At 56.5% G+C, this 85,888-nt stretch carries 59 protein-coding genes, 1 pseudogene and 1 riboswitch; of the genes and pseudogenes, 16 read left to right on the top strand and 44 right to left on the bottom strand.

Annotated elements, in window-relative coordinates; all coding sequences use genetic code 11:
* A partial coding sequence (locus JK213_RS12660) for an ATP-binding cassette domain-containing protein (protein ID WP_211571734.1) occupies positions 1-770 on the bottom strand: 770 nt, incomplete at its 3' end.
* Positions 771-874: 104 nt separating this feature from the next.
* Positions 875-3,511 (bottom strand): M1 family metallopeptidase, encoded by a 2,637-nt coding sequence (locus JK213_RS12655; RefSeq protein ID WP_228125565.1) that lies wholly within the window; start codon positions 3,509-3,511, stop codon positions 875-877.
* A gap of 172 nt (positions 3,512-3,683) precedes the next feature.
* Positions 3,684-3,762: riboswitch (Fluoride riboswitch) on the top strand.
* 36 nt (positions 3,763-3,798) lie between these two features.
* Between JK213_RS12655 and JK213_RS12650 the strand changes: the two genes are divergently transcribed.
* The gene (locus JK213_RS12650) at positions 3,799-5,091 is read left to right on the top strand and encodes a voltage-gated chloride channel family protein (RefSeq protein WP_194262890.1); all 1,293 of its coding nucleotides are present in this window, start codon (positions 3,799-3,801) and stop codon (positions 5,089-5,091) included.
* A gap of 8 nt (positions 5,092-5,099) precedes the next feature.
* On the opposite strand, the gene JK213_RS12645 is transcribed toward JK213_RS12650, so the two are convergent.
* On the bottom strand, positions 5,100-6,461 hold the full coding sequence (locus tag JK213_RS12645; RefSeq protein WP_194262889.1) for a superinfection immunity protein: 1,362 nt from the start codon (positions 6,459-6,461) through the stop codon (positions 5,100-5,102).
* 194 nt (positions 6,462-6,655) lie between these two features.
* Here JK213_RS12645 and JK213_RS16130 point away from each other — a divergent pair, with 194 nt between their 5' ends.
* From JK213_RS16130 to JK213_RS12630, 3 genes are all read left to right on the top strand, one after another.
* Positions 6,656-15,256, top strand: coding sequence for a GH36-type glycosyl hydrolase domain-containing protein (locus JK213_RS16130; RefSeq protein WP_408869901.1), 8,601 nt, complete (start codon positions 6,656-6,658; stop codon positions 15,254-15,256).
* Between the two features lie 125 nt (positions 15,257-15,381).
* Positions 15,382-16,203, top strand: a complete 822-nt coding sequence (locus JK213_RS12635) for a DNA/RNA non-specific endonuclease (RefSeq protein ID WP_228125564.1) — start codon at positions 15,382-15,384, stop codon at positions 16,201-16,203.
* Positions 16,204-16,349: 146 nt separating this feature from the next.
* Complete coding sequence (locus JK213_RS12630) at positions 16,350-17,702, top strand: inorganic phosphate transporter (protein ID WP_194262887.1); 1,353 nt, start codon at positions 16,350-16,352, stop codon at positions 17,700-17,702.
* An 82-nt stretch (positions 17,703-17,784) separates the two neighbouring features.
* Here the strand turns inward: JK213_RS12630 and JK213_RS12625 are convergent, their stop codons facing one another.
* The 7 genes from JK213_RS12625 to JK213_RS12595 all read right to left on the bottom strand — a co-directional run bounded on the left by JK213_RS12625 (position 17,785) and on the right by JK213_RS12595 (position 27,542).
* Complete coding sequence (locus tag JK213_RS12625) at positions 17,785-19,428, bottom strand: phospholipase C (RefSeq protein ID WP_194262886.1); 1,644 nt, start codon at positions 19,426-19,428, stop codon at positions 17,785-17,787.
* Positions 19,429-19,543: 115 nt separating this feature from the next.
* Positions 19,544-20,554: an MYG1 family protein gene (locus JK213_RS12620; protein WP_194262885.1), complete on the bottom strand. Its 1,011-nt coding sequence runs from the start codon at positions 20,552-20,554 to the stop codon at positions 19,544-19,546.
* A 93-nt stretch (positions 20,555-20,647) separates the two neighbouring features.
* Positions 20,648-21,028: a VOC family protein gene (locus JK213_RS12615; RefSeq protein ID WP_194262884.1), complete on the bottom strand. Its 381-nt coding sequence runs from the start codon at positions 21,026-21,028 to the stop codon at positions 20,648-20,650.
* Between the two features lie 53 nt (positions 21,029-21,081).
* A complete protein-coding gene (locus JK213_RS12610) occupies positions 21,082-21,414 on the bottom strand; it encodes a hypothetical protein (protein WP_194262883.1) in 333 nt (110 codons plus the stop codon).
* Between the two features lie 143 nt (positions 21,415-21,557).
* Positions 21,558-23,132 carry an efflux transporter outer membrane subunit gene (locus JK213_RS12605; RefSeq protein WP_194262882.1) on the bottom strand — a complete coding sequence of 525 codons (1,575 nt, stop codon included), beginning with the start codon at positions 23,130-23,132 and terminating at the stop codon, positions 21,558-21,560.
* Position 23,133: 1 nt separating this feature from the next.
* Positions 23,134-24,318 carry an efflux RND transporter periplasmic adaptor subunit gene (locus JK213_RS12600; protein ID WP_194262881.1) on the bottom strand — a complete coding sequence of 395 codons (1,185 nt, stop codon included), beginning with the start codon at positions 24,316-24,318 and terminating at the stop codon, positions 23,134-23,136.
* Positions 24,318-27,542, bottom strand: coding sequence for an efflux RND transporter permease subunit (locus tag JK213_RS12595; RefSeq protein ID WP_194262880.1), 3,225 nt, complete (start codon positions 27,540-27,542; stop codon positions 24,318-24,320). Before JK213_RS12595 ends, JK213_RS12600 begins: the two co-directional genes overlap by 1 nt.
* A 278-nt stretch (positions 27,543-27,820) precedes the next feature.
* Between JK213_RS12595 and hpxZ the strand changes: the two genes are divergently transcribed.
* The gene (gene hpxZ, locus JK213_RS12590) at positions 27,821-28,222 is read left to right on the top strand and encodes an oxalurate catabolism protein HpxZ (RefSeq protein WP_194262920.1); all 402 of its coding nucleotides are present in this window, start codon (positions 27,821-27,823) and stop codon (positions 28,220-28,222) included.
* A 9-nt stretch (positions 28,223-28,231) separates the two neighbouring features.
* Here the strand turns inward: hpxZ and JK213_RS12585 are convergent, their stop codons facing one another.
* Genes JK213_RS12585 through JK213_RS12575 form a run of 3 tightly spaced genes read right to left on the bottom strand, consistent with a single transcriptional unit; the run spans position 28,232 to position 30,853 of the window.
* On the bottom strand, positions 28,232-29,050 hold the full coding sequence (locus tag JK213_RS12585) for an ABC transporter permease (RefSeq protein ID WP_194262879.1): 819 nt from the start codon (positions 29,048-29,050) through the stop codon (positions 28,232-28,234).
* Between the two features lies 1 nt (position 29,051).
* A complete protein-coding gene (locus JK213_RS12580) occupies positions 29,052-29,876 on the bottom strand; it encodes an ABC-2 family transporter protein (RefSeq protein WP_194262878.1) in 825 nt (274 codons plus the stop codon).
* Positions 29,873-30,853, bottom strand: a complete 981-nt coding sequence (locus JK213_RS12575) for an ATP-binding cassette domain-containing protein (RefSeq protein WP_194262877.1) — start codon at positions 30,851-30,853, stop codon at positions 29,873-29,875. The genes JK213_RS12580 and JK213_RS12575 overlap by 4 nt, the downstream gene beginning before the upstream one ends.
* Positions 30,854-31,060: 207 nt before the next feature.
* Between JK213_RS12575 and JK213_RS12570 the strand changes: the two genes are divergently transcribed.
* Positions 31,061-32,590, top strand: a complete 1,530-nt coding sequence (locus tag JK213_RS12570) for a carbohydrate porin (protein WP_322783054.1) — start codon at positions 31,061-31,063, stop codon at positions 32,588-32,590.
* Positions 32,591-32,594: 4 nt separating this feature from the next.
* On the opposite strand, the gene JK213_RS12565 is transcribed toward JK213_RS12570, so the two are convergent.
* Positions 32,595-33,023: an Lrp/AsnC family transcriptional regulator gene (locus JK213_RS12565; RefSeq protein WP_194262876.1), complete on the bottom strand. Its 429-nt coding sequence runs from the start codon at positions 33,021-33,023 to the stop codon at positions 32,595-32,597.
* A gap of 120 nt (positions 33,024-33,143) precedes the next feature.
* On the opposite strand from JK213_RS12565, the gene JK213_RS12560 reads away from it, so the two are divergent.
* Positions 33,144-34,211, top strand: coding sequence for a saccharopine dehydrogenase family protein (locus tag JK213_RS12560; protein ID WP_194262875.1), 1,068 nt, complete (start codon positions 33,144-33,146; stop codon positions 34,209-34,211).
* A gap of 7 nt (positions 34,212-34,218) precedes the next feature.
* Here the strand turns inward: JK213_RS12560 and JK213_RS12555 are convergent, their stop codons facing one another.
* Positions 34,219-35,214 carry a YeiH family protein gene (locus JK213_RS12555; protein WP_228125563.1) on the bottom strand — a complete coding sequence of 332 codons (996 nt, stop codon included), beginning with the start codon at positions 35,212-35,214 and terminating at the stop codon, positions 34,219-34,221.
* Between the two features lie 160 nt (positions 35,215-35,374).
* On the opposite strand from JK213_RS12555, the gene JK213_RS12550 reads away from it, so the two are divergent.
* The gene (locus tag JK213_RS12550; RefSeq protein WP_194262873.1) at positions 35,375-36,271 is read left to right on the top strand and encodes a LysR substrate-binding domain-containing protein; all 897 of its coding nucleotides are present in this window, start codon (positions 35,375-35,377) and stop codon (positions 36,269-36,271) included.
* 54 nt (positions 36,272-36,325) lie between these two features.
* Here the strand turns inward: JK213_RS12550 and JK213_RS12545 are convergent, their stop codons facing one another.
* Positions 36,326-36,532 carry a cold-shock protein gene (locus tag JK213_RS12545; RefSeq protein ID WP_062027513.1) on the bottom strand — a complete coding sequence of 69 codons (207 nt, stop codon included), beginning with the start codon at positions 36,530-36,532 and terminating at the stop codon, positions 36,326-36,328.
* A 528-nt stretch (positions 36,533-37,060) separates the two neighbouring features.
* A complete protein-coding gene (locus JK213_RS12540; RefSeq protein WP_194262872.1) occupies positions 37,061-38,686 on the bottom strand; it encodes an inorganic phosphate transporter in 1,626 nt (541 codons plus the stop codon).
* Between the two features lie 290 nt (positions 38,687-38,976).
* Between JK213_RS12540 and JK213_RS12535 the strand changes: the two genes are divergently transcribed.
* Entirely contained in the window at positions 38,977-39,144 is a 168-nt protein-coding gene (locus JK213_RS12535; protein ID WP_167386170.1) for a hypothetical protein, read from the top strand.
* A gap of 142 nt (positions 39,145-39,286) precedes the next feature.
* Complete coding sequence (locus JK213_RS12530; RefSeq protein WP_194262871.1) at positions 39,287-41,770, top strand: phosphocholine-specific phospholipase C; 2,484 nt, start codon at positions 39,287-39,289, stop codon at positions 41,768-41,770.
* Between the two features lie 13 nt (positions 41,771-41,783).
* On the opposite strand, the gene JK213_RS12525 is transcribed toward JK213_RS12530, so the two are convergent.
* The 12 genes from JK213_RS12525 to JK213_RS12470 form a co-directional block, all read right to left on the bottom strand.
* Positions 41,784-42,056, bottom strand: a complete 273-nt coding sequence (locus JK213_RS12525) for a hypothetical protein (protein WP_194262870.1) — start codon at positions 42,054-42,056, stop codon at positions 41,784-41,786.
* Positions 42,057-42,064: 8 nt separating this feature from the next.
* Positions 42,065-43,528 carry a PepSY domain-containing protein gene (locus JK213_RS12520; RefSeq protein WP_194262869.1) on the bottom strand — a complete coding sequence of 488 codons (1,464 nt, stop codon included), beginning with the start codon at positions 43,526-43,528 and terminating at the stop codon, positions 42,065-42,067.
* On the bottom strand, positions 43,525-43,827 hold the full coding sequence (locus JK213_RS12515) for a hypothetical protein (protein ID WP_194262868.1): 303 nt from the start codon (positions 43,825-43,827) through the stop codon (positions 43,525-43,527). Before JK213_RS12515 ends, JK213_RS12520 begins: the two co-directional genes overlap by 4 nt.
* Positions 43,811-46,006: a TonB-dependent siderophore receptor gene (locus tag JK213_RS12510; RefSeq protein ID WP_194262867.1), complete on the bottom strand. Its 2,196-nt coding sequence runs from the start codon at positions 46,004-46,006 to the stop codon at positions 43,811-43,813. Before JK213_RS12510 ends, JK213_RS12515 begins: the two co-directional genes overlap by 17 nt.
* A 183-nt stretch (positions 46,007-46,189) precedes the next feature.
* A complete protein-coding gene (locus JK213_RS12505) occupies positions 46,190-46,963 on the bottom strand; it encodes an SDR family NAD(P)-dependent oxidoreductase (RefSeq protein ID WP_194262866.1) in 774 nt (257 codons plus the stop codon).
* 18 nt (positions 46,964-46,981) lie between these two features.
* Positions 46,982-48,085 carry an ABC transporter ATP-binding protein gene (locus tag JK213_RS12500; protein WP_194262865.1) on the bottom strand — a complete coding sequence of 368 codons (1,104 nt, stop codon included), beginning with the start codon at positions 48,083-48,085 and terminating at the stop codon, positions 46,982-46,984.
* Positions 48,086-48,138: 53 nt separating this feature from the next.
* Positions 48,139-48,966: a carbohydrate ABC transporter permease gene (locus tag JK213_RS12495; protein WP_086649562.1), complete on the bottom strand. Its 828-nt coding sequence runs from the start codon at positions 48,964-48,966 to the stop codon at positions 48,139-48,141.
* A 1-nt stretch (position 48,967) separates the two neighbouring features.
* A complete protein-coding gene (locus JK213_RS12490; RefSeq protein WP_194262864.1) occupies positions 48,968-49,876 on the bottom strand; it encodes a carbohydrate ABC transporter permease in 909 nt (302 codons plus the stop codon).
* A gap of 26 nt (positions 49,877-49,902) precedes the next feature.
* On the bottom strand, positions 49,903-51,231 hold the full coding sequence (locus JK213_RS12485) for a sugar ABC transporter substrate-binding protein (RefSeq protein ID WP_194262863.1): 1,329 nt from the start codon (positions 51,229-51,231) through the stop codon (positions 49,903-49,905).
* A gap of 74 nt (positions 51,232-51,305) precedes the next feature.
* Positions 51,306-52,952 carry an FGGY-family carbohydrate kinase gene (locus JK213_RS12480; protein WP_194262862.1) on the bottom strand — a complete coding sequence of 549 codons (1,647 nt, stop codon included), beginning with the start codon at positions 52,950-52,952 and terminating at the stop codon, positions 51,306-51,308.
* Positions 52,953-53,417: 465 nt separating this feature from the next.
* Entirely contained in the window at positions 53,418-54,440 is a 1,023-nt protein-coding gene (gene mgrA / locus JK213_RS12475; RefSeq protein WP_194262861.1) for an L-glyceraldehyde 3-phosphate reductase, read from the bottom strand.
* A 36-nt stretch (positions 54,441-54,476) separates the two neighbouring features.
* Positions 54,477-55,565 carry an LLM class flavin-dependent oxidoreductase gene (locus tag JK213_RS12470; RefSeq protein WP_194262860.1) on the bottom strand — a complete coding sequence of 363 codons (1,089 nt, stop codon included), beginning with the start codon at positions 55,563-55,565 and terminating at the stop codon, positions 54,477-54,479.
* A gap of 104 nt (positions 55,566-55,669) precedes the next feature.
* On the opposite strand from JK213_RS12470, the gene JK213_RS12465 reads away from it, so the two are divergent.
* Entirely contained in the window at positions 55,670-56,758 is a 1,089-nt protein-coding gene (locus tag JK213_RS12465; RefSeq protein ID WP_194262859.1) for a Gfo/Idh/MocA family protein, read from the top strand.
* Here JK213_RS12465 and JK213_RS12460 read toward each other — a convergent pair.
* The 8 genes from JK213_RS12460 to JK213_RS12425 form a co-directional block, all read right to left on the bottom strand.
* Complete coding sequence (locus tag JK213_RS12460) at positions 56,733-58,028, bottom strand: MFS transporter (RefSeq protein WP_194262858.1); 1,296 nt, start codon at positions 58,026-58,028, stop codon at positions 56,733-56,735. The two genes, JK213_RS12465 and JK213_RS12460, sit on opposite strands and share 26 nt — an antisense overlap.
* Positions 58,029-58,032: 4 nt before the next feature.
* Positions 58,033-60,297, bottom strand: a complete 2,265-nt coding sequence (locus JK213_RS12455) for a TonB-dependent receptor (protein ID WP_194262857.1) — start codon at positions 60,295-60,297, stop codon at positions 58,033-58,035.
* Between the two features lie 621 nt (positions 60,298-60,918).
* Positions 60,919-61,599 carry a phosphoribosyltransferase gene (locus tag JK213_RS12450; RefSeq protein ID WP_194262856.1) on the bottom strand — a complete coding sequence of 227 codons (681 nt, stop codon included), beginning with the start codon at positions 61,597-61,599 and terminating at the stop codon, positions 60,919-60,921.
* Positions 61,596-62,858 (bottom strand): amidohydrolase, encoded by a 1,263-nt coding sequence (locus JK213_RS12445; RefSeq protein WP_194262855.1) that lies wholly within the window; start codon positions 62,856-62,858, stop codon positions 61,596-61,598. Before JK213_RS12445 ends, JK213_RS12450 begins: the two co-directional genes overlap by 4 nt.
* Positions 62,858-64,633 carry an adenine deaminase gene (locus JK213_RS12440; RefSeq protein WP_194262854.1) on the bottom strand — a complete coding sequence of 592 codons (1,776 nt, stop codon included), beginning with the start codon at positions 64,631-64,633 and terminating at the stop codon, positions 62,858-62,860. The genes JK213_RS12445 and JK213_RS12440 overlap by 1 nt, the downstream gene beginning before the upstream one ends.
* The gene (locus JK213_RS12435; protein ID WP_194262853.1) at positions 64,626-65,702 is read right to left on the bottom strand and encodes a nucleoside hydrolase; all 1,077 of its coding nucleotides are present in this window, start codon (positions 65,700-65,702) and stop codon (positions 64,626-64,628) included. Before JK213_RS12435 ends, JK213_RS12440 begins: the two co-directional genes overlap by 8 nt.
* 12 nt (positions 65,703-65,714) lie before the next feature.
* A complete protein-coding gene (locus tag JK213_RS12430; RefSeq protein WP_194262852.1) occupies positions 65,715-67,067 on the bottom strand; it encodes an NCS2 family permease in 1,353 nt (450 codons plus the stop codon).
* 4 nt (positions 67,068-67,071) lie between these two features.
* Complete coding sequence (locus tag JK213_RS12425) at positions 67,072-69,423, bottom strand: TonB-dependent receptor (protein ID WP_194262851.1); 2,352 nt, start codon at positions 69,421-69,423, stop codon at positions 67,072-67,074.
* A gap of 176 nt (positions 69,424-69,599) precedes the next feature.
* On the opposite strand from JK213_RS12425, the gene JK213_RS12420 reads away from it, so the two are divergent.
* A complete protein-coding gene (locus tag JK213_RS12420; protein WP_194262850.1) occupies positions 69,600-70,364 on the top strand; it encodes a GntR family transcriptional regulator in 765 nt (254 codons plus the stop codon).
* Positions 70,365-70,533: 169 nt separating this feature from the next.
* On the opposite strand, the gene JK213_RS12415 is transcribed toward JK213_RS12420, so the two are convergent.
* Entirely contained in the window at positions 70,534-71,160 is a 627-nt protein-coding gene (locus JK213_RS12415) for a TetR/AcrR family transcriptional regulator (protein WP_194262849.1), read from the bottom strand.
* Positions 71,161-71,265: 105 nt separating this feature from the next.
* Here JK213_RS12415 and JK213_RS12410 point away from each other — a divergent pair, with 105 nt between their 5' ends.
* Both JK213_RS12410 and JK213_RS12405 read left to right on the top strand, forming a co-directional pair.
* A complete protein-coding gene (locus JK213_RS12410) occupies positions 71,266-72,474 on the top strand; it encodes an MFS transporter (RefSeq protein ID WP_194262848.1) in 1,209 nt (402 codons plus the stop codon).
* Positions 72,475-72,702: 228 nt separating this feature from the next.
* Positions 72,703-73,959, top strand: a complete 1,257-nt coding sequence (locus JK213_RS12405; protein WP_194262847.1) for a sodium:proton antiporter — start codon at positions 72,703-72,705, stop codon at positions 73,957-73,959.
* Positions 73,960-74,048: 89 nt separating this feature from the next.
* Here JK213_RS12405 and JK213_RS12400 read toward each other — a convergent pair whose 3' ends face one another.
* From JK213_RS12400 to JK213_RS12380, 5 genes are all read right to left on the bottom strand, one after another.
* Complete coding sequence (locus JK213_RS12400) at positions 74,049-76,448, bottom strand: TonB-dependent siderophore receptor (RefSeq protein ID WP_322783053.1); 2,400 nt, start codon at positions 76,446-76,448, stop codon at positions 74,049-74,051.
* A 388-nt stretch (positions 76,449-76,836) separates the two neighbouring features.
* Complete coding sequence (gene xylB, locus JK213_RS12395; protein ID WP_194262846.1) at positions 76,837-78,309, bottom strand: xylulokinase; 1,473 nt, start codon at positions 78,307-78,309, stop codon at positions 76,837-76,839.
* 51 nt (positions 78,310-78,360) lie between these two features.
* Positions 78,361-79,884: an efflux transporter outer membrane subunit gene (locus JK213_RS12390; protein ID WP_408869900.1), complete on the bottom strand. Its 1,524-nt coding sequence runs from the start codon at positions 79,882-79,884 to the stop codon at positions 78,361-78,363.
* 8 nt (positions 79,885-79,892) lie between these two features.
* Positions 79,893-80,969: an HlyD family secretion protein gene (locus JK213_RS12385; RefSeq protein WP_194262844.1), complete on the bottom strand. Its 1,077-nt coding sequence runs from the start codon at positions 80,967-80,969 to the stop codon at positions 79,893-79,895.
* 15 nt (positions 80,970-80,984) lie between these two features.
* Complete coding sequence (locus tag JK213_RS12380) at positions 80,985-82,649, bottom strand: MFS transporter (RefSeq protein WP_194262843.1); 1,665 nt, start codon at positions 82,647-82,649, stop codon at positions 80,985-80,987.
* A gap of 170 nt (positions 82,650-82,819) precedes the next feature.
* On the opposite strand from JK213_RS12380, the gene JK213_RS12375 reads away from it, so the two are divergent.
* Together JK213_RS12375 and JK213_RS12370 are read left to right on the top strand one after the other, a co-directional pair.
* On the top strand, positions 82,820-83,776 hold the full coding sequence (locus JK213_RS12375; protein ID WP_194262842.1) for a LysR family transcriptional regulator: 957 nt from the start codon (positions 82,820-82,822) through the stop codon (positions 83,774-83,776).
* A 436-nt stretch (positions 83,777-84,212) separates the two neighbouring features.
* A complete protein-coding gene (locus JK213_RS12370; protein WP_194262841.1) occupies positions 84,213-85,376 on the top strand; it encodes an EAL domain-containing protein in 1,164 nt (387 codons plus the stop codon).
* A 57-nt stretch (positions 85,377-85,433) separates the two neighbouring features.
* Here JK213_RS12370 and JK213_RS15940 read toward each other — a convergent pair.
* A pseudogene (locus tag JK213_RS15940) lies at positions 85,434-85,676 on the bottom strand (IS3 family transposase); the annotation flags it as partial.
* Between the last annotated feature and the right edge of the window lie 212 nt (positions 85,677-85,888).

Here is an 85,888-nt window from a genome sequence, read left to right as displayed (position 1 = left end):
GACGTCAAAGCGCAGCGCTCATAAAAGCTTCGGAAATCCCGCGGCCAGATGATCGATAAACGCACGGACCGCTGACGCTCGAAATCGTCGTATCCGCCGGTATAAAGTTCCAGCTTTCCTTCCGTAACATGTAGGGTGAAGTCTACGGAATTGTTCAGAAGTTCGCGGTCATGGCTGATGATGAGCGCGGAATGGGGATAGCGGGCGAGGCGCGCTTCCAGCCATAAAGCGCCTTCGAGATCGAGATAGTTCGTCGGCTCATCGAGCAGCAGCAGATCGGGTTCGGCAAAGAGGGCAGCGGCGAGGGCTACGCGCATCCGCCAGCCACCGGAGAACTCGGCCATCGGACGGTCAAGATCCGCCGTGGAGAAACCCAGACCATTCAGGATTTCTGCCGCACGGGAAGGCGCACTGTCCGCATCGATTTCGATCAGGCGCATCCAAATATCGCCCATCCGCTCAGGATCGGCTGTTTCCAGCTCTGCCATGAGGGTCGCGCGTTCCGTATCGGCTGCGAGGATCGTATCGATCAGGCTGATGGGGGTGGCGGGATGTTCCTGATCCACTGTTGCGACACGCGCCGCACGTGGGATGACGATTTCACCGGAATCCGGCTGAAGTTCACCCTTGATGAGTTTGAAAAGCGTGGATTTTCCGACGCCATTCCGGCCAACCAGCGAAACCTTGGATGGGTTGGGAAGGTTCGCGCTTGCACGATTGAAGAACTGTCGTCCCCAGGCGTTGAAGACAAGGTTTTCGATCTGAAGCATGGGGCAGGATGGTCCGGTGGCGGGTAAAACAAGAGAGCCACGTCTATAGCAGTTTTACCGCCCCGGACAGGGACGAGGCGGATCTTTTCCGCCTCGTTGGAGTGTTAGTGAGTGTGAGTGGCAAGCCAGTCGTGGATCTGGCTCTGGGCTGCCTGAACGGCTTCTTTGCGGGCTGAAACGGCATTGACCGCATGAGCCGTGGCGATTTTCGCACCGGTTGTCATGCTGGAAGATGGGTCTTTCTGCAGTTCGGCGAGAATATCCGGATTGTTGGAATGGGCTGCGATGGCTGGAAGGAACCCGTCCTGTGACCAGGGGGCCAGATGCGTGCGGATTTCGGCTTCATGCTGGCGAACGAGCTTCCAGACGAGGTCCGGGTTTTCGCTGGCAGAGGCGATCGATGACAGGGCCATTGAAATACGACCGTTCGGGATAGCGCCGCTATAGGCCAGTTCAACATTGCGACGGATCAGATCAGGGTCCGTTGCGTTGGCGAGAGCCTGAAACAGACGCAGCTTGACTTCCGTGGCCTGCGTGTCGCGAACTTTTGTTGCCATGATGTCATAGGTTGCAGCATCGGCATGCTTCATCGCCAGAGCCGAGACCGTACCGACCAGATCGGGGCGCAGGGAGGCCGGGTTTTTGAGCCATGCCGCGAAACGGCGCTTGGCTTCTGCAAGGACTGCGGGATCGTTGAAGTTTCCAAGAGCCGAAATCACGGACGGACGAAGCATTGTGTCCAGCACGCTTTCATGCGGCTTCTGGTCCCAGCCCAGACGCTTCAGCACGGGAGCGAGGCGGCTGCGAGCATAGGCCTGGAATGCCGCGCGGTCCGGGCTGTTGATTTCATAGGTATCAAGCGTTTCCAGCTTACCGATGATTTCCTCAAGTGTGGCGATGTCGCTCTCATGCGCTGCCGTCAGTCGGTCCACGAGATCGAAATAGGAGGACAGGTTGCCATGACCGGCCCGGAACTGGGCGAACTGGTCGCCAAGAATATTGGCGCGATCCACCGGCGCAAATTTTGAAATCGAGGCGGCGATCGGTGCGAAAGCAACATCGTCGTAATGCACGCGGTAATAGCCGCTCTCGCCCAGATCGAGCTTGAGGGGGGCGTTGCAGCGGGGCAGGGTGAAGGTTACGGGTTCAGCGCCGAGGACCAGCTTTTTGGTCTCAAGTCCCGGACCGCCTGCGACAACCGGAATGTTCCAGATCAGGGCTTTCGCATTGGGATCGTGGATCGTGAAACGGCTCTGCGTCAGGGTGTAAGTTGTCTGGCCGTTCTGGCAGGTGGCGGCGACATTGACCTGCGGGATGCCGGGCTGTTCAGTGAAGCTGCGCGCCACCTTGCCGACATCCTGACCAGACGCCTGTGACAGGGCGTTCCAGAGGTCCTGACTGGTAGCATTTCCGTAAGCATGGGCCTTCATGTAGGCGCGCATTCCGTCACGGAAATGGTCTTCGCCAAGCCAGCCTTCCATCATGCGGATGACAAGCTCGCCCTTGCCATAGCTGATGCCGTCAAAGGCGGAATTGGCTTCGCTCACATTGTGGATGGTCTGCTGGATCGGATGGGTGGTGGACAGGGCGTCTGTCGCCATCGTGCTTTCACGAGTTTCGTGCTGGCGCGGCCAGATGTCCCATTCCGGGTTCATCTTGTCCGTCGCCTTGATTTCCATCCACGACGCAAAGCCTTCGTTCAGCCAGATATTGTCCCACCAGCCCATGGTCACCAGATCGCCGGACCACTGATGCGCCATTTCGTGTGCGACAACTTCATAGATCAGTTCGCGGGTGCGGGGCGTGCTGTTCTTCGGGTCGAACAGCAGGACGTTGTCGATATAGGTCAGCGCGCCCCAGTTCTCCATCGCACCGGCTTGATAGTTGCCGGGGATGGCCAGCATATCCATTTTCGGCAGCGGGTATTTGATGCCGAAATAATCGTTGTAATAAGGCAGGATCTTTTCGGCAGCGCCCAGAGCGTAGGTGCCCTGATTTTCAAGGCCGGTCGGTGCAAAGACGCGCAGAGGTGTGCCGTCTGCCTTGCCATCGACGGAGGCCATGTCGCCCGCCACCAGTGCCAGCAGATAGCTCGACATGCGCGGGGTCGGGGTAAAAGAGACGCGCTTTGTCTTTTCATCCTGCTGTGTCGTGCCGATGATCGGCATGTTGCTCACGGCGGCATATTCGAACGGGAGCGTCACGTTCAACTGGTATGTCGCCTTGAAGGCCGGTTCGTCCCATCCGGGGAACATCCGGCGCGCATCCGCTACTTCGAACTGTGTGACAAGCATCCGCTGCGGCTTGCCCTTGGGGTCTGTATAGTCGTCGACGTAAATGCCGTTGGGCGTTTTCAGGATCGGCCCGGAATACTTGATTGCCAGAGTGTGCATTCCTGCCGGAACAGGGGCCGGGAAGTGCAATGTGACCGTCTCTGCGGCGTCGTCCTGATGGATGACGGCTTTCTCGGAGTTGTCGAGCAGGGCGCTCGCCAGTTTGAGGCCCGCCTGATTGAGCGTGATATCCGCAGTCGGGGTCTGGACTTCGATCCGGATGATTTCGTCACCCTGAAGGGTCAGATGATCCATGTCGGTCGTCAGATCGATGACATAATCCGTCGGCACAACGGTCTTGGGAAGTTGCCCCGGTGTCGTGGCGAAGGAGAAGGTTCCTTCGGCATGCGCTGCAACCGTGAAGGGCAGCCCTGCCAGAAGGGTGGTAAGAACCAGAAGGCGACGCATGATATGCAGCTCCTTAAAATCAGTCGGACGGAAGAACGGATCAGGCCGTTCGTTTTTGTTACAGTTACGGTGGCATACCCCTGTCATGCTGGAAAGTGGCGTCCCCTTAAAACCTTGTCATCTGCCAGCCGAACGGAGCTCTTGACAGATTAGGGGCGGAAGGGCTTTTTTCCTGTCTGAAGGCAATGGATTCTGCCTGACCATTCATGGTCGAACCGCTTCGTCCGGAAGCTGATGATTCCTGTTTAGCGCCCTCTGTGGCACAAGACAGGAGACATGCGTCCGTCATGAACGACGTTCAGAACCAATTCCGTTTTTCCAGTATTCTCGATTATTGCCGGATGGGTGCTGTCCTCATCATGCTGTCAGTGTGTATCGGCAGCGTCTGCGCTCTGTTTCTGTGGCTTCTGGACGTCGTAACTGCTTGCAGGATCGCTCATCCGGTTCTGCTGTTCGGCCTTCCTCTGGCTGGGGTGGCGGTCGGGCTGTGGTATTTCTGGTTCGGGCGGGATGTGGAAGGTGGGGCGAACCTGATCGTGGATGAAATCCACGAGCCGGGGGCCGGGGTTCAACTCCGGATGGCGCCTTTCGTGCTTATTGCTACTGTTGTGAGCCATCTTTTCGGAGCGTCTGTCGGGCGGGAAGGGACCGCCATACAGGTTGGGGGCAGTCTGGCGAGTGCGACGGCGTGGCTGTTCAGGCTTCGCTCTTCGGAACGCTGCGCCCTGCTGGTTTGTGGCATTGCCGCAGGGTTTGGTTCCGTCTTCGGAACCCCAGTTGCAGGAGCGGTTTTCGCTCTTGAAGTTCTGACGTTAGGCCGGCTCGACTACCGGTTTCTTTTGCCCGCAGCCATGTCTTCCATCATTGCGGACTGGTCCTGTCGCGCCTGGGGAGTGCATCACGTTTTCTACCCTCTGATGTTTCAGGGAACACTGAGTGCCGATGGTACGCTATGGCACGTCAATCCTGTGCTGGCTGCGAAGGTTGCCGGTGCGGCTGTTGTCTTCGGCTGTCTGAGCTGGACCTTTGCCGAGAGCGTGCATCGTCTGGCGGCAGTTATGAAAACAGTCTGTCCGAGATCATGGCTGCGCCCGGCCATTGGTGGGATTGCGACCATTCTTCTGGTGATGGTCGTTGGGAACAGGGATTATCTTGGGCTGGGGGTTCTTCCGGCAGAACCCGGTGGAGCGTCCATTGTCAGCTTTTTCGGGCCTGAATTCTATCCCTGGTCCTGGTTCTGGAAGCTGGTGTTTACGGTTGTTGTTCTGGCGAGTGGGTTCAAAGGCGGGGAAGTCACGCCGCTGTTCTTTCTGGGCGCCGCGTCGGGAAATGCTCTGGCCCATGTGCTGCATATGCCGATGGACCTGCTCGCTGCTGTGGGGTTCGTGTCGGTCTTTGCTGGCGCGGCGAACACGCCTCTGGCCTGTACCTTGATGGGTGTCGAGTTGTTTGGAGCCTCGGATATCGCCTATTTCGCGATCGGATGTTTCGTGGCCTGCGCTTTTTCGGGAAAGACCGGCATTTACCTCTCACAGCGTGTCGGAACCATGACGCTGCGAGAGGCTCGGAGCAGAAACTGATCGTTTGTCTATGCCTTGCGTGACTGCCGCGTGAGGGCCATGAAAAGAGCTGCGGCCCAACCGATGATCGTCCAACCCAGCAGAACTGTCACCATTGCGATTTTTCTCTGATCGACAGTGTCGCGTTTGTACGCAATCAGGATCGGGAGAAGATAAAGAACCAGCCCGAGACCTAAGAGGATAGGAAATAGGGAGCCGGATTTGGTTGATTTGTCAGAAACGGCGGTATCGGAATCCGTTGTCGTGGGCTGGGCAACGGCGGATGACGAAGACACCGGCTTCTGGGGGGCGGATCCCGTCGGCGGGGGCGGTACGTTAGTCGAACCGCGATCTTCTCGAACCGAAGCAGCCTGTTCCGGCGTTATGTAGCCGGTCTGGACAAGAAAGGCCGAGAGGGCCTCGGGCAATGGAAGCAGTTCTTTTTCTTTGGCAGAACAGCCATGACCATTCTGTTTTTCTGCGGCGAGTTTGAGATCACATAAAGACAGGCCAGATCCGGCTTCTTTTGTGGATTGTGCATGAGCCAGCATATCGCGCCACCCTTCGGAGAATTTGCCCAGATTGGCCATGGTCGCGACCTCATAGGCCAGAAAGCCATTTGGCTCGAAACGGCCGGATCGTGTCCAGCTACGGCGTCTGTCAGCCAGATCTTTGGCAAGATAGTCCCGATAGATCGGATCGCGTGTCACATTTTCCAGAACACCGTCGTGATAACGCGAAATCACAACAGGTGATTCAGAACCGGCATGGGAGGCGAAAGTATAGAGGAAGGACTGATCGAAGGTCAGGATTTCCTGCTGTCCACTTCCGACGATATCCACAACCTGCGGTTCGCCATCGCCGTCCATCGCTCCCAGTTCGAGGTGCTGCCATTGCCCGTTTGAACGCAGATCGAAAATGGACGTGAGGGAGCAGCAATGCGCGCCCCCCGTATAAGCCGAGACCATGACCTGTGGGAACGGGGTCGACGCATCCAGCTGTCTAAAAGACATTCTGAGCTGCGTCATGCCGTCATCTTCCGTTCCATAGGGTGTAAGGGGAAAAGAAGATGCCTGTGCCTGCGTATCTCCGGGCGTGCGGAGTGTCAGGAAAGCCATGCTGCAAGGGGACGTCGGACTGGAATCCATATCGCCCCAGACGATCGGCACATTGCATTTTGCCGTGCGTCTGACGTCCAGCGACGCGACAACGCCCCGTGCAGAAAGCGTGACATGAGACCCCTTTTCCAACTCGGCATGAGCGAGCGGGAGGATTTCTGGCGACGCCGCTTTCGCGGAAGGTAAAGTTCCGGTTAACGCGGCACTTACCAAGGCGCTTGCGAGAAGTCGGAAGGTCGTGACCGCGGATCGTTTTCTTTTCGTATCATGCAATGTTTTGTCATCTCCGCAGTCGGGTAGTTCTGAAGTATCGCTAATAACGCTCTCAAACATTGGCAGTTTTTACCAGGCGTTTCCTCAACAGCAAGGAAACGTGATCAGTCATAAAAGAAATAACAAGAACCTGTTGCTGAAGACAGCTTTCTCAATCCGGTTTCAGGCGTCTGGATGAGTCTCCTTTTCCGGAGATGGGGATGGTAAAGATGTCGATCAGAACACAAATGTTTAGACTTCGGGCATCACTCGCATCGGTGTCCTCTTATCTCCCCGGCGCGCCGAAAGAGGGCGCGTATTCGCGAAGCTGCTGGGCGGATGAAAACCCCATTCGGGCAGACCTGTTCGGTATGGAGCGGATGCGGACGCATGCTCACAGTCTGGCAGTCTCCCATGCCCGGATCGGGTTTGGTACTCGTGGTAGCCCGCTCATTGCGCGTCTGAACGACAACGCGCGGGTGTTGCAGGACGCCAATATTGTCCTTTCCCACGCATCGGAGCAGGGAAAGCAGCTGACGCCAGCCGCTGAATGGCTGATCGACAACTATTATCTGATGGATATGCAGATCCAGACCATCAAGGTTGAGCTGCCTGTCGGATATTACCGTGACCTCCCCAAACTTGTGGATGGCGCGTTTGCCGGACTACCCCGCGTTTTCGAAATCGCATGGGCGCTGGTGGCGCATACGGACAGTCATATCAGCACGGAAACGATCCGCGAGTTTCTCGAGACTTATCAGCAGACCCAGCCTTTGCTGATCCGGGAACTCTGGGCCGTTCCGATCAATATTCGTATCGTTTTGATTGAAAACCTGCGGCGTATTTCACAAAAAATCAGCGCTGACCTGAAGGCGCGGGAGAGGGCCGATACTCTTGTCGATGCGCTGACGGAAAACGGGGGCGTCAATGGTCCGCAGACCATGCAGCTTCTCGCTGGGGTTGAGATCCACACGCTCTCGCGCGCTTTTCTTGTTCAGTTCGCCCATCGTCTACGGGGGCATGATCCGCAGAAAGACCCTGCTTTTCTGTGGCTTGATGGCGTGCTCCAGGAAAAAGGAACGGATCTGGAGACGCTCGTTCATGAGGAAATGCAGGAACAGGGCGGCCTGAACGCGACAATTCGTAACATTATCAACAGTATCCGGTTGATGACGACGACCGACTGGAACGATCTGGTCGAGGATGTCAGTCTTGTCAGTAGAATATTGGCGGCTCATGGCGAATTTGCCGGGATGGATCTGACGACGCGCCACCTCTACTGCCGGGCTGTTGAAAAACTCGCTAAAGGATCGCGGTTTACAGAGTGCGATATTGCCAGTCTGGCAGTTGCAAAAGCGCAGAATGCCCGTGTCGAGCAATCTGCGGAGCCACGGCGTGCTGATCCCGGATATTACCTGATTGCGGAGGGGCGTTCCGCTCTTGAGCAGGAACTGGGATTTCGCGCGCCGCTGCGGGTTCAGGTCGGGAAGATCAGTCGTCAGCTTGGCATTACCGGCTACAGTATTGCCGTTACGCTTTTGACACTTCTGCTGCTGGCAGCGTTTCTGTCGCTCATGAACGGTTATCTGCCGGGACGGGCATTCCTGCTTCTACTCGTTCTGGGATTCATCCCGGCATCCGATGCCGTGGTTTCCGGAATGAACCGTTTTCTGATGTGGGCTATTACGGTTTCAGAACTTCCGGCACTGGAACTCAAACAGGGTATTCCGGCCGAACTGAGGACGATGGTCGTAGTGCCGACCCTTCTGACGCACCGGCAGGCTGTCGGGGAAATGGTTGATCGGCTTGAAAAACATTATCTCGCCAGCCGGGATGGAGATATCTTTTTCGCGCTGCTGACGGACTGGACGGATTGGTCTTCCGAACACCGCGCAGGGGATGAAGACCTGCTGGAGCAGGCCGTACAGGGCATTGAGCGACTGAACCGGATCTATGGACGGACCGACGGGTCCGTTGATGGTGCTTCGAACCGTTTCCTGCTGCTCCATCGTCGTAGAAAATGGTCTGAAGGCGAAGGGAAATGGATTGGCTGGGAACGTAAGCGTGGCAAGCTGCATGAACTGAACCGTCTTCTGCGTGGGGCGCAGGATACGAGTTTCATGCCGCTTTCGGGGCAGCGGATTCCAGAAGGCGTGCGATATGTCGTAACGCTCGATAGCGACACGCGCCTGCCTTACGAAGTGGTCCGGCGTCTGGTCGGCAAACTGGCGCATCCTCTGAACAGGGCGAGTTTCGACCCGGAACGCGGGGCTGTCGTGGAGGGCTACGGCATCCTTCAACCACGTGTCACGCCTTCGCTGCCTAAGGCGCGAAGCAGCACACTGTTTCAGAGGGTTTTTTCCAGCCCGAACGGAATCGAGCCCTACACCGCCGCTGTGTCGGATCTGTATCAGGACATGTTTTCAGAAGGGTCGTTTGCCGGGAAAGGAATCTACGACATCGATGCCTTCGAGGCTGCGTTGGACGGACGGGTGCCTGAAGGAACGCTGCTGAGTCACGATCTGTTTGAAGGCGTCTTCGCCCGCGCCGGGCTTGTGACCGATATAGAGGTCATTGAAGAATTTCCGACGGACTATCTGGTTTCGGCATCCCGTCTGCACCGGTGGGCACGGGGGGACTGGCAGCTACTGCCATGGATTTTTTCATGGATGGGGTGGCTTCCGACGATCGGTAGACGCTCAACGCCCATGACGGGTATCGCGCGCTGGAAAATGCTGGATAACCTGAGGCGTAGTCTGTCCGCACCCATGGCCGTCGCAGCCCTGTTCGCAGGATGGATGCTGGGAGGACATGATGCCTTCGTCTGGACGATGTGCATTGTCGCAACCGTTGCCATTCCAGCCACTCTGCCGCTGGTGATTGACGCGTTTCGCGTCCGGCAGGGAGAGACGCTTGACAGTTATCTGGCCTTGCTCGGCACAGACCTGAAGCGGACTGTCCTGACCACCGCGCTCTGTCTGGTGTTTCTGGCCGATCAGGCCTGCCTGATGGGCGATGCGATCGTCCGAACGCTTGCAAGGGTGTTCGTCACGCGCAAGCATCTTCTGCAATGGGTAACGGCGGCGCAGGCTGCCGAGGCGCCGCGGGAAAGCCTGATGGGATATGTGCGCCAGATGGGAGGAGCCATCCTTCTCGGCGCTTTTGCCTTTGTTCTGATGCCTCTGATGGCGCCCCTTGTGTGGCTTGTGATGCTGCCATTTGCCTGTGTCTGGATGCTGTCGCCGGTCTTCGCGTGGAAGGCGAGCCAGTACAGTGTTTCTGCCCGCAGGCTTGAGGCAACCGCGGACGAGACGGCTGTTTTGCGCCTTCAAGGGCGGAGGACATGGAAGTATTTCGAAACCTTCGTCACGGAATCGGATCATTTCCTCCCGCCTGACAATTTTCAGGAAGAGCCCGCCGCCCTGCTCGCACGCAGAACGTCGCCCACGAATATGGGACTGTATCTCCTGTGCGTTGTTGCCGCGCATGATTTTGGCTGGATCGGCATGGCGGAAGCCGTGGAGCGGGTGCAAGAAACGCTTGCGACGATGGCACGCCTGCCAAAGTATCGCGGCCATTTCTATAACTGGTACAGCACGGAAAACCTTTCTGTTCTTGCGCCAGTGTATGTCTCGACCGTCGATAGCGGCAATCTGGCGGGCCATCTGATCACGCTGGGCCGGACCTTTATGGAATGGGAGCATAAGGGCCGTTCGCCTGACGGCTGGAGACCGGGCGTGCAGGACGCTCTGGCTCTGGCTCAGGAGGAACTGGCCGCTAGTGGCAATGCCTTGCGCACGAGCGGTATCGCGCAGGATATCCGGTCGTTGCTGCATGAGTTGCTGGAAAATGCTGCCGGACAGATTTTCGTCGAACAAAGGCTGATGGCTCTTGTCGCGCGTGCGGGAGAAGCAGTGCAGTCCCTGAACGGGACAAGGGGACAGAAAATGGCTGACAGGGATGTCGCTCTGACAGGAGGAGCCGAGAGCGTCCTGTTCTGGCTACAGGCTGCCCAGAACGCCATCCGCAGCGATCAGAGAGACGGCGCCACTGGACTACAGACAGCCAGATTGTTGCGGGAATTGGCCGAGCAGGCCCGGACCATGGCGCTTGATATGGAGTTCGGCTTCCTTCGTAACCGTGAGCGCGGGCTGCTGTCGATCGGATATGTCGTCAATGACGGTATTCTGGACGACAACTGCTACGATCTGCTCGCGTCCGAAGCGCGGCTTGCTTCGTTCTTTGCGATTGCGAAAGGCGATATTCCCGCCCGGGACTGGTTCCGGCTCGGGCGGCCTGTTGCCGCGGTCGCGCGGGGTGAGGCGCTTGTGTCGTGGTCGGGCTCCATGTTCGAATATCTTATGCCATCTCTGGTTATGGCAGCGCCGTTCGACAGTCTGCTGGAAGGGACCAGCAGACAGATCGTTAGGCGTCAGATCGAATATGGACAGGCGCGTGAAACGCCCTGGGGCATCTCGGAATCAGCCTATAACGCTCGTGATCTGGACTATAATTACCAGTATTCCAACTTCGGCGTGCCGGGTCTTGGGATGAAGCGGGGCCTTGCCCAGAACCTCGTGATCGCGCCCTATGCAACGGCGTTGGCCACTATGGTGAATGCCCGCAAGGCCGTGGCGAATTTCGCTCGTCTGGAGGCTCTCGGAGCACAGGGAACGTTCGGCTTTTACGAGGCTCTGGACTACACGAAAGAGCGTCTGCGGCCGGGAGAAAACCCTGCGATCATCCGTTCCTACATGGCGCATCATCAGGGCATGTCCATTCTGGCGTTTGCCGACACCATTCTGGATGGAATCATGCGCAGGCGGTTTCATGCTGAGCCTATGATGGGGGCCGCCGAGCTTCTGCTTCAGGAACGCGCGCCGATCGGCGGGGCCATAACGCGTCCGCTGAAGGAAGAGAAACTGCTCCCGCCACCGGCCTCTACGGGACAGGCTCCCGGTGGGCGTCAGATCACGCTGGATGTGGAGGCGTCTCCCGTCACGCATCTTCTTTCCAATGGCCACTACAGCGTTATGCTGACCGCCGCAGGCTCCGGCTACAGTCGCTGGAACGGGCAGGCGGTGACGCGATGGCGTGAGGATGGAACGCTCGATAACTGGGGATCGTATGTCTTTCTTCGGGATATCGGACGTGGCCGTGTGTGGTCCGCCGGTTTTCAGCCCTGCGGGGTTCCAGCGGATCAGTGCAGCGTCGAGTTCCGTGAGGACCGAGCCACCTATCTGCGGCAGGATGGCGAACTGACGACGACGATGGATGTGCTGGTCTCTGCGGAGGACGATGCGGAACTGCGTCGTGTTTCCGTCCGGAATACAGGTCTGGCGACTGTCGAGATCGAAGTGACGTCCTATGTCGAACTGGCGCTATGCCCGCCTGAGACGGACCTTGCCCATCCCGCTTTCGCCCGGATGTTCGTGCAGACGGAATATCTTCCATCGCAGCGCGCTATTATCGCTACGCGCCGTCGTCGCAGTCCGGGGGAACAGGAAATCTGGGCTGCCTGTCTGGTGGTTGGAGGCGGAACCCTCTCCATCGAGACGGACCGCGCACGGTTTGTGGGCCGAGGGCGCGATCTTCGGGCACCTCTTGCGTTGCAGGGAGCTTCGGAACTTTCGGGCAGTACCGGTACAGTGCTGGATGCGGCCTTCGCTGTGCGGTGCAGGCTGGCGGTCCCGCCACGGACCACCCGTCGGGTATCGTTCTGGACGATCGTGGCCTCGACGCGGGCGGCGCTGATGGACAGCATTGAGCGGCATCTGGATGCAGCAGATCTCGACCGTGCTCTGACGCTGGCCTGGACACATGCACAGGTTCAGTTGCGGCATCTGGACATTCGCCCCACTCAGGCGGATCTGTTCCAGAAGCTGGCAGGGTTCCTGCTCTATGCAGGCCCGACATTACGGGCCTCTCCTGAGCGGATCAAACGAGGAGCGGGGCGGCAGACCGATCTCTGGGGACAGGGTCTGTCGGGCGATCTGCCGATCCTGCTGCTTGTCGTGAGTGAAAGCGAGGACTTCGAGCTTGCCCGCACGGTGCTCAGGGCGCAGGAATATTTCCGGATCAAGGCTCTGGCCGTGGATGTGGTCATCCTGAACGAACATCCGACGTCTTATGCACAGGATCTTCAGCAGGCGCTCGAAACGCTCGTCAGATCGTCCTCGGTGGGCGGTGGGGCTGGGGGCGTCCATCTGCTGCGGGGCAGCCTGATGTCCGGTGTGGTGAAGGAGCTTCTGTTCTCGGCTGCGCGTGTGGTCCTCCCCGGAAAGGGAGGGAGCCTGCAATACCAGATCACCCTTGCGGAAACGATCCGGCAGGACAGGGCGGGTTTGGGGAAGGAAACGTTCTTCCGGCCTTACAGGGCTACGGGCGAGGCTCCAGCCCTCCCGGAACTTGAACTTTCAAATGGATATGGAGGATTTACGGCGGAGGGGACGGAATATGCCGTGATTCTGCAGGGACGTCGCACCACGCCGGCACCATGGATCAACGTGATCTCAAACCCACATTTCGGGTTTCAGGTCTCAGCAGAAGGAAGCAGCTATACTTGGTCCGAAAACAGCCGTGAGAACCAGCTCACGCCTTGGAGCAACGACCCTGTCAGCAATCCGCCGGGAGAGGCTTTTTATCTGTGTGACGAGGACAGCCGGGTTTTCTGGTCGCCGGTCGCGGCGGCCTGCCCTGATGAAACGGCGGTTCATGTCGCGTATCACGGTCGCGGTTACAGTCGGTTCGAGCGTGTCGCGGACGGCATTGCTAGTACGATGGTGCAGTATGTGCCACGGGAAGACCCGATCAGGATTTCAAGGTTGCGTCTGGTGAATCAGACCTCCCGGACGCGGACTCTGCGCGCAACGGCCTATGTGGAATGGGTTCTCGGGCGCTCACGGATGTCTGCCGCCCCCTTCGTGTTATCGGAAACCGATGCTGAAACCGGTGCCATATTTGCCCGGAATGTATGGGGAGATACCTTCGGCGATCGTGTGGCATTTGCAGATTTCGGAGGACGTCAGACATCCTTCATGGATGACCGGACGGCATTTCTTGGACGTTATGGAAGTCTGTCCGCCCCTCGCGCGATCGTCCGGGGAGCCGACCTTCCGGGTCTTGTTGGCGCGGGCGTCGATCCTTGCGCGGCTTTGCAGACGATCATCACTCTAGCGCCGGGTGAGGAGACGGACATCGTCTTCCTTCTGGGGCAGGGACAGAATGCCGAGCACGCCCGCAAACTGATTGCGCAATACCGGGCCGCGGATCTCGATGATGTTCTGGAGGACGTGAAACAGGGCTGGCGTTCTGTTACGGACGCACTTCAGGTCCGCACTCCGGATCGGGCCATGGACATCATGCTCAACGGCTGGCTGCTTTATCAATCCCTGTCGAGCCGCATCTGGTCGCGGGCCGGGTTCTATCAGGCGAGCGGCGCGTACGGGTTCCGTGACCAGCTTCAGGACGGAATGTCGCTTGTAACCTCCGCGCCTGCATTGGTCCGGCAGCATCTGCTGCGCGCGGCATCGCGGCAGTTTGTGGAAGGCGATGTCCAGCACTGGTGGCTGCCCCAGAAAGGCAATGGCGTGCGGACGCGCATTTCCGACGACTGCGCATGGCTGGCGTTTACTGTCGCGCATTATGTGCGGGTCAGCGGCGATCGGAGCGTTCTGGATGAGGAACTGTCCTTCCTCGACGCTCCTGTTTTGGCCAATGACGAGCACGAACGCTTCCTTCAGCCGTCAATGACGGAACAGCGGGCTTCGCTTTACGAACATTGTGCTTTAGCGCTCGACCACAGTCTGACATGGGGCGCTCATGGCCTGCCGCTCATGGGCACCGGCGACTGGAATGACGGGATGAACCGTGTCGGCGAAGCGGGTCGGGGAGAAAGCGTGTGGCTTGGCTGGTTCCTGTCCTCGGCGCTGAAGGCGTTCATTCCCCATGCGGAAGCGCGGGGCGATCAAGTCCGTCTTGAGAAGTGGCACCGAGCGCTTGAGGAACTCAAGACCGGGCTGGAAAATGCCTGGGACGGGGAATGGTACTGCCGGGCCTATTTTGATGATGGGTCGCCGCTGGGCAGTCATCTCAACAGGGAAGGGCGGATTGATGCAATTGCGCAGTCTTGGGCCGTGATTTCAGGGATCGGAGACCCTGAGCGTTCCCGTCTCGCCATGCAGGCAGTGCGGGAGCAGCTTGTGCGGCTGGACGACGGCATCATCATGGTCCTGACCCCGCCCTTCGATAAATCCGAACCTGACCCGGGTTATATCCGTGGTTATCCGCCCGGTGTTCGGGAAAATGGCGGTCAGTATACCCATGCGGCGCTCTGGACCGTCATGGCAACGGCCCTGCTGGGAGACGGCGCTACGGCCCATGCGATGTTTGCCACCATCAATCCGGTCCATCACGCCCGGAACGAGGCGGCAGCTGGGCGTTACAGGCTGGAGCCGTATGTCGTGGCGGCGGATGTCTATTCCGCAGCACCGCATGTCGGGCGTGGCGGGTGGTCGTGGTATACGGGCTCTGCAGGATGGATGCAGCGCGTGGGAACGGAAGTTCTGCTCGGTGTGCGGATCGAAGACGGCAAACTGTTTCTTTCGCCCTGCATTCCGCCGGAATGGCCGGGCTTTGAAGTAATGCTGTGCTGGAAGACAGCCACCTATCGGATTGAGGTGAGCAATCCGGATCGGATCAGCCGAGGCGTGTTGGAGATTCGGGAGAACGGGACACTGTTTGGAGGTGAGGAGCCGGTCGTTCTGACAGATGACGGGGCTGTCCATCTGATTGAGGTTGTCATGAAAAGAAATTGAAAAATCAGTCAGTTGCGCGGAGCGTCCTGATCCATTAACACCGGCCGCTCCCGGAACTGACGTCATGAGACCGGCCGCTTTTGAAATATTTTCTGTCTCTTCCCATTCTCTCCCTGATGTTTTCCATGTCGGCCGGAGCGGAGACATCTCCGTCCCTGTTCGCAGAAGGGCAGCCTCCGGCCATTCTGAGGGAAACGGCGCGGATCGGCACGGTTCAGCTCTGTAATTCGGGATATGCCGTTCTTGTTTCGGAAGCGACCAAAGGGCCGCTCTGGTCAGCCGAGGATTTAACGGAAGAAAATCTGGAAATTGCGGATCGCACGCGGCGGCAGGGCAATTTTTTCGCTGATGAGCGTCTTCCTCTCAGTATGCGCGCTACTCTGAGCGATTACCGGGCGTCACGCTATGACCGGGGGCATATGACTCCCAGTGGCGATGAAGCAGGCCTGACGGCGCAGCAGGAATCATTCCTGCTGTCCAACATCGTCCCGCAGACAGCGGAGCTGAATCGTGGCCCGTGGGAAGGCGTTGAAAGTGCTGTCAGGGGCTGGGCGCGACAGGAAGGCGAAATCTTCGTTGTGACAGGGCCGGGTTACGATCCGGATGATGTGCGGACAATCGGGCCGGGCCGTATTCCGGTTCCTGCCGTGACGTGGAAGGCGATTTACGATCCCGCAGTCAATGGCACGGGGGCGTATGTGTGTCTGAACACCCATCGTCCAACCTGCCGTATTACGAGCGTGGCGCTGCTGACGCAGTTAGTGAATATTGATCCTTTCCCGGCACTTCCGCCCGACATCAAGGATCATGTCAGCGCCATGCCGCCGATCCGGGAAACGCCTGAAGCTCTCTCGAAGCAGCCACAGGCGCGTGAATTGTTGCGGGAATGGGGGTCGAAGGCCGCACAGAAAGCCCTCAAGGCGCTGGTGAAAGCCCTTGTGCCCTGACTTGGAACTCTGCTGCTGAAAATAGGGCCGTATATTGTTGTGTTTCAGATTATGACTGTGAAGGTTTTGTGAAAAGCAGAAACGTCATAACTAAAAATTTATTAAATGGATTAAGGCAGGAGGCAGAATAACGGAATCCGGGATTTATGCTTCACTTTGACCCTTCCTCGGCAGTATCGCTTGTTGCGCTATGCCTCTGCTTTGTTCTGGTCTGCGTCTTTGAATTTGCCAATGGCTTTCATGACACGGCCAATGCTGTTGCAACTGTCATCTATACCAATTCGCTCAAGCCGACTGTCGCAGTGGTCTGGTCTGGGTTGATGAACCTCTTGGGCGTGATTCTGGGTGGCATTTCAGTTGCTTATGCGCTGGTGGAGCTTCTCCCGCCGGATGTGCTTTCGCCTCCAAGCGGCAATCCGGCTGTTCCGATGCTGGTGGCCCTTTTCGGCACCGCTTTGGCCTGGAACCTGATGACATGGTGGTTCGGGATCCCGAACTCCTCCTCCCATTGCGTGATCGGTTCGCTGGTCGGCATCGCGATTGGTGACTCCTTCGTTCACGCCCGCGAACTGGGACATAGCGTGGACTGGAGCCAGATCTGGAAAGTGCTTCGTGCACTGGCCGTGTCGCCTCTGCTGGGTTTTGTGGGCGCGCTCCTGCTGTATTTCCTCATCCGTTCGCTCGTGAAGATGCCGGAAATGTACAAGGCGCCGACGCCCGAGCAGAAGCCGAACCCGATCGTACGCGGCGTTCTGGTTCTGACCTGCACGCTCGTCAGCTTTTCGCATGGCAGCAATGACGGTCAGAAGAGCATCGGCCTGATCATGCTGACGATTATCGGCATCATGCCCGCAACCTTTGCACTGAACCCTGCCGCTCCTGTCAGCATCGAGAAGATCCGTCAGGACGCACAGCAGGCCCTGCCGCTGGTAACGCAGTATGACCGGTATTCTTTCAAGGAAGATGCCATCGCGTCGATCAACCGTCTGTCCCAGACGGATGGCCCTTCAGAGGTGCCAGCTGAACTGCGTGGCGATGTGTATCAGGTTCTGTCCGGCCTGCGGTCCGTTGCCGCCAATCCGGCTGCGTCCGATGCCGAGAAGAAGCAGGCTTCCCGCCTTGCATCCGAACTGCGTCCGACTGTTGAATACGCTCCGGGCTGGGTCCGTCTTCTGAGCGCGCTCTGCCTCGGGATCGGAACGATGGTCGGCTACAAGCGCATCGTCCGGACGCTGGGTGAAGGCATTGGAACGACGCATCTGACGCCTGCACAGGGCGCAGCTTCGGAAGTCGTGGGTGCAGGCCTGATCATGACGGCGGGTTATACCGGCCTTCCGGTGTCCACGACGCATATCATCACATCCGGGGTGGCCGGAACGATGGTGGCTGCGGGATCGGGCATCAACAAAAAGATGCTGAGCAAGATCGTGATGGCCTGGTTGCTGACACTGCCTGTGACGGTCTGTGTCGCGGCGACGGTGTTCTACCTTCTCGCCTGAGACCTCTTCATCAGAGGCCGGAGCGTTTCTGCTCCGGCCATGACGACAAAGGGACGCGGTCTGATCGCGTCCCTTTGTCGTTTCAGGGTTGCGATTTCACAGTGCCCGTTCCTGCATCAAGAAACAGAGGATCCAGTCTGGGCTTGCGACTGAAATCGAACAGGTCCTCGAGAGAATTCGCGTCCGCATCGAAAGAGCCTTTGCCCAGTCTTTCGCCCTGAAGCCAGTTATCTTCAATGAAACGGGGGATGGAGGACTGGGTCAGGAAGGTATGGCTGACATAGTTTGTGCGCGCCCAAGGCGACAATACCAGCAGGGGAATCCGTGTCCCCGGTCCGCACCGGCCATTCACCTCAGCCCCGCCGACACCTTGAGGGCGCGATGCTGTGCCGCAATGTCCCGGTCCGTCCAGCTGATCGACTTCGGAATCGGCGGATCCATGACGGGGAGGGACGAAGGCGTGGTCGTACCACCCGTCTGAATCGTCGTAAGCGATAAAAATAGCGGTATCGCGCCATTCCGGACGCGTCTGGATAAAATTGACGAGTTCAACCACGCCCTTCTGTTCATCCAGCGGGTCCGAATAGCCCGCATGAGCGTCCTGCCAGGCTGGCATTTTTACAAAAGAAACGGCGGGGAGGTTTCCTGCTTTTGTCGCAGCAAAGAAGTCCTGAAGATCGTACTCGTGGTTGGCGGGGTCCGGCTGGCCGTTGTCCGGGCGCATGCTGTGTCCGATCGAGGCTGTGGAAGATGGCCGTGCATGTGTCGGATTGGACGTGCTGGCGTAATACTGGAACCAGTTATGGTGCGGGATGTAGTCCGCCACGATCTGGCTGACGGTTGGTGAGAGCGTTTGGCGCTGGCACCCTGTCGAGCCATCGGGATTGTGGAGTGAAAGGTTGAAGCCTCCCATGAAGCCACCCCAGGTGATTCCATGTTTGTTGAGCAAATCCCCGATATTCGGCCCGGTCATCCGCACCTGATTGTTGGGCGTGGAGCACACGTCGTCTGCGGGATCGATGTCGTTGATCATGGTCCAGCCGCCTTGTCCGTCTCCGACATAAGGCGATGCGGCATGCAATGTTGAAGGCTTCTGGGTCGTGGTTTTGATCTGCAGACCGTTGGTCTGGCCGGAGACGACCTCCAACGCACCGGGCGTGGAAGGGCCGTATGTGTCCGTATAGGTCGCATCGCTCATGGCGAAACGCTGTGCATAGCGCCACATTGCCGTGACGGTATTGCCGTCGAAATAGCCCATGACCTCGCCTCTGGTGCCAAACGCCCCAACACCGCCGGGCAGTCCGCGTCCTGTATAGCGTGGGAACAGGTCGGACCGTCCGTGATCGTAGGCCCGCTGTTCGGCCGTGTAGCCATGGTTCTGATCAGCAGTGGCGGCCTGTGTGCGATCCAATCGGAAGGGAAGGGAGGCGTCCCGACCGTTGGCCAGAATCGTGTTGGGATTATGCCTTAGCAGGTCTGCCGTAGCGAGCGTATCAACGCGCGGTGTGTCTGCTAAAGGATGGAATTTAGGCTCACCCGCAAGGTTGGCAGCCTTCGGATATGTTCCAAAATAGTGATCGAACGAGACGTTTTCCTGATAGATCACGACCAGATGTTTGATCGGGGTTCTGGTCGGAGGGGATGTTTCGGCTGCGTGAGCGGCGAGAGGCCACATCAGACACAGACCGATCGTCGCAACAGGAAGACGCAAAGGAAAGTTCGTCATCAAAGAGTGGTCCGCCGCTGAAAATCCGGAATTCGGAGCTTTCCTAGCGGCAACACCGACTTCCGATGAAGAAACTTATTTGAAGATCAATGTTCTGATCTGAGGCGTTTTAGTCTCAGGCGCCAGCAATTTGCAGAGCCAACTGGGCCATACGGATAGCTCCCTCGCGGCTCGTTGCGCCGCAGATGAAGCGGGCAGGATGGGCAAAGACGGCGTCAGACACACCAGAAACGGCGGCCAGTTTGTCCCGCTCCAGACCGCCCCAGGCCTCCGGCAGGGAAACGCGCTGGCCGAAATCGCCACGGACGGGCGGAACGGCCTTGACGTTCCACTGCTCCGGTCCTGCCGGAGAGACGACATACACAACCGGCAGGTCACGCTCGAAAATGACCTTTTCCGTCGGCATTCCCGTTTCCATGACAAGAATGCGCTTGTCTTCAGCGCTTTCATAAGCCGCAATCACGCGGTTTGTCGCTTTGAGGCTGGCACGGATGCGGTCCACGATATTGACCAGATGCGAGGCGACGGCTGTGGCGGCATTGGCGAAACCGAGGGACTCCCGTGCGCGGGCTTCTTGCTTGCCGTAAAGCTCCGCCGTATCCCAGGGCGGGCTGCACGCCGAGACGATGTCCGCCAGCGAGAGCTTGCCCATCTTGACCACACCATTGTCATCCTGATCGATCGGCAGGATCAGGGATTTGTCGAGGCTCTGCCAGATCAGGTCCACGGCGGCGTCATCGACCGGCGTGTTCAGGATATTGCGAATAGCCGCGTGACCATAATCCTTCCACAGGAGGCCAGCCGCGCTATAGGGCGTGCCGTCTTCACGAAGGGGCTTGTCCTTCATGTGGTGGTCGTAACGGCCATGGGGCGGATCATAGAGGCCACCGACGTCGAAAACGATATCGGCTGATTTGATAACGTCCGGATTACGGGTCCGGATAAACGTCAGGCGATCGGCGGATTTTTCTTCCAGAACACGCGCACGAAGATCCCCCTGCGGAGCGAGGGCGTAATGCAGGATGACATAGCCCATGGTCTCGTCGACATGAAAGTTGCCAGAATGGGTCAGTGCCGTGACAGGCGCTGTGCCGTTTTCGAGACCAATGGGGGTATGGTTAGACATCTTGGGAACCTACCGACAGGAAAAGGGAACATGTTGGCCCCTTTCATGCCGCAGGGCAGCCCGGCAGACAACCTCGCTGCCGGCATTGGTTTCTCAGCCGACCCGATGCACGGCGCAGAGCTTGTTGCCATCTGGATCGCGCAGATAGGCCAAGTACAGGACGCCCATTCCAGTGTGGCGGATGCCGGGCGGGTTTTCGATGGCCTTGCCACCGTTTTCGACGCCAGCCTTGTGCCAGGCGTCCACCTGTTCGGGGCTGCTCATGGCAAACCCAACCGTTCCGCCATTCGCGCCTGTGGCCGGTTCACCGTTCAGGGGCTTCGTGATGATCAGACGCCCACCGGAATGGGCATAGACAAGCCGACCCTTTGCATCGGGTTCGGCGGGCGTACAGCCGATGACACCAAGCGTTGCATCATAGAATGCTTTGGAACGAGCAATGTCGTTGCTACCCAGCATGATGTGGCTGAACATGAAAAGACTCTCCTTGGTGAAAGGGGGTAAGACGAAACTGCCTGTCCGCAGGATCAGTCGATATTGATGTTACGGATTCCGCCGGGAATGCGCGTTTTGGAACCGCGCGGGACGAATGAAAGCCCGGTCGTATTGTAATCCGGGTTCTCCGCCATCGCCTGAAGGGTCATGTCGTCACGCACGTCCAGCGGGCGGCTATGTCCCTTGTTTTCTTTGCGAATGGCGGCGGAACAGAATTCTGCGGCAGCGGCGAAGGGGCGGGCATTGCCGTTGGCCCCGCTCACCATCTGCTCCCGGATGCATTTGCTGTCAGTATGGCCTGTAACCCACGGAGCAGAAGAACAGGACGCAAGCAGAAGAACGCTGGAAAGAAGAAGGTAACGCATGAAGCAGAGCCTACTCGTGGCAGGGAACGGGATAAAGCATAGGCCCGGTAGAACCTGAGTGCTTATTGGATCGCTCCTTGCGAAAAGGTCAATGCCCTGTTTGGTCCTGATCGGAATGACATCGGTCAGGACCAAATATTTATTTAGCGTGTTGCTGGCAGACCAGTCGTCAGGTTTTCGAACTGCTCTGGATGCTGGGACGTCGTGACGTCCCCGACGGGTTTCGGGTGATGCAGATTATCATACTGCAATGGCGTAATGGACAGGGTCTGGTCCATTGTGGGCAGGTCGCGGATAGTCCAGCCGCCGCCGAGGCTGCGGATCAGGTCCACATCCGCGTGGTACAGGCGGGTTGCGATCTCGACCTGATGGATGCGGCTTTCCAGTGTGTTTTCCTGACTGAAGATGGCCTCAAGATAGGTTCCGACGCCGCCCTGATAGAGCGTCATGGTCATGTTCTGCGTGGCGAGATTGGCTTTGACAGCCTGTTCCAGCGCCGCGTTTTCTTTGGTCAGACGTTCGGTCAGGGACAGCCCGTCTTCCACTTCGCGGAAGGCCGACAGAACTTTCATACGATAGTCGTCGCGGGTTTCGCGATAGGCCGACCATGTTCTTTGAAGCTCCGCCCGGCGTAGTCCGCCATCGAAGAGCGGCATGTCGAGCGTTGCGCCATAGGTCCACAGCGAGTTGGCAAGGTTGGCCAGATCGAAACCGTTGGCGGAGAACCCACCATTCAGGCGCAGGGCGATATGCGGATAGAAAGCCGCGCGTGCAATGCCGATTTCACGATTGGCCTGTGCCATTTCGCGCTCGGAGGAGGCGATGTCCGGACGACGCTGGAGCAGGGTGGAGGGAACGTCCGTGGGGATCGTCGGCTGGACGAAATGGAACTGCGGGCTGGCCGGGATGTGGAAGCTCGACGGTGAACTGTTGGTCAGCACCGCGATGGCATGTTCCGTAACCTGCCTTGCGGCCTGAATGTCCAGACGCGCTGCCTGCGTTGTATAAAGCTGGGCCTGTGCACGTGCCAGATCGAGGCGGGGAGCGGCCTGGTTTTGGACCTGATTTTCAGTGATATGAACGGCCCGCTCATAATAGCCGATGGACTGCGCATAGATCGCATCCTGCGCATCATAGCCGCGAAGCTGGATATAATCGCGGGCAAGCTCGGCCTGTGTGCTCAGGCGCGCCATCGCGAAATCGGCCGCACGCTGCTGAGCGAACTGTTTCTGTTCGCGGACGCGGTTGCGGATAGACGACCAGAAATCAGGTTCCCACGACGCCAGACCGCCATATTCCTCTTCGGTCTGGGTCAGGGTCGCACCGTTGCGGAACAGGCGGTCAGCGGACTGCTTGTTGTCCGATGCACCAGCTTCGAGGCTGACATGCGGCAGCAGTTCCGAACGTGCGGCCACGACGAGGGCGCGGGCCTGAATGAAGCGTTCGGCTGCGGCCTGAATGTCGCCGTTATCCGAGGTGGCGCGGGCTTCAAGATCGTTCAGCAGCGGGTCCTGAAACATGGTCCACCAGTTGGTGGGCAATGCTGTATCCGCGGGTGTGGCCACGGCAAATGGCGCCTGCCCCTGCCATGAGGCAGGGACGACAAGGTTCGGAGCCTTGTAGGTGGGCGCCAGATCGCACGCGGACAGACCGAGCAGCGACAGGGCGGTGCCGCAGACCAGACCGGGGCGGCGGAGGCGGGAGAAGGATGGGATCATCTTACTCGTTCTCTTTTCCGAAGCCGGACTGGTTGTAGCCGCGCTGTGGCACGGTCACGTTGACCTTGTCGCCTTCGAGCACATCTGCGGGCGGATTGGCGATCACACGGTCGTTGGGGCCGATGCCAGCCTGAATTTCCGTTGCCGTATCGGCCATGCGTCCGACCGTCACGTTCTGGAAATGGACCGTGTTGTCGTCGCGGACCACGGCGAGTTGCATGCCCTTTTCCTGGAAGACCAGAGCACTCGTGGGAACTTCGTAGAGATGCGAGTTCTCGTTGTTCGCTTTGAGTTCCACCGAAGCGAAGGTGCCCGGCCACAGGACTTCGTTCGGATTGTCCATCTCGAACTCCGTGGTGGAGGTACGGGTGTTTGGATCATAGCCGCGCGCGGTCGTCAGGAAGTTCGCCGTGAACTTGCGATCCTTGAACTGCGGGACGGTAACTTCGGCTGTGATGTCCGGCTGAAGGACATACTGAAAGACTTCCGGTACGGAGACGAACAGACGCAGCTTGTGGACGTCAGCCACGGTGAAAAGCTCGGAGGCCGCGCCTGCGGCGTTGAGGTTGCCACCACCGTCATGGACGTAGTCGCCGACATTGATGTCACGCGAGGTCACGATACCATCGAAGGGGGCAACGATCGTTTTGAAGCGTTCGAGCGCCTCGAAGTGTGCAACGTTCCGCTCGGCGGCTTCGACCTGCGCTTTGGCAGACTGCTGGTCAGCCTGCGCGACGGAGACGGACTGTCCCGAGACGGACTGTGAGCGGCCCATGGCCTGCCAGCGCTGGAGCGTGACATTGGATAGGTTGTATTTTGCCATGATCGACGCGAGGTCGGCCTTAGCCTGTGCGTATTGTGCGTCCAGTGCCGGGGCATTGATCTCGGCCAGAACGTCGCCCTGCTTCACGCGGGCGCCGTAGTCCTTGTACCACATCTTCACGTAGCCCGAGACCTGCGGATAGATCGGTGCCTGATACCAGGCATCGATGTTGCCGGGCAGCGTCAGGGCGACCTTCTTGGGGGACTGGATCGGCTTGACGACGGCAACGTCGGGCAGAGCGTTTTCCTTCGTCTCTGCTGCAAGGGCCGCAGAGACATGGATACGGTCAACGACGATATAGCCGACATAGAGCGCGAGGAGGCACCCTCCCGCAGCGGCGATGAGTTTGGGGGAGGTAGCCATCAGGCGATTTCCTTCTGACGCGATGTGCGGTTGTGGAGGATTGCGTAGACGCAGGGAACAAAGAGGAGGGTCGAGATCGTTGCGACGATCAGGCCGCCGATTACGGCGCGGCCGAGGGGCGCATTGGTCGAGTTCGATGTCGCCATCGGGATCATGCCCACGACCATGGCCAGCGCGGTCATGATGACCGGGCGGATGCGGCCGTAACCGGCTTCGATAGCGGCTTTCAGCGCATCGCCGTGGATTTCGAGGCGTTCACGGGCAAAGGACACCACGAGGATCGAGTTCGCGGTTGCGGTTCCCATGCACATGATGGCGCCCGTCAGGGCCGGGACGGACAGGCGTGTCTGCGTGAGAAACAGAGCCCATGCGATGCCGCCGAGTGCGCCCGGAAGGGCTGTGATGATGATGAACGGATCTAGCCAGGACTGGAAGTTCACCACGATCAGCAGATAGATCAGGACGATCGAGATCGCGAGACCGATGATGAGCTGCTTGTAGGCGCTTGCCATCGTTGTGGCCTGACCGTGGATATCGACTTCGGCGGAGGTCGGCTTGTTATGATCGTCGTGGGCGACGACCTGACGCACCTTGTCCAGCACGGAGCCCATATCTGTGCCTTCGATGTTCACATAGATGTCGATTTCGGACATCGAGTTGTAGTGCGAGACTTCGCCCGGGGTGCCGGCTGCCACGACATTGGCAAGGGCGCCAAGAAGCTGGGTCTTGTCGTTGGGATCGCCGTCTCCCTTGTCGACCGGGATGGTCAGCAGGTCATTGAGATGGGTGAGCTGATCCTGTGACGTGTAGACGTTGAGCGGGAAGGTGACATTGTCGACCGGATCAAGCCAGAACTGCGGATCGACGACGCCGGAACCGGCAAGCGTCAACAGTTCGTTGGTTGCAAGATCGGCTTCCGTTACGCCGGTTGCCTGACTGAAGGTTCGGTTGCCATTCACCATCAGCGTTGGTGTGGACATCGTCTGCTGGATGTTTACGTCTGCCGTGCCCGGGATCTGGCGGATCAGCCCGATCAGGTGCTTGGCGTAGTTGTAGTTTTCCATGGCATCCGGGCCGGAAAGCTGGATGTCGATGGGGGCGGCGGAGCCGAAGTTCAGGATCTTGTTCGTCAGATCCGCAGGCTGGAAGGTGAAGACCGTTCCCGGGAAGCGCTTGGAGAGATCCTTGCGCAGGAGGGCACGGTAATCCCAGACCGGAGATTCAGCGTTTTTCAGGGCGATCGTCAGATCGCAATCCTGTGTCCCAATGGACGGGGTCGGGATGAAGGCCTGGTTATGCGGTCCTTCGGGAAGACCGCAGTTCGAGATGATGTTCTCGACCTTGCCCGGCAGAAGCTGGTTGATGCGATCGTCCACGAGGGCGGCGATACGGCCTGCGACTTCAATACGCGTTCCGAGCGGTGCGCGCATGTGCATCTGAAGGGCATCGGATTTTACTTCGGGGAAGAAGTCCCGTCCTGCGACGAAATACAGCCCCATGGATGCGATGGAGAGCACCATGAACACGCTGACAAAAGCACCACGGCGTGCCACGCAGCGTGTGAGGATCGTGTTGTATCCTTCACGGAAGCTGGTGAAGCGCGCTTCAAAGCCTTTCTGGAAGCGGCTGAAGAAGCCTGATGGCGGACGCTGGGTCGCATGCGGGTTCGGGATGTCGATCGCAGAGTCATGGATACCGTGCGGGTCTTCATCCGGGCCGGGTGCGCCGACGGGATGATGCACATGGCCGGCGAGAAGGTACTTCGCCATGGTCGGAACGAGGGTTCGCGACAGGATGAAAGACGCGATCATCGCGAACATGATGGCAAGGGCCATCGGCATGAAGAGGTAGCCTGCGACGCCATCGAGTTCGAACAACGGCAGCCAGACGATGCAGATGCAGGTCGTGGAGACGAAGGTCGCGATGACGATCTGGTTTGCCGCATCAATAATGGCGGTTTCGAGATCCTTGCCCATTTCAAGATGAACGTCGATGTTCTCGATCATCACCGTAGCATCGTCGACGAGAATACCGACCGCGAGTGCCAGACCGCCGAGCGTCATGACGTTGATCGACTGACCGGCCCATCCAAGGGCGATGATCGAGCACAGAATGGCCAGCGGAATTGAGGTCGCGATAATGACTGTCGAGCGCCAGGAACCGAGGAAGAGCAGAACCACGATCCCGGTCAGGAACGACGCGGTGATCATTTCCTGAACCACATCCTTTATCTGATCCTTCACCATGATGGAGGCGTCGGACAGGATGGAGATATGGACGTCAGGCGGCAGGATTGCTTTCAGGCGCGGAAGCAGGGCCTTGGTCGCCGCGACCACATCGAGTGTGGAGGCCGTGCCACCCTTCTGCGTGATCATCTCGACGCCCTGGCGACCTTTGACCAGCACGAGGTTCGTCTGGGGATGTCCGCCGCGATAGACCGACGCCACATCGCGCACATAGATGACCGCATTGCCAACGCGCTTGACCGGAATATTGGCGATATCGTCCATGGATTCCGGGGCGGCGTTGGTCTGGACCATCCAGTCCGTTGCGTCGATCTTCTGGTCACCTGCCGGCAGAACGATGTTCTGGGCGGTCAGGGCAGCCTGAACGTCTGCGGCGGAGAGGTGGTGGGCCTGAAGCTGCTTCTGGTCCAGGGAGACCATGACGAAGCTGTCCATGCCGCCGTAAGGATGGGCGACAATGGCGCCGGGAACCGTAGCAAGAAGCGGACGAACGCGAATGACACCGAGCTTGAAGAGATCGGATGGCGTCTGTTTGTCAGACGTCATCTGAAGCGCAATGACCGGAACCTGAGAGGGATTCAGGGCCACGATCATCGGTGCCGGCACTTTGGGCGGGAGCCCGAGCAGCACGGTCTGTGCGATGGCCGACACTTCGGCTTCGGCGGTGCCGACCGATGTTCCGGGCTGGAAATAGATATTGACGATCGAGCGACCGTAATAGGAGCTGGACTCCATGTGCTCGATGTTCTGAACGGTCGTGGTAACGGCCAGTTCGAAGTTATAGGTGATACGGCCTGCAAATTCCTGAGGCAGAAGCCCCGGATAGGTCCAGATTGCCGCGACTACCGGAACCTTGATGTTTGGAAAAACATCGGTCGGCGTCTTGAAGATCGACATCACGCCAAGCAGCACGATCATGATCGACAGGACGACAAAGGTGAGCGGTCGCCTTAGCGCGGTGACGACGATGGCATTCATTCAGCTCGGTTCCCAACAGATTTTGAGCAAGGAAGGGAAACCGGGACAATAGGTGGGATGAAATACAACGTCTTTTAAATCGTGGTTTATGGAGTTTTTTTTACTTTTCAAAATCCATTAAAATTTTTTTATGATTTGAAGGGAGGAATCAGTATTTACGAAAGACGGTACAGATCTCGTTACGTTTCGAAAACTCACGAGATGGTGATTTTTTCAAGGAATGCTATGTCTTTTTCGTGATGGAAGACCTTGCTGAAAGTCCTGTCGGAGACCGAATGATGACGCTGAATCCTTTTCCTGCGCTGAATGATCCTCAGGTTCTTGCGGACGTGACTGCGATGTCCGACCGCTATGAAAAGGCGCTGGGCGAGAATATCCTGCACGAACTGGACGCGCTTTTTTACGACGGCACAGAAACGGTTCGTTACGGTATTGGCGAGAACCTATACGGGTTTGAGGAAATTCAGGCCTTCCGCCTGGCGCGGACGGGAGGATCACCGCCGCGGGAGGTGCTGCGGCGTGTTATTACAACTGTGGGGCAGGATGTCGCGACGGTCGATCTGGAGTTCCGGCGCATCGGGGCTGAAAAGATCGGGCGTCAGAGCCAGACCTGGTTCCGTACGCCCGATGGATGGAAGATTATTGCCGCGCATGTGTCGCTGATGGGGTCAGGATCTTAAACCCGGCCGTTAGCTTCCGCTGGAGACGTATCCGGCAACAGCCCGGTGCCAGATCAGGACCATGACGCCCAGAAAGGCAAAGCCTGCAATCGGAGACAAGGCGCCGATCCATGTCGGCACGCCCAGCGGGTCGGGGTGGTTGAGGCTGAACAGGGCGGGATAGTAGCAGACTGCTGCGAGCGGCAGGACAAAAGTTATGAACCGCCGGAGCCAGCGTCCGAACATGGTCAGAGGATACTGTCCAGCCTCGACGCCGCCATAGGTCAGGACGTTCACGACTTCCAGCCCCTCGACCGTGATGAAGCACAGTGCGGCCTGTCCGATCAGGACGCCAAGGAACATGGCTGCACCGCCTGCGATGGCGAGCGGCAGAACCAGAACCGCGCTCCACTGGACATGAGGCGCAAGCCATAATCCCGCGATGAGAACGAACGCGCCCTGAAGAAAGCGCCCTATGGGGCGCAGGCGCAGTTCGTGGCCCAGAAGCAGAATCAGGGTTGAGCGTGGCCGCAGGAGCAGGCGATCAAAGCTGCCGGTGCGGACGTACTCGCCGCCAAAAACCTCGAAGCCGCGTCCCAGCGTTTCAGCCACGGCAAACGCCACGTTCACAAGGCCATAAAGAACAGCAACGGTGCCGATATCCCATCCTGCGATACTGCCGAAACGGCGGAAGAGGCTCCAGATGCCGAAGAAGCCGAGCAGGGTCGTGATGAAATTCCCGATGGCCTGAATGGCAAACGTGCCGGGGTAGCGGAGTTGTGCGACGATCGAAGCGCCCGCCATGCGGCGGTAGAGACCAAGGGCGCTGAGCGTGCGGGAGTGTGTCATGTCAGGCACCCTGCACCTCCAGTCGGTTGACCGTCTGGCGCATCCACAGACGTCCGAAAAGGGTCAGGGTGGCTAGCCAGAAAAGCTGAAGGCCCAACCCTGTGGCGACACCGCCCGGAATGGGCGTGCCCAGATAGATGCGGATGGGAATGTCGGTAATTCCAGCAAAAGGCTGTGCAAGCAGGAAGGGGCGGGCCCAGTCGGGATAGAGAGGCAGCGGCAGGAGCATTCCAGAAAGCAGTACGGCTAGCGGTGTGCCGACGGCGTAGCTGCCGAGCGGTGAGAGCGTGCGGGCCGTCAGGATATTCCACCACATGACGATGGTGGCCGAGAGCAGTGCGCCGAGTGTGATGGAGAGCAGCGACAGAGTGGCCGCAGCCAGATCCGCTGGTGGCGCGAGGCTCCATGCGCCGAGGCCGACCAGCATGGCCAGCGGACCCGCCACGCAGGCCAGCAGGATCGCACGGGGAACGGCATTGCCCAGCAGGCGCGCCAGACTGGCCGACAGCCACCAGTTCCACATATCGACCGGACGCAGCAGATCATAGACGATCGCGCCTGTTTTGGCGGCGTCTCCGATGGCGGGCAGGCAGCCCAGTGGCAGAAGCGTGAAGAGGGACTGCTGGATCCAGGTGTAGGTCATGGCCTGTCGCAGCGAGAGCGGTGCCTGAACGTCCGGGGCTGCGTGATAGACGGAGGCATAGGCCATTAATGTCACGGCACCGAACCACATCTGCGCCACTAATCCGGCCACGACCGCGATACGGTAGCGCAGGCCGATCTTCCATTGCAGCCCGAAGGCCGTGAGATAAGGGCGGAGCGTCATGCGGCGTGGTCCGCATAAAAGCGTGTGATGATCTCGTCGATTGAGGGGCGGCTGATCCTCAGATCGTCCAACCCTTGCAGTTGTCCCACATGGGCGACGAGGGCCGGGGCCGGAATCTGGCGCGGATCGAACGTGATTGTGAGGCTGTGTGGCGCGCGGGCGGTTTCGACTGCGCCTGCCGGGAGCGCCAGTTCGGGCGGTGTGCCGTGGAAATCCAGTTCGAGAATGCGTTCGGACAGGGTTGTCATGCGTAGATCCTCGAACGGGCTGTCCGCAAGGATACGGCCATGGCCGATGACGATCACGCGTTCGGCCAGCGCCTCGATATCATGCATGTCATGGGTGGTGAGCAGGACGGTCGTGCCCCGGTCCCGGCAGAGTTCATGGACAAATGCCCGGACGGCGAGTTTTGACGGTGCGTCAAGACCGATGGTGGGTTCATCAAGGATCAGGATGTCGGGGTCGTGGATCAGGGAAGCGGCGATTTCAGCGCGCATTCTCTGTCCAAGAGAAAGCTGGCGGACGGACTGGTCCATGATCCCGCCCAGATCGAGCGCATCGGCCAGACGGGCGCGGTTGCGGGCGAAGCGTTCTGGTTCGATGCCGTAAATATCCCGCAGGAGAGCCAGACCTTCACCAACCGACAGATCCCACCAGAGTTGGGTGCGTTGGCCGAAAACGACCCCGATCCGCGCGACATGGGCCACACGGTTTGTCCATGGCACCAACCCGTTGACCTGCACCTCTCCCGAGGTGGGACGCAGGATTCCGGATAGGATCTTGATGGCCGTCGATTTTCCCGCACCGTTCGGGCCGATGAAACCGGCGATCTGGCCCTTGGGGACGGAAAAGGAAATTCCGTCCAACGCCACGATCTCGCGCGTCTTCCCGCGCCAGCTTCCACCTTCGCGGACTGTATAGGTTTTCCGCAGGTTTTTGACGGTAATGGCATCTGGAGCGGGGAAGGGAGGCTGCATGAGGATTCCGGGATGGGAGGGGTAACGAAAACAAACGTGATCTTATTTCAGAAAATAAAGTCTTATTGTTTCAATTGTCTCACTGTTTTGTGCCTTCCTGCAACAAAGCTCTTTCTGTAAAGTGAATTTTACTTAAGGGTGCCGATCATGGCATCCCTGTCTTTCGCATTTTTTTTGGCTCTGTAAGGGGATGTCGGTTTGAGGCATGTGAGTAAATTCCTGACGTTGGTTTCTGCTGGTACGGCTTATCGTCGGTCCGGTTCTGCTCTGTCGTTCGCTTTTGCCTGCGGGTTGGGGGTGCTCACGATGGGGGCCGGTACTGCCGAGGCGCAGAGCAGCAAGAGCAAGGCCAGTTCGGAAGATCTGACGAATCCTGCCCCCATGGGGTCGGAGACGCAGCCGGTTCCTCCGCTGTCCACGACCATTCCGGGTTTCCTCCAGTCTCCATACGGACCGCCGTCCTTTGGTGCGCCTTACGGCACGACCCATATGTTCGGGACCTGGGGAGGGGTGCAGCCCTGGCTTCAGAAGCATGGCATCTATGTTGCGGTGGATGTGTATGAAAGTCTTATGGGCAACGTGACGGGCGGTCGTCACCAGACCGAGACCAATGCCGGACAGGTCGGTGTGACGGTTGATCTGGACTGGCACCAGATTTTGGGTGGCGACTGGTCGAAGGATCTGTGGCTGCATACGCTCATGGTGAACGGGCATGGCCGGAACCTGAGCGGTGATATCGGGGATAATGTCACGCAGGCCCAGCAGATCTATGGTGCGCGTGGCAATGTCGTGGCGCATCTCGTCTGGGCATACGGAGAAAAAGCGTGGTTCAACCGGAAGGTGGATCTGGCAGCGGGCTGGATCCCGACGGGCACGTTCTTCAATAATTCTCCCTGGCTTTGCAGCTTCGCGAACGTCTCCATGTGCGGCAATGTCACGCCGACCAAGTATCTCAATGGCGGCCGTGACTGGCCGTCGGGCAATATGGGCACGGTTCTGCGTCTGATGCCGAACCCGCATCTCTATCTGATGGGCGGTCTGTTTGCCGTGTCTCCGCATTCCTATAATGGCGGTATTTCCGGTTGGTCCTGGGCACAGAGCGGACTTGGAAAGCTCTCCACCGAGGTTGAACTGGGCTGGATTCCGGAGTTTGGCAAGGACAAGCTGATCGGCCATTATAAGGTCGGCGCCATGTACGACAATTCGCGCTATCACGATCTGTATGATGACGGATCCGGACAGGCATGGGTGCTGAGCGGACGTAGCCCGCGCTATCAGAGCGGTCAGACGTCTGTCTGGGTACTGATGGATCAGATGCTGATCCGGCATGGCGATGGGCCGATGAACGGCCTCATGCTGGCGGGATATTATTCCTATGCCTCGGGCCAGACCTCGGCGATGAACCATCATCTGGTTGGCTCTCTGCTTGATACCGGAAAGCTCTGGGGACGTCCGCTGGATACGTGGGGTATTGCGTATCAGTGGATGAACTTCAGCCGGGCTGCGACCCTTCAGCAGGAAGCATCGTTCGATAATGGTCTGCCGTTCCAGTCCACCAATTTCGGTGTCCCGCATGGCATTCAGTCCCATGAGAACATCTACGAGTTTTTCTACAGCTATCACATCATGAATGGTCTGACGCTTCAGCCGGACTTTCAGTATTTCAACCGTCTTGGCGGAACGACCCGTTACAAGGATGCCGCGGTTCTGGGGCTGGTGTTCAACGCCGCTCTCTGAGGGATTAGCTCCCTCTACGGAAGCGTGTTGAGAGGATGATGGCGGACACCGTCCTCTCTACACCTTCCATCTGGCCGATGTCGTCAATGGCACGGTTGATGCCCTCCGTCGTTGCGGCGCCGAGCAGGGCGATCAGATCCGAGGCGCCGCTGACTGCGTGTAATTCGCGGAGTTCGGGTAGCGTTTTCAGATCGCGCTCCACTTTCTGGCTGTGACGGGGCGTGATGACGATCGAGACATGTGCACGCAGCAGGTCGTCGTCAGTATTCTCCACAAGCGTATAGCCACGAATATGGCCCTGCCGCTCCAGACGTTCCATGCGTCCTTGGAGGGTCGTGCGTGAAATCCCCAGCCTGCGCGCCAGCGCAGCTGTCGGTGTGCGCGCATTGCGACGCAGGATGTCGAGCAGGGCCTGATCTAGTGAATCCGTCATTCTGCCAGTTATAACCGGCAATCTGCCGACGGAAACTGCATTTCATCGTCGGGATGCCGCTTGAGATCCGTCTGCCCTGATCGTGATGCTGTCATAACACTTCCGGAACAGGATATGATCATGAAGCAGGTTACGGTTGCAGGCGCGGGAAAGATCGGTTCAGCTATTGCGGAGCTGCTCCATCATGGAGGCTATGGCGTTACGCTGCTGGACTGTCATGCGGATCATCTTCAAGCGCTCGTCCTGCCGGAAGGCATCAAACGCAGGACGGTGGATATTGCGAAGGGGCTGGATGCCGAACTGCTAAATGGGCAGTTTGCGGTGCTCTCGGCACTCCCCTTTCATCTGACGCGGAATATTGCAAAAGCCGCCGCTACGGCAGGAACGCATTATCTCGACCTGACGGAAGACGTCGCCTCCACCAAAGATGTGAGGGCGCTGGCCGAAGGGGCATCGAGTGCATTTATCCCGCAATGTGGTCTGGCGCCGGGCTTTGTTTCCATTGCTGCACATGATCTGGCGCAGCATTTCGATGAGGTCGAGACAATCCGGCTTCGGGTCGGGGCGCTGCCGCGCTTTCCGTCCAACGCGCTGGGTTATAACCTGACTTGGAGCACGGAAGGTCTGATCAACGAATATATCGAGCCGTGCGAGGCGATCGTAGACGGGCGACGGGTTTTGGTTCCTGCTCTGGACGGGGTCGAGACGCTGGGTGTTGATGGCGTGACCTATGAAGCCTTCAATACGTCAGGTGGGCTCGGGTCTCTGTGCGAGACCTATGAAGGCAAGGTTCGGGAACTCAATTATCGCACCATGCGCTATCCGGGCCATCGGGATATCATGAAGGTTCTGCTGTCGGATCTGCGTCTGTCGGAGCGGCGGCATATTCTTCAGGATATTTTCACGCATGCCATTCCGGGGACTGCACAGGATCTGGTTGTGCTTTCCGTCATCGTGACAGGTCTGAAGAACGGGAAGCTGCAGCAGGAAACCGTGGCGCGTTCCATTGAGGCGCAAAATTTCATGGGAGGGTTCCGCACGGCGATCCAGCTCACAACGGCTGGGTCCATCTGTGCGGTTCTGGATCTGCTGGCGGAAGGAAAAATTCCGACGCAGGGTTTTGTGCGGCAGGAAGACATTCCGCTGGCCGATTATTTGGCCAACCGGTACGGGAAAATTTACCAATAGGATTGTATCAGGTCAGGATCTTCATCAGCGCCAGACTGGCGCTGACGAGGCCGGCCAGAGACAAGGCGACCGTGAGCATCAACGATCCGCTGGCCTTAAAGACGGAGCGGACATCAATGCTGAGTCCCAATGCGGCCATCGCCATAACGGTCAGGGTCGTGGCGAGGGTGTTGAGGACGGGAAGAAACGCTTCAGGGATTATATTGAAAGACCGGCAGGTTATCATCAGCAGAAATCCCGTGATGTACCACGGGATAAGCTGACGTGACGTCTGATGCGTTCCTGTCTGACGGTTTTTGCGGGTGTACAGAAGCGACAGGACAATGCACACGGGTCCCAGTGTCAGGACACGCATGAGCTTGACCAGTGTTCCGGTATGCAGGGCAGCAGCCCCGAATGGTGACGCTGCCGCCATGACCTGTGGGACGGCATAGACGGTCAGTCCGGCAACGCTGCCTTCCGCGATGTCGGACAGATGCAGGAATGGCAGAAGAAGTGGCAGACCCAGAACAATGGCAAGGCCACCCGCAGCAGTGAAGGCCAGAGTGGCACCAATATCTTCGTCACGAGCATGAATGACGGGTGCGACGGCCATGATGGCGGAGTTTCCGCAGATCGAATTGCCGCAGGCCACGAGGAGGGTCTGTGAACGGGGCAGGCCGGTGAGGCGTCCGATCAGGATTGTCAGGGCAAGGCTGAAAGCGACCATCCCGAAAACACAGACAAGAATTCCGGGACCTGCCGAGACAATTCCCCTTAGGCTGAATCCGGCTCCAAGAAGAACGATTGCCACATCCAGAAGGGATTTTGAACAGAACCTGATCCCTAGATCGAAAACGCGGCTTCGACTGGAGACCAGTCGGAGGCAGACCCCGATGACAAGGGCCAGATTGAGCATTTCAAGCCATGATTTCTGAAGGAATGCGCGTTCGATTTTCTCTGCTTCAAAAGCCAGCAGGGCCGTGACCGCACAAAGAGCAATGCCGGGAAATCTAGTGACCAAAATTTCGGGCAACCTGAGAGCGGGCCGGTTTCTGAAACAGGATATGTGCATGATGATCTCCCTTGCCGGAGACATCTAGGCTGAGGCTAATATATCATTCCAACGAATAACTTTTCTGATTCCAATCGGAAAATCAGATGATTTCTGTTAGAAAGACGGCATGACACTCGATCAGCTTCGTCTTTTCATCGCTGTCGCAGAACGCGAGCACGTCACAGCCGCAAGCCAAGCAATGAACGTGACCCAGTCTGCCGTTTCGGCTGCCATTGCGGCGCTGGAAGCGCGTTATGGGGTCAAGCTTTTCCATCGGGTTGGGCGGGGGATTGCTCTGACGGATGCAGGACGTTTGTTTCTGCCAGAAGCACGGGCGGTAGTGGCGCAGGCAACGGCCGCTGAGAATATTCTGAAGGATATCAGCGGTTTGAGACGGGGTACGCTGAAGGTTGTCGCCAGCCAGACCATTGCTGCGTACTGGCTGCCCGCGATCCTTGTCGCCTTCCGGAAGAGATATCCAGACATCAAGGTCGAGCTGGCGATCAGCAATTCGGAAGAAGCATCCCGAATGGTTCGGGAGGGTGAGGCCGAGGTCGGAATTGTGGAAGCCGTTGTCGATGATCCCGCATTGACGCAATGGCCGGTCGGTGAGGACCATATGATTCTCGTGCAGGCAAGTTCTCTGCTTCCCCCCCTGATCGATGCCGCTTGGTTACGTCAACAAAATTGGGTCATGCGAGAGGCGGGCTCCGGAACACGTGCAGCGCTGGAGCTCTATCTGGGAAGATATGATATTGGCATCGAAGATCTGAATATCAGTCTTGTTCTGCCTTCAAATGAGGGTGTGCAGACGGCCATAGAAGCGGAGGCCGGGATCGGCGCCTTGTCGTCTTTGGTCGTTGATCCGGCGTTGCGCGCAGGCACGTTGCATGCCGTACTTCAGGTCCCTGAAAGTCGTTTTTTCTATGGTCTGCGTCACAAGGAGCGTTATCAGAGTCCGGCTGCCACGGCCCTACTTGGTATGAGCGAATTTACCGCAGTTTCGCGGGGTGTGCAGACATGAAAAAAGCCGCCCGTAAAGGCGGCTTTCTGCACATCAGAATGTCCATCTGGGCAATCAGATTGCCTTGATGCTCACTGCTGAGGTCTTGCCGTTACGACCAGCTTCGAGCTCGTAAGAGACGTGCTGACCTTCGTTGAGGGTGTGCATTCCGGCGCGCTCGAGTTCAGAGATATGAACGAACGCGTCCTGTCCACCGTTGTCAGGCTGGATGAAGCCAAAGCCCTTGGTGGAGTTAAACCATTTTACGGTGCCTGTTGCCATAACGAGGCTCCTTTTTAACAATAGCAGTCGTGTACAAGATACACACGAAATCATAACACTTAAGGAGAAAGAATGGCGCAACACGCACCGAAAAACTCACTCAAGAGCACCTGCTGTATTGAGATAGGCGCCATATTTTTCAAAAATGCAAGAGAAAAAATTTTTTGAAGAAATTTAATTTGTAACATCGTTAAATATTAAATGGAGCATTTTTGCAGATTTATTTCTACGAAATTATGATTTTTGTTTTGGAATAAAATATCACTCCTCTGCAAGATTTCAGAATAGGGAAAAATAATTTATGAAAAATCAGAATTTAATTTCGACCGTAGGATGCTCAACATCGTTTCTGTAAAATGGGAGAATATGAATAGACAATGGCTTTTTAATGCCCTGTCTTTCGGGCAGAATTTTTTAAGCGTGCTTGCTTCGCGCCAGCTTTTGAAGCCTCTGGACATGGCTCGACGGTAAGGAAGAGATCGGCTGCCTTGTGCGGACATATAATCCGCACAAGGCACTACGATTTGATCAGAAAATCTGACGGAACAGAACATAGAGGATGCCTGCAATCGCCATTGCGGCCGGTAGGGTGGTGACCCATGCCAGAGCCATGGACCGCAGGGTGGCGACCTGAATGCCTGAACCGTTGGCGGCCATTGTTCCAGCCACGCCGCTCGACAGAATATGCGTCGTCGAGACGGGGAGGCCGTATCTTTCAGCCAGACCGATAGTTGTCATTGCTACGAGTTCAGCCGAAGCTCCTTCGGCATAGGTCATATGGGTTTTGCCAATCTTTTCGCCGACAGTCACCACAATCCGCTTCCATCCGACCATCGTTCCAAGACCCAGCGCAATGGCGACGGAGATCTTGACCCAGAGCGGAATAAAGCGCGTGCCGTGATAGAGTTCGGACTGGAAGGATTTCAGCGCATTCTTTTCCGTTGGCGTAAAATCTTTTGCTTCTCCCATGACGCGGATGGCGTCTGCGACCAGATACATGTCCGTACGGACGTTCGGCACGGCTGCAGCAGGGACGGCTTTCATGGAGCCATAAGTTTTGACCGAGGTGGAGATGTCGTTGCTGAGAACGGCCAGCGCGTCATAGGTCTGTGGAGAGGCAACAGACTTGGCGCGCAGGCCAGCGCCTACGATCTCACGGGCATTTGCTGCTGTGAGCGTGGTGGACGGGGATGGGGAGTGGCTCAGGAAGATTTTTTCGGCTTCTGCGGAAGACTGAAAGAACGCGGGCATGGCACTTTCCGGCATAGCCCGGTTCAGGGCATAGGCGGTGGGTGCTGCGCCAATCAGGATCAGCATGATCAAACCCATACCTTTCTGCCCGTCATTGCCGCCATGCGAAAATGAGACACCTGTGCAGGTAAAGATCAGGAGCGCGCGGATCCACAGAGGTGGCGGAGTATCGCCTTTAGGGGCCTGATACAGGGCTTTGTTGCGGATCAGCAGCTTCATGACGAGCAACAGAAGTCCGGCCATGACGAACCCGCAGATGGGGCTGAACAGCAGGGCGGAGAAAACTTTTTCAACCTGGCCCCAGTCGACACCCTGCGTCGCCGCCCCGGTCGGCGACATCAGTTGGTTGGCCAGGCCGACGCCCATGATTGACCCCACGAGGGCATGGGACGAACTATTGGGGATGCCGAATGCCCATGTCACGAGATTCCAGACGATGGCGGCGATCAGCAGGGCGAAAATCATGGCATAGCCCGCACCGCTTCCGGCCTGAAGGATCAACTCCACCGGAAGAAGTGTGACGATGCTGTAGGCGACTGCGCCGGTGGAGAGTGCAACACCGAGAAAATTCCAGAAGCCAGACCAGATGACGGCCACGAGAGGGGGCAGGCTTCGGGTGTAGATGACGGTTGCCACGGCGTTGGCTGTGTCATGAAAGCCGTTAACGAACTCGAACGCCAGAGCGATGATCAGCGCGATGCCGAGCATCACGAAAGTTCCGGTTGCCAGGGCTCCTTCGCCGACCGAATGCATATCTCTGAGAATACTGAATGCGGCAAAGCCTAACGCCCCGATCAGCACCGCAAAAAAGAGGACAACATGCAGAGGCTTGTTCCCTCCACTCATGTTGGGGCGCGAAGAAGACTGGATTTCCGCGCGGGAACCTATCGTCGTTTCAGACATCACCAATCCATGGGTTGTTTACCTTTTTGCAATCTATTGCACGCTCTATGACGATGCGACCATTGAAACATGACTGTTTTGCGACAGTCTGGGTAAATCAAAATTCTGCATGACTGTTATTGGTTTTGAATTTTATTTTGTAAGGATTTGGTTTTTATTTCCTGGTTAAGGGTGGAATATATTGAATAAAATTGAATTCTGAATAAGAAATCGTTTCGGATATCCGAAAGAAACCATAGGAGAGCTTCGACGTTTTCTATGCCGAAACGTATTTTCGAAGGGACGCTCACATGCGAAAATCCATCCTGCTTCTTCTGGCTCTTTCAGTCTCCTGCGTCACGCTGACGGCCTGCGAACATCATCGGACGTTTGGAGAGAAGGTGCGTGATACCGTTGATCCGCCCAAAGGACCAATCGAGCGGGCAGGGCGCTCTGTTGACCGCTCACTGGGCAACTGATCTTCACAACACCGCTGGGTAGTGAAACCTTTATTAAATTATGAAAGCAGGGGGTGAACTGATTCTGCGAAATGTTTAGGACTGGCCTGATATACCTTATTTATGGCGCGCAAACGCCTTCTGGTTTCAGGCAAAGATCTATATGTCCTCTCGCAGAACCTTTCTCAAATATGCCCTGTTCGGTGGGGCGGCCGCAGCGACAGAAGGGCTGCCAGCCGCCATCCGCCGTGCTTATGCCATCGCGCCTGATCCGGAAACGACATATTTGAATGCCGAGCATGTGGTGATCCTCATGCAGGAAAACCGCTCTTTCGATCATATGTTTGGTACGCTCGCCGGGGTTCGCGGCTTTAATGACAGGCGGGCTATCCGGCAGAAGAACGGCAATTCCGTTTTCGTACAGTCTGGGAAGGAGGGCGAGACCTATGCGCCCTGGCGTCTCAATATTCATGACACCAAAGTCACTTGGATGGGCTCGATCCCGCATTCCCGGGACAGTCAGGTCGATGCGTGGAATGGAGGGCATCATGACGACTGGATTGATGCCAAACGTCCCTACAAAAAGGACTATAAACAATATCCTCTGACGATGGGTTATTATACCCGCGAGGATCTGCCGTTTTATTATGCGCTGGCCGATGCTTTTACGGTGTGTGACCAGAATTACTGTGGGGCGATGACGAGCACGACCCCCAATCGTCTGATTTTCTGGACGGGAACCGTGCGTGACCAGCAGACCACGAACTCAAACGTGTATATGCGGAACCCGGAAATCCTTGAAGGCGGCATGACCTGGACGACTTTTCCGGAGCGTCTGGAAAAGATTGGTGTTTCCTGGAAATTCTATCAGAACGAACTTAGTCAGACGGGAGGGATGTCAGCGGCAGAGCGCTCCTGGCTGTCAAATTTCGGATGTAATGTTCTGGAGTGCTTCGACAACTTCAATGTCAGCTCCAATGCGGGATTTGGAGACTGGATTGACGAGCGGATTCAGGAATGTTCCGACCATATCAATCGGCTTGAAAAACTCGAGATGCTGGTGTCGGGTGAGCGTGGCGAGCAGCTTGTCGAAGCTAAGGCGCTGATGGAAGTTCTGCGTCGGCGTCAGAAATCCGCAAAGGGATATGAGGCTCTGACACCTGCGGAACGCGCGCTTTTCAACAAGGCGTTTGTGACGAACAGGGCTGATCCGGACTATCATTCTCTGGAGACGCTGGCTTTTGCAGATGATTCAGATTCAAAGGGGATGAAGGCGCCAAAGGGCGATGTGCTGCATCAGTTCCGCATGGATACGCGGACAGGCAATCTTCCTGCTATTTCGTGGCTCGCGGCACCGGAGCATTTCTCGGACCATCCGACATCGGCCTGGTACGGGGCTTGGTATGTGTCGGAAGTCATGAACATTCTGACCGAAAACCCCGATGTCTGGAAAAAGACCATTTTCATTCTGACCTATGATGAAAATGACGGGTATTTCGACCACTGCTGCTCTTACGCTGCTCCCGATCCCCAGCGCCCGGAAACGGGACGCTCTTCCGGGGCGATCGGACCGGACGGGCTGGAATATACGACAGCGGATGATGAAATGCGTCTTGGCGTTCCCGAGCGACTGGCCCGTAGTGGTCCGATCGGGCTCGGCTTCCGGGTGCCGATGGTGGTTGCGTCCCCTTGGAGCCGTGGCGGACGGGTTAATTCGCAGCTTTTCGACCACAGTTCGACATTGCAGTTTCTCGAACACTTTGTTGAACGGAAATTCGGAACGCCTGTTCGGGAGACAAATATTTCTCCCTGGCGTCGTGCAATCTGTGGCGATCTGACGTCCTGCTTTCAGTCCTCCGAAGAGGCTGCACCGTCCCTGAACTATCTGGACCGGAACACGCATCTGCGAGCGATTGAAGATGCGAAAAACCGTCCTTTGCCGGGTGGCTTTCGCTCTCTGTCCGCTTCCGAGACGGCAACGCTGAGGACACAGCCGGATCTGTTGCGGGAAACCGTTCGGCAGGAAGCAGGAACACGTCCAGCCTGCGCGCTGCCGTATGAGCTCTATTGTGACGGCGGCGTGGTTGCAGGAGAGGGGCGTGTCGGCTTGAAGCTCCGTGCAGGCCGAGGCGTTCATGGGGAACGGTCTGTGGGTGCGCCGTTCAATGTTTATGATTATCGCAATGACGGTCGGGACATGCAGGTGGGAACCTATGCCGTGGCGGCCGGTGATGACATGGACGTGGCACTTCCTGCCGTGGAGGGGCTATATGATGTGGCGGTTCATGCGCCCAATGGCTTCTATCGGGCCTATCGAGGGCATGTGGATCGTGTTCTGTTGCGCTCGGCATGTCGTTATCAAAGCGACGTAAAGGGTAAGGGGGCAACACTTCTTCTCTCGCTCAGCAATGACGGCAGAGTTCCGGTGACGATCCAGTATCGGACGGGAGATGCTGCGCCGTTGCAAACGGTTATTCTGAAATCCGGGGGGCATAAGGACATCAGGCTGGATCTGTCAGCCACGCATCAGTGGTATGACGTGACGCTGACCTCTCCGGACGATCCGGATTTCAAGCATGTTCTTGGCGGTCGGATGGAGACGGGACAACCTACGATCACAGATCCTGCTGCGGCGTTTTCCGCCTAAGCGTGTTCGACCGTCATGGTCGCGAGCGCTGTTCCCGCCAGGAGCAGAGCAGCGTTGCGACCATGATTTCCGGACCTGCGAGTAGGATCCATTCGATGATGTTCAGGATGATGAAATTGCTGGACGTGGCCTGAAGAACGAGGCTGGCGGTCAGACCGGCAGCGGCGCAGGATTTCAGAATATTCCGTTGAAGGTCTGTCAGGCTGTTGCGACACAGGATACGATTTCCGCGCACTGAGGCCGTAACGAGCACCAGCATTGCGCCCTGTCCGAGGAGCAGCGACATGATCTCGTTCATGCCGGGAGGACCGTTTTTTGCAGCGTGCGAAAGGCTGCGAAAGCGAATGACGCAGACAGGAGCGCGGCCGTTACACTGACGCCAGCCAGAACAGATGTGTGCCAGGGCAGGCTGAGAAGCGAGGTCAGAAGGCACGCAACAGCGTTGCCCCCCAGAAGCTCTGGCCATGTCCGTTCCGGACGGCGGGCGAGTGCGTACAGCAAGGTAAGGCCCCAGACGACGAAGAGGGTTGTCACTTCATATTCTGCCCGATGCAGCGTCGTGGGGCCGATAAGGCGGTTCGCGATAAAAAAGGATGCGAAAGCGAGAGGCGTACCGGCCAGCACACCCACATTCAGTCGGGCAACGATCCGGTGTCCGCGATGATGGGGACGACGCAGGCGTTTGATCGTCCAGAGATGCATGCCGCTGCCGATCAGGGCTGCAAGCGCAAGGCCGGACAGGAAGTAGAGCCAGCGTGTGAGGCCGGGGGCAAAGCGGGCGACATGCAGCCCGTACAGGAAGGTGTAGGCTTTGAGAACGGGGCGGTGTTCGATGTGTTGTCTGATGATGCGGCCAGAGGGGCCGTCGAATGTGATGATCTGTGAGGATGTGCTGACGGTATGATCGTTACCGGCGATCATGGTCACGAGAGAGGCCTGATCGGATGGATTGAACACATAGATCTGTTCCAGCCCGGCACCACCGAATTTGCTTTCGGCCTCACGCAGCATCGGCAAAAAAGGTGCGAGATGGGCGGGATGGCCCATAGCGGGACGGGAATAGAGAGCCGGATTCAATTCTGTATAAGAAGCCGTCAGATCATTGCGGTAGAGCGCCTGTGTGCTCCATGGGAGCAGCAGCGTTCCGAGCGTGACGGCACCGGTGAAGGAAATCATCAGGTGAAAGGGTAGGGCTGCGACACCGAGCAAATTGTGCATGTCCAGCCAGCTTCTCTGTCCGCGGGAAGGTCGGAAAGTGAAGAAATCCGCGAAAATGCGCCGGTGGATGATGACGCCGGTTATCAGCCCGACAACAAGTGCAAGGGCCGCGATTGCGGCGATCAGTCGGCCCAGAGGATAGGGAAGCTGAAGCTCGAAATGGAAGCGGTAGAAGAATTCTCCGCCGAGCGTATCCCGGATGCCGTCCGGGCTGCCAGTAATAGGGTCAAGGACGCGCTGGATGTAGTTTCCTCTCGCATTTGGCCATAGGGCCGTTGCAAAAGGCTGAAGCGCAGTCGCGCTGGCAACATACCATGCGCTGGCGGTAGGGGCGTTATGGCTCAACCAGTCCAGCGCGTGGGCGTTCACCACCATCGGATCGGGGGCAGTAACCGGTAACTCCGGTCTGGCCCAGAGATTGATATCCTGTCGGAACACGCTCAGGGCACCGGACAGCGCAATGGCGAACAGCACCCAGCCGGTTATAAGGCCCAGCGTGGTGTGGACGAGGGCCATGGAGGCACGGAAGGTGTTTTTCATGGATACCAGCCGCGGCTGAAGACGAAAGCGGCCAAGACAACAGTCAGAACACCTGCCACTGCTGCCAGCCGTCTAATATTTGCGACCCCGAAGGATGCGATGAAGACGACTGGCCATAACAACAGGCCAAGCAGGATCCCGGCCATGGCGTTATCCGCTCTGGAAAGGGGGAGCCAGAATGCGAGGCACACGCCTCCCAGCGCGGATATGATGTATCCGCCCGGAAGCGCTACGACAAAACGCAGGATCGTGTCGTAGCGCCGGGTGTGCCCGCTCAGCGCTTTACCAGCTAAAGCCAATATTGGCCTGCGCGTTGCGGCGCTCTCCGTAGTAGCAGAATTCCTGACCGTAAGAGGCATAGCTCAGGCAGTTGGCGATGAAGTTCTTGTCAAAGAGGTTGCGGACGCTCGCGCCGACGTTCCAGCCATGAAGGCTGTGCGACAGGTTGGAGAGGTCATAGCGCACTGACGCATCGAATACCGCATATTGTGGCACCCAGACACTCCCGTAAGACGCTTCACCACCATAAGATTTGTTGGAGTAGCGCATGCCGCCGCCGAAGCCGAGACCCTTTGCCGGGCCGGATGGCATCGTATAGAACGCGAACAGCGAGGCATTGCCTTTTCCGGACTGGATCAGGGGCTTTCCGGTTGAGTCATCGTGGACTTTCTGGATGCTGACAGCCGCGGTCAGCACGAGGTTGTGGAACGGTTCGGCATGGGCTTCAAACTCGAAACCATCCGAATGGACCAGTCCACTTTGGGCGCTGTAGCCCGTGCTGCCGATCCCAACGAGAACATTTGTCTGTTCAATATGGAAACCTGCGGCGGTAAGAAGCAGTGACGTGCCCGGAAGCTGGTATTTCAGACCGCCTTCAAGCTGTTTACCGACAGACGGACTGGCCTGATGTACGGTCTTTCCACCATCTGTTGATACATTCCCGGATTGGGGCTGGAAGGATGTCGAGTAGCTGATGTAAGGCGAGAGGCCAAAATCGAAGTGATACAGGCCAGACGCGCGCCATGTGATCTGGCTGGGGCTCTGGTTGGTGGTGGTGTGGTACATGTTGTCGGTCTGGTGAGAACGGTACCAGTCGTTACGCAGGCTCCCGGTCAGGATCAGACGCTTCCAGTGGATTTCGTCCTGACCATAAATACCGGCCTGATGGGAATCTGTGTTGTAGTTCACCCAGGGGTTCAGGGGAGCGATGGCCACCTGATAGTTCGGATGGAAAACATTCATGGACGGAGCGTCACCATAGAAGCCGACCTCGGAAGCGCTCTGCTGCATATAGTCGAAGCCGAACATCATCGTGTGGCGCAACGGCCCGGTCCGGACCTTGCCTTTGAACGCGCTGTCAAAAGTCAGATTATGCGTGTGTTCGTTTGTGGCAATGGCTGAGCGGGCCAGCATGTCGTCCTGCCCCGTAACGTAATAGCCGCTGTCATAGACGCTGCGATACTGGGTTTTGATATCGTCGTAGCGGCCGCGGGTGCTGAAGCTCCAGTCATCGTTGAAACGATGATTGAAGATATAGGTGATGGCGCCGTGGCGGCGATTGTATTTCTCGAACGATGTATCGCCGTCATAGAAATTGCGCGGCAGATAGCCGAAAGGCGCGCGTTTAAGCGAGCCGACCAGCGGAACGCCGCCGTAGGTGCCGTTTTCAGGGTCGTACTGATAATTGCCGAGGATCGTCAGCGTGGTCGGGCCATCGCCGCCGAACGTGAAGGACGGGCTGATGGAGAAGCGTCGGCTGCCGGTCCGGGCAAGCTGGCTGTGCTGGCCGTTGATAGTGCCGTCGAGGCGGTAGCGGACGAAACCGTTTTTCGTCACGAAACCGCCGACATCGGCATCCACGCGATACAGATCAAACATGCCGCCGGTTGCGTTGACGCTGCCATAGGAGCGTTGGTCCGTGGGCAGTTTGCTGGAGAGTGCGACGAGACCGCCGGGGCTGGATTGGCCGTACAGGGCTGATGCCGGGCCTTTGAGAATTTCGATGCGATCCAGACGTGACGTATCGGTCTGGGCGGTAGCGTAACCGGTCGGGCTGTCCTGAAGTTTCAGGCCATCAAGGAATGTCGGGGCCGAAAATCCGCGCAGGGCAAACTGGTCATAGCGCGTTCCGACGCCGCCGCCGCGGAGATCCGCCGTAATGCCCGCGGTATAACGGACGGCCTGATTGAGGTTCAGGACGTTACGGATATCCATTTCGTTGCGGGTGATAACCGTGACCGACTGGGCGGTTTCGACGAGCGGTGTGTCCGACTTGGTCGCGGAGGAGGCGATCGTTGAGGCGCGGCGGGCGCGGACCTTGAGCGTCTCAACCGTTTTGGCTTGTGTTCCGGCGGTATCGGTTTTCTTTGTCCCGGAACGCTGGGACTGTTCAGGCGTGACATTCTGGTCGGCTGCGAAGACTTCTCCACTCATGACGAGGGAGAGGGGTATCGCGTAAAAAATCCTGTTGCGGTGCATACCCGACCTCAAATGACTGTTCATGCTGGTGCGTGATCAGAGGCTGGTATCGCTATTGCGAGTTAGTTGCAAGTAGAGGTTTATAAAATAAGACCCTGAAAGATTTTATCATGGAAACGAAGTGTTACGGCCCTTGTGCAGAGGGGAAATCCGGGCAGTTTCCTGCTGCCCGGGCCAGAGGATTCACCAGACGGTAAATCCCGCATCCACGTTCACGATTGCGCCCGTCATGAGGCTTGCGGCATCCGAGGCGAGGAACTGCACGACCGAGGCGACTTCGTCGGGCTGGCCTACGCGCCCCATCGGCGTTCCGGCAATCCAGGCGTCGTAAAGTTCCGGCTTTTCCATACCGAAGCGCGTGAGAGTGGTTTCGATATAGGTGGGGGCGACGGCATTGGCGCGGACGCCGTGAGGCGCCCATTCTGCGGCCAGCGAGCGGATATACTGGTGAACACCTGCCTTGGATGCGTTGTAAGCAGCCTGCTGCTGCGGGCGGTTGACGATCAGGCCGGACATGGAGCCGATGGCGACGATCACACCTTTTTTCTGTTCAAGCATGATGCGGCCAGCGGCCTGACAGGAGCGGAACATGCCGTTGAGGTTGATGTCGACCTGTTTGAGCCACTGACCATCCGTCATGTCCTCGGCCTTGACCTCGGAAATGCAGATCCCCGCGCAGGCGACCAGAATGTCCAGACGGCCTTCTTTTTCATGTACGTTACGGACGGCGTTCTGCACGCTTTCCGTCTTTGTGACGTCCATTGCAACGCTGCTGACATCATAGCCCTGATCGCGAAGATCCCGGACGGCCTGCGCTGCGAGAGTTTCGTCGAGGTCCGCGATGACGACGCGGGCGCCAGCTTCGGCAAGGGCCGTGACGCAGGCCAGACCGATGTTCTGTGCACCACCAGTGACGATGGCGACACGGTTATCGAGGCGGAGTTTTTCCATGTACATTGTAAGTGATCCAGAAAATCAGGCTGCGAGAGGGTGGCGGTGACAGGCTTCGAAAGCCACACCGTCGGGAGCAAAAAGGTGACAGTTCCGTGGCGGCAGCGTCAGGCTGACGCGGGTGTCCACATCCGTGAGAACGGCGCCATCCGTCTGAACGACAATGATTTCGCCATCTGGCATACGGACATGAACGAGGGTGATGGCGCCGAGGCGTTCAATGACCTCCACGACGCCGCTATTGGGGCCTGAAGACGCCAGTTCGACATGTTCTGGGCGGATGCCGACCGTCACCTTTGTTCCGGGCAGGAGGCCCGGAGACGTGACGGGAACGTAGAGGCTCGATCCATCCCGGAGTTGCACGCTCGATCCTGCGGCATCTCCGCCCTGGAAAATGGCCGAGAAGAAGTTCATGGGCGGTGAGCCGATGAAGCGGGCCACGAACAGGTTACGGGGGTGATGGTACAGTTCGAGCGGGGAACCGATCTGTTCGACAATGCCTTTCTGCAGGACGACGATCTTGTCGGCCATGGTCATGGCTTCGACCTGATCATGCGTCACATAGATCGTAGTGGCGCCGAGCTTGCGATGCAGGGCTGAGAGTTCTACGCGCATCTGGCCGCGCAGGGCGGCGTCGAGGTTGGAGAGCGGTTCGTCGAACAGGAACACTTTCGGGTTACGGACAATGGCGCGTCCGATGGCGACGCGCTGGCGCTGACCGCCGGAGAGTTGTCCCGGCTTGTGGTTCAGATAGGGTTCAAGCTGAAGCGTACGGGCGACATGCTCGATTTTTGCGCGGCGCTCCGCTTCCGGCATGCCGGACAGCTTCAGACCGAACTCCATGTTTTTATAGACGTTCATATGCGGGTAGAGCGCATAGGACTGAAAAACCATCGCCAGACCGCGCTTGCCGGGTTCCACGTCGTTGACGCGCTGGCCGTCAATCAGCAGATCACCGGATGTGATGTCTTCCAGTCCTGCAATCATGCGCAGGAGCGTGGATTTTCCGCACCCTGACGGGCCGACGAAGACCACGAATTCGCGTTCTTCGATCGACAGGGAAATGCCCTTGATGATTTCTTCCGTAAGATACGTCTTGCGGAGGTTTTTGAGTTCGACAGTCGCCATGGGTCAGGCCCCGTTCGTGCAGAAAGAGTGAAGGGAGTGAGCCGGGATCAGAGTCACTTGACGGCTCCGAAGGTCAGGCCGCGGACGAGCTGTTTCTGGCTGATCCAGCCGAAAACGAGGATCGGGGCGACGGCAAGAGTGGAGGCTGCGGACAGTTTTCCGAAGAACAGCCCTTCCGGCGACGAGAAGGATGCGATGAAGGCTGTCAGCGGGGCTGCATGGGAGGATGTCAGGTTCAGGGACCAGAACGCCTCGTTCCAGCACAGGATGAGCGACAGGAGTGCTGTGGACGCAATGCCGGGCAGGGCAAGGGGCAGCAGCACCATCGTCATTTCCTGCCAGCGTGTGGCGCCGTCCATCCGGCCCGCTTCGAGAATGGGGGCCGGGACTTCGCGGAAGAACGTGTAGAGCATCCAAACGATAATCGGCAGGTTCGTGAGCATGTCCACGATTGCAAGGCCGGTGCAGGTGTCAAGCAGATGGGTGTTGCGAGCCAGAATATAGATCGGCACCAGAACGCCCACGGGGGGTAGCATCCGGGTCGAGAGCATCCAGAGCAAAGTCCCGCGGGTGCGCTTTGAAGGCATGAATGCCATCGAATAGGCAGCGGGAACAGCCAGCGCGATGGCGATGGCCGTCGCCCCGACCGAGACGATCACGGTATTCAGCGCGAAGTGCCAGTAATTGGCGCGTTCGAATACCTCGGCATAGCTGCTGAGCGTCGGCATAAAGAACAGCTTCGGCGGCGTGGAGATGGCCTGCACTTCGCTTTTGAAGCTTGTCAGGATCATCCAGAAAATCGGGAAGAACAGCCAGAGGGCTATTCCCCATCCAAGAATGGTCACGCCGATCCGGGTGCTGGTTTTTGTCTTGAGCGCCATGTCAGGCCTCCAGATTGCGGGCTACGGCGCGCACCAGAAAGATTGCAACGATATTGGCGATAACGATCGCGACCACGCCACCCGCTGAAGCACCGCCTACATCGAACTGAAGCAGGGCGCGGGAATAGATCAGGTAGGCCAGATTGGTGGAGGCTACGCCGGGGCCCCCCGCTGTGGTGACGGAAATTTCGGCGAAGATCGTTAGCAGATAGATCGTCTCAATCATGACCACGACGCTGATGGCGCGACCCAGATGCGGAAGGATAATGTAGCGGAACCGCGCGATCGTGCCTGCACCGTCCATCCGGGCGGCTTCACGTTGCTCGCCGTCCAGCGACTGCACGGCGGTGAGCAGGATCAGAACCGCGAAAGGAAGCCATTCCCAGGCGACGATCATCATCACCGTCATGAGTGGAAAGCGCGCCAGCCAGTCGATGGGCGTGAGGCCGACAGCCCGCATCATGGCGGAATAGACGCCGTAAATCGGATGGAGCATCAGGTTCTTCCACAACAATGCGGAGACCGTGGGCATGATGAAGAACGGCGAAATGACCATGATGCGGGCAATGCCCCGGCCGAAGAACTCCTGATCGTACAGAACGGCCAGCAGGGTTCCTCCGCCGATGCTGATCACCAGAACGCCCGCGACGAGCACGAGTGTGTTCAGCAGGGCGTGCAGGAAGTCAGGATCGGTCAGCAGGTACCAGTAATTGTCGATCCCCGCGAAGCCGTGCAGCGTGGGGTCGACGAGGTTATAGTTCTGTAGCGAGTACCACAGCGTCATGACGAGTGGGACGATCGACCAGACCAGAAGGATCAGAACGGACGGGGAGAGGAGCAGGAATCCTGTCCTCTTCGCGGTCTGTACTGTCGCCCCTGCGGGCGGGCTGTGTTCGAGAACGGCCTGCATGGTATCTTAACCTTGATCGGGCGGCGTTATCGCGCGCGGCCGGACTGACGGAGTGCGCGGGTGATCGAAGCCTGAGCAGATGTCAGTGCCTGATCGACCGTCATCTGGTCGGACAGGGTTGCTGCGACCGTCTGACCGACCTGAGTGCCGATGGACTGGAACTCGGGGATCGCGACGAACTGGGCACCCGTATAGGGGCGGGGCTGTGCGGTCGGGCCGTTGGGATCAGCAGTCTTGATGGCGTTCAGGACGAAAGACGCGAAGGGCGCCGCCTTGAGATATTCGGGGGCAGCATAGGTTGAGGCGCGTGTTCCCGGAGGGGCTGCAACCCAGCCTTTCCGTTCAGCCACCAGCTTCACATAATCCTTGGATGTGGCCCATGCGATGAAGGCTTGTGCGTCTGCGCTCTGATGAGAACTGACGGGCACAGCAAGGCTCCAGCTCCACAGCCATGTCGGGCCTTTGCCATAGGGGCCTTTGGGGGCAGGAGCGAAGCCGACCGTGTTTGCAACCTGTGACTGTTTGGGGTCGAACAGCAGACCGCCCGCGACCGTGGAATCAATCCAGATTCCGCAATGACCGCTGGCGAACAGGGCCAGGTTTTCGTTGAAGCCATTGGACGTCGCACCCGGAGGACCATCCGCCTTGAGGGCGGAGACGTACCAGTTCAGGGTCGCTTTCCAGGCGTCGGATGTCAGGGTTGGTTTCCACGACATATCAAACCACTGCGCCCCGAACGTGTTGGCGAGCGAGGAAATATACGCCATGTTTTCGCCCCAGCCGGGCTTGCCACGCAGACAGATGCCATAGACCTGATTGGGCTTGTCTGTGATCTTGTCTGCAAACTGGCGGATCTGGTCGTAAGTGGGCTGTTCAGGCATTGTCAGGCCCGCTTTCTGGAACAGATCCTTGCGGTAATAGGTTATGACGCTCTCGGCGTAGAACGGCAGAGCATAGAGCTTGCCTTCCGCGCTGAGGCTTTCGCGCACGGATGGCAGGATGTCGTTCATATCATAGGCGTCATCGGGCTTGATTTCTGTGAGCCAGCCCTGTTTGGCCCAGATCGGCACCTCGTAATTGCCAATGGTCACGACATCGAACTGGCCGGTTTTCATGGCGATGTCGGTCGTGACGCGCTGGCGCAGGACGTTTTCTTCAAGCGTGACCCAGTTCAGGTGAATGTCTGGATGGGCTTTTTCGAATTCCGTCGAAAGCTGACGCATGACGATCATGTCGCCGTTGTTCACGGTGGCAATCGTGAGGGTTCCAGCGGCTTGTGCGCTGGAAAGGACAGAGCCGGCGAGCAGGGCGCCAAGGGCGCAGAGGACTGTGCGGGTGGATTTCAGACGAAGCATGGGCGTTGACCTCTGGAAAAGGGGTTCTGGCAGATTGCGAACAAGAGACTGAAGAAGAACGGCAGGGCCTGTTCTCAGGCGGCGGCCTCCTTTTCCAGAACGTCGCGCATCTGCTGACGCCAGGTGATCTGGTTCGTGAGCATGTCGTGCGCGATGCTGCGTTTGGCGGCGTGATATGTGGCGGTGCGGTCGTCCGGGACGATCTCGTCTCCTGCATGGCTCATCCGTGCCATAGCCTGCCGCAGGTCAGGGTAGGCCCCGCTTGCGACAGCGCCGAGAATGGCGGCACCCAAAAGAACGGAATCAGGTTCTGCGGGGAGCAGAATACGGCACCCGGTTGCATTGGCGTGTTCGCGCAGGAAAACGGGGTTCTTGGTGCTGCCACCGGTCGCAAGGATCGTATCGATCCGGTAGCCCTTGGCATTCAGGGCGTTGATGATATCTTTCGTGCCGTAAGCGAGACCCTGCACTGTGGCGAGATAGAGCCGCGCCAGATCATCGAGCGTATCAGAGAGCGTCAGACCGCTGATCATGCCCCTCAAAGCCGGATCGGCATGGGGCGAGCGGTTTCCGTGGAAATCCGGAAAGACATGCAGGTCGGACGTGATTGTTCCTGGCAGTGCCTCGGCTTCAAGCGTCTCAATCCGCGCGTTCAGCAGCGCATATACGCTTGTTCCGGCTTTTTCGGCTTCCTGCTTAAGGGAAGCGCCAAGGCGATGACTGGAAATAACGAAGTCGATCAACGAGCCTGTAGATGACTGACCCGCCTCATTGAGCCACATTTCGGGGATCATGGCGTTCCAGTAAGGCCCCCAGACACCAGATACGAAACGTGCTTCTTTCGAGACCGCCATATGGCAGCTCGAAGTCCCGCAGATCAGGGAGATTGAGCGCTCAAGTTGCTCATCTGATAAAGACCCTTCCGTATTGAGTCCGAACAGACCGATGCCACCAGCATGGGCATCAATGGCAGAGACGCCCACGGGGATGCCGGGTGTCAGTCCCATTTCAGAAGCAGCTTGAGCGCTCAAGCCGGAATCCAGAGTACCGCCCAACGGACGCACATCATTTCCAATCCGGCTGAAATTGTCAGACGCAAGATCTCCCAGACCGACAGACTGAAAATATCCTTCGTCCCAGCGGTTTTCGTGAGCGAGATAGGTCCATTTGCAGGCCGTCGAACAGGCAGAGCGGGAGAGAGACCCTGTTGCGCGCCATGTCAGAAAGTCTGGCAGATCAAAGAAATGGGCTGCCTGATCGTAGATATGGGGAAGATGTCGCTTCAGCCAGAGCAGCTTTGGCGTTTCCATCTCAAGAGAAATCGAGCCGCCGACATAGCGAAGCACATCATGACCGCCGCGATTGATGTCCTGCGCTTCCTCAAGGGCACGGTGATCCGCCCAGAGGATGATGTTCTGCTCTGGTGCTCCGTCCGGATCTATCGACAGGGCATGGCCGTCCTTATCAAGGACGACAAGAGAGCAGGTTGCGTCGAAGCCAATTCCGGTAATGCGATAAGGCCCCTCAAGCATTGCCAGCGCGTTACGGGTCGCCTGGCAAATGGCGGACCAGATATCAGCGGAAGATTGCTGCGCGTAGCCTGCGTGTGGTGTCCATGTCTGGATCTTCTGGACGAAAGACGCTTTCTTTTGCCCGTCGAGGGTGAAGAGGCCTGCCCGGGCGCTCCCTGTTCCGACATCAATTCCAAGAACCAGATCCATAAACGACACCCAGACCCTATGAAGCAGAAAGCGTGCATGACGGGTTAGTCATGCCCAAGGTTTCATACGATCTATTTTGTGATTGAATGTCACACTATGACCGCAATAACTATCTCCAATTATGTTACATATAACGATATGGGTGTCCATAAGGGTATGAGATATTTTTCTCTCCTCCTGTAAGATGTGATTTTTCGGCCTCAGAGGCTTATTCCTGCGAACGGAGGCAGTTTGCGGTTTTGGTAATACCAAATCTGCTTTTGTTGAGAGCACAAAATGCTCAACCGGTTGTTATGGGAAATTATAAATGCAGACAGTGTCTAGATTGAAAATAATTATATATATTATGGAACGATAATATATCAGAAGATTATAGAAATTGAGATCTGATTGTATTTCTTGATGAGCTATAATTTGGTTCGTCGGGATGATCCGACGAACCTGTTTGAGATGGTAAGTATCTCTTTATTCGGAGAGGTTGCGCCAGAGGTCGATATGTCCTTCGCGGGCATACTGGTCGATCAACTTCAGTTCATCCGTGTTGAAAGACTGATTTTTCAGGGCATCCAGTGAGTCGTCAAGCTGCTGAACGTTGCGTGCGCCAATAAGGGCGGAGGTGACCCGGGGATCGCGCAGGATCCAGGCAATAGCCATCTGTGCGAGGGACTGTCCGCGTTTTTGTGCAATGTCATTCAGAGCCCGGACATGTGCGATATTGTCCTCTGAGAGCATCGCCTGGACAAAGGAGTCCCCAATGGCCGCGCGCGAGTTTTCCGGAACGCCGTTGAGATATTTGTTGGTCAGAAGTCCCTGAGCCAGCGGAGAAAAAGCAATACATCCAACGCCAAGGTTTTCGAGCGTATCGAGCAGTTCCACCTCAACCCATCGGTTAAGCATCGAATAGGACGGCTGATGGATGAGGAGCGGTACGCCTTCAGCCTTCAGGATGGCAGCGGCCTGTTTTGTTCGCTCCGGGCCATAGGACGAAATACCGACATAGAGTGCTTTGCCCTGGCGGTGCATCTGCACCAGAGCACTCATTGTCTCTTCAAGTGGGACATCCGGCGTTGGGCGATGCGAGTAAAAAATATCGACGTAATCGAGCCCCATTCTCTGGAGGCTCTGGTCGAGAGAGGCCAGAAGATATTTGCGGGACCCGCCGTTACCATAAGGGCCGGGCCACATATCCCAGCCGGCTTTTGAAGAAATAATCATCTCGTCGCGATGGGCCGCAAAATCCTTTTTGAGGATCGCGCCGAAATTCTCTTCGGCAGAGCCGTAGGGCGGTCCATAGTTATTGGCCAGATCGAAGTGCGTTACGCCACGATCAAAGGCGCGCCTGATGACGGCACGACCTGTCTCGAACACGTCAGTGCCTCCGAAATTGTGCCACAAGCCAAGAGAAATGGGCGGCAGGTCAAGGCCGGAGCGGCCACAGCGACGAAAGGTCGCTGTTTCATAACGGGAGGGGTTCGGTGTCCAGGTCATGCGGCTTTCCTTTTTGTACGTATCGTGATGCTGGCTTCAGTCAAACCGGGAGAGTGAAGCATGGTTCAGATGTGGCAAGACGTGTCGGGCGAACAGGTCGCATTCGCTCTGATGAGGGTAGCCTGACAGAATGAAGGCTTCCATCCCGAGTTCCTGATAGGCGCGCAGCTTGGCCAGAATCTGGTCAGGAGTGCCGACCAGGGCAGCACCACAGCCAGACCTTGCCCGCCCAATGCCGGTCCATAGAATGTCTTCAACATAACCCTCGCTATCGGCGCGATCCCTGAGTTCACCTTGCCGGAGCACTCCGGCAGTCGCAGCATCAAGTGAACGGTTGCGAATGCTGGCGCCGGTAGAGGCGTCCAATTTGGAAACAAGTCGGGAGGCGGCGGCGCGCGCCTCGGCTTCGGTATCCCGAACGATGACATGCACGCGATAGCCGAATTTCAGGGTGCGGCCGTATCGGGCAGCACGGGCCCGCATGTCAGTGACGACATCCCGAACGCCTTCGAGGGTATCGGGCCACATCAGATAGACATCGGCCGCTGCCGCTGCCGTTTCACGGGCGGCTTCGGAAAGACCGCCAAAATAAAACAGAGGAGACTTGCCACCGTAACCCTGCAAGCGAGGCGGGGCGATGGAAAGCTTGTAAAACTCTCCCTGGGTGTCGACAGGCTGACCGTTCAGGAGGGCTCGCAGGATATGCATATATTCCAGGGTACGCCTGTAGCGCGGGGCACTTTCCAGCGTCTCACCCGGAAGATCCGAGGAAATGATGTTGATGTCGAGACGACCTTCAGCCAGCTGGTCGAGCGTGGCGAGTTGTCTCGCCTGTTGAGGGGGCCAGACCTCGCCGCAACGAATGGCTGTCAGCAGTTTCAGGCGACGCAGCAGGGGAGCCATCCCACCGGCAAAAGCGATTGTATCCAGTCCCAGACTGTATCCTGAAGGCAGAAGGATACGGTCAAAGCCTCCTTTTTCCGCGCCCAGAACGATATTTCTGCAATGCTCCCAAGACGACTGGAGTGCCTTGTCCGGGACACCGAGAAATTCGTAGTCATCATCACACAGCGCAGAGAACCAACTGAATTCACAGGACGGAGTTGAGGCGGAGGGAACTAGCATCTGAAGACCTAATCACTAAATAATAATGTTTAATACTTATTTACCACTTTGATTAATTGATGTATAGCGCGCCTCACGGCATTAACAACAACACGTGGCGGACAATGCGTTTCATTCTCGTTGGTACCGGCCTTATGGCTCAGGAACATATCCGTAATCTGGTGCTTGTGCCCGAAACACGCGTCGTTGCACTTGTCGATCCCGAACCCTCTTCCATCGCATGGGCAAAAGAGAGTCTGCGGACCAGTTTTGGTGAGGATGCCGCAGATATCCCGGCTTATGCCGACGTTTTATCCATGCTTGCGGTGACTGAGGCTGATGCGGTGATTGTTGCCTCGCCGAATTACACGCATCACGATGTGCTTTTACCCCTGCTCGATACGGATCTTCATATTCTTTGCGAAAAGCCGCTTTGCACAACGGTAGCTGACGCCGCAGACATTGTCGCGCGGACAGATGGACGCAAGGGTATTTTCTGGGTTGGGATGGAATACCGGTTTATGCCTCCTGTCTCACGCTTCATCGCTGATGTGCATGAGGGCAGGATCGGTGTTTTGAAGCGGCTGGCTCTCCATGAGCACCGCTTTCCGTTTCTGGCCAAGGTTGGAGACTGGAACCGCTTCAACCGCAATACGGGCGGTACGATGGTCGAAAAATGCTGTCACTTTTTCGATCTTATGACCTGTATCGTATGTGCCAATCCTGTCAGCGTTTTCTGTTCGGGAGCGGCGGACGTCAATCATCTTGATGAGCGTTATGACGGTCAGGCGCCTGATATCATCGATAACAGTTATACCATTGTCGATTTCGACAACGGCGTACGCGCCATGCTGGATCTGTGCATGTTCGCAGAAGGAGCGGACGAGCAGGAGCAGCTTGTGGCGATTGGGGATCGCGCAAAGCTGGAGGTGGGTATTCCGTCCGGGGTCAAGGTTTTCTCCCCTCGCGTTCCTGTGGGTGAGCCCAAGGCCGTTGTGCGGGAGACGATCGAAGTTCGCGATGACGTGCTTGCTGCCGGACATCATCATGGGGCGACTTACTTCCAGCTCCTGGCGTTTCTGGATGCAGCCGCCGGGCGCGCACCGGTTCAGGTGACGGCCGCAGATGGTCTTCTGGCCGTGAAAATCGGGACGGCAGCCGAGATCAGTGCCCGGGAAAAACGGATGGTCAGACTGTCGGAACTGGACGGTTAAGGTCAGGACTGGCGGACTGGGCGAGAAGTTTCCGCACGGGCGCAAAAAGCGCCAGTGCGAGCCACCCCAGAATATAGGCGACAGCACAGTAAGCGAAAACAGGCTTCATTGACTGACCTGGAGCCGCAAACTGCCCCAGAAGGTGCAGCATGAGCGCGCCGCCGATATTTCCCGCAAAAGCGCCCACACCCGTTGCACGCCCAGTCATTCGTGTAGGAACCCACTCGGTAATGAATCCGAACAGATTGGTAGCAAAGGCCTGATGAGCAGCCAGAGTCAGCCCGCAGACTGCAATGCCAAGAGTCAGGCTGGACGTTGTGAGCAGAAGAGGGAGCGGCAGGGCGCACAAGGCGGCGAAAGCCATAATGGCGCGTCGTGCTGTTTCATGTCTATACCCGGCCCGAGTCAGGAAAAAAGGCGCGTACCCTCCCAGAATGGAGCCAATCCCTGCCATGCCATACGCTACGGCCAGAGGAAAACCCATGGAAGACGGTTCAAGTGCAAAGCGCCGATGGAGCAGGTCGGGTAGCCAGAACAGCAGGAACCACCACACCGGGTCTGTAAGAAATTTTCCCAATGCAAAACCTGTGACACAGCGCCATGCGGGAAGGGCGCTGGGCTCTGCATGATCCGTTGCCGAGGTCTGTGTTTCGCTGTCGTTCACGCGGGCGAAACGGAACCAGAGCAATGCGCAAAGCAGTCCTGAAGCCCCAACCGCGATAATTGTGCCGCGCCATCCCAGTACGGGGAATAGAAGAGCCACAATCAGAGGTGTGCTCATTGCGGCCAGATTTGGGGCTGCATTGAGCAGGCCGATCATGCGACCCTGAGCATCACGGGGGAATGTCGTTCTGATGGCCTTCATGCTGGCGGGTGTGCCCACACCCTCAAACAGTCCTAGAGCGATCCGGACGGCCAAAAAGCCGCTGACACTCCGCACCGCAGCATGCAGGATGGTTGCAAGGCTCCATCCTGTCAGACCAAAACCCAACGTCTTTTTTATTCCCAGACGATCGACAACCCACCCGCTGACCAGCAGGCTGACAGCGATGGTCGCTTGTGACCATGAGGAAATTGACGCGTAGTCAGCAGCAGTCCAGCCGAAAATACGGTCCAGTTCAGGCTTGAGCAAAGCGAGAATCTGTCGGTCTGCGTAGGCGATGATACCGATCAGAAACAGCAGAGAGGGTATTAGGACGGACAGTCTTTCTGTGGTGTCCGGTTGTGCTGTTTCTGATCCCTGTGATGGACTGAGGAGCCGTCTGATCATTGGCTCAGAAGTCCTTGTGCAGGGTAAAGCCACCATAACGGCCGTAATCGCGCGGAAGCCAGTTTACGACACCTCCCAGGCTCCCATAGCCCATATAAGAGGCGTAATGTGTATTGATGGCGTTACGCATGATGAGCGTAAGACGCAACCGATGCTTCCTGTCCTCGATCGTCGTACTCATGTTCCAGATTCCATAAGCTTTCTGGATGGTGTCGGGCGTTTCCGTCAGCGAATACTGGGTGCGGCTCTGCCATGTGTAATCGCTGTCGAGAGAGAGCGTGAAACGATCATTCAGTGGTCGCGTGTAGTCCGCATTCAGAACAAGTTTCCAGCGTGGGGCAAAAGGTAGGGGTTGGCCATTGACATTGCAGGAAAGAGGCGCCCCCGCAGGGCAATTGAAATGATCAACCGTTGCATAAGTATAGGCAAAATTACCTCCGACTGTCAGATAGCGGAATGGACGTGCGGTAATATCACCCTCTACGCCTTTGCTCGAAACAGTTCCTGCATTGATAAGGCGCGTAACAGTTGCACCGGCAACAGTATCCAGAAAGTTGGCCTGATAGTTGGAAAAATCTTCAATGAATGCTGCGAAATTCGCTGTAATTCGACGATGCAGGAATTGTGACTTCACGCCGATTTCAAAACTGTTATTCTGTTCGGGCCGTAGGGATTTTGCATCGGTGTTCTGCATATTGAAGAAGACGTTATAAGCTGGCCCCTTATAACCATGAGAGTAAGTGAAATAGGTATGGATATCGTGGCTGATGTCGTATTGCAGGCCGATCCGGTCTACATATCCGTTATGAGCTGTTGAGCCATTGGAAGAATAGTCTGGACGGATGCCCGTTACCGCCGCGGCAGATGTCGATGTGCGGTTGAAGCGGTAATCCAGATCGTCTCTCAAAAGTCGAAGCCCCAGAATGGCCCTGAAATTCTTTGTGAAGTTCAGATTGCCTTCTGCAAAGACCGCGTAATTGTTTCCGGTGGTTCCGAAATTTGCATGTCCGGAAGTGGATGTTCCTCCATAAGGCTGCAAAGACCGATCATATGTCTCTGAATCAGAGGTATGAAGATAATACAGACCGCCGACGTAATCGAAAAAATGGCCTTTCGGGGAGGCAATACGCACCTCTTGTGACGCCTGCCAGAAGTCCAGCCACCCATGATCAGCGAGTTGCGGCAGGGAAGGGTACGGCTGAGACAGTTGATCATAATCTTGATCCTGTGTGTTCTGCCAGCGCCGGTAGGCGGAAATGGAAGTCAGAGTATAAGCGCCAAACTTCCGATCAAGCGTGATTGAAGCCCCCCCATTGTGATCAATGGATTTGCTGAGGGTATTGTTGCTGACGCGTGTATTGTTCGATGAAGGATTAATGCCCTCGGCACTTAGAGCCTGCGCCAGAGCGGCATTGTTCGTCACTGTTCCTGTAGGGTAGGCAACATGTGAGGTCGATGAAAAGACTCCATTGGGAACGGCATCGTTGGAATACATATAATCCAGTCCAAGGGTAACCCGTGTCTGGTCGTCTGGCGTCCATGCCAGCTTCGTTCTCGCCCCTCGATGCTGATATCCATTAACGGTTTCGCTGTTGTACACATTACGAACATTCCCAGTATAGCCGCCTACCAGAAAAGATCCATTGGCAGTTAGCTTTGAGGGAATAAGTGTGCCCGAGGCTCCAGCACTCAGACGATATTCGTCGCCCGAAAAATAGGACGCATCAGCATGGGCATGAAAGGCTTCTGTGGGCGCTGCAGTGACGATATTCACCGCGCCTGCCGAAGCATTTTTACCAAACAAAGTACCCTGGGGTCCCCTTAATACTTCAATATGCTCAAGATCGAGAAGATCCGCAGTGGCCTGACCCGAGCGGGCCAGGACAACGCCGTCCAGAACGGTGGACACAGAGGGTTCTACGCCTGGAGAGGTGGAAATTGTGCCTATTCCACGCACAAAAACTGTCCTATCTTTTGAGGAAGCGCTTGTTCGGAAATTGGCTGACGGAATGAACTGGAAAATACCCTGAAGATCATGAACGTTGTTCCGTGCAGCATCTTTTGCAGTGAAAACAGACGTGGCAACCGGGACTTTCTGCAGAGGCTCGCTCCGACGACGGACAGTGACAGTAATTTGTTCTTCACCACCTGAAAGCGTTGTTGAAGGACCTGTATTTTGTGGTTTTTCCTGCTTTTTCTTTATCCGAGAAGATGCAAATTCTGACGCATCTGCCTGCCCCGTGGTTAATCCCAGACCTGCGATGACCATCAGGGGAACGATGCATTTCGCATATGGAATTTGCCGTAGAGTGAGGAGAGGCAAAGAACGATGTGAGTATTTCACTATTCTATCTCGGATGTAAGATTTTATATCGTTATCCAACTATCATAGTGAGAGATAAAAAAATACACACGCACGGAATGTTTTATAGAAAATAACATTATATAATGGTTATTAATGTTTTTGGGGAATATCCCACTATGGATTGATATTTTTATAGAACTTGAAAGGATTGTTACGGGACGTTCCGGTATAGGCACGCATGTCGTGCGAGTGACAGTCCAGATTACGTTGACAAAAGACCTGACCCAAAGCCTTACGGCGGCAAAGGTGATGAAACTTCTCGGGACAAGGCGGTCTCGTCGGAACGGATCGCAAAATGTGGCTGTGGTCGGTAAAGCCGCCAGTCTGTTTTCTATGGACCACCGCAGCTTTTGCGTGATGGAATGACCGGCAGGATTTCGTGCATCAGCAGATATTGGAGGAAACGATTATTTGTTATCGCTCTGGTCGGCCAGCATGGCGTTGGGGTTCTATAGCGGCAGAGTCATTAGGGCACCTCACAGGTCCTGTTCAGCCCAACGTCCGCGCTTAGACGGCAGAAGCGTATCAATCAGAGCTCCCTGTTTGAGGAGGGCATTTCTGTTCAATCCAGCCCTCTGTCGTGTGCTCAAAAAGGGGGGAGGAGAAGCAGCTTAGAACAGGAAAAGAAAAGCGGTTCTTCCAACGATCACTTTGCGTCATGACACAAAGGCCTCCGATGGGAGACACGCCTGCCGCTGCAAGAATATTCACACCGGCAGCCAATGATTGCCCCGTACTGACTACGTCATCAACGATGATAATTTTCTTGGCCGCGCGGAGCAACGGAAGCAAGTTGGGGTCAAGGTAGAGGTTTTTGGTATTGTCTGGACTGGTAATGGACGAAAGGGGGGCAGAAAGCGTATCTTTATACCAGAATTTTCGCGATGTGCTCAGCGGCACATATCGTGGCAGTCCGCACCCACGGGCGACAGCCGCAGCCAGACCTAGACCCAAAGTCGGCATACCGACAACCAGATCCGGCTTCAGTGATTGGGCCAGATTGACCAATTCTTCACACAACACATCCATCACTTCAAAGGATGTCTGATTGACCAGAAGGGATGAGACCGCCTGCTTTCCATTCGGTAGAGTACGCAGAGGGAGGTCAAGATTCCGATTTCCTGCACGAACCCTGTAACGATCGGTATAGGGGCCGCTCAGTGCAACATCCGGTGCGAAAACCTGCCAGAAAGGAAGAGTGCTCATGCTGGCAGTTCCACAAATTTTGAAAGAACCGATACGGCTCTGTGCAATACAGTCTCGTCAAAATCAAACAGACTGGCATGATGAGGGGCGGTAATATCTGCCCCAAACAGGCAATAACCAGCTTTGCCCCCGCGCTCCTGCACGCGCTGCATCATGAAGGTTGCGTCATCACCGCCACCTATCGGCCAGCTCTGAATAACGGCGGCACTTTCTGTGCCAAGAATCGCATCTCTCAAACGCTCCATAATTTCCGGGTCGGACTGAGCGCTGATGGCTGTTCCGTAAATGTCGATTTTGACTTCAACACCCTGAGTCAGAGCCGCGCCTTGCAGGGTGCGCGTTGCGCCGTCTGTCAGGCGACTGAGGCCTTCGCGGGTTGAAGCACGCAGTTCAAGTTCGAGATAGGCCTGATCTGCAATGACGTTTCGGGCACGGCCTGCTTGTAACAGACCCACGTTAATCCTCGTATCAGACTGTCCATCGCGAGGTAGCGCATAAAGACCAGGAACGGCGATAGCCGCAGCGAGCAGGGCGTTCCGGCCTTCCTCAGGGCACATCGCCGCATGAGCCGCTTTGCCCGTGAAGGTCACATTCCACTTTTCCGCCCAAAGAAAACCATCAGCCGTCAGGGCAATCTGCCCGCTTGGAAGCTGGCAGCCAAGATGAGTAGCCAGAAAACGGTCGACATCATCCAGAAGTCCACTCGAAACGATCGGCTGGGCTCCGCGCCCTCCTTCTTCCGCAGGCTGGAAAATAAACCGGAGTGTTCCCTTCCATTCTGCTTCTGGACGCGACAGTTTTTCTGCGACAGCCAGCCCTATAGCCGTATGACCATCATGGCCGCACGCATGCATCCGCCCTTCGTGTCGAGACCTGAAATTGCCCAGAGCCGGAGAATGATGTGATGATGAACTTTCGTGGACGGGGAGGGCGTCCATATCAAAGCGAAGAGCAACAACCGGGCCTTCACCACGTCGAATTTCTCCGCAAACAGCCGTCTGGCCACCGGGCATTCTTTTCAGCCAAAAAGGGTCTGCTCCATTTGCGAGGGCATCTTTTTGGGCAGCCTGAATATCTTCTTCTGTAGGCAATCCACGAACATCGTTCATGGACATGATCTCCGGCCCAACCCTGACAGAATAACCCAATTCTGTCAGGCGTTGAGCGACAAGTGATGCCGTTCGGTATTCAAGAAAGGCTGTTTCGGGAAAGCTGTGGAGATCGCGACGCATGGCCGTTACGTCGTGGGGAAACGTCATCAGGCAGTCTCCATGACCATGTTGGTGATGATTTCACCTGTCATACCATCCGTAATCCCCAGATCTGTGACGTGTGGCCCGGGATTGCAGGCGAGAGAGGCGCCCGTCACCAGCTTGATCATGGCGGTCGGACCGTCCCATGTTGTCGCCGCTGCTGCGGCATTCCGAACGGCTGTAAACTGATGACTGACAACCTCCAGATTTTCCGGAGAAAGCAGCCCGCACACAGGAAGTGGAACATGGGCGATAATTTTGCCGTTCCGTGCGACTGCCATGCCCCCATCACTCGCAATGAGAGTGTTGGCTACAAGCGCCATATCTTCCGGATTTTGACCGAAAATCGCAAGATTATGGCTATCATGAAGGATCGTTGTGCCGATTGTGGCTGACCAGTCTCCCCATCCCTCAAGAATGCCGAGCCCAGGTGGCCCGTTTTTCCCATAGCGGTTGAAAACAGCCATGAGCGCAGCGTCAGGTGGCAGAACGAGATGGCCCGCTTCAACGCTCATTTCCCGTTCTCCCCACTGAGTGGTGCGGGGTGTACGGACAGTTCGAACACGGACTTTCGTGGCATCGGCCACCGCAATCTGAAAATCTTCAGGGGTGACAGGCGCGTGGTTTATGGTTTTGAGCGGAAGTCCTGGCAGCTCAGTCGGGAGGCCGATCAGAAGCGTTCCGTGTGACGCAGCATGGATGCCGGATGTGAAAACCTCCAGAGGCGTAAAATCTGAAAGGTTGTTGAAAACTACCAGATCCGCCCGGCGGCCAGCTGCAACAAGGCCAAGATCTCGCCGTTCAAGGCGCATCGCTGCATTCAGCGTTGCGCAACGTAGGGCATCCAGAGGCTGCATTCCTAAAGAAACGAGGCATCTGAGATGATGAATCATTCCCCCACGGCGCAACAGATCATCTGGAAAAACATCATCCGTACAGAGCGTGACGGTTTGTGGAACGCAGCCCAATTCTTCAAAGGCCGCAATCGCTTCAGGCAGGATATTTTCATGGGAAACTCGCAACTCCAAGGTCATACCGGATCGGAGTTTTTCCAGAATATCAGCTTTAGACGTCAGCTCATGGTCTGACTCTATGCCAGCAGCCATAAACGCCTGAAGGTCTCTGCCTTTGAGGTTTCGTGCATGGCCACATATCAGTTTTCCGCTTGTAAGGCCGGCGTTGACAATACTCTTCATGCGAGGTGAGCCCGTGATGACGCCTCGCATATCCATCACTTCAGCAACACCGATCACTTCAGGCCAGGATAGCATCTCTGCCATGGCCGTTTCGTCAAAGACAGCACCAGAGCGTTCCAGCCCCGGTGCGGACGGTACACAGGACGGGGCTTCGACCAGAATGCGGAGAGGAAGGCCTTTGGTGGCTTCAATGGCCCATTTCACGCCATCCAGACCACTGGCATTTCCGATTTCGTGTGGGTCCCAGCACACGGTCGTCGTTCCTTGCGGTACTACGGTTTTTGCGTAGATCCGGGGGGTAATCATGGAACTCTCGATATGCATATGAGAGTCAATAAGTCCTGGCGCGATCACTGCACCTGCGAGATCGAAAATCTTGAGCGCATCCTGACGCTGACCCGTTGGGTGTGTGCTGGCAATCAGCGGCCCAATCAACCCGACATCAGCGTTACGCAGTTCTCCCGTCGCAACATCAGCAATCTTTCCATTCACAAGCAGAATATCGAACGGCGCCCGCCCGGTTGCTGCATCCACGGCGCGTTTGCGCAGTTCAGGCGTGGTCAGAGAAGAGCTGACATCAATCATGCGTACTGATCCGATTGGCTGCGTCTACAAACGTCTGGATGAAACGAGGCGTATCGACTGCTGTGACAATTCGGACGGGGCGCTCACCAATGTGGGGGCGGGTGCTATCAGGCCATACATGAGCGTATCCGTAATTCGGACCATGCGTCAGATCGACTGTCATGTATGCCGTTACGCTATGTGTCATCAAAGTCGGATCCAGGGCGATAGCCGCGGCCAGTTCATCCCACATGGGTTGTGGGCGGAAATAGCGCTTCAGATAATCTGAAACAGGCCCAGGATGGAGGGTGGCCTGGTCGCGGATTTCAGGTGTCATGCGAATGGGATTGGCGACGGCCCCGATCGAAATTACCTCTGGAAATGGCGCTTCCAACGCAATGGCTGCGGCTTCCGGATCAAACATGAAGTTGAAATCGGTATAATAATCCGCACTATCCGTCACTTGGGAAAGGTTGCCATCAACGATGGCCCCCATGAAAACGAGCCTGCGACAGAGTGAGGCGAATTCTGGATCCAGCTTGATGGCAAGAGCGACGTTCGTCATGGGGCCGGCTGCGAGAAGAGTGACCTCATGAGGATGTTCATGGACCTGGCGGATAAGAAACAATGCGGCCTTCTCCGGAGAGACAGGGCGGTTTGGCATTCCTTCTTTGAGTGTTTTGATCTGAGGCTGAAGATCAGGAGCATCTCCACGCCATGCGCCCTTCCATGGCATCTTACCATTGGATTTTTCCCAGGCGAGAAGACGTGGGCGTGAGTTGACCAATGGCTGCGTTGCACCTGGAACGACAGGCAATTTCGCCGACGCAGAGGCTATTTCCAGAAAGCGGGACAGGTGGGCAACCGCTTCGTTTTCCCAACCGTCTCCAACCACGACTGTAAAGCCAAGAAGGGTTGCTTTGTCTGGTTGCCCCAGCAAGGGAATGACGGATTGGATGTTCGTTCCGCCCGGACCCGCGAAATCGTTGTCGATGATGACATAATTGCGTGTCGGCGTTGTCTGAGCCTGAGCGAAAGTCAGAGAAGAAAAGCCGAGCAGAAGAACTGAAAGGCGAAGTCTGGAAAACATGGAAAAATCCCCTCAGCCGTGACGGCCATGCATCTGGGCTGAAACAGCAAAAAACATAATGAAAATCACGCATAGACCCCACACGACTGGCGATACTGCCCGCCCGCGGCCGGTTGCGAGAGCCATGGTTGCGTATGAGAATGTTCCGATGGCCATGCCGTTGATGAGATTGCCGGTCAGAAGAGCGATAATGAATGTCAGTGCGGCAGGAGCACTTTCCTTGAGATCGGACAGATCCAGATGGCGGACCCCCTGAAACATCATCATTCCCACCATGAGGAGAGAAGGCGCTGTTGCCTGAGGTGGAATGATCATGAACAAAGGCCACAGGAAAAGTGCTGTAACGAACCCTCCCGCTATAACCAGAGCCGTCAGGCCGGTTCGACCGCCAGCATGAACCCCTGTAATGGATTCAGAATAAACCGTTACAATCGAGGTTCCCAATACTGGAGCCAGAATACTTCCGGCAGCATCTGTTATGAAAGCTTCTCGGGCTCTAGGAATGCGACCACTTTCCGACACCATTCCTGTCGCGGTTACAACGCCCAGCAGGTTTGCGAGCGTGCCGAACAGTTCAGTGCAGAGGAAAAAGAACAACATCGGCAGGACGTAGAAGATGTGATGCACGAGATAGAGTGGTTCGAGCTGGAAAGCCGTCTCATGGGGCATGCGGGGAAGCGCAAAGATATGTGTGGGCCAGGGCGTGATGCTTCCACCTTTGCCGTCGGGAAGAAAAAGCCCGACAAAGGTTAGAGCAATAATAGAAATGATCAGGGCACCTGGGACCCGTCTGGCGACAAGAACTGGTGTGAGAATAAAACCAGCCAGCGTCATGAGCACTTTGGGATTGGTAATGGGCCCCATGGACACAAAGGTAGAGGGACTGGGGACAACAAAGCCGGAATTGCGCATTCCGATGAACATGATGACCAGACCGACCGCAACCTGAATACCGATCCGGAGTGTATCAGGGATCTCTTGGGCAATGCGCTCGCGAATGCGTGTCAGGCTCATGACCATGAAAATCAGCCCTGTCAGGCAGACCAATGCAAGAGCTGCCTGCCAGGGAACGCCCATCTGTTTGACCAGAATGATCGCAAAGACCACATTCGATCCCATGGCCGGCGCGACGCCAAGGGGAAGGTTTGCCAGAAGCCCCATCAGGGTCGTGCTGAAAATTGCAATCATGCATGTGGCGCTCAGGACGCTTGCGCGGTCCATGCCAGCTTCCGCCATGATCATGGGATTGACTGCAACGCAGTAAACCATTGCGGCGAAGGTTGTCAGGCCAGCAATAACCTCACGGCCAGCGGTTGTCCCGCTGGCCGTGAGGTTGAAAAAACGATCAAAACGGGCGTAAAACATCCGATCAAAGGTCAATTTTGGCTGTAACAAGAGCAGCGAAACTTCCGGCAACATAGTATGTCGGCGACCCTTGGGATGCGATGGTGCTGCCATAGATCCCTCGTGCTGCGCGTGAGGACGCTGCGACACCAGCCACACCGGAGAGATACTTGTTATCGCCGACATTCATAAGATTCAGCCTGATTTCGGGATGTGTGTGGAAGATCTTCGGTGCACGATAACCAAAGTTCATATCCGCGTTGACATATCCTGGCATGGCTTGATCGTTCATGAAAGTTGAGAACTGCCGTCCGACATACTTGACGGAAAAGCCTGCGAAATATGTTCCATCATCATAGTCGAGCCCGACGGATGCCTGCACATTCGGGCTGCGCACAGCAGTTTTTCCAGCCGTTGGAAGATAGTCTGCTCCAACCTTGTAGTTGTTATCGATCGTTGCGTGCAGATATTCTGCCGAGATGTAGGGGCGCAGATGATGCCACGGGCGCAGACCAATCTCGATGTCTACGCCGCGCGACGTCTGGCCGCCTGCATTGATGTTCTGGGTAATCTGCGCGTTGTTGATCGTAACCTGTGTAGAAACCTGACGGTTCGTGAAGTTATAGTTGAAGAATGTGATGGAGCCGTCCAGGATGTCGCCCTGATAGCGGTAACCAAGTTCTTCAGAGATCGAATACTCAGTTTTCTGGGCAGTATTGGCCTGCGTCGCCACTTTTCCGGTTGATGCGCTGTAGGTGTTGTAGAGCGCATTCAGCGTTGGTGTGCGGAAATTGGTCGCAACGTCTGCAAAGATCTGGCTATGACTGTCAATACGATAACGTGCACCCAGATTAGGCGTCGCAACGGCTGCATTCATGGTGGTGCGGTATTGTGCGCCAGGCAGGTAGTTGTACCCGATGCGGGTTACCATAGACTCCTTGATTCCGGCTTCCACTCGCAGACGATTATGCAGTGCGTTGAACGTGTCACCGAAGAACAGAGTATTGACGCGTGTGATGGTCAGGTTGTCATAACTTGCAAGGCGTGTGCCATCAGCCAGTTTTACGTTTCCCAGATATCCCCAGACATTTGCCGGTCCGCCATTTTCTCCAATCGCACTGTATGGATTGACCATGCGCTGCCTGGACCAGTCGAACCAGTATCCAAATACCAGCGTATGCTTGCCAATAGTATAATGAACTTTTGAGACAAGACCGGGGCGATAAACGTAAGGTGTACCAAACGGCGTATACATCATCACCTTATCGGTGGTCGTGCCATTACCGTTCAGGTCGATGCTGTATTTTTGTGTCCCGGAATAGATGGCGTTTTCAGACAGAAGGGACGCCGAGGCGATCGTGCCAGAATTCCAGTAAAAATACGGCGTGAAATCAAACCCGAGTTTGTCATTGACGACGATATTCTGCGGCGCGCTCAGGATCAGAACGCGATAAGGACTCTGGTGCAGTTTCCAGTATTTGGTGTCTGTCGGCGAAAAATCTCTGCTATAATTCGCGCCTCGACCATATTCCTGCCAGGCAGACAGGGAGGGGTTCAGGTAAGCCACCTTCATGGAATCATCAAAGGTCAGTGCAACAGTGCTTCGGCTTCCGTTCATCCAGTCTTTGACCATTTTGGCGTCAATATGCTGCTTGTGATCGTCTCCAGCACCACGGAAATGCGGCTCTTCCAGATGTGACCATGCGACGAAAGCCCGCATTCCGGTGTTACCGATATCGCCGCTCTGAAGACGAACATATTCGCGATGTGTGTTGTAAGACCCGAAAGACCCTGCAATCGTGGCGCCCATTTTGTGAGACGGATCAAGCAGGTTCATCGACACAATTCCGCCTGAAGCCCCAATGACGGGAGAGTCCAGATTAGCGGACCCCTGCTGCATCGTCACTTCACGCAGGTTCTCGGAATCCACCCATTCGGTTGGAAAAGCCATGTAGGAACCGATATCGTTCAGAGGCGCACCCTCGACGGTGAAGCCGATCTGATCGCTGTTCATGCCACGGATCGTCATGTTGCCGCTTACCATCCCGAAGGGGTCAGCGCTGGCGACATTGGCACCGGGAAGATTGCCGAGCAGCTTGAAGACGTTAGGTGTAGGTGCCTGCTTGGCGATATAGGCCTGAGTAATCTCGCTGCGTGATTTCGTACCATTCTGGGGAGCCATGCGGCCGCCTGCCACGGATTCCGCGGACACCCGGATGACTTCTGGCCGGGAAGGGAAGGGCTTCACGCTCTTGCCGGTGGCGGAAGAGTGGCGCTTCTCCCCGACGTGCTTTGTATCCGCAACAGGAGCAGCGTAGGCTGCCATACAGAACATATTGCCGATAACGGCGGTACTCAGGAAGGTTGAAGCACGCATGGAAGAAGCTCTCAAACACTGCGGAGACGCCAGAAAGGCCCGAATCTCTCCCGACGCTGGCACAAAACAGTGACTGAATCGGCAAAGACGTATTAGGTTGTTATAGGACGTCTTGGTATCGGGTTTCGGTGTGCTCTTCAATCCAAAAGTGAAACGTTTTCTGGAATTTTTTCTTTATGCCTAACGCCATGTTCTCGTCAGCGCTTGATACGAATGGCCCGACGCCGCTTTACCTTCAGGTTGGACATCATATTTCCGGGTTGATTGGCAAGGACAGCCGTTTCATGGAGCGGCTCCCATCCGAGGCTGAGCTATGTCTGATGTATGGTGTTAGTCGCATTACCATCCGTCAGGCGTTGTCCTATCTCGCTGAACGGGATGTCGTCGTCCGGCAGCATGGACGAGGGACATTCGTAGGGGCCCTGCATCGGCCGGGGCGGCAGAAAACAATTCATTCGTTTTTTGAAATTCTGGCCGGAAAAGGTTTGAGCCCAGAAATGGCGTTGCTGGATTACCAGATGCGCCGTCCTCCTGAAGAAGTTGCTCTGGCTTTATCATCAGATGACGAGACATTGTTCATTCGTCGTGGTTATCGGTCCGAAGAAGGACCTTTGGGAGTGACAGAAGTTTTTTATCCCGCCCGGCTTGCCCCTCTTGTGTCACCTGACCTTGCTGCTTCCATGACATCAACAGCGATCCTTCGGGATATTTTTAAGTTTCAGGTTGCCCATGCAGATATTTCCATCGGCCTGTCCAAAGCTTCGGCTGATGTCGCTCAGTGGCTCAGTGTTTCCGAGCAGTCTGCTCTGATGCGTATCAAGCGCGTAACGACGTGCCTCGGAGAAGGTGTCTGTGAGTACAGCCGGCTGCTGGTGACGGAGGGTAGCGCAGATTTTCGTATTGGCGCCGATGGTGAGATGTTGACCGACGGAGTGCTGTGACCTTTCTTTTCCGGGAGAGGGGTGGCGTCCGGATAGTCGCAACTTCAAAGACTTTTGACGCGGATATTCCTGTCATCCGACCGGTTTTCGGATACTCAGACCCGAACGGATCGGGCCGCTTTTCATGGCAAGGATGCAGAGCCTGCCTGACCAGCGTGAATGCCGGCAGTCAACGTATTCCTGTTTCGGATGAGACGGCATTGGCGTCCCACAACATTAGGAGAGAGGTGATTGCTGCATCCAGATCTCCTGATGTTGCTCCATCCCGGGCTTCGCATGTCATGCCGTGGAAAAATGTCGCGAGAATATTGGGCAGGGCCTCAGTTACGGGGCAATCCCGAAGATCGCCGTTGGCAACGGCGCGCTTTACGCACGCCCGTAGGCCAGCCCGCGTCTGCTGCCGCTGTTCACTAAGAAGAGCCTGAACAGACTGGTTCTCGGGCGAACAATTACTGGCACCTGAAACGATCAGGCATCCGCAAGGATGTGTCCGAGCCGCCTGCATGTCCGCTGAACAGCGTAACGTTCGCTCAATCGCATCGCGTGGTGACAGACTCTCGTCCCATAAGGGCGCCATGACCTGTCCGTAGGTCGCCAGATAATGCTGCACGACTTCGTGGAAGAGGGCTTCCTTTGAGCCGAACGCAGCGTAGAAGCTTGCTGGCGAAATGTTGCCCATGCAGGTCTTGAGCTGCGTCAGGGACGTTGGCTCATATCCTTGTGCCCAGAAAAGTGTGGTGGCCGCATCAATCGCCTTGTCCCTGTCAAACTCACGGGGACGCCCGGTCCGCGCCATGCTGCCACTCCTTCTGAAAGACTTTTATATTAAGTGATCCAGAAATAATTGCCAAGATTTTGCACCTCTCATATATAGATCGAACGATCCATATATGAGAGCCATATGACCCTCGATACGACAGCCTCTCGCAAGAAGCTCGATGGCGGACTGCCTCTAGCCGGTTTGCTCGCACTGGCGATGACAGGCTTTATCTGCATCATGACCGAAACTCTCCCGGCGGGCCTGTTGCCTCAGATTGGAGCTGACTTACATATTTCCCCGGCGCTGGCAGGACAGATGGTGACGGCCTATGCTTTTGGGTCCCTGAGTGCTGCGATCCCGCTGACACTTGCTACTCAGAGATGGCGGCGGAGACGGGTTCTTCTGCTGGCGATCATTGGTTTTGTAGTCTTTAATTCCGTCACGGCATTTTCAAGGCATTATGGAGTGACCCTTGTTGCCCGCTATGGCGCGGGGGCTGCGGCAGGGCTCGCCTGGGCCCTGCTGGCGGGTTATGCGCGCAAGATGGTGACGCGCTCTCAGCAGGGGCGCGCTCTGGCCATTGCCATGGTAGGCACACCGATCGCACTTTCTCTGGGTGTTCCGGCTGGAACATGGCTGGGCGTTGCTGTGGGCTGGAGACTGGCCTTCGCGATCATGTCAGGATCAACTCTACTGCTGATCCTCTGGGTTCTGACGAGCGTTCCTGATTTTCCGGGGCTTGCGCACCACGAACGTCAGCCGTTCGGGCATGTTCTGCGAACTCCGGGCGTACGGTCTGTGCTGGGCGTTGTGATAACCTGGATGCTCGCGCATAATGTGCTCTACACCTATATCGTGCCGTTCATCACACCTACCGGGTTGGCGCCCCACGCAGATGGTATTCTTCTGCTGTTTGGTATTGCTGCGTTGGCTGGCATCTGGCTGACCAGTCGCACGGTCGATCACGCCCTGCGGCTTTCCGTTCTGGTCAGTCTGGCAATATTCGCCGTTGTTGCGGTTATTTTTGCAATCGGATCAGCGTCGCCACTAGTGATCATAATGGGGGTCGCGATATGGGGCCTGACATTCGGCGGTGCTGCGACGTTGCTTCAGACAGCACTGGCCGATGCGGCCGGTGAGGGGGCGGACGTCGCATTGTCGATGAATGTCGTCGTCTGGAATAGCGCCATCGCGGGAGGTGGAATTCTGGGCGGTGTGTTGCTTGAAACCTGGGGAGTTGTATCGTTTCCCTGGGCTGTAATGGGGCTTGCGGTTGCTGGGTTCCTGATCGTCTGGCAAGCCCGGTTCCACGGATTTCCACCTGGCCACCGTCTCGGGCATGGGGACTAAGAATACGATTTGGACGGGTGTGCCGTTTCAGGAGGAAGAAAGGTATTTATGCCAACGACGGTTCGCCGCGTTTTATCTGAACCTGCGTTGGGGCCAGCGTGAAAGCGATTGTCACCTGTCTGCTGACCTGCTCTCCCTAATTGTCAGAAATAGCCATGACCGATCTCGCAAAACAGACCCTTCCGGTTTTTCTTGACCTGGAAAGCGGGAGAAGCCAGCGATGAGGATATGGACACCATCAGCCTCTTCGCCCTGCTTCTGACACTCTCGGCAGCGTTCAGTATTCTCAATCATCACACGCTTCGTGTTCCTGTGACGATTGGCGTGCTGGTCTTTTCATTGCTGGCGTCTCTGCTGATCATGATCCTGAATCCGTTGATTCCGGCTTATGACCTTCAGGCTCTTTCGAGATCCGTGCTTGGGGCCATCAATCTTCCCACGGCTCTTCTGAATGGCGCATTGTCTCTCCTTCTGTTTGCCGGGGCCATGCAGGTAGATGTCGATCATCTCAGCGCAAAGCTGGCCTCCGTGGCTGCCCTCTCTGTTCTGGGAACCGTTCTGGCTGTTGCCTTTCTGGCGATCGCGACATGGTGTGTCCTCCCCCTGTTGGGTCATACTATTCCTTTCACGTGGTGCATCGTCCTTGGGGCCATTCTCGCGCCAACCGACCCGGTTTCGGTTGTCGGCATGCTGAAACGTCTCGGATTGCCGAGGCCGATTCAGGCCGTTTTCGCAGGCGAGAGCCTGTTTAATGACGGCGTGAGCGTGGTGATTTTTGGCGTCACGATCGGACTAGCGACCGGGAGCAGTCAAGGCGTGACTGCCTCCGAGATCGCTCTGAGTTTTTGCCGCGAGGCGATTGGTGGCGGCCTGCTGGGCGCGCTGACCGGATGGGTTGCACTCCGTGTGCTTAAAGGACAGCGCGACCCGCACATTGACCTGTTGACGTCATTGGCTTTGGCGACTGGAACCTTCAGTATCGCCAACCAGCTTGGCATGTCGGGGGCGATTGCCGTCGTGGCGGCGGGGCTGTGCTTTGGAACAAGCTATAGCCATTCCATTTTTGACGAAGCGTCTCGCAAAGACCTCAACGTTGCGTGGACCCTCATTGACGAGGTGCTGAACGTCCTGTTGTTCATGCTGATCGGTTTCGAAATTCTTGAAATTACGCCAAATATTTTTGCGATATTGGCGACGCTTGCCGTAATCCCGCTGTCCATTGCCGTACGGGCTTTGAGTGTGCTGCTTTCAACGCTTCCGGTTCACCTTAGGCAATGGGAGCGGGGCCGGGTTCTTGGGATCCTGACCTGGGGCGGTCTGCGTGGCGGCATTTCGGTTTCGCTGGCGCTTGGGCTCCCGCCCGGAAACTTGCGCGATCTGCTGCTGCCAGTCTGTTACGGGGTCGTCGTATTTACCATTATCGTGCAGGGACTGACCATGGAACGGGTTGCCCGCAGGCTTTACCCGTCCTCTGATCTGGAGTGAGAAGGTAGGCTGGGCCTTCTCTCCTTGAAGGCCAGTCCCATCAGCAAAAATGTAGATTTGTGGTTTTACAAACAGATCCTGTTCCATTTTCAATAATGACCGCGGATTGTGAAACTGAAGGTTCTGGGCTCTCCGAAGATCATCCCGTCATAAAATCCGGCCTGTCTGACATAGGTCTTGTCCGTCAGATTGGTGATGTTGCCAGCAACGTCGATCCACTTGGCCAAACGGTAGCGCGCCATAAGATTGATGAGCGTGTAACCACCCACACGCAGGTTGGAACTGTCATATTTCCCGTTGCCGAGCGGGCGGCCAGGATTGGTGGTCCATTCTGTGCTCGTCTGGCTGGAAACACCGCCGCCTATGGTCAGACGATGCAGCACACCGGGAAATGTATAGCTTGTGGTCAGGCGCACGAGATGATGTGGGTCCTGCCGATAGCTCAGACCTTTTTCGTAAAGATAGCTATAACCGAAGAAGACATTCCAGCCCGGCAGAAGCTCGCCTGAAGCGTCAAGATCAATGCCTTCGGTTTTGACGCCATTGACGGATCGGTAAATGGACTCGCCCGTCGTTGTGTTGGTGGCACCCGTCGCTTCCGCCACATTGCTCTGTCTGTTCAGATAAAAAGCAAGAGAAGTATTCAGGCGTTGTTTGAAGAACGCCCCCTTCAGACCCGTTTCATAACTTTTTCCCATCACAGGGCTGAGAGGCTGATTGTTGGCATCTCTCAGATTGGATTGGGGGGTGAAGATATTGGTGTAACTGCCATAAACGGACATCGTCTTTGTAAAATCATACACCATGCCTGCATAAGGCGTCAGAACGGCATTCTGGCGTCCTGTTCCTGTCGCGCCCGAATACTGGTTCTGCACATTATATGTACCACTATAAGCTTCGTAGGTACTTACCCGACCACCAAGGATCAGCGAAAGGCCTTTGGCAAGGATGAAGCGGCCTGATGTGTAGGCTCCGTAATTGCGCGTCACATCGACTTCGCGTGCTTTTGTTCGATGCGTCATAAAATCCGGATACGAACCATCCCAGGTCTGCCAGTTGGCAATGGGCAGCCCTGCCGCACGATACTGGCAGCCCGAATAGGGCGTAACACCCGCAATGCTGCAATTTCCAAGCGCTTTGCTGAATGTGTATTGTGTCAGCTCGTCATTATACCCGTTGAAACCGAAAACGATCTGATGCTCGTGTCCAAGAAAATGGATCGGGCCCGAGATATGAACATCCGCATTATCACGCGCATCGGCATATTCTGCGTGAAGCGCGTTGAGGTAGCCACCTGTGCCATCCTGATTCCAGAAACCGGCATAGCCCCCGACATTTTTGGCGGCATTGTTGATTTTGGCAACGCCCAGATTGCTGTAGGAACTGCCCTGCGTCCGCATATAGCCGACCTTGAGGTGCCAGCCTGCTGAAAAATCATGATCGTAATTGATGAAAGCCGTGTACTGGTCGCGGGTAGCCTGGCTCCAGTCCGCTGCCGGGTTGGTGCTGCGGGGCAGGTGCGTGCGTGTACCGTCAGCATACCAGATCGGAACGTTGGTTCCCCATGAGGCGCCGTCATTGCGGGTTCGTTCATACTGGAAGCCAAAACTCAGTGTATCCCGCACGGAGAGGTCCGCAGCGAAATTGGCAAGCGCGCCCAAACGATTGACGTGCTCCCGGACACGGAATGTATCCGTGTCATCCCATGTGAAGACATATCTGCTGCGGATCGTGCCGGAATGATTCAGCGGAGTGTTGATATCCGCCATGACACGATGCTCATTCCAGTTGCCCAGTCGAAGCAGGCCATTCGCTGAGAAGTCTTTGGTTGGCGTTTTGCGCTGCAAATAAATGGTTGCGGACGGATCACCTGTCCCGCCCAGAAGACCATTGGCGCCACGGACGATCTGGACATTCTCATACAGGTCCATATTCATGGATGACCCAACACCACCGAAGCTTGTAGTGGCATCAATCTGCATGCCATCGATCTTGTAGTTTGTGATGTTGAAACCACGCGCACGATAAGTCGTACGACCGGCATTATCGTTGGCGTAGGATGTGACACCAGGTGTGGTGTTCAGGACGTCATCCAGGCTGTTGATCTGCTGATCGTCCATGACCTGTCGTGTCATGACCGTTACGGTCTGGGGCGTTTCGCGAAGACTGAGAGGAAGTCCCGTGGATGCGCTGGTGGAAGGGGCGGTATAGCTTCCACGATCCCATCTCTGGGAACGGACGATGATATTTTCAGCTGTGGGAGCAGTTTTGTCGCGCGCTGCCGGTGGCCCCGCATCCTGATCTTTTCCTGAATGCGTCTTCAATGACGCTTTTTTCTTTTTGGAATCGATACGTTTTTCGGGTTTTTCGAGAGTAGCGGGTTTCTCTTGCATGTCTTCGGCCTGTACCGCGGCAGGAGCCACGGTAGCCAGGAATGTGGAGGCCAGAAGGCTGGTTATGGCGTAACGCGTTACAGGGCGCAGGTTCACGTCAGCAGGTCCCAATCGGAAATTCACATGATAATCATTATCATTTGCACATCGATAGCAGCGTGATTTTGAAATGAAAAGAAACGCATTTATTACAAATTATACCAAAATATATCTTTTCAAATCGGGACGGAACCAGGCGCCTGCGACCACTAGGTCGTCAGTACCTGGCGCCGAGACAGGCGATTTTTTGATTACGAGAGATGTCTTTGCACAGTATGCAGGTGTTTCTTGAGCGCGTTTGGAATTGGTTCGAGGTCGCAGGAACCAAAATCTGGTCCCTACGATTTCTACTCGTTCAGAAACATTGATAATCAGGCGGTTTTTCTAACTGCCTTCGTCGTTATTCTTGGTCACTAGACAAGAAGACAACGATTCTTCATGCATTCTATTTTTTCGCGAGCACTGTTTTCACGGCCGCAAGGCCCGGATAGAGCGTGCGATAGCCCGCATAGGCAGCCTCATACGCATGACGCAGCGCTTCATTGGGGGTAATCGTCTCCGCACGCTCAGGCGACAGACATACGGTTTCCACGTCCTCGCCTGTGACCGCCAGACGTGCCAGCCGCGCGGCTCCAAATGCTCCGCCTGTTTCGCCATTGGCCAAACGATGCAGCGGAATTCCCAGCACTGAGGCCAAGATCGCTACCCACAATGCACTGCGCGACCCGCCGCCGATGACCGCAGCCTCCTTAACTTCAGATCCGGACGCCCTTAACCCCTCCAATGCATCGCGAAACGAAAATGCAACTCCTTCAAGCACAGCCTGAGTCATTTGCGCGCGTGTCGTATCCTGCGAAAGGAGAGCAAAGCCACCCCGTACCGCTCCGTCATTGTGAGGTGTACGTTCACCTGAAAGATAGGGTGCAAACAGGACGGGAGAAGGGGCTTCGGGTGACACAGGCAATTCGGCCAGAAGCTCTGCTTCTTTCATTCCCGTCACGCGCGACCACCATGCCAGGGATGCCGCAGCCGAGAGCGTTACGCCCATCTGGTGCCATACTCCCGGCACCGCATGACAGAACGCATGAATAGCGTCCCGGGCACCGCCGCGATAGGAATCTGTCGTCACCCAGACTACTCCGGAAGTGCCAAGCGAGAGAAAGGCATCCCCCGGCTTTGTCGCACCCAACCCGACTGCACCGGCTGCATTGTCTCCCGCACTTCCGGCAAAGACTGGCGCTTTGCGCATGCCCCAACGCTGCACGAGATCGGGTTTGAGAACGCCAGCGGCCTCGCTTCCCTCTCTTAACTCCGGCATGTGGGAGAGTGAAAGCCCTGTTGCAGACAGCGCTTCTTCCGACCAGCGGCGCTGTCCGACATCAAGCCATAACGTGCCCGATGCGTCGGACATGTCTTCGATCGCCTCGCCCGTCATGGCAAAGCGAAGCCATGCTTTGGGCAGAAGCACGAGACGCGTTTTCGCGAAAATGTCCTTTTCATGTTCTGCGACCCAGATCAGCTTCGGCGCGGTGAAGCCCGGCATGGCGATGTTGCCGGTCACTGCGCGGCTCTCAGGGAAACGATGCTCAAATATCGCGCACTCGGCCTCGGCCCGCGTATCGTTCCACAATATGCAGGGACGAAGCACCTTACCGCCGCCATCGAGCAGGACCGCGCCATGCTGCTGCCCCGATAGCCCGATGCCCGTAACCTGCGAGACTTCGGACGGATAGGCCTTTGCCAGCGCGTCGATCGCTGCAAGCGTGGCCGCGAGCCAGTCATCCGGGTTTTGCTCGCTCCATCCTTCGTGGGGACGCGAGACCTTCAGTGCCACCGTTTCCGAAGCCAGCACATGCTGCGCTCCGTCCACCAGAACCACCTTGACTCCTGACGTCCCCAGATCAATCCCGATATACATCCCACGTCACCTGCCATTTCAATGGGTTGTAAGTCTGGACCTGTTCGCGCGTCATGGCGCGCCACGTTTATGTGAAGGGTCTCCATTCTCCCAGCCTCCTCCAAGAGAGCGGTACAGATGGGCGACGGAGATCGAGACATTTGCGCTTGATTCAGCCAGAGCGCTCCGGCTGGCCAGAAGGGCATTCTGCGTGGTCAGGACATTGAGGAAGTCTCCTGCTCCCTGACTATACTGAAGCTGCGCGATATGGACGGCGGTCTCGTTTTCCGAGACAGTCTCTTCCAGTCGGTTTCGACGCTCCTGCGCGGCACTCAGGTCCGCCATGGAATCATCGACGTCTTCCCATGCTTTCAGAAGCGTGCGCTGCAACGCAATCGCCGCCTCCTTCTGCTGGGCGCGACGCAGATGGAGCTGTCCCGTCAAACGGCCCCCTTCGAACAGAGGAAGGGTCATGGTTGGACCGAACCCGTACTGCCGCGACGCCCATGAGCCCAACCCGCTGAACTGCAACGCCTGAATATCCAGACTGCCAGACAGTGTTACGCGCGGGAAAAAATCTGCCACGGCAACACCGATACTCGCTGTTGCGGCATGGAGATGGTCTTCTGCCGCTCGCACATCGGGACGGCGCTCGGCCAGTTCGGAGGGCAAACCGACCGGAATGTCAGCAGGGACGGACGGGATGGCTTGAACAGACCCGAGCGTGTCTTTCAGCGCGCCCGGTTGCTGTGCCGTCAGGAAGCTCAGGGCATTCACGAGGTGCACTTCCTGACTTTTCAGCACAGGAAGACGCGCTTCAAAACCATGCATCTGACCGCGGGAATAGGCGACATCGAGTTTTGTCGCCGTGCCCTGCGCGAACCGAAGTTCTGTGAGTTTCACGCTATGCTTTGCGATATCAATACTCTGCTGCGTGATGCCGATCTGGGTCTGGATATTGCGCAGGCTCAGATAATCCTGCGCGGTTTCTGCCATGAGGGAGACCAGCACGTCGCGGCGCAGTTCGTCCGTCTCATGCATGGCCGCGGTAGCTGCCTCGACCTGACGGCGCACATGCCCCCAGAAATCGACCTCCCATGACGCACTCAGCCCGTATTGCGGTAGGTTGAAAGACGGGTTGCCCTTCGCGCCATCCATAGCCGCCGGTCCAAAACCCTGCTGGCCGCTGGCGATCTCGCCGGGCCCGGCCTGTTGCATGGTTCCCAGAAGGCCGAGAATACCGTTCGTGCTGGCGCGTTCACGGGCATAGGACGCAGCACCTTCCATATGCGGCATCTGCGCCGCACTGGCGATCCGGCGTTCTGCCTGACTTTCCGTGAAATGCAGGGCGGCTTCACGCAGATCGAGATTGTTGCGCGCCACATCTTCTTCCAACGCCGTCAGCGTGGGGTCGCGATAGATCCGCCACCATTGTGCATCGACAATGGATGTTTCCTGCGGATGGCTGGCAGCGGGGGCTAGACTCTGATGCCAGTGCGCGGGTGCCTGCGGGTCAGGCCGATGATAGTCTGGTCCGACCGTACAGGCAGACAGCGCGGTGAGCCCCAGAAGAAAGCAGCGTGAGAGGGTGGACATGGAAGCTCTCATTTCCAGAGATACCGTGCGTCATGGGAATGGGTGCCCTCAGGCGTCGAAGACGTGTCGATCCGTGCTTCGACCGACATACCGACACGAACCTTCTCCGCCAGAGGCTGGCCGGGATCGAAGGTCAGTTTGACGGGGACGCGCTGGACCACTTTCGTGAAGTTTCCGGTCGCGTTATCGGGCTGGATCGCAGCGAAAGCCACACCTGTAGCTGGGGCCAGACTGTCCACATGGGCCTTGAGCGGATGACCGGGGAACGTATCGACCCAGACCGTCGCACTCTGGCCGGTCTGGACTTTCGTCAGCTGGGTTTCCTGAAAATTTGCCAGCACATAGGCCTTGCGAACTGGCACGACCGCCAGCAGCCCCGTGCCCGGATGGACATAGGCACCGACACGCACGCCGCGCTCACCCACCACGCCGTCCACCGGCGCGGGAATGGTGCAGTAGGACAGGTTCAGTTCGGCCTGATGCTCGGCACTTTTCGCCTTCAGAAGCGCACCCTGAGCCTTTTCAAGCTGCGCCTTCAGCACCGCGACCTGCTGTTCAGCCGTACTGGTTCCGGCTTTGTCACGGGCAAGGGCTGCGATCGCTTCAAGCTGCCGGGCTTCCGCGCCCTGCTGCTGTTCGATCGTGCTCGCGCCCCCTGCTGACAGATTGCGATACCGGGCCGCATTCTGCCGTGCAAAAACCAGCGCTGCCTCGTCGGACTGTACGGTATATTTTGCCGCGTCGACGATAGAACCCTGACGGTCCAGCAGGGCCTGGAGATTGTTCACATCGCCCTGAGCCGCAGCCGTATCGCCATGCGCGGCATCCAAAGCCGCGCGGTAATCGTCGTCCTCGATATGGGCAAGTTCTTCCCCAGCATGGACGTATTCATTGTCCTCGGCCAGCACCCGGTCGATACGCCCGGAGACCTTCGGAGCCACGGTCGTGAAATCAGCCGTGACATAGGCATCGTTGGTTTCCTGACGGATACCATCGCCCACGAAGAAACGATCCGCCGTCCAGGCGAGGCCGGTCAGCAGGACGACCGCACATCCGGCCAGAAGAAGAGGTTTTCCGTAAATCATATCAAGGCAGGTCCGTCAGTGCGCGGTGGCGGGAAGGGAGGAAGGAGCGGGTTCGCGGGCGGCGGCAGGCATGGCCGGAGCAGACCCCTTGCCGGGCGGATAGACGCGTTTCGGCAGCACGGCGGTCAGCGCGACATAAGCAATGCAAAGGCACATCACGACGAAATAGATGTCCACCAGTGCCAGTGTGATCGACTGCTCGTGCAGATAGGTGTGGAAGATCTGAAGCGTATTGCGCGCCACATGATCGCCGTCAGGCGAACTGTTGCTGATCGCTCGGTGGATCGGATCACCCATACCGGACAGCGCCGTGGCGTTATTGCCCGCCCGGTCCAGCAGCATCGTGGAGTGATACTGTTCCCGACGGCGGAGCAGGATTTCGAAAATGGCGGCAGCGAACGCATTGGCCATGCCCTTGAGCATGTTGACCATGCCCGAGATGAACGGCCCGTCCGCCGGCCCCAGAGACATGGTGGCCAGCATCAGCACCGGGATCACAACCATTGGCTGACCGAGGATCTGTAGTGCCTGCAGGAGATAGAAATTGTCCCGCACCCAGTCCGGCGTCAGCCAGGTTCCAAGGAACGCTGCCAGCGCCAGACACGACATGCCGAACGCCAGTACATATCGGCAGTCCACCCGCGCCGAATTGCAGAGCGCAGCCGTCAGCGGCAGCATGATGAGTTGGGGCAGGGCAACTGTCAGCGCGACCGGAGCCGCCTGAATGGGCCGGTATCCCCTCACGGCTTCCAGATATGTCATCGGGACTTCCATCATCAGACCGCAGATGATGAGCACACCCACAAGGGTCAGCAGAGACATCGTGATATTGCGGTTCTTCCAGTACTGAAGCCGGAAAAACGGGCTGTGATGGTGCCATTCATGGAACAGAAACCCCACGAACAGCGCACCGCCCCAGAATGTCAGATGGGAGATGATCGGCGAGCGGAACCAGTCCAGCCGGTCCCCCTGATAGAGCACTGTCACCACACACAGGATGGATGGCACGCCAATGAAGAAGCCACGCCAGTTGAAGTTCCGGAACCGTTCGAAATGCACCGGATCACGTGGCAGTCCGTAGGCCATCATAGCAATGGCAATGATGCTGAAGGGAATGACCTCCCAATACAACCAGCGCCAGCCCACATGCTCGAACCATATTGCCTCAAGTGGCCCACCCAGATTGGGCCCGAAAGTGGCGCTCATCGCATAGCCGCCAATGCCGAACACCTTGATGGGCGGCGGCAGGTATTTCAGCATGACCGTCATCAGGACGGGTGGCAGACAGCCCGCGCTCAGCCCCTGTGCGGCGCGAAGAAAGCATAGCGAGACCATGTCAGGCATGAAGGGCAGGGGGATCGACAGCATGGCGAGCACGGCCGTCATGAAGATCGAAAACCGATAGATCGAGAACGTCATGTAGAACCAGGGCGTGAACGCCATGGCCGCAATGTTGAAGGCCTCGTAGATCGAGGTGAACCACGTGCCCTCATCGTGCCCGATATGCATTGCGCCGCGGATATCGGCGAGGCCGATTTCGGTGACGTGTTCGTTGAACCCGGCGACATGCACGGCCAGCAGCATCCCAAGGCAGCCGACAACGGTCCGCATACCGAAAGGGGGAATGTAAGACGGCTGCGCGGGCGGCGCACCCGCCAAGGGCGAGGCTGCTGGTTGCATTATGGGGTCTCTTTCGTTGCCCCCCAGCCATTATCCAGAGCGGACAGGTCCGAAAACCCACGTTTGCAGCAGGTGACGTTTCCATTTTTCGGAAGGGTTATCAAAAACTCTTCCATTTCAGGCTGAAAGCACGAAAATATACTGGAAAGCCTTAGGAAACGGAGAGAGCAATGGCCAAACGAGCTGACAGTCACAGACGCTATGATCTCGACCTGCTGCGCTATCTTCAGGTTCTTGTGGAGGAAGAAAGCGTCTCGCAGGCAGCGCGTCGGCTGAAGGTAAGCGATGCCGCCATGAGCCGCCATCTCGCAACGCTACGCACCGTATTTGGAGATCCTATTCTGGTTCTTTCCGGGCGCCGGATGATGGCCACAGCCTTCGCCAGCCGCATTCGTGACCGGGTCCAGAACATCGTGCGCGAGGCAGATGCACTGGTGAATGACAGCGAAACGCTCAATCTGCGCCATCTCTCGCCGCGCTTTACGATCCGCGCCAATGACCTTGTCGTCAGTGCGTTCGGGCATGTCATTCTGATGGCTCTCAAGCAGGAATGTCCAAATTGCAGCGTTGTGTTCGCTCCCGAAACGGAGGAGCCCGCCAGTGAGGCTCTGCGCAACAGCAAGATTGATCTTTATGTTGGTGCTACGGACGATCTGCGCCCTGAAATCATGCGTCAGACCCTCTTCCTGACGTCATTCCGAGCCATGGTGCGCGAAGGGCACCCTATTTTTGCGCAAGGAATCACCCCGCAAACGCTGGTGGAATATGATCACATCAGCGTGTCGAGAAAAGGTCGTCTTTACGGCCCGATAGATAATGTTCTTCAAGAGTATTACGGCCTGACTCGACCCATCGCCATGGTCGTGCCGACTTACCATTCCATGATCGAGACTATGCGGGAGACGGACATGATCCTTCCTCTACCTGATATCGTGATCGACCGTCTTCCACTTTCGCAGATCCAGCTTGAGGCTTTCGACTTCCCGTTCGATCTTCCTCCCGTCACGTCTTTTCAGGCCTGGCATCCGCGCGTAGACTCAGATGGCGTTCATCGCTGGCTGCGCGACACGGTTCTTCAGGTCATCCGGCGCGAACTCGTCCGTCTCAGGCGACCGACGAGGCAGTGAATCATGCATAAAGCAGTGAGGTTCACGTGCTATGTTAAGGTAATGTCGGATGCTTATCGCGCTGAGATTGTTGAATAACTCGGGGCGAGCGACTGAGCTATCACTTGCCAATTCCCATAGGCACGAAAGATGCGGTGAAGAGTGCGCGGATTTTTCCGGTATTCAGCTACTAAAGCGGGTCATATGCACCAAATTTGCACATTGTGACACGGTGAACGCTCGTTTAGGAAGCGGGAAACTTAGGCCGGGATCAACGGGATTGAAGCGGACACTGTCACTTTCATGACTGTTTTCTCTACCCGTTATCCCACAGCCAGAAAATGATTCAGATCTTGCGCCAGACCAATAGGTCTTTTGTTACCGTGACCCAGAAAGTACAAGACGTTAACGATATCGGAACGTTTTACACCGTATTAACCCTGAAAAGGGATGGACAATGAACCGGCATTTCAAAATTGGTGAAACGACGATTTCCGTGTTGCCTTATTTCCAACCAATTGTATCAATGAAATCTGATCAAATCATTGGTTATGAAGTTTTGAGTAGATTTTTTGATTGTGAAAAACTTCTCGATACCAAGAAAAGTATCGAGTGGTTCGAAAATAAAAAACTCCTTGATGGACTCCTTATTTTTCTTTTGGAATATACTTTCCGTCACCGAATTAAATTCAATCCCAACCTGTTTTTCTCGTTTAATCTTTCACTATCGCAGATATCGGACGCCTGTATTCTTGATGACATCCTGTCCCTCATCAGCCTCTATGAGTTCCCGCACGAGCGCATCAAAATCGAAATTACTGAAAGCGTGATTATTTCTGATCTCGCGCTTTGTACTGAATTTATGACAAAGCTGAATACAACCGGAATTTCCTTCGTCATGGACGATTTCGGCACCGGCTATTCAAGTCTCACGATCCTGAGTTCTTTGCCATTTTCAGGTGTAAAAATTGACCAGAAATTCGTGCATTCCTGTGTCAGTCGTAAGGAGGATAGAAAAATAATATCTGCGATTGTTGGTTTGGCAAACAGTCTCGATATTGACGTGATCGCAGAAGGAATAGAGACGGTCGAGCAGGCAGATCTGCTACGGAAAATCGGGTGTACGAAAGGGCAGGGGTATCTGTTCAGTCCTCCTCGGCCATTAAAAAGGATTGGAAGCCCGAATTCCAATCCGGCGGTACATGCAGAAAACGAATATCAAAGATTATCTATTGAAGAGAGGGCATTTCAAATCTCATCTCTCTATAGCTCGAAAGAAGTTTCGATTTGTTTTATAGATCGAGACTATATCATCCGGGATGCCAGTATGACATTCTGTCGTCGAATTGGTTTTGACAAAAAAGAGGTTATTGGTGCCGATATCCATGTGCTTCTGCCTGATACGCGTACGATGCTCGAATGGTTGAAGTCTTTTAGAGAACGCGGTCTACCTTATCCTCCATACAGATTTACGCGGGAGAGTGGTGACATCGACCTTGTTATGCTGACCCAGGTCAGAGACGAATCAGAAGAAATTCTGGGTTATTCAATTATTTCACTCGAAATCTTTAGCAAGACAGTTAGTGGGATAATGGCGCAGAAACGGGTGAATGTCTGGTAACCTGCGTATTCTTGGACTTGTGACGGTTTTGTGCCGGTATGTGATCTTGTTAGGCGGCTTTAGCCTCGAAACGAGTGGGCTGATGCTGCCGAGATATGAATAGCGTCGTCGCGGGTTATAGAAGCCGTTGACGTACTGGAAGATGGCGTCAGTTGCCTGCCGCCAGAGCATTTCGGCCTTCAGGCTCTTGAAGAAGGTCTCCACAGCTGCATTGTCGAAGCAGTTTCCCTTGTCGGACATGGATGGAATCATCCTGTATTCCGTCTGTTTCTTCTGGAAATCATGTGAGCAATATTGGCTGCAACACCAAGGGAATGACGGCTGGCGCTTGAGACTTTGTGACGACGGATGTGCACTGGTCGGACCCCATTGAGTTTCATCAGAGGTCCTAGGCTCAGGACCTATTAATTTATTGAACTGAGCGAGAGGTTGTGCTTCACAGGCTTACCGATGGAGGGTAGGCCTGTGAGTGAGGTATTTTTGTTGTCTGAGCGCCAGATGGAGCGGATTGA

The sequence above is a fragment of the Gluconobacter sp. Dm-44 genome, from assembly GCF_018256175.1.
In the GTDB taxonomy this organism is placed as follows: Bacteria; Pseudomonadota; Alphaproteobacteria; order Acetobacterales; family Acetobacteraceae; genus Gluconobacter; species Gluconobacter cadivus.
The sequence above is the reverse complement of the archived record's forward strand: the minus strand, read 5'-3'. Positions and strand labels throughout refer to the sequence as shown.

What these genes read in the sequence shown, in the direction of transcription:
- JK213_RS12655 (WP_228125565.1), bottom strand. Translation starts at nt 3,511, where the DNA reads ATGCGTCGCCTTCTGGTTCTTACCACCCTTCTGGCAGGGCTGCCCTTC.
- JK213_RS12650 (WP_194262890.1), top strand. Translation starts at nt 3,799, where the DNA reads ATGAACGACGTTCAGAACCAATTCCGTTTTTCCAGTATTCTCGATTAT.
- JK213_RS16130 (WP_408869901.1), top strand. Translation starts at nt 6,656, where the DNA reads ATGGGGATGGTAAAGATGTCGATCAGAACACAAATGTTTAGACTTCGG.
- JK213_RS12635 (WP_228125564.1), top strand. Translation starts at nt 15,382, where the DNA reads ATGTCGGCCGGAGCGGAGACATCTCCGTCCCTGTTCGCAGAAGGGCAG.
- JK213_RS12630 (WP_194262887.1), top strand. Translation starts at nt 16,350, where the DNA reads ATGCTTCACTTTGACCCTTCCTCGGCAGTATCGCTTGTTGCGCTATGC.
- JK213_RS12625 (WP_194262886.1), bottom strand. Translation starts at nt 19,428, where the DNA reads ATGACGAACTTTCCTTTGCGTCTTCCTGTTGCGACGATCGGTCTGTGT.
- JK213_RS12620 (WP_194262885.1), bottom strand. Translation starts at nt 20,554, where the DNA reads ATGTCTAACCATACCCCCATTGGTCTCGAAAACGGCACAGCGCCTGTC.
- JK213_RS12615 (WP_194262884.1), bottom strand. Translation starts at nt 21,028, where the DNA reads ATGTTCAGCCACATCATGCTGGGTAGCAACGACATTGCTCGTTCCAAA.
- JK213_RS12610 (WP_194262883.1), bottom strand. Translation starts at nt 21,414, where the DNA reads ATGCGTTACCTTCTTCTTTCCAGCGTTCTTCTGCTTGCGTCCTGTTCT.
- JK213_RS12605 (WP_194262882.1), bottom strand. Translation starts at nt 23,132, where the DNA reads ATGATCCCATCCTTCTCCCGCCTCCGCCGCCCCGGTCTGGTCTGCGGC.
- JK213_RS12600 (WP_194262881.1), bottom strand. Translation starts at nt 24,318, where the DNA reads ATGGCTACCTCCCCCAAACTCATCGCCGCTGCGGGAGGGTGCCTCCTC.
- JK213_RS12595 (WP_194262880.1), bottom strand. Translation starts at nt 27,542, where the DNA reads ATGAATGCCATCGTCGTCACCGCGCTAAGGCGACCGCTCACCTTTGTC.
- hpxZ (WP_194262920.1), top strand. Translation starts at nt 27,821, where the DNA reads ATGACGCTGAATCCTTTTCCTGCGCTGAATGATCCTCAGGTTCTTGCG.
- JK213_RS12585 (WP_194262879.1), bottom strand. Translation starts at nt 29,050, where the DNA reads ATGACACACTCCCGCACGCTCAGCGCCCTTGGTCTCTACCGCCGCATG.
- JK213_RS12580 (WP_194262878.1), bottom strand. Translation starts at nt 29,876, where the DNA reads ATGACGCTCCGCCCTTATCTCACGGCCTTCGGGCTGCAATGGAAGATC.
- JK213_RS12575 (WP_194262877.1), bottom strand. Translation starts at nt 30,853, where the DNA reads ATGCAGCCTCCCTTCCCCGCTCCAGATGCCATTACCGTCAAAAACCTG.
- JK213_RS12565 (WP_194262876.1), bottom strand. Translation starts at nt 33,023, where the DNA reads ATGACGGATTCACTAGATCAGGCCCTGCTCGACATCCTGCGTCGCAAT.
- JK213_RS12560 (WP_194262875.1), top strand. Translation starts at nt 33,144, where the DNA reads ATGAAGCAGGTTACGGTTGCAGGCGCGGGAAAGATCGGTTCAGCTATT.
- JK213_RS12550 (WP_194262873.1), top strand. Translation starts at nt 35,375, where the DNA reads ATGACACTCGATCAGCTTCGTCTTTTCATCGCTGTCGCAGAACGCGAG.
- JK213_RS12545 (WP_062027513.1), bottom strand. Translation starts at nt 36,532, where the DNA reads ATGGCAACAGGCACCGTAAAATGGTTTAACTCCACCAAGGGCTTTGGC.
- JK213_RS12540 (WP_194262872.1), bottom strand. Translation starts at nt 38,686, where the DNA reads ATGTCTGAAACGACGATAGGTTCCCGCGCGGAAATCCAGTCTTCTTCG.
- JK213_RS12535 (WP_167386170.1), top strand. Translation starts at nt 38,977, where the DNA reads ATGCGAAAATCCATCCTGCTTCTTCTGGCTCTTTCAGTCTCCTGCGTC.
- JK213_RS12530 (WP_194262871.1), top strand. Translation starts at nt 39,287, where the DNA reads ATGTCCTCTCGCAGAACCTTTCTCAAATATGCCCTGTTCGGTGGGGCG.
- JK213_RS12525 (WP_194262870.1), bottom strand. Translation starts at nt 42,056, where the DNA reads ATGTCGCTGCTCCTCGGACAGGGCGCAATGCTGGTGCTCGTTACGGCC.
- JK213_RS12520 (WP_194262869.1), bottom strand. Translation starts at nt 43,528, where the DNA reads ATGAAAAACACCTTCCGTGCCTCCATGGCCCTCGTCCACACCACGCTG.
- JK213_RS12510 (WP_194262867.1), bottom strand. Translation starts at nt 46,006, where the DNA reads ATGCACCGCAACAGGATTTTTTACGCGATACCCCTCTCCCTCGTCATG.
- JK213_RS12505 (WP_194262866.1), bottom strand. Translation starts at nt 46,963, where the DNA reads ATGTACATGGAAAAACTCCGCCTCGATAACCGTGTCGCCATCGTCACT.
- JK213_RS12500 (WP_194262865.1), bottom strand. Translation starts at nt 48,085, where the DNA reads ATGGCGACTGTCGAACTCAAAAACCTCCGCAAGACGTATCTTACGGAA.
- JK213_RS12495 (WP_086649562.1), bottom strand. Translation starts at nt 48,966, where the DNA reads ATGGCGCTCAAGACAAAAACCAGCACCCGGATCGGCGTGACCATTCTT.
- JK213_RS12490 (WP_194262864.1), bottom strand. Translation starts at nt 49,876, where the DNA reads ATGCAGGCCGTTCTCGAACACAGCCCGCCCGCAGGGGCGACAGTACAG.
- JK213_RS12485 (WP_194262863.1), bottom strand. Translation starts at nt 51,231, where the DNA reads ATGCTTCGTCTGAAATCCACCCGCACAGTCCTCTGCGCCCTTGGCGCC.
- JK213_RS12480 (WP_194262862.1), bottom strand. Translation starts at nt 52,952, where the DNA reads ATGGATCTGGTTCTTGGAATTGATGTCGGAACAGGGAGCGCCCGGGCA.
- mgrA (WP_194262861.1), bottom strand. Translation starts at nt 54,440, where the DNA reads ATGACCTGGACACCGAACCCCTCCCGTTATGAAACAGCGACCTTTCGT.
- JK213_RS12470 (WP_194262860.1), bottom strand. Translation starts at nt 55,565, where the DNA reads ATGCTAGTTCCCTCCGCCTCAACTCCGTCCTGTGAATTCAGTTGGTTC.
- JK213_RS12465 (WP_194262859.1), top strand. Translation starts at nt 55,670, where the DNA reads ATGCGTTTCATTCTCGTTGGTACCGGCCTTATGGCTCAGGAACATATC.
- JK213_RS12460 (WP_194262858.1), bottom strand. Translation starts at nt 58,028, where the DNA reads ATGATCAGACGGCTCCTCAGTCCATCACAGGGATCAGAAACAGCACAA.
- JK213_RS12455 (WP_194262857.1), bottom strand. Translation starts at nt 60,297, where the DNA reads ATGGTCATCGCAGGTCTGGGATTAACCACGGGGCAGGCAGATGCGTCA.
- JK213_RS12450 (WP_194262856.1), bottom strand. Translation starts at nt 61,599, where the DNA reads ATGAGCACTCTTCCTTTCTGGCAGGTTTTCGCACCGGATGTTGCACTG.
- JK213_RS12445 (WP_194262855.1), bottom strand. Translation starts at nt 62,858, where the DNA reads ATGACGTTTCCCCACGACGTAACGGCCATGCGTCGCGATCTCCACAGC.
- JK213_RS12440 (WP_194262854.1), bottom strand. Translation starts at nt 64,633, where the DNA reads ATGATTGATGTCAGCTCTTCTCTGACCACGCCTGAACTGCGCAAACGC.
- JK213_RS12435 (WP_194262853.1), bottom strand. Translation starts at nt 65,702, where the DNA reads ATGTTTTCCAGACTTCGCCTTTCAGTTCTTCTGCTCGGCTTTTCTTCT.
- JK213_RS12430 (WP_194262852.1), bottom strand. Translation starts at nt 67,067, where the DNA reads ATGTTTTACGCCCGTTTTGATCGTTTTTTCAACCTCACGGCCAGCGGG.
- JK213_RS12425 (WP_194262851.1), bottom strand. Translation starts at nt 69,423, where the DNA reads ATGCGTGCTTCAACCTTCCTGAGTACCGCCGTTATCGGCAATATGTTC.
- JK213_RS12420 (WP_194262850.1), top strand. Translation starts at nt 69,600, where the DNA reads ATGCCTAACGCCATGTTCTCGTCAGCGCTTGATACGAATGGCCCGACG.
- JK213_RS12415 (WP_194262849.1), bottom strand. Translation starts at nt 71,160, where the DNA reads ATGGCGCGGACCGGGCGTCCCCGTGAGTTTGACAGGGACAAGGCGATT.
- JK213_RS12410 (WP_194262848.1), top strand. Translation starts at nt 71,266, where the DNA reads ATGACCCTCGATACGACAGCCTCTCGCAAGAAGCTCGATGGCGGACTG.
- JK213_RS12405 (WP_194262847.1), top strand. Translation starts at nt 72,703, where the DNA reads ATGGACACCATCAGCCTCTTCGCCCTGCTTCTGACACTCTCGGCAGCG.
- xylB (WP_194262846.1), bottom strand. Translation starts at nt 78,309, where the DNA reads ATGTATATCGGGATTGATCTGGGGACGTCAGGAGTCAAGGTGGTTCTG.
- JK213_RS12390 (WP_408869900.1), bottom strand. Translation starts at nt 79,884, where the DNA reads ATGTCCACCCTCTCACGCTGCTTTCTTCTGGGGCTCACCGCGCTGTCT.
- JK213_RS12385 (WP_194262844.1), bottom strand. Translation starts at nt 80,969, where the DNA reads ATGATTTACGGAAAACCTCTTCTTCTGGCCGGATGTGCGGTCGTCCTG.
- JK213_RS12380 (WP_194262843.1), bottom strand. Translation starts at nt 82,649, where the DNA reads ATGCAACCAGCAGCCTCGCCCTTGGCGGGTGCGCCGCCCGCGCAGCCG.
- JK213_RS12375 (WP_194262842.1), top strand. Translation starts at nt 82,820, where the DNA reads ATGGCCAAACGAGCTGACAGTCACAGACGCTATGATCTCGACCTGCTG.
- JK213_RS12370 (WP_194262841.1), top strand. Translation starts at nt 84,213, where the DNA reads ATGAACCGGCATTTCAAAATTGGTGAAACGACGATTTCCGTGTTGCCT.